At 61.4% G+C, this 113,655-nt stretch carries 107 protein-coding genes and 3 pseudogenes (2 of these 110 only partly in view); 32 read left to right on the top strand and 78 right to left on the bottom strand.

Annotated elements, in window-relative coordinates; translation table 11 throughout:
• Window positions 1–254: the 5' portion of an OmpA family protein gene (locus tag O4H53_RS08700; RefSeq protein WP_269363000.1), read on the bottom strand. 520 nt of this gene lie to the left of the window's left edge; 254 of the gene's 774 nt are visible here — the first part of the coding sequence; the start codon lies at window positions 252–254; its stop codon lies off the left edge, out of view.
• 182 nt (window positions 255–436) lie between these two features.
• Here O4H53_RS08700 and O4H53_RS08695 point away from each other — a divergent pair, with 182 nt between their 5' ends.
• The 4 genes from O4H53_RS08695 to O4H53_RS08680 all read left to right on the top strand — a co-directional run bounded on the left by O4H53_RS08695 (window position 437) and on the right by O4H53_RS08680 (window position 6,968).
• Window positions 437–1,156: a PP2C family protein-serine/threonine phosphatase gene (locus tag O4H53_RS08695; RefSeq protein WP_269362999.1), complete on the top strand. Its 720-nt coding sequence runs from the start codon at window positions 437–439 to the stop codon at window positions 1,154–1,156.
• A 3-nt stretch (window positions 1,157–1,159) separates the two neighbouring features.
• Window positions 1,160–2,032 (top strand): M15 family metallopeptidase, encoded by an 873-nt coding sequence (locus O4H53_RS08690; RefSeq protein WP_269362998.1) that lies wholly within the window; start codon window positions 1,160–1,162, stop codon window positions 2,030–2,032.
• A gap of 3 nt (window positions 2,033–2,035) precedes the next feature.
• Window positions 2,036–4,486, top strand: coding sequence for an ImcF-related family protein (locus tag O4H53_RS08685; RefSeq protein ID WP_269362997.1), 2,451 nt, complete (start codon window positions 2,036–2,038; stop codon window positions 4,484–4,486).
• A 169-nt stretch (window positions 4,487–4,655) separates the two neighbouring features.
• A complete protein-coding gene (locus O4H53_RS08680; RefSeq protein ID WP_269362996.1) occupies window positions 4,656–6,968 on the top strand; it encodes a type VI secretion system Vgr family protein in 2,313 nt (770 codons plus the stop codon).
• A 9-nt stretch (window positions 6,969–6,977) separates the two neighbouring features.
• On the opposite strand, the gene O4H53_RS08675 is transcribed toward O4H53_RS08680, so the two are convergent.
• The 13 genes from O4H53_RS08675 to tssA are packed head-to-tail and all read right to left on the bottom strand — an operon-like array spanning window position 6,978 to window position 22,993.
• Entirely contained in the window at window positions 6,978–7,451 is a 474-nt protein-coding gene (locus tag O4H53_RS08675) for a TagF domain-containing protein (protein WP_269362995.1), read from the bottom strand.
• 5 nt (window positions 7,452–7,456) lie between these two features.
• On the bottom strand, window positions 7,457–11,002 hold the full coding sequence (gene tssM, locus O4H53_RS08670) for a type VI secretion system membrane subunit TssM (RefSeq protein ID WP_269362994.1): 3,546 nt from the start codon (window positions 11,000–11,002) through the stop codon (window positions 7,457–7,459).
• Between the two features lie 3 nt (window positions 11,003–11,005).
• The gene (gene icmH, locus O4H53_RS08665; RefSeq protein ID WP_269362993.1) at window positions 11,006–12,355 is read right to left on the bottom strand and encodes a type IVB secretion system protein IcmH/DotU; all 1,350 of its coding nucleotides are present in this window, start codon (window positions 12,353–12,355) and stop codon (window positions 11,006–11,008) included.
• Window positions 12,356–12,359: 4 nt separating this feature from the next.
• Window positions 12,360–13,694 (bottom strand): type VI secretion system baseplate subunit TssK, encoded by a 1,335-nt coding sequence (tssK, locus tag O4H53_RS08660; protein WP_269362992.1) that lies wholly within the window; start codon window positions 13,692–13,694, stop codon window positions 12,360–12,362.
• Window positions 13,695–13,709: 15 nt separating this feature from the next.
• Window positions 13,710–14,168, bottom strand: a complete 459-nt coding sequence (gene tssJ / locus O4H53_RS08655; protein WP_269362991.1) for a type VI secretion system lipoprotein TssJ — start codon at window positions 14,166–14,168, stop codon at window positions 13,710–13,712.
• A 1-nt stretch (window position 14,169) separates the two neighbouring features.
• Complete coding sequence (gene tagH, locus O4H53_RS08650; RefSeq protein ID WP_269362990.1) at window positions 14,170–15,597, bottom strand: type VI secretion system-associated FHA domain protein TagH; 1,428 nt, start codon at window positions 15,595–15,597, stop codon at window positions 14,170–14,172.
• Entirely contained in the window at window positions 15,594–16,592 is a 999-nt protein-coding gene (gene tssG, locus O4H53_RS08645; protein WP_269362989.1) for a type VI secretion system baseplate subunit TssG, read from the bottom strand. Before tssG ends, tagH begins: the two co-directional genes overlap by 4 nt.
• Window positions 16,593–16,618: 26 nt before the next feature.
• Window positions 16,619–18,496, bottom strand: coding sequence for a type VI secretion system baseplate subunit TssF (gene tssF, locus O4H53_RS08640; RefSeq protein WP_269362988.1), 1,878 nt, complete (start codon window positions 18,494–18,496; stop codon window positions 16,619–16,621).
• Entirely contained in the window at window positions 18,496–19,221 is a 726-nt protein-coding gene (locus O4H53_RS08635) for a type VI secretion system baseplate subunit TssE (RefSeq protein WP_269362986.1), read from the bottom strand. Before O4H53_RS08635 ends, tssF begins: the two co-directional genes overlap by 1 nt.
• A 21-nt stretch (window positions 19,222–19,242) precedes the next feature.
• Window positions 19,243–19,710 (bottom strand): Hcp family type VI secretion system effector, encoded by a 468-nt coding sequence (locus tag O4H53_RS08630; RefSeq protein WP_269362984.1) that lies wholly within the window; start codon window positions 19,708–19,710, stop codon window positions 19,243–19,245.
• A 47-nt stretch (window positions 19,711–19,757) separates the two neighbouring features.
• On the bottom strand, window positions 19,758–21,266 hold the full coding sequence (gene tssC, locus O4H53_RS08625; protein ID WP_269362982.1) for a type VI secretion system contractile sheath large subunit: 1,509 nt from the start codon (window positions 21,264–21,266) through the stop codon (window positions 19,758–19,760).
• Window positions 21,267–21,268: 2 nt separating this feature from the next.
• Window positions 21,269–21,814: a type VI secretion system contractile sheath small subunit gene (gene tssB / locus O4H53_RS08620; protein ID WP_269362980.1), complete on the bottom strand. Its 546-nt coding sequence runs from the start codon at window positions 21,812–21,814 to the stop codon at window positions 21,269–21,271.
• 24 nt (window positions 21,815–21,838) lie between these two features.
• On the bottom strand, window positions 21,839–22,993 hold the full coding sequence (gene tssA, locus O4H53_RS08615; RefSeq protein ID WP_269362978.1) for a type VI secretion system protein TssA: 1,155 nt from the start codon (window positions 22,991–22,993) through the stop codon (window positions 21,839–21,841).
• Window positions 22,994–23,226: 233 nt separating this feature from the next.
• Here tssA and O4H53_RS08610 point away from each other — a divergent pair, with 233 nt between their 5' ends.
• The gene (locus O4H53_RS08610) at window positions 23,227–23,655 is read left to right on the top strand and encodes a DUF6484 domain-containing protein (protein WP_114274305.1); all 429 of its coding nucleotides are present in this window, start codon (window positions 23,227–23,229) and stop codon (window positions 23,653–23,655) included.
• Window positions 23,655–24,002, top strand: a complete 348-nt coding sequence (locus O4H53_RS08605; RefSeq protein ID WP_269362975.1) for a hypothetical protein — start codon at window positions 23,655–23,657, stop codon at window positions 24,000–24,002. The genes O4H53_RS08610 and O4H53_RS08605 overlap by 1 nt, the downstream gene beginning before the upstream one ends.
• Window positions 24,003–24,402: 400 nt before the next feature.
• Here the strand turns inward: O4H53_RS08605 and O4H53_RS08600 are convergent, their stop codons facing one another.
• The 5 genes from O4H53_RS08600 to tssH all read right to left on the bottom strand — a co-directional run bounded on the left by O4H53_RS08600 (window position 24,403) and on the right by tssH (window position 31,530).
• Window positions 24,403–25,263 (bottom strand): hypothetical protein, encoded by an 861-nt coding sequence (locus O4H53_RS08600; protein WP_269362974.1) that lies wholly within the window; start codon window positions 25,261–25,263, stop codon window positions 24,403–24,405.
• Between the two features lie 63 nt (window positions 25,264–25,326).
• Window positions 25,327–26,613: a PAAR-like domain-containing protein gene (locus tag O4H53_RS08595; protein WP_269362972.1), complete on the bottom strand. Its 1,287-nt coding sequence runs from the start codon at window positions 26,611–26,613 to the stop codon at window positions 25,327–25,329.
• Window positions 26,610–27,665 (bottom strand): 3-oxoacyl-ACP synthase, encoded by a 1,056-nt coding sequence (locus tag O4H53_RS08590; RefSeq protein ID WP_269362970.1) that lies wholly within the window; start codon window positions 27,663–27,665, stop codon window positions 26,610–26,612. Before O4H53_RS08590 ends, O4H53_RS08595 begins: the two co-directional genes overlap by 4 nt.
• Window positions 27,662–28,777 (bottom strand): DUF2169 family type VI secretion system accessory protein, encoded by a 1,116-nt coding sequence (locus O4H53_RS08585; RefSeq protein ID WP_269362968.1) that lies wholly within the window; start codon window positions 28,775–28,777, stop codon window positions 27,662–27,664. The genes O4H53_RS08590 and O4H53_RS08585 overlap by 4 nt, the downstream gene beginning before the upstream one ends.
• Before the next feature lie 14 nt (window positions 28,778–28,791).
• Window positions 28,792–31,530: a type VI secretion system ATPase TssH gene (gene tssH, locus O4H53_RS08580; protein ID WP_269362967.1), complete on the bottom strand. Its 2,739-nt coding sequence runs from the start codon at window positions 31,528–31,530 to the stop codon at window positions 28,792–28,794.
• A gap of 140 nt (window positions 31,531–31,670) precedes the next feature.
• Between tssH and O4H53_RS08575 the strand changes: the two genes are divergently transcribed.
• Window positions 31,671–33,773, top strand: a complete 2,103-nt coding sequence (locus tag O4H53_RS08575; RefSeq protein WP_269362965.1) for a serine/threonine-protein kinase — start codon at window positions 31,671–31,673, stop codon at window positions 33,771–33,773.
• A 267-nt stretch (window positions 33,774–34,040) separates the two neighbouring features.
• On the opposite strand, the gene O4H53_RS08570 is transcribed toward O4H53_RS08575, so the two are convergent.
• The gene (locus O4H53_RS08570) at window positions 34,041–34,667 is read right to left on the bottom strand and encodes a hypothetical protein (protein ID WP_269362963.1); all 627 of its coding nucleotides are present in this window, start codon (window positions 34,665–34,667) and stop codon (window positions 34,041–34,043) included.
• 111 nt (window positions 34,668–34,778) lie between these two features.
• Complete coding sequence (locus O4H53_RS08565; RefSeq protein WP_269362961.1) at window positions 34,779–34,982, bottom strand: hypothetical protein; 204 nt, start codon at window positions 34,980–34,982, stop codon at window positions 34,779–34,781.
• Between the two features lie 21 nt (window positions 34,983–35,003).
• Between O4H53_RS08565 and O4H53_RS08560 the strand changes: the two genes are divergently transcribed.
• Window positions 35,004–36,485 carry a caspase family protein gene (locus O4H53_RS08560; protein WP_269362959.1) on the top strand — a complete coding sequence of 494 codons (1,482 nt, stop codon included), beginning with the start codon at window positions 35,004–35,006 and terminating at the stop codon, window positions 36,483–36,485.
• Window positions 36,486–36,994: 509 nt separating this feature from the next.
• Window positions 36,995–39,337 (top strand): caspase family protein, encoded by a 2,343-nt coding sequence (locus tag O4H53_RS08555; protein WP_269362958.1) that lies wholly within the window; start codon window positions 36,995–36,997, stop codon window positions 39,335–39,337.
• Window positions 39,338–39,422: 85 nt separating this feature from the next.
• On the opposite strand, the gene O4H53_RS08550 is transcribed toward O4H53_RS08555, so the two are convergent.
• The 6 genes from O4H53_RS08550 to O4H53_RS08525 all read right to left on the bottom strand — a co-directional run bounded on the left by O4H53_RS08550 (window position 39,423) and on the right by O4H53_RS08525 (window position 45,626).
• Complete coding sequence (locus O4H53_RS08550) at window positions 39,423–41,198, bottom strand: PQQ-dependent methanol/ethanol family dehydrogenase (RefSeq protein ID WP_269362956.1); 1,776 nt, start codon at window positions 41,196–41,198, stop codon at window positions 39,423–39,425.
• A gap of 325 nt (window positions 41,199–41,523) precedes the next feature.
• Window positions 41,524–42,315 carry an ABC transporter permease gene (locus O4H53_RS08545; RefSeq protein ID WP_269362955.1) on the bottom strand — a complete coding sequence of 264 codons (792 nt, stop codon included), beginning with the start codon at window positions 42,313–42,315 and terminating at the stop codon, window positions 41,524–41,526.
• Entirely contained in the window at window positions 42,312–43,028 is a 717-nt protein-coding gene (locus O4H53_RS08540; RefSeq protein WP_269362953.1) for an ATP-binding cassette domain-containing protein, read from the bottom strand. The genes O4H53_RS08545 and O4H53_RS08540 overlap by 4 nt, the downstream gene beginning before the upstream one ends.
• Window positions 43,025–43,474 carry a hypothetical protein gene (locus tag O4H53_RS08535; protein WP_269362951.1) on the bottom strand — a complete coding sequence of 150 codons (450 nt, stop codon included), beginning with the start codon at window positions 43,472–43,474 and terminating at the stop codon, window positions 43,025–43,027. Before O4H53_RS08535 ends, O4H53_RS08540 begins: the two co-directional genes overlap by 4 nt.
• Before the next feature lie 17 nt (window positions 43,475–43,491).
• Window positions 43,492–44,451 (bottom strand): YVTN family beta-propeller repeat protein, encoded by a 960-nt coding sequence (locus O4H53_RS08530; RefSeq protein WP_269362950.1) that lies wholly within the window; start codon window positions 44,449–44,451, stop codon window positions 43,492–43,494.
• Window positions 44,448–45,626: an ABC transporter substrate-binding protein gene (locus O4H53_RS08525; RefSeq protein WP_269362949.1), complete on the bottom strand. Its 1,179-nt coding sequence runs from the start codon at window positions 45,624–45,626 to the stop codon at window positions 44,448–44,450. The genes O4H53_RS08530 and O4H53_RS08525 overlap by 4 nt, the downstream gene beginning before the upstream one ends.
• A 140-nt stretch (window positions 45,627–45,766) precedes the next feature.
• On the opposite strand from O4H53_RS08525, the gene pedF reads away from it, so the two are divergent.
• Together pedF and O4H53_RS08515 are read left to right on the top strand one after the other, a co-directional pair.
• Entirely contained in the window at window positions 45,767–46,465 is a 699-nt protein-coding gene (gene pedF / locus O4H53_RS08520) for a cytochrome c-550 PedF (protein ID WP_269362948.1), read from the top strand.
• A 4-nt stretch (window positions 46,466–46,469) separates the two neighbouring features.
• Entirely contained in the window at window positions 46,470–47,372 is a 903-nt protein-coding gene (locus O4H53_RS08515; RefSeq protein WP_269362946.1) for a substrate-binding periplasmic protein, read from the top strand.
• A 45-nt stretch (window positions 47,373–47,417) separates the two neighbouring features.
• On the opposite strand, the gene O4H53_RS08510 is transcribed toward O4H53_RS08515, so the two are convergent.
• The 8 genes from O4H53_RS08510 to pqqA form a co-directional block, all read right to left on the bottom strand.
• The gene (locus O4H53_RS08510; protein WP_269362945.1) at window positions 47,418–48,290 is read right to left on the bottom strand and encodes an FAD:protein FMN transferase; all 873 of its coding nucleotides are present in this window, start codon (window positions 48,288–48,290) and stop codon (window positions 47,418–47,420) included.
• A complete protein-coding gene (locus O4H53_RS08505; RefSeq protein ID WP_443069574.1) occupies window positions 48,287–50,365 on the bottom strand; it encodes a 4Fe-4S binding protein in 2,079 nt (692 codons plus the stop codon). The genes O4H53_RS08510 and O4H53_RS08505 overlap by 4 nt, the downstream gene beginning before the upstream one ends.
• 537 nt (window positions 50,366–50,902) lie before the next feature.
• A complete protein-coding gene (locus O4H53_RS08500) occupies window positions 50,903–51,607 on the bottom strand; it encodes a vWA domain-containing protein (RefSeq protein WP_269362940.1) in 705 nt (234 codons plus the stop codon).
• 16 nt (window positions 51,608–51,623) lie between these two features.
• On the bottom strand, window positions 51,624–52,709 hold the full coding sequence (gene pqqE / locus O4H53_RS08495) for a pyrroloquinoline quinone biosynthesis protein PqqE (RefSeq protein ID WP_269362938.1): 1,086 nt from the start codon (window positions 52,707–52,709) through the stop codon (window positions 51,624–51,626).
• Window positions 52,693–52,974, bottom strand: a complete 282-nt coding sequence (pqqD, locus tag O4H53_RS08490; RefSeq protein WP_269362936.1) for a pyrroloquinoline quinone biosynthesis peptide chaperone PqqD — start codon at window positions 52,972–52,974, stop codon at window positions 52,693–52,695. The genes pqqE and pqqD overlap by 17 nt, the downstream gene beginning before the upstream one ends.
• Window positions 52,971–53,714 (bottom strand): pyrroloquinoline-quinone synthase PqqC, encoded by a 744-nt coding sequence (pqqC, locus tag O4H53_RS08485; RefSeq protein ID WP_269362935.1) that lies wholly within the window; start codon window positions 53,712–53,714, stop codon window positions 52,971–52,973. Before pqqC ends, pqqD begins: the two co-directional genes overlap by 4 nt.
• Window positions 53,711–54,598 (bottom strand): pyrroloquinoline quinone biosynthesis protein PqqB, encoded by an 888-nt coding sequence (gene pqqB, locus O4H53_RS08480; RefSeq protein WP_269362933.1) that lies wholly within the window; start codon window positions 54,596–54,598, stop codon window positions 53,711–53,713. Before pqqB ends, pqqC begins: the two co-directional genes overlap by 4 nt.
• A 13-nt stretch (window positions 54,599–54,611) precedes the next feature.
• Window positions 54,612–54,719 (bottom strand): pyrroloquinoline quinone precursor peptide PqqA, encoded by a 108-nt coding sequence (gene pqqA, locus O4H53_RS08475; protein WP_114274330.1) that lies wholly within the window; start codon window positions 54,717–54,719, stop codon window positions 54,612–54,614.
• Between the two features lie 167 nt (window positions 54,720–54,886).
• Between pqqA and O4H53_RS08470 the strand changes: the two genes are divergently transcribed.
• Entirely contained in the window at window positions 54,887–55,282 is a 396-nt protein-coding gene (locus O4H53_RS08470) for a c-type cytochrome (protein WP_269362932.1), read from the top strand.
• Window positions 55,283–55,337: 55 nt separating this feature from the next.
• On the opposite strand, the gene queF is transcribed toward O4H53_RS08470, so the two are convergent.
• From queF to O4H53_RS08420, 10 genes are all read right to left on the bottom strand, one after another.
• Window positions 55,338–55,802 carry a preQ(1) synthase gene (queF, locus tag O4H53_RS08465; protein WP_269362931.1) on the bottom strand — a complete coding sequence of 155 codons (465 nt, stop codon included), beginning with the start codon at window positions 55,800–55,802 and terminating at the stop codon, window positions 55,338–55,340.
• 16 nt (window positions 55,803–55,818) lie between these two features.
• The gene (gene queE, locus O4H53_RS08460) at window positions 55,819–56,526 is read right to left on the bottom strand and encodes a 7-carboxy-7-deazaguanine synthase QueE (protein ID WP_269362930.1); all 708 of its coding nucleotides are present in this window, start codon (window positions 56,524–56,526) and stop codon (window positions 55,819–55,821) included.
• A complete protein-coding gene (gene queD, locus O4H53_RS08455; protein ID WP_269362929.1) occupies window positions 56,523–56,876 on the bottom strand; it encodes a 6-carboxytetrahydropterin synthase QueD in 354 nt (117 codons plus the stop codon). The genes queE and queD overlap by 4 nt, the downstream gene beginning before the upstream one ends.
• Complete coding sequence (gene queC / locus O4H53_RS08450; protein WP_269362927.1) at window positions 56,876–57,577, bottom strand: 7-cyano-7-deazaguanine synthase QueC; 702 nt, start codon at window positions 57,575–57,577, stop codon at window positions 56,876–56,878. The genes queD and queC overlap by 1 nt, the downstream gene beginning before the upstream one ends.
• Before the next feature lie 291 nt (window positions 57,578–57,868).
• Complete coding sequence (locus tag O4H53_RS08445; protein ID WP_269362925.1) at window positions 57,869–58,552, bottom strand: aspartate/glutamate racemase family protein; 684 nt, start codon at window positions 58,550–58,552, stop codon at window positions 57,869–57,871.
• Window positions 58,553–58,558: 6 nt separating this feature from the next.
• A complete protein-coding gene (locus tag O4H53_RS08440; RefSeq protein WP_269362923.1) occupies window positions 58,559–59,281 on the bottom strand; it encodes an ABC transporter ATP-binding protein in 723 nt (240 codons plus the stop codon).
• A 3-nt stretch (window positions 59,282–59,284) separates the two neighbouring features.
• Window positions 59,285–60,067 (bottom strand): ABC transporter ATP-binding protein, encoded by a 783-nt coding sequence (locus tag O4H53_RS08435; RefSeq protein WP_269362921.1) that lies wholly within the window; start codon window positions 60,065–60,067, stop codon window positions 59,285–59,287.
• Window positions 60,064–61,044, bottom strand: a complete 981-nt coding sequence (locus O4H53_RS08430) for a branched-chain amino acid ABC transporter permease (RefSeq protein ID WP_269362919.1) — start codon at window positions 61,042–61,044, stop codon at window positions 60,064–60,066. Before O4H53_RS08430 ends, O4H53_RS08435 begins: the two co-directional genes overlap by 4 nt.
• Window positions 61,045–61,048: 4 nt before the next feature.
• Window positions 61,049–61,918, bottom strand: coding sequence for a branched-chain amino acid ABC transporter permease (locus O4H53_RS08425; protein ID WP_114274340.1), 870 nt, complete (start codon window positions 61,916–61,918; stop codon window positions 61,049–61,051).
• A gap of 87 nt (window positions 61,919–62,005) precedes the next feature.
• Window positions 62,006–63,193 (bottom strand): ABC transporter substrate-binding protein, encoded by a 1,188-nt coding sequence (locus O4H53_RS08420; RefSeq protein ID WP_269362918.1) that lies wholly within the window; start codon window positions 63,191–63,193, stop codon window positions 62,006–62,008.
• 192 nt (window positions 63,194–63,385) lie between these two features.
• Here O4H53_RS08420 and O4H53_RS08415 point away from each other — a divergent pair, with 192 nt between their 5' ends.
• Window positions 63,386–64,141, top strand: coding sequence for a GntR family transcriptional regulator (locus tag O4H53_RS08415; protein ID WP_269362916.1), 756 nt, complete (start codon window positions 63,386–63,388; stop codon window positions 64,139–64,141).
• Window positions 64,142–64,324: 183 nt separating this feature from the next.
• Here the strand turns inward: O4H53_RS08415 and O4H53_RS08410 are convergent, their stop codons facing one another.
• The 14 genes from O4H53_RS08410 to O4H53_RS08345 all read right to left on the bottom strand — a co-directional run bounded on the left by O4H53_RS08410 (window position 64,325) and on the right by O4H53_RS08345 (window position 76,645).
• Window positions 64,325–64,909, bottom strand: a complete 585-nt coding sequence (locus O4H53_RS08410) for a YdeI/OmpD-associated family protein (protein WP_269362914.1) — start codon at window positions 64,907–64,909, stop codon at window positions 64,325–64,327.
• 20 nt (window positions 64,910–64,929) lie between these two features.
• Window positions 64,930–65,295 carry a DoxX family protein gene (locus O4H53_RS08405; RefSeq protein WP_269362912.1) on the bottom strand — a complete coding sequence of 122 codons (366 nt, stop codon included), beginning with the start codon at window positions 65,293–65,295 and terminating at the stop codon, window positions 64,930–64,932.
• Entirely contained in the window at window positions 65,292–65,717 is a 426-nt protein-coding gene (locus O4H53_RS08400) for an SRPBCC family protein (protein ID WP_269362910.1), read from the bottom strand. Before O4H53_RS08400 ends, O4H53_RS08405 begins: the two co-directional genes overlap by 4 nt.
• A complete protein-coding gene (locus O4H53_RS08395; protein ID WP_269362908.1) occupies window positions 65,714–66,037 on the bottom strand; it encodes an ArsR/SmtB family transcription factor in 324 nt (107 codons plus the stop codon). Before O4H53_RS08395 ends, O4H53_RS08400 begins: the two co-directional genes overlap by 4 nt.
• 110 nt (window positions 66,038–66,147) lie before the next feature.
• Complete coding sequence (locus O4H53_RS08390; protein WP_269362905.1) at window positions 66,148–68,037, bottom strand: bifunctional sugar phosphate isomerase/epimerase/4-hydroxyphenylpyruvate dioxygenase family protein; 1,890 nt, start codon at window positions 68,035–68,037, stop codon at window positions 66,148–66,150.
• Window positions 68,038–68,104: 67 nt separating this feature from the next.
• Window positions 68,105–69,331 (bottom strand): CaiB/BaiF CoA transferase family protein, encoded by a 1,227-nt coding sequence (locus O4H53_RS08385; RefSeq protein WP_269362903.1) that lies wholly within the window; start codon window positions 69,329–69,331, stop codon window positions 68,105–68,107.
• A gap of 14 nt (window positions 69,332–69,345) precedes the next feature.
• The gene (locus tag O4H53_RS08380) at window positions 69,346–69,810 is read right to left on the bottom strand and encodes a MaoC family dehydratase (protein ID WP_269362901.1); all 465 of its coding nucleotides are present in this window, start codon (window positions 69,808–69,810) and stop codon (window positions 69,346–69,348) included.
• The gene (locus tag O4H53_RS08375; protein WP_269362899.1) at window positions 69,803–70,747 is read right to left on the bottom strand and encodes a ketopantoate reductase family protein; all 945 of its coding nucleotides are present in this window, start codon (window positions 70,745–70,747) and stop codon (window positions 69,803–69,805) included. Before O4H53_RS08375 ends, O4H53_RS08380 begins: the two co-directional genes overlap by 8 nt.
• Window positions 70,748–70,750: 3 nt before the next feature.
• Window positions 70,751–71,470, bottom strand: coding sequence for an ABC transporter ATP-binding protein (locus O4H53_RS08370; protein WP_269362897.1), 720 nt, complete (start codon window positions 71,468–71,470; stop codon window positions 70,751–70,753).
• Window positions 71,471–71,473: 3 nt separating this feature from the next.
• Window positions 71,474–72,220 (bottom strand): ABC transporter ATP-binding protein, encoded by a 747-nt coding sequence (locus O4H53_RS08365; RefSeq protein WP_269362895.1) that lies wholly within the window; start codon window positions 72,218–72,220, stop codon window positions 71,474–71,476.
• The gene (locus tag O4H53_RS08360; protein ID WP_269362892.1) at window positions 72,217–73,194 is read right to left on the bottom strand and encodes a branched-chain amino acid ABC transporter permease; all 978 of its coding nucleotides are present in this window, start codon (window positions 73,192–73,194) and stop codon (window positions 72,217–72,219) included. Before O4H53_RS08360 ends, O4H53_RS08365 begins: the two co-directional genes overlap by 4 nt.
• A complete protein-coding gene (locus O4H53_RS08355; RefSeq protein WP_269362890.1) occupies window positions 73,191–74,069 on the bottom strand; it encodes a branched-chain amino acid ABC transporter permease in 879 nt (292 codons plus the stop codon). Before O4H53_RS08355 ends, O4H53_RS08360 begins: the two co-directional genes overlap by 4 nt.
• Before the next feature lie 94 nt (window positions 74,070–74,163).
• The gene (locus O4H53_RS08350) at window positions 74,164–75,294 is read right to left on the bottom strand and encodes an ABC transporter substrate-binding protein (protein WP_269362889.1); all 1,131 of its coding nucleotides are present in this window, start codon (window positions 75,292–75,294) and stop codon (window positions 74,164–74,166) included.
• A 292-nt stretch (window positions 75,295–75,586) separates the two neighbouring features.
• Complete coding sequence (locus tag O4H53_RS08345; protein WP_269362887.1) at window positions 75,587–76,645, bottom strand: LacI family DNA-binding transcriptional regulator; 1,059 nt, start codon at window positions 76,643–76,645, stop codon at window positions 75,587–75,589.
• A 161-nt stretch (window positions 76,646–76,806) separates the two neighbouring features.
• On the opposite strand from O4H53_RS08345, the gene O4H53_RS08340 reads away from it, so the two are divergent.
• Complete coding sequence (locus tag O4H53_RS08340; RefSeq protein WP_269362886.1) at window positions 76,807–77,604, top strand: 2-keto-4-pentenoate hydratase; 798 nt, start codon at window positions 76,807–76,809, stop codon at window positions 77,602–77,604.
• Between the two features lie 12 nt (window positions 77,605–77,616).
• Window positions 77,617–78,387 carry an enoyl-CoA hydratase-related protein gene (locus tag O4H53_RS08335; protein WP_269362885.1) on the top strand — a complete coding sequence of 257 codons (771 nt, stop codon included), beginning with the start codon at window positions 77,617–77,619 and terminating at the stop codon, window positions 78,385–78,387.
• On the opposite strand, the gene O4H53_RS08330 is transcribed toward O4H53_RS08335, so the two are convergent.
• Genes O4H53_RS08330 through dctP form a run of 4 tightly spaced genes read right to left on the bottom strand, consistent with a single transcriptional unit; the run spans window position 78,381 to window position 82,260 of the window.
• Window positions 78,381–79,214, bottom strand: a complete 834-nt coding sequence (locus O4H53_RS08330; RefSeq protein ID WP_269362884.1) for a shikimate dehydrogenase family protein — start codon at window positions 79,212–79,214, stop codon at window positions 78,381–78,383. The two genes, O4H53_RS08335 and O4H53_RS08330, sit on opposite strands and share 7 nt — an antisense overlap.
• Before the next feature lie 21 nt (window positions 79,215–79,235).
• Window positions 79,236–80,537, bottom strand: a complete 1,302-nt coding sequence (locus O4H53_RS08325) for a TRAP transporter large permease (protein ID WP_269362882.1) — start codon at window positions 80,535–80,537, stop codon at window positions 79,236–79,238.
• Window positions 80,534–81,199, bottom strand: a complete 666-nt coding sequence (locus O4H53_RS08320; RefSeq protein WP_269362880.1) for a TRAP transporter small permease — start codon at window positions 81,197–81,199, stop codon at window positions 80,534–80,536. Before O4H53_RS08320 ends, O4H53_RS08325 begins: the two co-directional genes overlap by 4 nt.
• A gap of 59 nt (window positions 81,200–81,258) precedes the next feature.
• A complete protein-coding gene (gene dctP / locus O4H53_RS08315) occupies window positions 81,259–82,260 on the bottom strand; it encodes a TRAP transporter substrate-binding protein DctP (RefSeq protein WP_269362878.1) in 1,002 nt (333 codons plus the stop codon).
• A 182-nt stretch (window positions 82,261–82,442) separates the two neighbouring features.
• Here dctP and O4H53_RS08310 point away from each other — a divergent pair, with 182 nt between their 5' ends.
• Genes O4H53_RS08310 through O4H53_RS08280 form a run of 7 tightly spaced genes read left to right on the top strand, consistent with a single transcriptional unit; the run spans window position 82,443 to window position 87,922 of the window.
• Complete coding sequence (locus O4H53_RS08310; RefSeq protein WP_269362876.1) at window positions 82,443–83,147, top strand: GntR family transcriptional regulator; 705 nt, start codon at window positions 82,443–82,445, stop codon at window positions 83,145–83,147.
• Entirely contained in the window at window positions 83,147–83,941 is a 795-nt protein-coding gene (locus O4H53_RS08305; RefSeq protein WP_269362874.1) for a sugar phosphate isomerase/epimerase family protein, read from the top strand. Before O4H53_RS08310 ends, O4H53_RS08305 begins: the two co-directional genes overlap by 1 nt.
• Entirely contained in the window at window positions 83,938–84,378 is a 441-nt protein-coding gene (aroQ, locus tag O4H53_RS08300; RefSeq protein WP_269362872.1) for a type II 3-dehydroquinate dehydratase, read from the top strand. The genes O4H53_RS08305 and aroQ overlap by 4 nt, the downstream gene beginning before the upstream one ends.
• Complete coding sequence (locus O4H53_RS08295; RefSeq protein ID WP_269362870.1) at window positions 84,378–85,415, top strand: Gfo/Idh/MocA family protein; 1,038 nt, start codon at window positions 84,378–84,380, stop codon at window positions 85,413–85,415. Before aroQ ends, O4H53_RS08295 begins: the two co-directional genes overlap by 1 nt.
• Window positions 85,412–86,305, top strand: coding sequence for a dioxygenase family protein (locus O4H53_RS08290; RefSeq protein WP_269362868.1), 894 nt, complete (start codon window positions 85,412–85,414; stop codon window positions 86,303–86,305). The genes O4H53_RS08295 and O4H53_RS08290 overlap by 4 nt, the downstream gene beginning before the upstream one ends.
• A gap of 7 nt (window positions 86,306–86,312) precedes the next feature.
• Complete coding sequence (gene hpaH / locus O4H53_RS08285) at window positions 86,313–87,095, top strand: 2-oxo-hept-4-ene-1,7-dioate hydratase (RefSeq protein ID WP_269362867.1); 783 nt, start codon at window positions 86,313–86,315, stop codon at window positions 87,093–87,095.
• Between the two features lie 14 nt (window positions 87,096–87,109).
• The gene (locus O4H53_RS08280) at window positions 87,110–87,922 is read left to right on the top strand and encodes an HpcH/HpaI aldolase family protein (RefSeq protein ID WP_331284228.1); all 813 of its coding nucleotides are present in this window, start codon (window positions 87,110–87,112) and stop codon (window positions 87,920–87,922) included.
• Between the two features lie 144 nt (window positions 87,923–88,066).
• Here O4H53_RS08280 and O4H53_RS08275 read toward each other — a convergent pair.
• The 13 genes and pseudogenes from O4H53_RS08275 to chvE form a co-directional block, all read right to left on the bottom strand.
• A pseudogene (locus O4H53_RS08275) lies at window positions 88,067–88,230 on the bottom strand (IS6 family transposase); the annotation flags it as partial.
• Window positions 88,231–88,333: 103 nt separating this feature from the next.
• Entirely contained in the window at window positions 88,334–89,179 is an 846-nt protein-coding gene (locus O4H53_RS08270; RefSeq protein WP_269362865.1) for an SMP-30/gluconolactonase/LRE family protein, read from the bottom strand.
• Between the two features lie 37 nt (window positions 89,180–89,216).
• Window positions 89,217–90,182 (bottom strand): galactofuranose ABC transporter, permease protein YjfF, encoded by a 966-nt coding sequence (yjfF, locus tag O4H53_RS08265; RefSeq protein ID WP_269362864.1) that lies wholly within the window; start codon window positions 90,180–90,182, stop codon window positions 89,217–89,219.
• Window positions 90,179–91,204, bottom strand: coding sequence for an ABC transporter permease (locus O4H53_RS08260; RefSeq protein WP_269362863.1), 1,026 nt, complete (start codon window positions 91,202–91,204; stop codon window positions 90,179–90,181). Before O4H53_RS08260 ends, yjfF begins: the two co-directional genes overlap by 4 nt.
• Window positions 91,201–92,718, bottom strand: coding sequence for a sugar ABC transporter ATP-binding protein (locus O4H53_RS08255; RefSeq protein WP_269362861.1), 1,518 nt, complete (start codon window positions 92,716–92,718; stop codon window positions 91,201–91,203). The genes O4H53_RS08260 and O4H53_RS08255 overlap by 4 nt, the downstream gene beginning before the upstream one ends.
• Window positions 92,719–92,812: 94 nt before the next feature.
• Complete coding sequence (gene ytfQ / locus O4H53_RS08250; RefSeq protein ID WP_269362859.1) at window positions 92,813–93,760, bottom strand: galactofuranose ABC transporter, galactofuranose-binding protein YtfQ; 948 nt, start codon at window positions 93,758–93,760, stop codon at window positions 92,813–92,815.
• Window positions 93,761–93,858: 98 nt separating this feature from the next.
• Window positions 93,859–95,382 (bottom strand): aldehyde dehydrogenase (NADP(+)), encoded by a 1,524-nt coding sequence (locus O4H53_RS08245; RefSeq protein WP_269362857.1) that lies wholly within the window; start codon window positions 95,380–95,382, stop codon window positions 93,859–93,861.
• Between the two features lies 1 nt (window position 95,383).
• The gene (locus tag O4H53_RS08240; protein ID WP_269362855.1) at window positions 95,384–96,346 is read right to left on the bottom strand and encodes a Gfo/Idh/MocA family protein; all 963 of its coding nucleotides are present in this window, start codon (window positions 96,344–96,346) and stop codon (window positions 95,384–95,386) included.
• The gene (araD, locus tag O4H53_RS08235; RefSeq protein WP_269362853.1) at window positions 96,333–98,078 is read right to left on the bottom strand and encodes an L-arabinonate dehydratase; all 1,746 of its coding nucleotides are present in this window, start codon (window positions 98,076–98,078) and stop codon (window positions 96,333–96,335) included. The genes O4H53_RS08240 and araD overlap by 14 nt, the downstream gene beginning before the upstream one ends.
• 8 nt (window positions 98,079–98,086) lie before the next feature.
• Window positions 98,087–99,079 carry an AraD1 family protein gene (gene araD1 / locus O4H53_RS08230; RefSeq protein WP_269362850.1) on the bottom strand — a complete coding sequence of 331 codons (993 nt, stop codon included), beginning with the start codon at window positions 99,077–99,079 and terminating at the stop codon, window positions 98,087–98,089.
• Between the two features lie 4 nt (window positions 99,080–99,083).
• Complete coding sequence (gene mmsB / locus O4H53_RS08225) at window positions 99,084–100,289, bottom strand: multiple monosaccharide ABC transporter permease (RefSeq protein ID WP_269362848.1); 1,206 nt, start codon at window positions 100,287–100,289, stop codon at window positions 99,084–99,086.
• The gene (mmsA, locus tag O4H53_RS08220; protein ID WP_269362847.1) at window positions 100,286–101,818 is read right to left on the bottom strand and encodes a multiple monosaccharide ABC transporter ATP-binding protein; all 1,533 of its coding nucleotides are present in this window, start codon (window positions 101,816–101,818) and stop codon (window positions 100,286–100,288) included. Before mmsA ends, mmsB begins: the two co-directional genes overlap by 4 nt.
• Window positions 101,819–101,907: 89 nt before the next feature.
• The gene (chvE, locus tag O4H53_RS08215) at window positions 101,908–102,972 is read right to left on the bottom strand and encodes a multiple monosaccharide ABC transporter substrate-binding protein (protein WP_269362845.1); all 1,065 of its coding nucleotides are present in this window, start codon (window positions 102,970–102,972) and stop codon (window positions 101,908–101,910) included.
• A 247-nt stretch (window positions 102,973–103,219) separates the two neighbouring features.
• Here chvE and O4H53_RS08210 point away from each other — a divergent pair, with 247 nt between their 5' ends.
• Window positions 103,220–104,137 (top strand): LysR family transcriptional regulator, encoded by a 918-nt coding sequence (locus O4H53_RS08210; protein WP_269362843.1) that lies wholly within the window; start codon window positions 103,220–103,222, stop codon window positions 104,135–104,137.
• Between the two features lie 3 nt (window positions 104,138–104,140).
• On the opposite strand, the gene O4H53_RS08205 is transcribed toward O4H53_RS08210, so the two are convergent.
• Window positions 104,141–104,572, bottom strand: coding sequence for a hypothetical protein (locus tag O4H53_RS08205; RefSeq protein ID WP_269362841.1), 432 nt, complete (start codon window positions 104,570–104,572; stop codon window positions 104,141–104,143).
• A 302-nt stretch (window positions 104,573–104,874) separates the two neighbouring features.
• On the opposite strand from O4H53_RS08205, the gene O4H53_RS08200 reads away from it, so the two are divergent.
• The 5 genes from O4H53_RS08200 to O4H53_RS08180 all read left to right on the top strand — a co-directional run bounded on the left by O4H53_RS08200 (window position 104,875) and on the right by O4H53_RS08180 (window position 110,510).
• Complete coding sequence (locus O4H53_RS08200) at window positions 104,875–105,792, top strand: LysR substrate-binding domain-containing protein (protein ID WP_269362838.1); 918 nt, start codon at window positions 104,875–104,877, stop codon at window positions 105,790–105,792.
• A 148-nt stretch (window positions 105,793–105,940) separates the two neighbouring features.
• A complete protein-coding gene (locus tag O4H53_RS08195; protein ID WP_269362836.1) occupies window positions 105,941–107,632 on the top strand; it encodes a sulfatase-like hydrolase/transferase in 1,692 nt (563 codons plus the stop codon).
• Window positions 107,633–107,668: 36 nt separating this feature from the next.
• Window positions 107,669–108,703 carry a hypothetical protein gene (locus O4H53_RS08190; RefSeq protein ID WP_331284227.1) on the top strand — a complete coding sequence of 345 codons (1,035 nt, stop codon included), beginning with the start codon at window positions 107,669–107,671 and terminating at the stop codon, window positions 108,701–108,703.
• On the top strand, window positions 108,700–109,221 hold the full coding sequence (locus O4H53_RS08185; protein WP_269362832.1) for a TRAP transporter small permease: 522 nt from the start codon (window positions 108,700–108,702) through the stop codon (window positions 109,219–109,221). The genes O4H53_RS08190 and O4H53_RS08185 overlap by 4 nt, the downstream gene beginning before the upstream one ends.
• Window positions 109,218–110,510 (top strand): TRAP transporter large permease, encoded by a 1,293-nt coding sequence (locus tag O4H53_RS08180; RefSeq protein ID WP_269362830.1) that lies wholly within the window; start codon window positions 109,218–109,220, stop codon window positions 110,508–110,510. Before O4H53_RS08185 ends, O4H53_RS08180 begins: the two co-directional genes overlap by 4 nt.
• A gap of 87 nt (window positions 110,511–110,597) precedes the next feature.
• On the opposite strand, the pseudogene O4H53_RS08175 reads toward O4H53_RS08180, so the two are convergent.
• A pseudogene (locus tag O4H53_RS08175) lies at window positions 110,598–110,930 on the bottom strand (DDE-type integrase/transposase/recombinase); the annotation flags it as partial.
• Between the two features lie 110 nt (window positions 110,931–111,040).
• Between O4H53_RS08175 and O4H53_RS27190 the strand changes: the two are divergent.
• The 4 genes and pseudogenes from O4H53_RS27190 to O4H53_RS08160 form a co-directional block, all read left to right on the top strand.
• Window positions 111,041–111,399: pseudogene (locus O4H53_RS27190) on the top strand (DDE-type integrase/transposase/recombinase); the annotation flags it as partial.
• A gap of 9 nt (window positions 111,400–111,408) precedes the next feature.
• Window positions 111,409–111,537: a hypothetical protein gene (locus tag O4H53_RS08170; protein WP_269362828.1), complete on the top strand. Its 129-nt coding sequence runs from the start codon at window positions 111,409–111,411 to the stop codon at window positions 111,535–111,537.
• Window positions 111,538–111,590: 53 nt separating this feature from the next.
• Window positions 111,591–112,577, top strand: a complete 987-nt coding sequence (locus O4H53_RS08165) for a LysR substrate-binding domain-containing protein (RefSeq protein WP_269362826.1) — start codon at window positions 111,591–111,593, stop codon at window positions 112,575–112,577.
• A 135-nt stretch (window positions 112,578–112,712) separates the two neighbouring features.
• Window positions 112,713–113,655, top strand: the 5' portion of a protein-coding gene (locus O4H53_RS08160; protein WP_269362824.1) for an amidase. The gene runs 569 nt beyond the window's last position; the window shows 943 of its 1,512 coding nt (coding positions 1–943); it begins with the start codon at window positions 112,713–112,715; its stop codon lies off the right edge, out of view.

Genomic DNA, 113,655 nt, shown 5'->3' with positions numbered 1-113,655 from the left:
TCGGCTGTGACCGTGGTTGCTTCTTCCGCGGTGGGTGTGGTTGTCGCTTCCGCGGTGACGTCATCGACAGTGATCAGCTTCAGACCACGGGTCGCGCCCAGACCGTTCGATTGCGCCTCGCTGAAAACTTCGCGCTGGTGTTCGAACAATTTCTTCAGTGCCTCAACGCTCAGATCCTCCTGCGCGGCGGCACGTGACGCGAAGAGAGCAGTGAACAGGGCGAGCATCAGTAATCTTGCGATGGAAAATGACATGGCAGGCCTCGAGGGAAAAAAGATTTTGTATGCCCGCAATGGTAGGCTATCCTGAGCCTGAATTCAATTCAGACATTCTTACAGAGGCGACATATGATATTCGCCATCGAGCTTTTCGTCTGTGGCCGCGCCGCGTCTTCGAGGTTGACGTGACTGCCCCGATCACGCGGGTTCCCCGGATCATGCCCCTGCCCCCCACTTTTTCGGGCGCGGGGATGACCCATGCCGGTCTGGTACGGGAACGCAACGAGGACGCGATCCTTACCGATCCGGGCGGCACCCTTTGGGCTGTGGCCGACGGGATGGGTGGCTATGGCAATGGCGATGTCGCATCCGACATCGTGATTGAGACATTGTCCCGGGTGCCCGAGCAGGCACTGCCGGGGGCCGCCTTGCAGGCCAGCCTGCGCGAGGCGAACGACAGCATCTGCCGGGCGGCGGCGCGCGGCGCTGGCAGCATGGGGGCAACTGCGGTCGCGCTGATGATACAGAATTCCGTGGGCACGGTGGCCTGGGTTGGCGACTGCCGTGCCTATCTGTTGCGAGGCGAGGCGTTGCGGCTGCTGACCCATGATCACACGGTCGTGCAGGACATGGTGGACCGCGGCCTGCTGGACCCGGCAGAGGGGTACCACCATCCCGAAAGCCATGTGGTGACCCGCGCGGTCGGCTATGAGCGGGATCTGGAAATCGACAATATCTCGGTGCCGCTGGTGCAGGGGGATCGGCTGCTGCTTTGCAGTGACGGGCTGACGACATGCCTGAGCGATCAGGACATCACCAGCCACATGCGCCAGGCGACCGGACCACAGACGCTGTGCACATCGCTGGTCACGGCAGCACTGGAAAAGGGTGCACCCGACAATGTGTCGGTTGTCGCCGTCTTTGCCGGGGGGCCATAGGCCATGCGCGAGGGTATGCTGGTCGGCCCCATCATCGTCGCCATCGGGCTTGTCATGGCTGCAATTGCCTTTGCCGTGGTGGGGGCGGTGCTGAAAACCGCCGATGCGACCAGCGAAATCCGCCTGTCGCGCAACGAGGCGCGGATCGCGGAACTGGACAGTGAAGTGCAAAGCCTGCGGTCAGAGCTGTCGGACGCACAGACCGAGCTGGCGCGTCTGGCGGAAGAACAGGCGATGGCGGTATCGCGCGCGCCTGTGGCGGACAGCCAGTTGATGGTCGTGACCGCGCCGGAAATCACCGGCGAAGACGAGGCGGATGACCACCCCGGCATCGAACAGATGACCGAAGTTGGCACCCTGGACAAATCCGCGTTCAACAAAGGGATCACCCAGCCACGTAACCGCGTGATGCTGGAATTGCTGGGGCACCCGCGCAGCAGCTATTCCACGGATTGCCAGTCCGTCACCCAGCCCAAACTCAAGTCGTTGCTGGAAACCCGTCAGGTCGGGCCGCTTCGCGTGACGATGATCAGGCCCGCACTGGATTCGCTGGAACGCATTCTGGCCAAGCTGAAAGCATCCGAGCCCGAGATCCATGATGCCCTCGGGACCGCCGGTGCGATGTGCGCGCGGCTGATCCGGGGGTCGCGCAGCTCCGTGTCTAACCATTCCTGGGGCACGGCCATTGACGTCAAGCTCGAAGGGCGGCTGGACGGGTTCGGGGACGGAGGCACGCAGTTCGGGCTGATCCTGCTGGCGGAATTGTTCAACGAGGAAGGCTGGTACTGGGGGGCGACCTACAACCGCGAAGATTCGATGCATTTTGAAGTGGGTGTCGAAACGCTGAGCCGCTGGCAAGCGGAAGGCAAGCTCTGACCGATGGCGCGTGGCCCGGCATCCTCCCCGACTGAAAACGCATTCGACCAAGCGGCGCGGCCCGTACTGGACTGGATCGGCATGTTTGACCGCCATGCCCGGCACGATGTGCGCGTGATCGTCGATGAGGCAGCGCGTGAGTTGAAAACTTTCGAAAGGGCTCTGACCGGCGCGGGTATACCCGCCCATGCCATCAAACCGGCGCGATTGGCGCTGGCCGTTCTGATGGATGGGCAGGCGCGGTCGACCAGGGGGCTGCCGTTGGGGGGCTGGTCCGTGCTGGCAACCCGGCAGCTGTTCGAAGGCCACGACATGACGATGGCGCGGATCCGGGATTTTCGGGAAACCGCATTGAAAAACGGTGCGGAATACGCCGACCTTGCTGCATTTCTGGGTCGGATGATCGACCGTGCCGAGGTCCGCCGCCACGGTCACCGCGCCCAGGCATCGGGTGGCTGGGGCTGGAAAGTGGCCGTTTTCGTCACCTTGCTGGCCCTTGGTTTGGCCGGATACGCGGTCTTTCTGGAGTATCGGTTCCATGCAGCGCTGCGCACGGCCTTTGACGTCGAGGCATTGGAGATCGGCCTGGACCGGCCGCAGGAAGGCCCCGAACTGGTGCGCAGGCTTGACGCGATGAAGGCCGCGGCAGACCGTGTGTCTGACGCGGCGGCGCGTGCGCCGCTGAAGCGGGCGCTGCGTTTGCCGGTACTGGACAGCGAAACCCACGCCACCGGCACCTATCTTGCCGCCGTGAACGCCCAGGTGCCGGCCGCCATCGCAGGCGCTATCGAAACAATGCTCGCGACCGAAGGCGACGGATTGAACCTTTACGATGCCTTACGGGCCTGGGCGGTGCTTTCGGGGGACGATACCTGGCATCCGGCCTGGCTTGCCGGGTGGCTGAGCGATCACGGCGGCGCGCTGGGTCTGGACGGGCTGGCGCGTCATGTGGCTGCATTGCAGGGTCCGACCGGTAATCTGGTGCCGCAGGATCAGGTGGTGATGGATCAGGCGCGCGCCTTTGCCGCGGAACCGACAGAGCCTGCACGGGCCTGGCTGGAACTGAAGCGCGCCCCGGAAACAGCCGCGCTGGCGTCGTGGTATCCGGATGTGGCGGTGCCCGGCATGGCAGTGGTTTTCGTGCGGCGATCCGGGGTAGAGGTAACCGCCCCCCTGCCTGGTCTGTTCACTGCAAAGGGATGGGATCATGCACGCAATTTCGGGATCGGCGGGGCCGTACAGAAGGCCCGTGCAATGGCACCTGTCATCACCGGAAAGACCCTGCCAACGGAAAATCGGTCGCCCGACCTGCTGGCCGATCGGCTGTTGAACGAAACCGTTGCTGTCTGGCAGGCATGGCTGGCCGACCTGCGCGTGCGTCCTTTCGCGCAGCGCGAGACGGCAATCCTGGTATCCGGCGCGCTGGCGCAGAACAATGACCCGATCAGCAGGTTGCTGCGCGAGGTCTGGGTGCAGGTCGGCGGCGAGGATCGCACGCGCAGCCACGCCCAGCAGTTGCGGCTGGCGACGGTGTTCGGACCGACGATCCAGTATCTTGATCAGGGACGCATGGCCGAGATTGCGCGGCTGTTTTCGACGCTGAACGTGGCGCTTGGAGCGATCGACGTGAACCGCAAGCGCGGCACTGAACGGTTGATGTCGGTGCAGGACCGGGCGCGGTCGATCGCGGCGCTGGGTGCGGCTCCCCGGATCGTGGTGCAGATTGCCGAGGATGTGCTGGCCCAGTCCAGCCTGCCCGAGGCAGACAGCGGTGACGATCCGCTGACGCGGGTCTGGCAGCGCGAGGTATTTCCGCTGTGCCGCGACGGTGTGATGGGCCGATATCCGTTCGGCCCCGGGGCAGATGCGGCGCTGGCGGACGTCACGGCGCTGTTCGGTCCACAGGGCGCGATCACGACATTCCTTCAAAGCGCGGCGCGGCAGTTTCTGGAAACCGGCGAAAGCCCCTGGCGCTGGAAACCGGAAGCTCGGTTTGCAGGGCTGAACCTTGAAAGTGCGGTGTTTCTCGAACGGGCCGCGGCGATCTCCCGGGGGCTGTTCAACGAGGCGGGAGAGATGCGGCAGGATTTCACGCTGAGCGCGCTGGCAGAACGCGGGCAGACCCTGTTTGCCATCGGCGGAGAGGCCGCCCCGGTGCGTGCCCGCGGCGAAACTGCGACGCTGAGTTGGCCAGGCGCTGCGCCGCAGGCCGGTGTCGAGGTCAGTTTTCGCGAATCTGCCGATGCGGCGCGGATACAGCAACCGGGACCATGGGGCCTGCTACGCCTGGTCGACGGGGTACGATTGCGGCTGCGCGACGACGGCGCGCGGGTGTTGCTGGATCTGCGCACCAGCTCGGGCCGCGTCTTCCTGAACATGTCATTCACGGAACCGGTGAATCTGATATCCGCCCGCCGCCTGCTGAACGATTTCTCCTGCCCGCCGGCGCTTTGAACATTTCCCGCCCTTTGCCTTTCAACCTGTGCGATGGCATCGCCGGTCAGGCAGGCGCGCAAGTCCCTGGATACTTGCTATTTCGGACAAGGTGCAAAATGCTGTATACTGGCCAGGTTCCTTTTCATTTCGTTCATATATTCAACGCACTGACCAAAGGAGACCCAAGATGTCTTCGGATCGCTTTACGATTCTAAAAACTCCGCTGCCCGACCGTGACCGCGAACCGGCGCTGCTGTTCGCGAAAATGAGCGGCGAGGATGCAATTTCCGCGCCTTTCCGGTTCGAGCTGACCTGTCACAGCTCCGACCCCGATATTGTTGCCAACGACCTGCTGGGGGAACCCGTCAGCCTGAGCGTCCTGCGGGCGGGTACAACCGATGCCTACCGGTATTTTCACGGTCTGGTCGATGAATTCTCGTTTCAGGATCTCAGCGTCAGCGAAGGGTTCTATGTCTATCGCCTGGTGTTGCGCCCGGCGGTCTGGTTTCTGGGCCGGCAGTTCGACAACCGCATCTTTCAGCACAAAAGTGTGCCCGAGATCGTCGAGGACGTACTGGGGGAGGCAGGCGTCACCGATTACAGGCTGGACCTGACCGGCAGCTATCCCAAACGCGAATACTGCGTGCAATACGGCGAATCCAACCTGGCTTTTGTGCAACGGCTGCTCGAACACGAGGGGATATTCTACTATTTCGAATTCGAAGACGGCAAACATTGCATGGTCCTTGCCGACGCCAGCAGCGATCTGGCGCCTGTCGGGGATGTCTCAGAGATCACCTATGAACCCGATGCGTCGGTGATTCACCGTAACGTCGGTATCCTGACCGGAATGCGGCGCAGCGACGAGGTGGTGACCGGTGCCTATGCGCAGACCGACTATGATTTCGAGGCCCCCTCGTCCGATTTGATGGCGCTGTCGGAAATGCTCAAGGAACATGCCCGCGACGATGCGGAGCAATACAGTTATCCCGGCACCTACATCGACCACGGACGCGGCAAGGATCTTGCGGATATCCGGCTTACAGCCCGCCAGGTGCCGGCGCACAATGTTCACGCCGTGTCGACAGAGGCGCTGCCGATGGCAGGGGCGATGTTCAAGATTGTCGGTGCCACGCGCGAGGCCGAGAACGACAAGTTCTTCGTGCGGGCGATGACTTTTGAAGTCGTCGATGCCAATTATTCGGCGGGCGACAGCCGCACGGAAACCTCCGGGTTTGTCGCCCACTACAGCCTTTTCCCGCTGTCAGTCCCGTTCCATCCCCCCTATGTCACGCCGCATCCGCGCATGCGCGGGCCGCAGACGGCAGTGGTGGTCGGCCCCGCAGGCGAAGAGATTCATACCGACCAACATGCCCGCGTGAAGGTGCAGTTCCACTGGGACAGGCTGGGCGGCGACGACGAAAGCTCATCCTGTTTCGTGCGGGTCAGTGCAGCCTGGGCAGGGTCCGGATGGGGATTCATCCAGATCCCCCGGATCGGACAGGAAGTGATCGTGGATTTTCTGGAAGGCGATCCGGATCAGCCGATCATCACCGGGCGGGTCTACAACGCCGAACAGATGCCGCCCTATGATCTGCCCGCAAATGCCACGCAATCGGGGTGGAAATCCAATTCTTCGCCCGGCGGCGGAGGTTGGAACGAGCTGCGTTTCGAAGACAAGGCCGGGTCGGAAGAGGTCTATTTCCAGGCGCAGAAGGACCATAATGAACTGGTCAAGAACAACGAAGCGCGTCACATCGGCAATGACTTCAGTGAAGAAGTTGTCAATGACGCGACCCAGTGGGTCGGTCACGACCGGACCGAGATGGTGGACAACAACAAATCCACCACCGTCGGCGTCGACCGGACCGTCAGTATCGGTAACAACGACACGGAAACGGTGGGGGTGGACAGGTCGCTGTCCGTCGGGTCGAACGAGACCATCAGCGTCGGTTCCAATTCGACCGAGACGATAGGTGCCAATCATACCCAGACCGTGGGCCTGAACCAGGCGATTACCGTTGCTGTCGCCCGCGTTGACACTGTGGGGGCGGCGGAAACCCGGACCGTTGGCGCGGTCCAGACCAATACCATCGGTGCCTCGCGCAGTGTCACCGTTGGTGCCGGTCAGGATCATACGGTCGGCGCCGGGGACAGTTGGACCATCGGCGCGGATCAGAAAGTGGAGATCGGGGCCGCTCAGTCGGTTGAAATCGCGGCAGACCAATCGGTCAAGGTGGGCGGCAGCATGGCCGAGGCGATTGCCAAGGATAAATCCGCCACGATCGGGGAGAACCTGAGCATCGAAGTCGGCAAGGCCATATCGATCAAGGCGGGGGACGAAATCACTCTGGTCTGCGGCGATGCCAAGTTCCAGATGAAAAAGGACGGAACCATCGTGATCGAAGGCAAGGATATCACGATCAAGGCCAGCGGCAATATCGTTGAAAAGGCGGGCGGTGATATCACCCAGAAAGGCAGCAAGATCAACATGAACTGATGCCTGCCATCAGGCCCCGAAAAGGCGCGTGATCACCGCTTCCGGCCCTTCCGGGAGGGTCCCGCGTTGCCACAGGGCGGGCGATGCCAAGGCAGGTGCCCCGGGTTCCGGCGGTTGGATGTTGGCCAGGCCCGCAACCATGTCATCGGCAGACCTGGCATTCAGCAGCACGGGATATACCTGATCCGCCCAACGATCCGCCTCAGCCAGGGCCGCGGCATTCAAACCGACACATGCCGCAATCGGAAAGGCACGATCTGCCGCATCCCGGCTTGGCAGAATACACAGCAGCAAATCGCCATTTGGCCCCTTGATGACCCCCCGCAACCCTTCGCTGGGCCAAAGATCCGGTGTCGCCGCATGTTGCGACAGTTTCGCGGTAAGGAACCGGTCCATAACAGGCCGCACCCCGGGCCTGAGTCCGCGCCCTATGAAATCTCCGGCAGTGGGCAGCTTGCCAAAGAATCCGGTTTCCGGATGCACCGCCTTCAGAACCCGCGCGGGCAGGTGAAGCCCGAGAACATCGTCAGGTCGAACGGGTTTTCGACAGAGTTGGCCCGCAGGTTGAACTGCGCCGCAAATTGCCCCGCACCAAGCGACAGGTTGAACACTTCCGGCAGGGCTGTCTTTGACAGCCGCCCCTTGCGGATCAGCCGCAGGAAGGCCCAGCTGCCTGTTTCGGAGGTGATCAATTCCGAGGTTCCATCAACCGGCGCGAAGGTCAACGTGATCATGTTGGTCCCGTCCGGCCCCGGCCAGGTCATCGGCGTCGGCCGCGTCGCCGCGTTGAAGTAGCTTAGCACCTGACCATCGACATTCAGCGTGACCCGGCTGGCATTGCCGCTCAGATCCTTGGGTTCGAGGTTGAAAGCCATGACCGGACCCGCGCCCCCCGGAAACAGCGCATCGCGCATCGAACGGGCGTTTTCAAAAGGCTGCAACAGACTGGCGTCCAGCCCGAAATCCGATCGCCACTGCCAGGGGCGCACGGTCGTGTCGACATAGGCCAGCAGATGACTGTCGATATAGGCGTCGATCAGCCCGCCGCGCCCGAACAGGCGTGAGAAATCCAGCGTGTTCACGTCGATCTGGCTGGATTGATCAAACGGATACCGCCCTGACGTGGCAGAGACGCAGAACGGCATGACGTCGGCCCGCCACCTGGCGTTAAGCTGGGCAATCACCGCCTCGCGGGTCACGCTGATGGTGTCGCCCGCAATCCCCGCGATCCAGTCGTCGATAGGGTCCGGCAGGCCGTCCGCCTCGTTCGCGATGGCCCCGGTCAGTTGCGGCAGGCCACCCCGTGCCAGCAGCGCCGCCTGCGGATCCGGGCTGGCCGCGACGGTCTGCATTTCGTTCGACAGCGCCGTCAGGGCGGCAACGGCATCGTCCAGCAATGGTGGCTGGCCATCGACTTCTTCCACAGTGTTGCGGATCGGGGCGAAATGCTGTGACACGGGTGTTCCGGGCGGATCAGGCGGCGGCCCGGCGTCACCGCCACCAGCGCCGAGAATTCGGTTCCCCTTTTTTACCAGCTTGCCGATTTTCCCGAGTTTCGACGCCGCCCGCAATCCGGCGGCCTTGGCGGCATCATTGCCCCCCTCACCTTCCTGCACGACCCGTGCCAGATGGGTCTCCTCGACAACCGCCAACAAAAGCCGTTTCAAAGCGCTGTCGGCAGAGGAGAGATCCTTGAGGTTCTGACGCGCCTGCACCAGGTTGCCGATTGGCGTCAGGCGGATGTCCCGCAGGAAACCGTCCCATTGGGCAATGAAATCATCGTAGTAGAGCTTGAGGATATCCGTCTCCAGGGTCTCGGTATCGGCTTCGCTGCTTTCGGCGCAGCCGCCGGCGAATACGGCGCGATCCAGCGTCGCCTGCCCCGCCACAACCGGGACCAAAGGCAGGACGGCGTCGTGAAATCCCTTGTAGGTGAAGGCACCCGGCAGGCCAACGCGCAGGGTCTTTTCAGACAGGCGGGTCAGGACACGCGTGCCGTTCGGGCCGGTTTTTTCGGCCGGAATCCAGTCGGGCAATCCGGCCACCGAGGGATCGGCGCGGAGGCTGCGGTAGGCGCGCACGGCCAGAGGAATGGTGCAGATGCTTTCAAGGGCGACCGAAATCAGCGCAGGATCGGGTTCGATCTTGTTCTCTTCACGCGCCATCCGGGCCAGTGCGCTCAACTGGTGGTCGATCGCCTCGTCGGTCGGAAAGGGGTTGATCGGGGCAAAGTCGGGCAACACGGTCTGCCACCAGAGCCCCAGAAATTCCTCGTCATAAGGGGCCTTGCCGGTCAGCATCTGATAAGATTTCAGCGCGCCCAGCAGGAATTCGGGATCCCGGCTGTGCCGCCACATGGTTGCTTCCAACAAGGCGACCATGCGCGGTTCGAGGATGTTGCGCAGCGTGTGATCGTAGGTCATGCGCTGGACTTGTGCCAGTTCCGGCTCCGCCGTCGGTCCAAGGATGGTTAACGGTCCGCCTGCGACATCCGTCGATGCCACCAGCGTTTCGTTCGCCGCCTCAAGCGCCAGGTTGAGGTCAAGTGGATCGGTGGGAGCTTGCCGCGCGGCGACGTTGGACAGACGCGCGGAGAGCGCCGTCAACTGCCGTTCCTGGTCCGTCAGCCCACCGGAATACCGCAGGTAGGAAAACAGGAACAACGTGCCAAGGATCATTGTAATCAGCACCGCTCCGGCCAGTGTGCCACGCCAGATCCAGCGGCGGCGCTCCTCGGCGCGCGGGTCAAAGCGGCCAAGACCAGCCTCGGGGAAGATCACGTCGGTCAGCAGATTGCGCAGGAAAAATGACCGCTTTTCGCCGTGGCGCCGCGTCTCGGCCTGTGGCGGTTTCAGGCCCAGCGAAGTGACAATGCCCGCCAGCATCCGGTCGATGGGCGACCCTTCTTGCGTGGCGGAGGTAAAGTAATAGCCGCGCAACCACGGGCTTTCCTCATAGCGGCTTTCGCCGAATACGGCCTCGATCAGCACCTTGAGCGGGCCCGTCAACTGATCCATCTGCGACGGGAAACGGAACACCTCGGCGCGTCCCGAAAGCGGCAGATCATCCGATATACGTGCAACCAGACGTTCCTCCATCGCCACTTGCAGCACCTGCGCCTCGCGTTCGACCGTGACGGTATCGACCCGGTCGGCCGTGGGCAGCGTGGCGCCCCAGACCTGTTCGCGCTCGCGCGAGTTCAGATCGCCGAAGAACGCCTCGAACCCCGGCACCAGGTCAGCCTTGGTGATCATGAGGTAGACCGGCAGGTTCATCTCAAGTTCTTCGCGCAGTTCGGTCAGGCGTTTGCGTATCTCGCGGCCGTGTTCGCGGATCGACACGTCGTCGCCTGACAGTTCCTGCACCGACAGCGTCAGGATAACCCCGTTCAGCGCCCGGCGACCCCGGTGTTTTTCAAGCAGCTTCAGGAAGCCCTTCCATTCCGCCGCATCCGCATCCGGGTCGCTTTGCTGCTGGACGTACCGCCCGGCGGTGTCGATCAGCACCGCGTCCTCGGTAAAGAACCAATCGCAATTGCGCGTGCCGCCAATGCCTTTCAGATCGTCAGAAAGGTCGATGGGGAAATGCAGGCCGGACTGGCGCAGCGCGGTCGTCTTGCCCGTGCCGGGAGGCCCGATGATCAGATACCACGGCATGTCGCGCAGAAACTTGCGCCCGCCGAGTTTCGAGCGCTTCATCTGTTCAAGGATGTCCTGAAACTTGGCGTTTACCTCGGCGATGTTTTCCTCTCCCGGGGCCGCCTGCGCTTCGGGTGGCGGCGCGGCCAGTTCCGACACGAAGGCGCGGTTGGCGCGCGCGGCGCGCAACTGGCGGATCAGCATCGACAGCAGCCACAGGATGATGATCACGCCGATCACCACGATACGCACCATGTCAGATGCCAGCGGGGCGGCATCGCCGACACTGATCAGGGGGCCATAGAGCCAGATCAATGTGCATAGGACGGCGATGCCGATGAAGGTCCACAGCATGCGGGAAAAGAGGATGCTCAGTATCTTTTTCAGAAATCCCATCGCTCAGACCTTCTTTTGCAGGACGATCTCTACCCTGCGGTTGCGGGCGCGGCCCTCTTTGGTGTCGTTGCCGGCGATGGGTTCGTGATGCGCCTTGCCTTCGGAAGCGACCAGTGCGGCGGGGACCCCGGCCTGCACCAGCATGTCAGCGATGGTTTTGGCGCGGGCTTCGCTGAGCCCCTGGTTCGACTGGAACGGATTGGACCGTTGGACCGGGACGCTGTCAGTATGGCCGATAACCCGGACCTGTCCGATGAATTCCTGGTTTTCGATGATCACTTTGGCAATGGATGCGATCAGCGGCCCGTAGCCGTCGTTCAGTTCCGCCTTGGCGGACCGGAAAACCTCGGGGTTGGAACCCTGCACGACGACGACGGCGATGGACACATCCTCGCGCCCGGTCAGGGCCGAGGCGGTGTCCCTGGGCGCAGCTTCGGCAAAGAGCGGCAGCAGTTCCAGCACCAGCGGCTCGATGGTCAGTTTCGGCGTGTCGAGCGTTTCGATCACCGGGCGAAAGATATCCGCCCGTTCCGGCGGTGGCAGAACGCCTGCCAGCGTATAAAGCTGTTCGCCCCGCGCCGAAAGCCGCATGCTGAGCCCGACATAGATGGCGGTGATCAGCGCGATGGCAATCAGCCCGATCGACCACAACGGCACGATGAACCGAGCCGGGGTATCGTCGGCAACAACGCCGCGCCAATGCGGCGCAAGCGGTGCATCCTCGGCGTCGCGGTCGCGCAGCAGGCGCGCCATCTGCGTGCGCAGCTGAGACAGCGCCGCTTCGCCCCCGGCACCCGAAACCCGGTGTTTGCCGCGAAATCCCAGCGACAGGCACAAAAACGCCAGCTCCAGCAATTCGGGGTCGCGTTCGGGATATCGCATCAGGTCCTCGATCAGATCGAAGAACCGCTCGCCCGCGTCCACGTTGCCATAAAGCGACACGACAAGCGGCATGCGTGGCCAGCCCGACCTGCCGCCCCAAGGTGTATTCAATGCGATGTCGTCCAGCAGCGCGGCGACGAACCACGCACCCTGATCAGCGCGCGACAGCGGTACGCCCGAAGACACCGCGTTGTCGCGCGCATAGGTCAGGTTGTCCAGCAGCCGCGCCCGCAGGATGTCCGGCTCTTCCGGCGCGATCGCGCCTTCCAGTTCGGGGGCAAGCCCGAGCAAGGGCGCAAAGGCGTTAACAAAGGGATTATCGTTGGCACGCGGATCGCGAAGTCGCGCCTCGATACCTGGCGCGGATCCGGGGTTGGCAGCGGATCTCCTGGGCTGCGGGTCTCGCTTGACCGGCCGTACCCGCGTGCGGCCCGCGTCGTTTTCCAGCCCAAAGGGATCATCACCATTCATAGCGTCACCGGCTTACCGCATAGCAGTCGATTTCAGGTTCCTTCGCCAGATTGCCCGCGACACCCAGCACGAAACCCGGTGCTTCGGCCAAGGATGCGAAATGTTCGGACGTCCGGTCAAGTTCCAGGCACAGCCGGTCCCCGTCATAGGGTATTTCGCGTGGCTGCGAATTGAGCGGCTTGAGCGGTATGCCCGTGAGCTTGGATGTCCAGAGCGCATCGAAATCATCGGCGGCCCCGACGGTCGCCTGATCGACAAAAATCTTGCGCAGCATCGCCTCGGACATGTCGCCACCGATGCGCAGCACGATGCGATTTTTTGCGATGATGTTCGGGTTGTCGATCCGGACCGTCCAGATGTTGTCGGAATGGCGGCTGACCTTGAGCGCGCGGGCCTTGGGTTCGACATGCCGCAGGCTCAGGACAAGGGACCGCAAGGTGTCGGCCAGTGCGGTGAAGGCGACCTGCGGATCAAGGTGGTCGTAGCGGGGCAGATCACCCAGCCTGCGCGCGGACGCGCCGTAGGTGGCCAGCTGTCCGGCCAGCCCGGCCAGTTCAAGAAACAACGCCGAGGGATGTATGTTATCCTGCTCGGCCAGATGTGCCAGCCGTTGTCTGGCGCGATTGGCGGCCTCCAGGATCAGCAGGTTCTCCATCGAGGCGCCCGATCCGCCCAGCACCATCGCACCATGTGCTTCGGCGATACGGTCAAGTCCGGTAACAAGTTCCTTGAGCAGTTGCCCATACCAGGTCACTGCTTCGATCCGCAATGCAGGCGCCAGAAACCCCGGGTCTATGGCAACCGCACCTTCCGCCGTCAGCCCTTCGATGCGGGTGATCGGCAGGGTCGCATATCCGGCCGTCTCGTCACCAGGCAACAACAGGCGCGGCGCCGCACGGGCGACCTCGATCTCTGACGGATCAGCCCCTTCGCGGATCGCATCGCGTGCCGTGATGAAGCTACCGCGCCACCGCATGCCGGATGGCGTCGCATGGGCTGCGTCGATTTCCGCCGCCCCGGCACGTTCGGCAGGCAGGCCCAGCAACACCAGGCCTGTCGCCGTGTCCGCCGTGACGGTGACCGGCGCAATTTCGACACTGTGATCCGGAACCGAGAGAATGGTGCCGTCCGGCAGGATCGCCTCTGCGGCCAGCAGCGCGACCTGCCCCGCTTCGAGCGCAACAGGGTCGATTTCGATCCGGCCAAAGCCGACGCTTTGCAGCGGCATGGCATCGACGGCCCGGCGCACCAGCCATTCGGTATGCCGGTCCTGCTGTTGCAGGTGCTGGGTACGCAGGAACAATCCCTCGGACCAGACGACCTTGTTTCTGTCAGTCATTGACGGTCATGCCTTTCAAACGGTGTTCATCGCGATGCCGCCCGAACCGACACTGATCATCAGTCCCTGATCGGCAACGGGTGCGGCGATCTTCTTGCGCACGGATTTGCCGGTGGGGGATCGGAATCCGGCGGTAACGCCAATCACAGTCGTGCCTGGCTGCACCGCTATCATCTTGGACACGACGGCACCGGGGGCCAGAACAATCTGATCCGCCTTGATCAGTTCTCCACCGATCGCGGCCTGCGGGTTTTGCAGCGCAAAGATATCAGCCTTGTCGAAATTGCCCGACCCGGACATTTGCAGCACGGTCAGCGTCACCGGACGGTCCGATCCGTCCGGTCCGGTGTTCATGCCTGGCTGCGCCTGGGCACTGATGCTGAGCACCGGGGCGGCGGATTCCATGCAGCCCGACAGGGACAATGCCCCAAGCGCGCTGCCGCTCAGCAGGAAAGTACGGCGTTCGATAATCATGTCACGATCTCCCTTCGTTTTCATAAGCATCCCTGAAATCAGCGCCCACCTCGCCCAGGAACCGTTCTTCTGCAGCCTCGGCGATTTCCTTGTAGCGCTCCTTGTACAGTTGCCAGAGTTTGGCACTGCGCCCGCCTGCAATCAGTGTTTCCAGCAGACCGGTATCTTCCATTTCTTTTTCAATCTCGGCGGGATCAAAGCTGTCGATCATCCGGCGAAGCGCGGTCTGAAGCGCCGTCCATGTCCGCACCTGGTGATCAGTCAGATCGCGAAATGCCCATGCCACCGCATCCTCGGGCGACAGATAGCCTTCGCCGCGCGGTTGCAGCAATGATACCAGACCATCGTCAGTTGTCGCCAGAAACTTCAACGGATTGACGTTTGCGCTGGCGATCACCGTCTGGGCGACGCGAACCCGCTGTTTTTCCTGTGCGCGCGTCCGCAGGAGCAGCATCACCCCTTCGACGAGACCGCGCAGGCAGTGTCCGATTCGCTCCATCTCCTCCTCCGCGTCGCCGGGGGGCAGGCGCGACGGGTCTAGGCCCATGCCGCGAAAGAAGGCCGCGCGCAGAGCGCTGTCATCCGCGCCGGGTGCGACGGTCCGTTTGCCGGGCTCAGGCGCTTGTCCGACGGCGGCGGTGGGCGGTCTCGGCGCCTCAGGTGCGGCGGCCTCGTCCCGGGCAACTGGATCGCGGGCAGGCAGCTCTTGAGCGGGGTCGGATCTTTCCATTGCCGGTTTGACGCTGTCCAGTTCCGGCATCCAGCTATCGGCCTCGGGTGTTTTATCGCGTGGGGGATCGACGTCGAAATAGCTGCCGGATTTTCGGGGCTGCGCATTGGATGCGTCGGCCTTGTCCGACTGTTTTGGCGCATCATCGCGCGCACCGCGCAGATCCAGTTCGAACGGGTCGCGGCGGTCAAGTGGTGGCGGCTCGCGGACCGGTTCGCGCGACCGTTCGGTCACGCGGTTGTCTGACCGGACGCCGAACACATCCGGCAGCTCGGCGGGTCGTTCGCGCACCGGCTCTTCCGGTGTCTCATCCGCCCCGAACTCAAACGAGAACACCCCGGCCCCGGATCGCTTTGTCGGCTCGGCAGGGATCTTGTCCCGGGTGGTCACGGCTTCGACGCGCAGCACGAAATTGCCCAGATGCAGACGCATCCCCGGCTCCAGCGGGGCAGAGTTGCCGGCACCCAGAGGGTTGGCCGCATTGTCGATGAACAACCCGCCCGACGATGCATCCGTCACCATGATCCGGCCGTCTTCTTCGGTCAGGATCGCATGTTGACGCGACACGAACATGTCAGGATCGACCAATTGCCAGTCCGCATCGTCGCCGCGCCCGATCATCAGCTTGCCGCCGTTGTAGATCTTCTCCCTTTCGGCCTGCGCATGGGGCGCGTTTTCAAGAACCAGTCGAAGCGTCATGCCGCCCCCCTTTCGTTCAGTGCGGGCGCTTCGCGGTCGCCAATGTTGCTGAATGTCAGGTCTTCGGCATCCTTTGCGCCGTCGGGTGCCAGCCAGGATGTCCGGTCCAGCCGGGTAGCGCCAAGCTGCGCTGCGGAGACCTCGCCCGCTGCCAGAACCAGTCTCACGGAATAGGCCGTTTCACGACCCCCCGCGAAAAGGACGGCATGGCGCAACCGCTCCCAGGCCGCGGCGTCCTCCAGAAAGGTGGCGAACTGGGCATAGGTCAAAGGGCCAAGCCTGATTTCTGCCTGCCCGGCCCGGTCAAAGAAACGCGCCCCCGCAACGGCAGCGACATTCAGCCCGGCATGGGCCGATCCGATCCGGGTTTGCAGATGCGGCGGGATCTCGACCCAAAGGCCAACAAATTCCTCCAGCGCCACAGGAACGCCCAGCACGGTTTGAAGGAATGCGCACAGCCGTTCCGGGCTGCGCGCCTCAAGGGCGAGAGAGGTGGCATGGTGCAGCTTGGCCCCGTCCAGCCGCTGATCGCCGGTCACGGTACCCGGCAGCCCCAACCCGGCAAGGGCGCGCATCAGCGCGGTGACACGTCCGCCATCGCCATGCGCCACATGGACTTCGGCCCGCGCATCCGCCCAGGCCCGCCAATACAACGCGATGATCCGGTGCTGCAGCATGTTGATAAAATCGAGAAAGGCAGTGTCCGATGTCGCCCCTTCGCTGTCGCCCGCAAACCAGCGGTTCGACATCCGCATCATGATCCAGCGGGTCATGTGCAACGGCATCGGTCCCTCGGGGCCGATCAGACCCAGTACATTTTCCTGAACCTGCGTCGGCATGTCGTCAGTGCCGGGCGTCAGGCCGATGACATCGCCCGCAGCAAAGCCAAGGCGCGGCGATTGGCCCAGCCGTGCAGGTTCATTCTCCGCCCCCCCGGCCCGGCCAAATCGCAGCGTTTCAGTCTCCAACTGCCGCAACAGTTCGAAAAAATCCATTCTGTTGGCTGCTTTGGCCAGCGCAGTCAGATCTGCGCGCGGGTGCCGGGCGTCATCGGCCATGATATCTCCGTCTGGGTCTGTGAAAGCCGCGTGCGGGTGCGCACGAACGAATTTATGCCAGTATGGCGCGTGAACAGCTGCGCCAGCAACGCTGACAGCAACAGGCGGCTGCCCCCTGAAAGGACGGTGTCATCGATGTCCAGCGTGATCTCCGTACCGTGCCCGAAGCAAACCGGGCCGGGCCGGGCGATACGTTCGATCAGACGTGTTGAAGAGACCCGTGTCACCGACTGCCCGTGCCGCGCAAGGTTCGGATCGCCACGCCTGGCGTATAGCTGGATCAGCGCACGCAGGGGTTCGGCGTCTTTTTCGTCGGCGGCCAGCGAGATGTGGTTCAACGACAGCTGCGATATCCAGCGCCACGTCAGATCGTCCAGCTGAGATTCGCCTGCGGCACCGGAAGGCAGCGTGGCGCGCAGACTGGGCCGCGGTCTGCGCATCGGGCGCAGCAGGTCGATCTCGGTCACCGGGTCGCCTGTTTCAAGAGTCAGTCGTGGCGTGTCGTCCAGGATCGGCAGGTCGCGGTTGGTGCAGAGGGCCCGGATATCCAGCCGCCGGATCGGTTTCGCATCGCGGCGGTTCGCCGGGCGCGCGACGGAAACATAAAAATCGTCACCGCCATAGCTCGACCGCGTCTGACCCCGGCGCACCTCGTCGGTATTGGGCCTGCGCGGTCGGCGTTCGAAGGCATAGACATGACCGCTGTCTGACTGTTGCTCGACTGAAAACAGCGGTGTGACCCGCGCGCCCGGCCCCTGCGCATCGGCGTCCTCGACGCGCAGCAGCCGGTAAATCTCGAAATCCCAGGGCCGGGTACGATCGGCATGTACCAGATGGCCGGGCCGATGCGGCGACAGGTCGACAAGATTGCATTCATGTTCGAACAGATTGACGATGGGGGCCGCGAACAGCCGAAAATCACTGGCCTTCACCCCGGACAGCGAGGCATCGCTGGACCGCAGCAGCACGATCACCTCAAGCTGGTTTTTCTCGCAACGCCTGATCGTGTCGCCCAGTCCGGCAAGCCGGGTTGCAAAGAACCGTTCCGGCATCAGGAAATATTCGCGCAGCAGGCGGTAGCCCTCGAATGAACTGCGTACTCGGGGCAAGAGCGCATCGTCGTCCCCCACCCCGATCATGGCAGGCGCCGGGCCGACATCGAACGGCGCTTTCTTGTCGGCCGGGCGCGACAATATCGGCCCACCGAACCCGAACAGGGCATCGAAAATCGCACCGCCTCTTGCGCCTGCACCGAAATAGAGGTCGAGGTTCTTCAGCGACAGTTCCGACAGGCTGCCCGCGCCGCGCCGCTTGATGGTGATGCGTAGTCCCGCTTCGTGATCGCGCAACTGCGTCTCGGGCACACCAGCCTGTGCCAGCGCACCGCGATCCTGCAGATATTCCGCACCTGCCAGCATGATCGGCCACAGATGCACGGTCTGGGACGTGGTATAGGTCGCACGTGTCTGCAACCCCTCGCGCAGCGATGCGACAAGCCTGGTACCGCGGCGCACCTGATGCCCGTCCAGCATCCTGTCGACCTGCGGCCCGGGGGTCAGCGTGGCCATCGTCATCGCCGGGGCCGGACCGGCCAGATCGGGATAAAGCGCATCCAGCAGGTTGCGCACATAGCGAGAGCTTTCGACGTCGATCTTGAGCCGGGTGCGGGCCGCCAGAAACGCCACACCTTCCAGCAAGCGTTCGACGTAGGGGTCAGGACAGGGCACCGAGGTGATCGACAGGTTGCCCGCCACATTGGGATGCAGTGCCGCAAATTCACCGGCCAGCGACCGGATATGGGTCAACTCATCCTCGTAATATTGTAGAAACGCCTGATCCATCAACGGTCCTCCAGCGCGGTGACGGCCTGTCCGTTGTCCAGGTCGATGGAAGTGGACAGGCGCAATCGTTCGGGCACCGGTGACATCAACAGCATACCGTCGATTTCGATGCGCATGCCGGTCTTGTCGCCCACACGAACACGCACGCGCAGCCCGTCCTTGCGCAGGCGCGGTTCAAAGACCGCCAGCACCTCGCGGATGGTCCGGGCCAGCGCATCTGTGTCGAAATCCGACCCGATGCGTCCCGAAAACGAGGGCACGCCATAGTTGACCACGCTGGCGCGTACCTCCGGAAAATCGGCCAGAACGCTGGCCGGATTGGGATGGTCCAGTGCTTCGCGTTCGGTCAGCAAGAATTCCGCCTCCAGCCGCTCGATGTTGAACAGCATTTCGATGTCACGCCGAACCGCTTCGCGCAGGACCTCCGGCGTCACCACGATACCGCCATCGGCAAGCCTGCGCCGTTGCGCATCCCGCGTGATAAGACGATGCGCCAATGCGCGGCTGTCGTCATCCAGATCGGGATGCGCCGCGATGGCACGGGGCCCCCCTGCGATCAACGCATCCACGTCTGTCGCGCTCAGCCCCGCGCGGCGCATCAGTTCAGCGTTCAGTCCTTTGGTTTCCGCCTGAAGACCCGGCAGGTCGTCAACCAGCCGATCCCAGAGCGAAGGCTGAACCGCTTCCTGCAACGCTGCACGGGGCGGGTCACGTTCAACAGACATGCGCGATCCCAGGTCTCAGCGTCAGACTCCTGCCGCCAGGTCGTATTCGATCTCGTGTTCGTCACCAGCCGAGTGATCATCAGCCTGAACGGTGTACTTGATCTTGACCTCCTCGAACGCCAGACCGACAGATTCCTCCATCACCTGGCCATCATTCGCACCGACGCCCAGAACCTCGTATTTCGAGATGATGGTGTTCGTGAGGGTGATTTCCAGATAATCAAGATGCGCCTCACCGCTGTCCTTGCGGACATAGATCACGATCTCGTCGAAGGATTTGGCCTGCATGGCGGCAAGCGCCAGATAGGGAGACGACGCATCATAAAACTTGCGGGCATAGATCGATCCGATCTGCGCACGGCTGCGTGACCGTCCCTTGCCGACCTGCGCCGATGCGGCTTGTTCGATGGACCACATCAGATCGTGGATGTCGATCTCGTCCTCGTGATCGGCGCGCTGGGATTCACCGGCAATATCCGGTATCTTCATATATCCTGTCAAAGGCATGTTGGTTCTCCACTTGGTTCAAGTTGGTCTTACGTCTTGACGGAAGGAAGCTCTGAAACCAGCCGCAAACTCGCGTTGATCCCTTCCAACTGGTAATGCGGGCGCAAGTAGAAACGAGCGTTGTAATAGCCCGGACGCCCTTCAACACTGTCCACCTGCACTTCGGCGGCGGCCAGTGGTCGTTTCGCCTTGGCCTTGTCGTCTGCCATGGCCGGGTTCGCCAGCACGTAGCGGTTGATCCATTCGCTCAACCAGACCTGCATGTCAGCGCGTTCCTTGAAGGTCCCCACCTTGTCGCGGGCAATTGCCTTGAGATAGTGGGCAAAGCGACTGACCGGAAAGAGATAGGGCAGGTTGGCGGACAGCCGTTCGTTTGCCTGGGCGTCGGGGTCCACCAGGCGGCCGGCACGGGTTTCGTCATCCTGCAAGGAATGCGCCCCGATAAAGGCGGCCACATCCGTGTTCTTGCGGTGCAGGATCGGCATCAGCCCCAGCTTGGCCAGTTCGGCCTCCCGGCGGTCGTCGATGGCGATTTCGGTCGGGCATTTCATCGCCACGGAGCCATCGTCGGTCGGGAAGGTATGGACCGGCAGGTTCATTACCGTACCACCGGATTCCACGCCCCTGATCTGGGTGCCCCAGCCTGAAATCTTGTGGCTGCGGTTGATGTTGACGCCCATCGCAAAGGCCGCGTTCATCCAGACGTAATTGTCGTGGTTCCCCGCGATGTCCTCTTCGAAGTCGAAACCCTTGACCGGGATGGTATCCGCGCCATAGGGCAACCGGCCCAGAACGCGCGGCATCGCCAGTCCGATGTACCGGGCATCTTCGGATTCGCGCAGCGACTGCCAGCTTGCATATTCGGGGCTGGACACGATCTGTTCCAGCGCCTGGGGATTGGGCAGTTCCTGCCAGCTTTCCATGCGGAACAACTGCGGTGCCGCGGCTGCGATAAACGGTGCATGGGCCGCCGCGGCAATGCCCGAGATATTGCGCAGCAGGCTGACGTCCTTGGGGTGCTGGCTGAATTCATAGGCCCCGATGATCGCACCAAAGGGTTCGCCGCCGAACATCGAGTATTCATCCGAATAGATCTTCTTGAAGATCGGTGACTGGTCCCACATCTGCCCTTCGAAGTCCTGCAGATGGTCGGCCAGATCGTCCTTGCGGACGTTCAGCACACGCACCTTCAGCTTCTGGTCCGTTTCGGTGTTGTTCAGCAGATAATGCAACCCCCGCCAGGTGCCTTCCATCCTGGTGACTTCAGGTGCGTGCAGGATCTCGTTCATCTGGGTGGTCAGGATCGAATCTATGCCTGCGATCAGAGATTTGATCGACTTGACCGCATTGCCGGAAATCGCCGTTGTACCGGAGCGTTCCCTGGCGGCCAGCGCGAGGTTCTGGACCAGCGCCTGCAATTTCTCGCCATCGCTGTCTTTGACCCGGAAATCCTTTTCCAGCAGTTCGCTGAATTCTCCCAGATCAAGCGCTTCGGCTTCGGCGGCTGCGCCACCTTGCTTGAGCTTGTCGTCGGCCATGCTTATGCCCCTTCCTTGTCATCTGATTTGGAGGATTCCATCGCCGCCTCCGCGGCCTGTTGCAGCAGCGGTTCGTTGCTCAGCAACTGCGCGATGCGCTTTTCTGCGTCGACCTTGCCGTCCATATAGCCCAGCAATTCTTCCAGCTGCCGCCGCATCTTGAGCAGTTCGGCCAGCGCCGGCACCTGTTCGGCGATCTTGTCGGGCGCGAAATCACCCATGTTCTTGAACTCAAGATCGACGAACATCTCTTCGTCTTTCTCTTCCCCTTCCGCGACGGGCAGCGTGTTGGGCACCCGCGCCTTGACCCGCGGGCTCAGCGCTTCCATGAACTTGTTGAACCGGCCCGCATCGGTTTCGACGAAACTGCGCTCTTCCAAAGGCTTTTTAGCCTCGCGGGTTTCGGAATCACCGGCCAGATCGGCCATCACACCCATCACAAAGGGAAGTTCGATGGTCGTGGGGCTGCCGTAATGTTCGACGTCATAGGCGATCTGGACTCGCGGCGCCCGGTTTCGCTCGATCACTTTCTGCTTACTGTCGGCCATATCGAGATTACCTTTCTGTTGCTGCTATTTCTTGCGTTCGTCTTCCACACCCGCGATGCTGCGAAATTCCTTGAGCCCGGAGGGCGCGATTTCCTCCATGAGCTGTAGAAAATCCATCGCCACCATCCGGCGCATCCGGCGTGCGAGGTGCGGTATCGGGCTGGACGGCTCGGTGCGTTCGTAAAAGGCCACGATCCGATCCAGGGCCCGTTCAACATCAGTCCTTGAATTTATGTCTCCTGATCCACCACCCGCGCCAGTCATGAATTCCTTACCTGTCTGAGCGGCAGATGCGCCCGTTGAAATGACATCGGCTGGCGCGTCCTCGACGGTCTCGGCATCCTTGCCGGTATCCTTGCCGGTGTCGGCGCGCGCTTGCTCCAGCGTTTCGCGCGCCTTCGCCAGCAGTTCGGTCAGTTCCGGCAGCGCCAGCCCCGGCGCGCCACCAAGACCAGCCTTTTCGGCCAGCTTTGCGATCAGCGCCGCCAGCGCCTTCTGGCAATCGTGCAGCGCCGTGATCAGTTCCTCTGCGCGTTCGGGTTCTTCTGCTGCCAGCTGACGCCCGGCCGCCTTGACCCGGTTCACCCGCTGACCATGCCGGGCGACCAAGGCATCCTTTTCTGCCTGCCCCAATCCCGATGCCGCCCTGTTCAACACCTCGAAATCGGACAGGGCTGCCTTGGCCAGATCGTCGCTCAGGATCGGCCCGATGCCGCGCGGGTTCAGCACGACCGAGAACTTGATATCGCCCAACAGTCCGTTGTCGTCGTTATCAAGCTGGCGCAGTGCATTGGTGCGCGGCAGGGCCGCGGCCACCGGATCGTCGCGCTCGCGCAGTTCCGGGTGCAGGCTGTCCCAATACTGGTCCAGCGTATCGGTCAGCAGCGCGAGGCCATCCCTCAGCCCGACGAACCCCTGTTCGGCATAAAGCGCACGCACCACAACACACAGCAGGCGCAGGTCGCGGCCCTTGGCCGCCAGCGCCAGCGCACCGTCGAAAACCGCGTCCCAATCCACATCCGGAGCAGCTTCGTTGATCGAACCGTCGCTGTTCAGACGGTTTTCGCGCGCGGCAGGCTCGATCAATCGCTCCAATGAATGGAATCCGGCCTCGTTTCTAAGCTCGATGCCGGAAGGAGTATCCTCCCCAAGCGGTTCGAGGAGGCGTGTAATATCCATGCCTCGGACCTCAAAAAAATTAATAAACTCACAAGAGTGTTACAGATTACTTCGATTCTTGCAACGATTGCGGTGCCGGTCACATCACAACCGGCAGCGGGGTGTTGGCACCCTTGTTTCCATCGACAAATCGGCCGTTGGCGTGTTACGATCATGGTGTGCTTTGGCATTTGTCGCCGCTGGCCATTCTGCCCTCTGTCGCGGATCGACGTCACTCAACACCGGAGAACCCCATGGAACTCAAGGAACAAGTCGACGGTGTCGTGATCGGCCTGTTGCTGGGCTTCGAGGACGGAAGGCCGCTGGTTGTCTATGCCGGCAATCCGGCGGACCATGCCACCCCGGCACGCAGTCTGACCCAGTTGGGCGCAGATGACGCCGGATCGGAAGTAGCGCTGTTGTTCGAGGATGGCGCGCGCGACCGTCCGCTGATTGTCGGGCGCATCGTCGAACCTGTCCGCGCCCCTGAAGACAGCACGCCAAGGGTGATCCATGACGGGCAGACTGTCCGCATCCAGGCTCAGGAACGGATCGAGCTGCGGGTCGGCAAGGCCGCGATCATCATGGAAAAGGACGGCCACATCACCATTCGTGGCACCCATCTGGTCAGCCATGCCTCGGCCAGCAACAGGATCCGCGGCGGGTCCGTCAACCTGAACTGATGTCTGTTCCCGTCCTCAAGGACATCCTGCGCCAGCACGCCGAAGAGGCGGCGCATCTGTGGTGTGTCTATGACTGGCACCTGCTGCACCCGGACGAAAACCCCGACATGGATGAGGAACGGCTGGCGCGGTTGGTGGACCGACTGAACGCGCATCTGGACGGGTTGCGCGTGGCGGGCAAACACGGCCAACGCATCGCGCAGGACCGCTATGAGGAATTTCCCGAAGCGGGCGAATTGTTCGTCCTGCGCATGCTGCAACCGGCAGCGGCAAAGATGACCGTTGAAACGCTGGATCTGGATGCGGTGCGGAATTATCTGGCGTCGAAGCTGCCGTCAGCCAGCTAAAGCGCCATGTAAAAAACCTGTCAAACCGGGCATATGAGATTAATAGGTCCAAAGCCTAGAGCGTTTCGGGATATACCTGAACCACTTGTTCGCTGCCTCTCCCTTCGGTCGAACGCGAAAAGTGATGTTGGATGTTTCAGGTTTATCCCGAAACGCTTTTATCACCCGGAAACGAAGTTCGCGACATTGCGACAGAGGTTCGCGCCCGGCCCCGAGGGTGGGCGCGGTGAGGCTTGGCGAACAATCCGGGCAGGGCGATAGATCTGAACATAGTAAAACGTCGGAGTAATTCGCGCCCGCCCTGGGGGGCGGGGTCGGGCGCGAACCGGATCGCAAGCGATCCGGAGGCAAATGGCCGATGTAACGTATATTGGGCTCATGGGACCAAGCCTAAGCATCATCAGGCAACCGCGATTTGGTTGATCCTTGTCCAGGCTTCGCCATCGAAGCGCAGCACATCCTTCTCGCCAAGGCTCCAAAGCACGTTCTCTCCTTTGCCGAGGTTGTAAAACGTCTTCGCCAGCATCATCGCTTCTGGCACTGGCACGAATCCGTCTTCGGGCGTCCAGGTCAGCAAAGCGCGGGTCATGGCGCAATAGATTTCACCCTGGAAATCCTGAAGCCCCCAGATATCCCTGATCGGGCTTGGCGGCGTAAAGAGGACAAATTCGTCGCGGCGGCCTTTCGCCATGATACCGCTGATGCCGCCCAGATACACAAAACCGTCATCGGCGCAGAGGATGCTGATGAAAGCCAGGTTGGTCGCGCATTGGACCGGTGTCCAGACGGACCCGTCATACCACCAGATCACCCCATCACGGCCCGCCGCGTAAATCTCGGTCCCGGAATACCCGGCTATCGCTTCGAGATGGTTCTTGGGAAATTCGTCGCGCATGCCATCGCCCGGTCCGAATTCAACCCAATTGTCCGGACCCTGACGCCGGTAAACACGAAGGTTGGCACCGCAGGCCACGATATCTGCTCCCGCCGCTGCAACGCCCCGCACGGGTCTTTCATCCGGATCAATGGTTTCAAGCGTTGTGGCACCATCTTCGAATATCACTGCTTCGGCATACTGACCAACCGCGATGCGCGTCTTTCCGGCGTTGGCATAGGTCAGGGCAGAGACCTCAAAATCAAAGTAACCCAGTTCCGTCGCCTGCGTTGGGGTCAATTCATAGATCACGGCATGCGGGTTCTCGAAATCAAGCGCAAATTCATCGACGACAAGTCCGAAGAAGGCCTCATCGTCGTTGCGCACGGCGGCCCGCGTCAAAGACGTTGATTCAAGGATTGGCCTCATTTGTCATCTCCCAAAAAGCATCTAGGCTGATGCGAGCCAGTCAGATCGCAATGACGCATAGACCCGCGCGGGACCTTCCTCTGCCGGTCCTTTGCCACATCGGTCGGCCCTCAGCGGCTGGTCAGGCGCCATGCCCAGTTCATCGCAGTGATACGAGTCCAATTGCGCCTTCAGACAGGCATCACTGCAATCCGAACAGGGAAAGACCACCTTGTGTGAGCGGATCGATTCATCACGCATCTCTTCATAGGTCAGGCTTTGCTTGCTCTCCATTTCCACAACGATGAACGGTTCGGTCTTTTTGAGAACGGGCAGGTCAACGGCTGACGCGTTATCCGACACGAAAGCACTCATCTCCGTGTGCATCATGCCGTGCGATCCGGTCGTGTTGGAACATCCCTCGGCGCACACACATGGCGCGTCTGTGGCACTGTAGGGCGGCGGTTGAACATGTCCGGCAGGCGCCGGAACAGGTGCCGGGCAGATATCAATCGGGAAGTCATCGGGCCCGATCTTACCTTCACCCCGTCCGTTATTGTAAAAACCGGACGCGGGCACCATATGGTGACCGGTCTGTCCCGGACAGGGGCATTGGTTGCTGGTGCCCTTGGGTGGCAACCGGCACGCCAGCGCGGCGAGACATGGATCCATCTGCGCCGTGTCCGCCATTTCCATGAGGTCAGCGTTGTCGCGAAAACTCGACCCCATGACAGGGATCGTCGTGTTGTAGCCGTCTCTGGTTCCCATAATATCGCCGCGTTCGCCGATCGACAGGTCCAGCGCCGCTTTTCTGCATGCTTCGTCAATGCCTGCCTGGTCGCCACAGGCCTCTTCGGCCTTGTCATAGTCGCTCTTGCAGGGGTCTCCGTCTTTCGGCGGGTTCGGGCTTCCGATTTTTGGAAAGGGGGGCACATTCGGAGGCGATCCATGATTGTTTGTCTGGATGTCAGAGAACCGGGTCAGGTTCTTGCCCTCGGCTTTGACGTTCATCGAGAAGGCTTGCGAATACGCCTTGCCGGTGTTCTTGGAACTGATGACACCTTTCTTGGCGGCGCAGCCCGCCTCGTCTCCGCTGGTTTTGGTAAAATAGGAACTGTTCTTGAGATTGACGGTCTTGCCGCCAATCTTGACCGTGCCTGTGCCCTTGTCGGTGTCCGTATCAAAGCCGAAGTTCGGATAGGGGATCGGCACGCCGGGCGGTGTCGCCGGATTTTCCGGGGGCGTCATGCAGACATCGGGAAAGGCCGCGATGACCTTGTTGGCCTGTGCCTTGCAGGACACTTCGAGCTTGTTTGCAAAAACTGTCATGCGGCGGCCCGCTTTCGTTCTGCCGTCTGAAAGATGGCGGAACCGCAAGTGCCGTCGTCGCCGGAGGCTTCGACCATGATGCGGTGACCGTCGGCATAGCCTTTTTCAAAACTTTCAAGGCCCCAGCCCACCATCAGCGGCACAAACGCGGCACCGATGTTGCCCAGGCAATCGCCGGGGGTCCAGATCGGCTGGGGATCGCGGTGCAGGCGCATCATGCGTTGCATCGCCAGCGCGCTTTGCTTGAAAAAGAATGCCTCGCCTGCCAGATCGGTGATGCGGAAATCTATACGGCCAAAGTCCTGAAGCCCGCTCATCTCAAGCGCGTCGCGATAGGCCTGCGTCATGCCATCGCCGCGCAGCGGCAGGTCAAACACGTCCTCGGCCTTGCGGTTATAGATATAGGCCTCTTCCCGGGTCAGCCCCAGACCTGTCAGGGCAAAATGCGTCGGTTTACCCGGCGCGCACAGGATGGCCGCGGCGGCTTCTCCGGGAAGGAAACCATTGGCATTGTCACCGGTCAAAAGGCGATTTTCCCGCAGGAAATGCGCAACCGCGGGCCCGTTCAGCAAACTGTCGACACCGATGATCAGTACATGCCGGGCCTCGTCCCTGGCAAACATGCGCCGGGCGCGTTCAAGGGCGATAAAACCGGAGGGGCGGCCATGCGAGACCACCTGCATCCTGGTCCGTTCGGACAGTCCTGAAAATTCCAGCACGCGGGCGGCAAAACGGTCTACGTTGCGTACCACCTGGCCGGGGCGGGTGGTTTCCGCAAGACACAGGATCAAGGACATATCCGCCTGTGCCCCGCCCTGCCCCTGCAGCGCATCCACAATCGCACCCGCCGCCAGATGCGCCAGCCGTTTCTCCCCGATCCAGTTGCGCGGCAAGGGGACGGGCGCGCCCAGCAGCCATGCCCCACCCGGCGCGACGAACTGTGTTTCGCAAAATCCATCCAGACCGGCGCGCATGGCGGCACAGGCCGAAGCCCGGTCCAGCCCGACGGCCGTTACCATGCCTGCCGAGAGGATGTTCACCCCTGTACTCATGCGGCGGCCTCGCTGTCGCTGGGACGACCGAAGCGCTTGCCAAATGACCGGTAGGCCTTGCCTTTGGATTTGGCGCGCACCAGCCCGCGCGGCGGTGTCCCGATCCAGGCTTCGGTGAATTCGGTGATCACGCGCCGCATCGGCACATCGACGCGCCAAACCATCGACATCTGCCGCGCTTCGGTGTCAAAAATCAGCGTATCGGGGCGCAGGACACCCTCCCAGGCCTTTTCCCAACCGCGAAATATCTGCATCGGCAGTTCGGTCTGCGGCAGGCGAAATTGTTCGCGCCCCTTTGGCGTCAGGTTGAGCAGCGTCACCTCGGTGCCGGACGCGGGCGGCGCGATCTGCTGATCCTTCCCGACCTGCTGGTAATAGCGTTCGTCGAAATCGGCCGGTAAAAACGGAAACACTTCGTCCTGCCATTTCTGATCGTAGGTGCCGCCAAATTTCAACCGGTCTGCCCGCCCGCGCCAGATCGGTCCCAGCGCCATCGGGCGATAGTCTTCGAAGGGCGAGGTGACCTCGACACCCACTTCTTCGGTGTTCGGAAGCGGCGCGCCGGTCAGCCGATCGCGGTTGCGCGGATGCGCGTAGCCGCGCCCAACGGGGTTCATCATGTAGGCGTGCGGATTTGCTGCATCGGGGTTCAGCCGGTCAGTGCCGCCGAATGCGGTGTCATAGCCAAAGGCTTGCCGTGTAAACGGAAACGGATCGGTTGCCATGATCGCAGGGCCGACAACACGCCATTCGCGATGGCCGACGACCATCAGCGTCTTGTGCCAGCCGCCCACCCGCAGACCAACCTGCACGCGCGGCACCTTGCGGCCCCCGGGGCTATAGGCCGCGCCCTGCAGCACCACGTCGCAGGCAGGTTTGCGAAAGGCGAAATCGGTTTCCCATCGCGTTGCGGAAAAACCCGGCTCACCCGTAACCTCATCGGCATAGACAAGCGGCATCTGATCGGCTTCGGGAAGCAGGGTCATCTGGCCGCCATCGCGGTCGGGAAAGGCCCAGCTGCCCTTGACGACCATCACGAAAAACTCGCGCCCGGCCACGTCCATCGCAACGATGTGCTGGTGGCGCAGCCCGAGGCGGTTATACACAATCATGCCGCGCTTCCCACCTATTCGAACGCGTAATCAAAACCATCTGCGCCGCCCGTCACCGTGACTTTGCGCAGGGTGGCTCCGTCCAGACTGTAGGTCAGGATACGGCGGCTGAGTTCGGGCATCAGCGTATTTGTCAGAATAGCGTCGATCATCCGTCCGCCGGATTCGATTTCGGTCGCGCGGGCCTTGATCACATCCATCGCCCCGTCGCCGATCACCAGTTCCGCACCGTACCCTTCGAGCAGCCGCTTGGCCACCGACCGCAGCTTGTGGCCCGCAATCACCTCGATCATCGTATCGGACAGCGGATAATAGGGGATCGTGACAACCCGCCCCAGCAGGGCCGCCGGAAAGACACCCAGCAAGGGCGCGCGCAGGGCGTTGTTCAACTCTTCCGCATCGGCCTTGGTCTTGCCATCCTCGGTCAACGCCATGATCTCTTCCGACCCGACGTTCGAGGTCAGCAGGATCAGCGTGTTCTTGAAATCGATGCGCCGCCCCTCGCTGTCATCCATCATGCCCTTGTCGAAAACCTGAAAGAAAATCTCGTGCACGTCCGGATGTGCCTTTTCGACCTCGTCCAGCAGCACCACCGAATAGGGCCTGCGCCGCACGGCCTCGGTCAGAACGCCGCCCTTGCCATAGCCCACGTATCCCGGCGGCGCCCCTTTCAGGGTGCTGACCGTATGTGCTTCCTGATATTCGCTCATATTGATCGAAATCACATTGTCCTCGCCGCCATACATCAGGTCGGCCAGCGCCAGCGCGGTTTCCGTCTTGCCCACACCGGACGGCCCGCACAGCATAAAGACGCCAACCGGCTTTTCCGGAGGTTTCAGCCCGGCCGCGGAAGTTTGAATGCGGTTCGCGATCATCTCCATCGCGTGATCCTGGCCGACGACACGTTCCGCCAGCGACGCTGCCAGTGCCAGCGCGCGTTCTGTCTGGCTCGACATCATCCGGCCCATCGGGATGCCGGTCCAGTCCTGCACGACCGAGGCAACGGCCTGCTTGTCCACGGCAGGCAGGATCAGCGGTGTTTCCCCCTGCGCCGTGGTCAGCGCCAGCATCCGTTCCCGCAGAGTGGCCAACGCGCCGTCGCGGTCGAAAGGTTCGGCCACCTCTGCCGGACCTTCAGGATCCGCTTTCATGTCGGCGTCCGGCGCATCTTCTTCAGGCACCGCGTCGCCGATCTCGCCGGTGTCATCAAGCGCAGCACCCGCACCGCGCAACTGTGCCCGCAGATCAAGGATTTCCGCGACCATTTCCTTTTCGGCCTCCCAGCGGGCGCTTGCCGCCTCCAGCGCTGTCGCTGCCTGTGCCAACCGCGCCTCGACCTCTGCCTTGCGCTCTGTCACATCAATCCCGATCGCCTCTTCACGGTCGATAATGCCCTGTTCGATCTCAAGGGCGGACTGCCGTCGCTGAAGGTCCTCGACCTCTGCCGGGGTCGCGTGCTGGCTGACCGCCACTCGGGCGCAGGCCGTGTCCAGCAAGCTGATCGCCTTGTCCGGCAGCTGGCGACTGGGGATATAGCGGTGCGACATCTTCACTGCCGCCTCGATTGCCTCGTCCAGCAGTTCGACGCGGTGATGTTTCTCCAGCACCCCGGCGATGCCGCGACACATCAGCACCGCCTTTTCCTCATCCGGTTCCTCGATCTTGACGACCTGAAAGCGGCGGGTCAGTGCCGGATCGGGTTCGATATGCTGCTTGTATTCCGCCCATGTCGTCGCCGCGATGGTGCGCAACTCTCCGCGTGCCAGCGGCGGTTTCAACAGGTTCGCGGCATCGCCTGTTCCGGCGGCACCGCCCGCGCCGATCAGCGTATGCGCTTCATCAATGAACAGGATGATCGGCGTGTCGCTGGACTGGACCTCTTCAATCACCGATTTCAGGCGTTTTTCGAACTCGCCCTTCACCGAAGCCCCCGCCTGCATCAACCCGATATCGAGCATCTGCAAATCGACGTTGCGCAGTTGCGGCGGCACGTCGCCCCGCGCCAGCCGCTGCGCGAAGCCTTCGACGACCGCGGTCTTGCCCACCCCCGCCTCGCCCGTCAGGATCGGGTTGTTCTGTTTGCGCCGCAGCAGGATATCGACGATCTGGCGGATCTCCGCATCGCGGCCCACGACCGGATCCATCTTGCCGTCGCGCGCGCGCGCCGTCAGGTTGGTCGCGAACTGTTCCAGCGCCGACTTGCCACCCGGCGCCTTGCGCGCAGGCCTGGCCCCGTCCTCGGCCGGTTTTGCGGGCGCCTCGATGGAATCGACCAGCAGATCGTCCAGCTGGGCCGCCATCGCCGACGGATCGATCTTGTCGAACTCAAGGCTGATCTTGAACAGCAGCCCTTCCAGCACCGGCACCTGAAGCGCGCCCAAAAGCACATAGGCCGACCGCACGGTATCATCCCCGAATTCCAGCGACCCGAAACTCCATGCTTCCTGAATGGCGCGAAAGATATGGTCGGAAAACTCCTCGACCGACCCGGCACCGTGGCGCAGCGCATCCGTGGCGCGCAACACGTCACCGTCGAATTTGTGCCGGTCCACCCCGGCCGATTCCAGCAACAGCGCAAAATCCGTGCCCTCCGCGTCGGCAAGGGCCGTGACGAAATGGATCAGCTCCACATAGGGGTTGCCACGTCGTTTTGCGGATTGCGCGGCCTCTGAAAATGCCTTCAGACATGCCGGATTCAGCTTGCCCACAAGCTCTTTGCGCTTGATCGTTTCCTGCGATCCGCGTGCGGACATATCAATATCCTCCAAAAAATGTTGTCGTAACGGGGTACTGATGAAATAATCAAAGTCGTTTTATAGTCTCCTATACTAGACCGAATTTGATTTTGAATCGACAACTTTGGCGGGCGATGTCCCGCCAACTGGAGCATTTGATGAAAACGCCGCTGCCGACGGATATCTTCAAGACCGGACAGGTGTTGAACAACACCTATGAAATTGCCGGCGTGTTGGGCCGCGGCGGTACCGGCGAAGTCTATCTCGCCCGCAACCAGATCAACGAACGCGACTGCGCGATCAAGGCGCTGAACGCTCAGTTCTCGGACAATGCCGAATACATCGACCTGATTCGCCGCGAAGACCAGATGCGCGCAATTCAGCACGATGCGGTGGTCCGCTATACCGAGGTGTCACGCTCTGATGCGGGCCATGTGTTTCTGGTGATGGATTACGTCGAAGGTCCGTCGCTGAGCGACGTGATGGAAGACCGCAAGCTGACCCCGCGCGAATTGCTGATCGTGGCGCACCGTGTGCTGGAAGGACTGGTCGCCACCCATGCGCACGGCATCGTCCACCGCGATCTGAGCCCCGACAATATCATCCTGCGCGGCGGCAAGCCCGAACGCTCGACCATCATCGACTTTGGCATTGCCAAGGATACCGCCGCGGGCGCACGCACCATTGTCGGCAACCAGTTTGCCGGAAAATACGAATATGCCGCGCCTGAACAACTGGACGGAAAGGCAACGTCTCAGGCCGACCTTTACGCATTGGGCGCGACCTTGCTGGCGGCATGGCGGCGCGACGTGCCTGATCTGGGCACCACACCCGGCGAAATCATGCGCCGCAAGGCCGCCGCACTGGACACTGACGGTGTGCCCGACCCGTTGCGACCGCTCATCGAATGGCTGACCCAACTGCGCCCGGAGGACCGTCCGAAAGATGCCGCCGAAGCGGTCGCCTGGCTGGACAGCCAGTTTCGCCCCGACACCGGGACCCAGACCGAAGGCCCGGGCGGCAAGGCACGCAAGCGCAGCCGCGCGCCACTGGTTCTGGGTCTTGTCGCATTTTGCGCGGCAGCTGTGGGTGTTGCCTGGTTCACCGGGATACTGGACGATCTGTTTGCCCCCGCCCTGCAGATTGCCTCCCCCTATGAGCTGACGGCGACTTTCGATCCCGATGGTGAACAATCGCTGATCGCCAACGCGCCGGATTCCGAAACCGCTACCGGGTTGCGCAATGCATATGCCAGTGCGGCCGGGACGCTTGCCAATCCAGGCGAAGTCACACTGGCTGCCGGCATGCCCACCCCCGATTGGCCCGACAATGCGGCTGATCTGATGACGCTTGCATCGGAACTGGAAAACTGGACGGTGACCCTTTCGGATCTGTCGGCAAACATCTCCGGCCTGGCGGCGTCGCGTGCGGCGCGCGACGCTGTGCACACAAGGTTGACAGCCTATGGCACCGAAGAGGGGCTGGACATTCGGACGGATCTTGTCGCCGGGCCAAGGGTACTGCCCGCTGCCGCACTCGAACCCTATCTCACCGAACTGGCAAGCTGCGGCCCGCTTAAACAATTGGACGGCACGCAGAGCGACTACGCCCTGTTCGATACCGTCACGATTATCGGCGATGTCGCCGCGAATACCGACGTAGAGACCATTCGCGCCGGTATCGAACCGCACCTCGGCGACCGCGATCTGAGGGTCGAGACCCGCACGCTGAACAAAGATCTCTGCGCCATCCGCGCCGCATTGCCACCGCTGGTCGCCGACACCGTGTCGATCTGGCTGGGCAAGGGCGAAACCGGCGAAGCGGCGCTGACCGGCGTCTTCACAACCGGCGAGAATCCCGTCGTCGACATCCAGATGCCGGCCACCCTGACAGGCGCATCCCTGTGGGTGATGGTCGTGGACAACACCGGAAAGGTGTTCCACGTCCTGCCCAACATCAACAGCACCGCACATATGATCGACGATCTGGGCGTGATCGAAAACGGCCTGCGCCGGGTGCGGATTCTCTGGCCCATCGCGGCGCTTGCCGAGGATCCGACGCGGCTGGCCATTCAGGTGACCGAGGACGATTACGGCAAGAGCGAGGTCATCGCGATCCTGTCCCGAACTCCGCTGTTCGACATGCGGCGCCCGCGCGACGAAAGTGTCTCCTCGGTCGCCGGGGCACTTGTCGAAACCCTGAAGGGCCGCGAAGACGAGATTCTGGGCATCGCGTCACGGATCATCGACGCGCGTCCCTAGTATGGCGGAAACGAAATGCGCACCATTTCCCACTGCCCCCGGATCGCTTGCGATCCGGTTCGCACCCGACCCCGCCCCCGTCAAACCGCAGGTTTGCCTTCGGCAAAACGGCGGGTGCGAAACTCCGACCTCGCAAGATGCTGCGAAGTATGGAAAAATGGAGATGCCCCGCCAAATGGAGGGCCGCCCTCGGTGTCGGGTGCGAACCTGCCGTTGAGAGCTGCATTCAATGAACCGAACTTTGAGTCCGGGTGACTAGGATCAGGATCAAATCGACCGCAACAGGATCGTCCCGGTGTCCATCGCCGACACAATGCGCTGGAACTGACGGCGCCGCTCCTGTGAGTTCTCCGTGGACCGGATCAGCACCGTCTGCGTTTCCTGAATGATCCGGGTCGCCTCGGCGGCTGCCTTTGGCAAGGCTTCGGTGGCGACCGGGCGCAGCGCCCGTGCGGTGCGGCGCGGTTTGGAGCCACCCTGTGCGATTGGCGCTGTGGGCAAGGTCCGGCTGGGGTTCTGCCGCACCACCCGTTCCAACCGGGCCGCAGTCTGGGCCACCGCCTCCTTGACCGCGGCGTATTCACCTGTGTTTGGCAAGGCGGCGGCAATCCTGGCGTGTTCATAGGCCAGACAGTCGATCACATATTCCCGCTGCTTGATCCTGCCGCAAAACGCACTCGCGGCTTTCAGTTCCGTCACGACCGCATTGGTGACGGCAGCCGAAAGCTCCCTCGCGGTCTTGCGTGGCAACGCCTCCGGACTGCCGACAGGGAACAGGAAATTCGACGTTTCGTTATTGGGATTATCCGGGCCGTACCCGCTTTCGTTATCTTGTGCGGATGATGCCGTCGCGATGCTGCAGGCCACAATGACGAGCAGAGCAAAACGTGTCAAAGAGAGATACATTTCCGTTACCTCCAATGTCTATGGCGCGGTGTCGGTTCCGCCCTGAATTGGTCATAAACTGCCTGCGCGCCGATCTCGCGCATCCTGACCTGCTTCGTATTATTCACCGCCGAAAATAACGGCTGCATAATCCCGCGCCGGTGTCGAAATAGACGTGGGAAAGATGCCCGATGACAACACGAAATGGTTCAGAATACCACTGCCATTCTGAACGCCCTCTCGCATCAGCAGAAAAGTGTACGGCTTTTTCAGCAGGGAAATCGGGGCTATCATCTCAACATTGAAGTTGATTCCTTTTTGCATTTCATTGAACCGAGGTACGCGATGCGCTGGCTTGTGATCTGCTTTCTGCTTGTTCTGCCATGGCCCGTTGCCGCCGCCGACAGGGTGGCGCTGGTGATCGGCGTGTCCGACTATCGGTCGATACCGCCGCTCAAGAACACGGCGAACGATGCCACTGCCCTTTCTGCCGTGTTGGACGGCATCGGATTTCAGGTCACCACCCTGATCAATGCCAGCGGAAGCGACATGCGCGCGGCCCTCGACACCTTTGCCTTCGAAGCCGAAACCGCCGATCTCGCCCTGGTCTATTTTGCCGGACATGGGGTCGAAGTGCAGGGCGAAAACTTTCTGATCCCGGCAGACGCGCAAGTGACTTCGAACGCGGACATCCAGAAGGAAGCCCTGTCACTCAACGATCTGCTGGCCGCAGTGGACCGTGCGCGCAAGATGCGGATCGTGATCCTCGATTCATGCCGCGACAATCCATTCGGCGACTTCATCGACCTGTCCAAACCGGTGCAATCGACAGCTTCTGGCGTGGCCACTCGCGGCGCGGGCGGATTGGCCCCACCGGCACCGGACCGGGGTACGCTGGTCGCCTTCGCGGCCAAGGACGGCAATGTGGCCCTGGATGGCAACGGCAACAACAGCCCATTCGCGCTGGCCTTGATGGACAAGATGAAACAGGAAGGGCTCGAAATATCGCTGATGTTCCGGCAGGTGCGCGATGACGTGCTGAGCCGCACCGGCAACAGACAGGAACCGCACACCTATGGGTCGCTGTCGGGCATACCGTTTTTCCTGGCCGGTGCGGGCGATCTGCCCGCACAGGTAAACGCCGACGATCCCAAACTGGCATGGTCCGCCCTGCGGCCCGAGGACGAGGCCCAGTTCATCAAACTGGCCGAGGCCGGCGATACCCGGTCGATGATGAACCTGGCCTACATGCGACTGAATCCGCAAGATCCACGCTTTGATCCATCCGCAGCCGCCGAATATATCGAACGCGCCGCCAAAACCGGTTCGCCCGAAGCCCAATATGAACTGGCGGTCCAGTACGAAGCGGGCAAGGGTGTGCCGCAGGACACCGCCCGCGCGCTGGAACTCTACCGTCAGGCGGCCCGGCAGGATTACCCTGACGCACTGAACGATCTGGGATTTTTCTATTATCAAGGCATGCTCGGCCTGCCCGCCGATCCCAAGACGGCCCTGATCTATTTCGAACGCGCGGCAGACCTGCGCCATCCGCAGGCAATGTACAATTACGCCGCGCTGATCGACGACGGGTTGATCCCCGACAAGACACCCGAGGATGCGGCGGAATACCTCTACCAGGCCCTGCGCGCCGGCAGCCGGTCGGTTCTGAAGGTACTGACCGACAATCCCGACCAACTCAAACTTGCGACCCGTCGCGCCCTGCAAACGCGATTGACCCAACATGATTTCTATCAGGGCTCCATCGACGGCGACTTTGGCCCCGGCACACAACGCGGTTTGCGCCGGGCTTATGGCCTGACGGAATAGTTGAAAAATTGGACAAAATCGCCAGAATATGTTCTAGTTCACAATAGATTTAAGCGCCCCGCCTTGAACATGAAACGCCGATACCCTGCCGCGCTTCGCGCTCTCGGGACATCGCCGATACCGGTTGTATCAGGTGAAAGGCGGGACGCTGTAGAACCCATCCCGGCGATTATTGCCGCCACCCGAATTTCTCGAACGCCGCAGCCTGCGGATTAATTTTATTCAGAAAAGGAATACCTCATGAAGTTCAAGGTCATCGCCCTGTCGCTCTGCACGCTGCCGCTTGCAGGTTGCCCGGAACCGCAGAAACCGGAAGCCCCCCCGGCGGCAAAAGCCACCACAGCCGCGCCGCAACCCCAAAAGGCCGCGGCCAAAAAAACTGCGCGCAAGGCCCCCGCACCGCAGGTAACCCCGGTGAAAAAGAAAGTCCCGCCACCTGTTGAGATACCGGAACCAAGCGGCGGCGGAGGGGCAGGTGGCGGTGGCGGCGCCGGTGGTTGGGGCGGGTGATGCCCCTCACCCCTTCACTGGACGCAGGTCTGCGCCATCTGTTGACGGGGCTGGCATTGGGCACATTTATGTCCACCCTCGCCCTGTCACAGGAGGCCCGGAACCCTGCGCGTCTTGCCGTGGTGATCGGCAATCAGGACTACGCCGAAATCCCCGATCTGGGCAACGCCCGCCACGACGCGGAACGCATGGCAGACCTGTTGCGGACCGAAGGGTTCACGGTCTTTGACGCTTATGACATCGACCGTCGCGGGTTCGAGGATCTGCTGCGCACCTCGATCCTGAATGTCTCCGACGGCGCGGAAATCGTGTTTTTCTATGCCGGTCACGGTCTGCAGATCGGTCGGCGGAACTATCTGCTTCCCGTCGATGTGGCCTTCGACAGCATCTATGACCTGCCGGTGGAGAGCGTGACACTCGACCGGGTGATTGAAGTGCTGTCGGCGCGGGGCGAGGTGCATGTGGCGATCATCGACGCCTGCCGCGACAATCCCTTTCCCGACAAGATGATGGCAGGAAATCTCGACGCCAGCCTGTTCGAGACCCGCAGCGGGTTCGATGCCTTCCAGACCCCTTTGAATTCGCTTGTGGCCTTTTCAACCGCTCCCGGCATGGTCGCCTTCGACGGTCAGGGCGGTGAAAACAGCCCCTATACCGCGGCGATTCTGGCGGCGGTCGATGCCTATCCGGATGACGACATCCTGTCGGTCTTTGCCCGCGTGCGCGAAAACGTCTACAAGACGACCAAGGGTAAACAGGTGCCATGGGAAAGCTCTACGCTGGTGCAGCCGTTCCGCTTGCGCAAGCAGGGCGTCCCGGTGCCGCCGGTGCTCCTTGCCGCTGCGGAACCGGCGCAGGAAGGTGCCAGCAGCGAAACCCGGACAGCATCGGAACCGGCCACCCTGCCCGCCGCGGTGACGATCACGGCGACATATGATCGCGACGTACCGCTGACCGCCGCGCTCACACGGGCGCTGAACCTGACCGAGGCATTGGATTTCGCCGTCACCACACCCCCGTCCGACGGCACCCTGAGCGTCGCGGACAATGGCATGATCTATCGCCCCCGGCTCAGCGAACGGCGCGCGACCACGCGCCAAATCGACCTTTCCGACAGCTTCACCCTTACCTTCGATCTGCCCGATGGCCCCGCCCCCGTGACAGTGTCGCTGGACATGGAGGTGAATGGTTGCGATCTGGCAGCGGGTGACGCGCTGGACCCGGGCGGCGTCGGCTTTTACCGGCTTCCCAACGAGATCGAAATCGCTCCCGCGCTGGCCGAATGCCGCGCTGCGGTGTCGCAGAATCCCGATATGCCGCGTTTCCGCTATCAGCTGGGCCGTGCGGAACAGGCCGCCGGCCTGTTCAAGGCCAGCTTCGACAGCTTTTCCGCCGCGGCAGACGCCGGTCACATCCGGGCACTGAACGGCACCGCGCGGTTGCTGATCACCGACAAGATCGACCGTGCAGCAGCGGACATCGCCGCCGATCCGGTCCGCGCAATGGCGCTTTATGATCGGGGGATCGCAGCGGGCGACCCCTTTGCGATGCACTCCAAAGGCCTGCACCTGCTGCGCAACAGCGACACCGATCAGGGGCGACAGGACGGGTTCGAACTGCTCGACCGCGCGGCAGAACTTGGCCACACCTATTCAATGAACGAACTGGGCATCTACTTCCTGACGCACGACACCGAACACTTCCTGCCCGAACGGGGCATGCGTTATCTGCGCGCCTCCGCCGCGCGAAACGACATCTACGGATATTTCAACCTTGGTTTTGTGGCGCAAAACGGGTTGACCGAAGACGGAACCGACCTTGCCGCTGCCTATGACTGGTTCGTGAAAGCTGCGGACGGCGGACATCCCATCGGCCCCGCGGCACTGGGTCGGATGATCGTCAACGGCCAGGTGCCGGGCCAGGGTCCGCAACAGGCGGTGGCGTGGTACGATAAAGGCCTTGCCCGTGGCGACGGATGGGGCGGTGTCAATGCCGCCGCGCTGATCCTGAACGGCACGGTGCAGGGCCAGACCCGCACCTCCGCCCTGATACGTCTGGCCAAGGCGCGACATCTGTCGAACACAAAAGCCTCCGAGACTGCTGCCGCACTGCTTGCCGACCAACCGCCAAAAGAACTGGCGCTGGCCACGCAGACGCTGTTGGTGGAACTGGGTGCGACCATGCCGATCGACGGCGCGATTGGCCCAATGACGCGGCGCATCCTCGACCGGATGGCGCAGGACCACGGCCTGCCGCCCGCATCGAACGACCGCTTGTCCGAGCTTGAAACCGCCGCGCGCATCTACTGGGCCGAACGCCCGACGCGACCTGACCTGTTCTGAACAGGACCTATAAATCCACAAAGGCCCCGCGAAACAAAAGCGCCCCCGAAACGAATTCGGGGGCGCAATCAGGTTCTGGTCCGGATCAGTTGGCTGAGGCCAATTGCTCAGGCAGGCGGAAGGTCCAGAGGGTGCCACCTTGGTTGAGGTAGTTCACCTTCTTGGCGACTTCACCACCCCAGAGCGGCACCGCCCCGCCCCAGCCGGAGATCACGGTCACATATTGTTCGCCGTCCTGTTCCCAGGTGATCGGCTGGCCGACAATGCCGGACCCGGTCTGGAACGACCACAGTTCCTCGCCGGTCTCGTCGTCAAAAGCGATGAACTTGCCTTCGGGCGTGCCGGTGAACACCAGACCACCCGCAGTGGTCATCACACCACCCCAGAGTGGGGCATCGTTCTTGAATTCCCACCTGGTCTCGCCGGTGTCGGGGTCGATCGCCTTGAGGCTGCCGATGTGATCCTCGTAGTTCGGTTTGATGGTAAAACCGGATCCGAGGTAGGCTGCGCCTTTCTTGTAGGTGATCGGCTCATTCCAGATGTCCATGCCCCATTCGTTTGACGGGACATAGAACAGGCCCGTGACCGGCGAATGTGCCATCGGCATCCAGTTCTTGCCACCCAGGAAGGACGGAGAGGCGAATACGACTTCACCCTTGTTGCCGTCGGCTGCCCCGGAGGGATCGCCGGGGCGGTTCATTTCGTTGAAGATCGGGCGGCCCGTGTCGTCGATGCCATTGGCCCAGGAAATATCCTTGACGAAGGGGGTGGCCGAGACAAACGCACCATCTTCGCGGTTCAGCACGTAGAAGTAGCCGTTCCGGTCGGCGGTCGCAAAACGCTTGTTGCCGGCGCGGTCGGTATAGGCCACGACCTCGTTCACGCCGTCATAGTCCCAGCCTTCGCGGGGGGTGGTCTGGAAGTGCCACTTGATCTCGCCCGTTGCCGGGTCGATCCCAAGACGCGAAGCCGCGTAGAGGTTATCGCCTGTCCCGTCGTTTTTCTGACCCGCGTCGCGCAGCCAGGAATTCCAGGGCGCGGGGTTGCCGGTGCCGAAGACCAAAGTGTCGGTATCCGCGTCATAGGAACCGCCCAGCCAGGTCGCCCCGCCGCCGGTCTTCCACATGTCGCCGGGCCAGGTCGCGTTCAGCGTGCCGGTCATGGTGCTCTCTTCGCCGTTGAGCATGCCCATGTGACCTTCGATCACCGGACGCTCCCAGACCATTTCTCCGGTTTCCGCATCACGGGCCTGCACTGACCCGACGATACCAAATTCACCGCCCGAATTGCCCGTTATGACCAGACCGTTCACGATCAGCGGTGCGGCCGTGTAGCTGTAGCCGGCCTTGTAATCCGCGATCTTCTTGTTCCACACGGTATCGCCGGTCTTGGCGTTCAACGCGACGATGCGCGCATCCAACGTGCCGAAATAGATGTTCTCACCATAGAGCGCCGCACCGCGGTTGACCACGTCGCAGCAGGGCAGGATGCCTTCGGGCAGACGCGCGTCATATTGCCAAAGCTCTTCGCCGGTTTTCACATCGATGGCATATAGCCGCGAATAGGACCCGGTGATATACATGACGCCGTCATGCACCAGCGGCTGGGTTTCCTGGCCGCGCTGCTTTTCTCCTCCCAGCGAGAACGCCCAGGCGGGAACAAGGTTCTTGACGTTGTCCTTGTTCAGGATGTCGAGCGGAGAGTGCCGTTGCAGGTGACGGCCCATGCCGTTGGTCAGCACATCCCCGGTGGACGCGGTATCATTCGCCAGCATGTCTTCGGTTACACCCGAACCCTGGCCTTCCGCAAATGCGGATGTCGCCAGCAGGCCAGCAACGACTGCGATCATGAATTTGTTCATATCTTCTCCTCCCATAAGCCCGTTTTTGGGCGTCATCCGCTAAGTGCGCGCAATCGCGGCACAGCCTCCATTGCCAGTACTATTCGCGGAAAAGAGGTCGATTGATATTGCACAATGGTCGTATGTTCGGCCTGCGACTTACAGCGCCCGACCTTATATCTGAATCATCGGGTGACACGGTGGCGCCCTGTTCAAACGTCTGGAACGCGCCCTCCCAGGATCGGGCGCGGCTCTCTCTGATCCGAACGTCCGCCTGTGCAAGGGAGAATTTCCCTGCCCAACGGCAATGCCCGGCGTTTTTCAGCAGCCTGCAAAAGGTCGGCGTTCAGGTCTTTCGTCCCATACGCGTGCGCGCCGGGTCATAGCCCGCCAGCGCCGCGCCGGTGAAGACAAGCGCGGCGAGGCAGGTCCACCCCAAAGCCGCACCATTGAACTGGAGATAGAGCGCAAAACGGATCAGTTCGACCGCATGGGTAAAGGGATTGACCGCGCAGATGTCATGCAGCAGCTCCGAGCTTTCCGCCATCTTCCACAGCGGGTAAAGCGCGGACGACAGAAAGAACATCGGGAAGATGACAAAGTTCATCACCCCGGCAAAATTCTCCAATTGTTTGATCAGGCTCGACAGAACCAGCCCCAGCGCCCCAAGCATCAGCCCGGCCACCAGCAGCGCGGGCAGCACGGCCACATAGCCCCAGCCCGGCATGGTGATCCCGAAAGCCGCCGCGATGGCAAGAAAGGCATAGACCTGCAGGATCGAGATAATCGTTGATCCGGCCAGCTTGCAGAACAGCAGCCAGCCCCGCGGCAGCGGCGAGGTCAGCAGCAGCTTCATCGACCCCATCTCGCGGTCATATACCAGCGACAACGACGATTGCATGCCGTTGAACAGCAGGATCATCCCGCAAAGTCCCGGCACGATATATGTCTCGTAGGTGATGTAGGTCTGATAGGGCGGAATGATGCTGAGGCCGAGAGCCGCACGGAATCCGGCGGCAAAGACCAGCAGCCAGACCAGCGGGCGCACGAGGGCGGCGATGAACCGCTCACGCTGGTGAATGAACCGCAGCGCCTCGCGCAGCACGATGGCCCGCAGTGAGGTCAGATAGGCTGTCATGCTGCAGCCCCGGTGAGCGTGAGGAAACGTTCGTGCAACGTCATGTCACCCGCGATGTCACGGGCCTTGCCCCGGGTCAGGATACGCGCAAGGTGCAGGATGATCAGATCATCCCCCGGCACCACCTCGTCGGTCAGATGGGTGGCCCACAGGATCGTCTTGCCGTCTTCCGCCAACCGATGGGCATGTAAGGTGATCGACGCCCGCGCGGCGGCATCAAGGCCCACGGTCGGCTCATCCAGCAGCAGGACCGCAGGATCATGTAACAGCGCCCGCGCCAGTTCCGTGCGCCGCCGGTGCCCGCCATTGAGTGCGCGCGCCTTTTCGCCTGCGCGATCCCGCATTTCCAGCTGGTCGAGTGCAGCGTCGATGCGGGTGGCGGCAGAGCGCCCGGACAACCCATGCAAGGCTGCGAAATAGCTCAGGTTCTGGCGGACGGTCAGATCAAGGTCCAGCGTGCTTTGCTGAAACACGATACCGAGTTCGGCCAATGCCGCGCGCGGCGCGCGGGCAAGGTCATGGCCCGCAATCTCGATGCTGCCGCGCGGGGCCATGAAAAGCCGCGTGAGCAAGCCGAACAAGGTCGACTTGCCGGCACCGTTCGGTCCCAGCAAAGCGCAGAACCGCCCTGCCCCGACCTCAAACGAAACCTCCTCCAGCGCCTTTTTTGCGCCATAGGAAAAACTGAGGTCATGGGCACGGAGTCCGGTCATTTGATGGTGATGTCGAGCCGCTGGGTTTCTCCGGTCGTGCCGGGGATCTTGATGTAATACCTGCCGGGCTTGATCGCGATAAAACCGATTTCCATCTCGCCCGCCTCGTCAAATTCGATACTGTCGAGGCCGAGCGGGCGGATCTCCAGCCCCTCCACCACGATCTCGTCGATCCAGATCGCGCGAAAGAATTCGGGGCCGACAAGCGCCAGTTCCTGGCTGCCGTCGCCCTGGATTTCGAATTCGTAGTAGGTGCCGGATCTGAGCTCCCACGCGCCTTCAGAGGCAATTGGAACACCCGCTGACAGGATGATGGGCGGCAGGTCCTCTTTGTTGCTGCCTGACAATAGCCCCGCCGCGCCAAAGCTCGGTGCATTGTCGTCATCAGCCAAGATAGCAGTGGGAAGGGCCAGAGCCAGAACGGTAACCAAGGTTGTAAAGCGCATGCGGATTTCCTTTTGGTTCAGTCGGACGGGCGGAAGGCGGCACCCCAGGGGAAGCGCCCCACCTTGATGGATTTGATCGCCTTGCGCGCAGCCACGTCGATCACGGTCACATCACCCGATACACCGTTGGTGGTGAACAACAGCGAGCGATCCGCGTTGAACGCCATATGCCAGACACGGCGGCCCACAAGAATGTAATCCTCAACCTCATAGGTTTCGGCATTGACCACCGCGACATGGTTCGACGGTCCGAGCGCAACAAAGGCATGGGTGTCACCCGCGGTGAACTCGAAACCCACCGGCTGAATGCGGTCAGGGTGAACACCCTGCACGGCGAATTCGATCTTGGCGAGTTCGGTCTGGTCGGCGGTACTGAACACGGTGATCGTGCCGCCGATTTCGGCACTGACCCACATCTCGGTCCCGTCCTTGACGAACTCCGCATGACGCGGGCGGCTGTCGACCAGCGTGTTGGCAAAAAGCTTTTGCGTCTCCGTGTCGATCCAATGCGCCATATTGGTCGTCTCGGATGTGGTGATGGCAATCTTGCCGTCGGGTGACACTGCCATGCCCTCGGGCTCCACGCCCACGTCGATCTGCGCGATCACCTTGCGGGTCTCGGTATCGACGACAGTGGTGATCGCGTCGTCTTCATTGGCGATATAGAGGTGGCGGTCGTTGGGATGCAGCACGAATTGCTCCGGGTCATCGCCCGACGGCAGATCGTTGAGGATTTTCCCGGTCTCCGGGTCCATCACCTGCACCGCATTGCTGTCCGAAGCGCAGATATAGACGCGGCTATAGTCCCTGGAAAAGATGATCCCCCGGGGTCGTTCGCCGGTTTCGTAGGTCTGGATGACCTCCAGCGTCTCGGTCGAGATCACCGAGATCGTGTCGTCCTTTTCGTTGGTTACCCAGATTTCACCAGCAAATGCGGCAGGGGCCATCAGGGCGAAGGTGACGGCAATTCTGATCATTCGAAAACCTCACACATGCTTTCCGGGCGGTCGAGGCCCAGACTGTCCATTTCATTGACCTGATGCAGGAAACCTTCCAGCGGCGCCTGCGCCACAAGCGCGCGCGGATGCGCGACGGCGATGGGCTGGCGCAGCTGACCGTTCCAGTCGCGATAGGACAGGGGGCGACCCTTGAAGCCCGCCAGTTCAAATTCCTCTGACAGGATGTAGCCGCGCAGGGTGGCGACATCACTGGCATTTGTACGGGTAACGGCCTCGCCCAGCGTGCGCAGTGCGGCCCAGGCGGCATAGTCCTGCGCGTTCATCTCGCGCCCGTTCTGTGCGGTGAACCGGGACTGCAGCTGCGCGGCGCCCCATTGTTCGATCACCGGCGACCAGGCCACGGCGCTCAGCCCTTCGGATCCCACAACGGGCCGCGCCGCCCAGGTGTTGTAAAGCACGTAGCGCCCGAAATCATGCACCTCGTCGGCCAGGATCAGCGCGTCGTAGTCACCAAAGTCCTGGGTGAAAAGAGGCACCTCCTGTGCTGCGTTGCGGCGCATGTCGGCGTCAAAGACCCATGTCTTTTCGCCCTCCAGGCGCAGGCCGAACTTTGTCAGGGAACGCCGCATCGCCTCGGCATAGCTCTGGTCGGCGGCATGTGTGCCGACGATCATCACCAGATCATCCCAGCGTTTCTGGACCAGCACCTGCGCCAGCGCATCGGTACGCATGGCATCCGACGCGGCGGTGTGCAGCACGTTGGCGCGACAGTTGCCACTGCGCAGATCGGGCGCACCGGCGGACACATTGAACAGCAGCGCCGTGCTGGCTTCGGGCAGATCGGCAATGTTCAGCAAATCCGCAGCGCCGGCATCAATCACCAGATAGGGCGTTGCCGCCAACATCTCGCGCGCTGCCGCGAGCGGGTCCTCGCCTTCACCCACCACAGCGGTGATCAGCTCATAGGTCTGATCCAAGAACTTGCCGGTGGTCAGATTGTCCTGCAACCCGGTTCGCGCGCCTGCAAACCCGCTGTCCTCCGGGACCGGGTCGAGGTTCGACAGGGTTGGTGGCCTGGGCTGCGCGATCTTCAGATAGCCAATTGTCAGGCTGGTCTCGGCCCAGAGACCAGCCGGGACCAGCATGGCAACGGCCATCGCAATCAGCTGACGAACGAGATTCGTTAAGATCATGGAACCAGCCTACCCATGCCGCTCAGATCAGAAAGTACGACGATGGTCTGGGTCTGAACAAAGCACAACCAAAGTCCAATACCGCCCTGCCCGGTCGTGCCTTAGAGATGTGGCAACAGATATGAACGGGGAATCGCGATATGACTAGCACATTTGGTAAATCACTGGCTCTGGGCACGGCCATCGCCACTGCCGCCACTCTGGTTCTGGCCCATGGTGATGTGGCCCCGCAGGCCGTGGACACGACCGGCCTGCCGGAGGTGGGCGAAGAATGGCTGATCGAAAACCCTTATCGCGCGGACAAGGTGGGCGATGATGTCTGGCTGCGCGCGGTCGAGATCGGCGCCTCGGGCTACAATCAGAACTGCGCACGCTGTCATGGACTCGAAGTGGTCTCGGGCGGGCTGGCACCCGACCTGCGTTTCCTGGAGGCAGAAGAATACGGCGACGAATGGTTCGTGCAGCGTTTCCGCGAAGGCTATACCCAGAACGGCACCACCAAGATGCCTGCCTTTGGCGAACTGCTGGGCCAGGAAGCCGCCTGGGCGATCCGGACCTATATTGAAGCACGGCCGGACGAGGGCGCGCTTGATGATTACGCGGATGAACTCAAGGACCTGCGTGACCAGATTGCCGGCTATGTCAACGATGCCTCCGGTGCCGACAAGGACGCCCTCGTCGGCCGGTTGAGCGAAATCGCGGCCGAGGTCGAAACCGGCTCCGGCGCACCGGTGGCAGACAGTGTCGCCTTCCGCGCGGCCAACCTGATCGACGGCACGCCCGCGGGCTACAAGGCCGCTCAAGAGGCGTTGACGATTGGTCTGTCTGCGGCACATTAGGCCCATGGCCAAACGCTTTCTGCCGACCTTTCTGCTGATTCTGGGCCTGCTCCTGACGGGGCAGGCCCGGGCGGCTGACCCCTGTGCGGATTATGTCCCACAGGCCAGACCGCAGAACACCGGACGCGACATTGTCGGCCGCGACCTCGACGAGATCGTCGAACAGGGCCATATGCTCTTTGCAGTCTACGAGGATTATCCGCCCTATTCCTGGGAGGAAAGCGGCACGCCGCGGGGCGTCGACATCGACATTGCGCGTCTTGTCGCCGGGGATCTGGGCGTGGAAGCGCGGTTCAACTTTGTTGCCGCAGGCGAGAACCTCGACGCCGATCTGCGCAATAACATCTGGAAAGGCGCGCTGATCGGCGGGCGCGTTTCCAATGTGATGATGCGCATTCCCTACGACAGCGCCTTCAAATGCAGGGTCGAACAGGTCGCCTTTACAGGTCAATACGCAGGCGAAAGCATCGCCATTGCGTATTCGAAGGCGGAATATCCCGAGGAAAAGCCCGTCCCGGCCTATTTCCGCTTTGACCTCGTGGGTGTCGAGAACGACTCGATCTCGGATTTCTACCTGTCGAGCCTCGTCGGCGGCCAGCTGCGCGCCAACATGCGGCGCTTTCCCTCCACCGGTGCCGCGATGGAGGCCCTCGACGCCGGTGAGGTCAAGGCGGTGATGGGGCCGCTGGCCGAGCTTGAGCACGGATTGACCGACAAGTCCGCCGTACACCAGCCGCCGCTGGCCGGTTTTGCGGTCAGCCGCTGGACATTGGGGGTGGCTGTCAACTTCCGCTACCGTCCGCTGGCCTATGCGGTGGACGATGCGATCTATGCCGCGCTGCAGGACGGACGCATTGCCGCGATCTATGAAAGCTATGGCCTGACCCACAGCGCGCCAGAGCGCTGATGATCCGCATCTGACACTCTGGTTTCACGCTTGGCTGAAAGGCGGTCAAAGCGTCGTCAGATCGCCCTGCCAGTCAACCAATATTATGCGCCGAACCCCCGTCATCTGGCGAACCTTCCGGATCAGGGCCATATCGGCCAGCACCAGACCGGTCGACAGCGCATCGGCCATTGCGGCACTTTCAGCCTCGACCGATACGGTGGACCATTGCGGTTGTTGCCTGGGATGCAGGATATGACCGCCGCCGCCCAGAGGCGTTGCCAACGGGCTTGACGTTGCTATGGCTCCCCGGCCCAGCCTGCGGGTCGCCAGCAGGCCATGCTGCGGGTCTTCGACCGCCAGCCGCCAGTCGCCGCCGGTGGCACGGTATTCACCAATGTTGACCAATGCGTTCCCGAACCCTGCACCCGCCAGGGCGTCGGCCACGGCATCGGTGGCAAAACCCTGCGCAATGCCATTGAAGGTCAATGCCTGCCCGGGTGCCAGGCGGATCGTGCCCTTGTCGAAGGACAGCCGGTCCCAGCCGATCAGGGCAAGTGCCTCCGCCGGATCACCGCCCACGGCCAGGGCATGCCACAACGGCTGCACTGTCGGGTCGAACAGCCCTCCGGTGATCCGGTGCGCCGTGTCCGCAAGACCAAAAAGCGCCCGGAAAGGTGCTGAGGGTCGCAGCTGCCCCTGCCGGTTCAGCCGGACCAGTTCGGAGGTGGGCCGGAACAGCGAAAACCGCTGCTCCATCTGGCGGACGATCTTGCGCGCCTGATACAGCGCTACCTGCACCGCCTCATCCGGCCCCGACAACCTGATTGCCACCTCTGCACCAAATGCGCGGCCCTGCCAGCCCTGTGACTGCGCCAGTGCCGGGGTCGCGGCAAAGGCCGCCGAAATGGTCAGGAAGCGTCGCCGGTTCATGTTCATTCTGCCGCCACCTTCTGCCTGCGCCCCTTGGCGGCCAGCACCAACGGCACACAGCGGGCAGGATCGTCATGGATGGCCACGCAATCGAGGCACTGGAAACACTCCGAGTACTGGATTTCTCCGGTCTTCCTGATCGCCCCATAACTGCATTTGACCCTGCACAACTGGCAGGGCGATCCGCAGTCTGCCCGGCGCGCGATCCAGTCCCGGCCGCGGATCAGCCCACCAATCGCCATCACTGCACCCAGCGGGCACAGGTAACGGCAGAAGCCCTTGAACAGCACCATGGAAAACAGCAGCAACCCCACTGCATAGGCCACGTAATACCATTCGCGGATGAAAAAGGTGGTGATGGCGGTCTTGAAGGGTTCCACCTCAATCGCCTTGTCAAGCGTGGCAGGAGCGCCGACGAGGAGCGCCGCCAACCCGGCCAGCACCACATATTTCAGAAGCTTGAGCCGGTCGTCCCAAACACCACGCGGCTCAATCAGCGGCAAGCGCAGCAACCGGCCCAGGTGATGGGCAAACTCCTGCATCGCCCCGAAGGGGCACAGCCAGCCGCAAAACAGCCCCCTGCCCCACAGTACAAACCCCGCAATCGAAACCGCCCAGATCAACAGTGAGAAGGGATCATAGAGCAGGAATGCATAGCTGCCGCCATCCAGCGCGGTCCGGGCCACCGCCAAGGGTGTCGCGATGGACAGCTGTCCCTGCCCCCACCAGCCGATGAAACCAAGCACGACTGCCAGCAGCCCCAGCCGGATCGGCGTGAAAAAACGATGCCCGGCCAACCGGTTCATCCCAAAAAGCAGTAGCCCCACGAGAACCGCCAGGAATACCGCCAGCACGATCAGATCCGCCGCACGATTTCGCAACGCCTCGACCCAGGGCGGCGCCTGCTTGGTCACCTCGGGACGGGAATAGAACCGCTCCGGCGTGATGTGGGTGGTGGTCAGGGTGACCGAACCGATGTCGGGCCGGAAGCTCCCGTGTTTGCGAAGGGCGTCGACCTTGAGCGTCCATTCCGCCGTCGGATCGAACCCCAGCCGCCGGTCGGTGCGCAGGATCAGGGCGGCACCGTTGTGCAGGGCGTCGGGCACATCCTCATTCAGTTCGATGTAGATGTCGCTGTCACGAAAGGCGATGGGAAAACCGCCCTGTTCCGCACTGATCAGATCAGGCGAGGTGTTGCGCACGAATTCTTCCGTCACCAGCCCATGCCTGCCCGTCTCGATCAACAACACGGGCTCGTCGGTGTCGGCGATCTCCAGAAAATTCTGCAACTCTTCGAAAGCGCCAGCACTCAGCACCGCCTGCGCAATCGAAGGCGCACCAATATCGATCACCCACAGGTCGAGGTAGGGCGCGTCGGGCGCGTCTTTCGCCTCCGGATCGTCGTCCGCCCAAAGCGTGCCGTCAAAGGCCGCGTCGACTTCGGCGTTGCTGACAGTCTTGCGTGTCACAATGCCCTGGGCCACCAGATCGTCCCAGCTCAGCGCCTCGTGGTAATCTCGGTTCGGATAGGCCGGCGGGCCGGTGGAAATCCCGCTCATCTTTTCGCGCGCGACCTGCAAGGTTGCGGCCAGAATGCTCTCGTGCGCGATCCGAACGGAAGCGGTGCCCTTGGTCACCCCGTCGAGATAGACCAGTGCCGATCCCTCGGCAGCACCGCCATAGGGTGACCCCACGACCAGCGTGTCGGAAATCGAATGCCCGCGGTATTGCTTGAAGAAGTCATAGAACATCTTCTCCGGCAGGCCCGATACAAAGATCGGCTCGTTGTGCGAAATCAGCTGAACGTCGAGAAACCTGCCATCGAGGTCAAGCACCACAAGCATGTTGATCGCTGCGCCGGAGAAGCCGGGCAGCGGTGCCATCGGTTCAGTCTCAAAGACATATCCCGCTTCGGCCCCACCCGAGTTCAGCAACTGCCAGACACCCTTGTCGTTGATCTGCTCACCCAGGCTCATGGGTGGTCCGATGTAGGGTTCCAGAACGTCGCGCGGCAAAGGACCATCCTGCGCGGCAGCGATACCCGCACAGCAAAGCAGCGCCGCCAGCAGCGCCGACGATATCTTGCCCAAGACTTTCATCCTTCGCAGCCTAAGACGGGCCAGCGCCCCAACCTATGCGACCTTGGTCTGATCCGCGGCAATATTCCTGTGCGGCCTGCGCGATTTCATGCAGGGCTGGCAGCCGGAATGAACCGCGCGTATGCCGACATCAAAGCCCTGCGCATGTCTCTGGCAGGCTTTGCCGCCCTGTGGTGGCTGGGGGCCGTGGCGCGGAAGGGTTAGTCCCCCTGAACCCAAAATACGTTACATTGGCCATTTGCCCCCGGATCGCTTGCGATCCGGTTCGCGCCCGACCCCGCCCCCCAGGGCGGGCGCGAATTTTTCCGACGTTTCACTATGTTCAGACCTATCGCCCTACCCGGATCGTTCGCCAAGCCTCACCGCGCCCACCCTCGGGGCCGGGCGCGAACCTCTGTCGCATTGCCTTGCCGGGCAATGGGCTGCGGCAAAATCCGTCAAACCCGTCACGCCGAAGGTGTGCCAACATCACAAGGCGCTCCTTCGGAGCGACGGGCGGCAATTTAATGAGTCCAGACCCTAATACAGCAGCGCGCAGCCCAATGTCCGTTCCATCGCCGCGACCAGTTCATCCACAGTCTCGGTATTCACATATTCCCCGCCGGTTTCAGCCGCGAGACATTCAGCGACGCTGATCGTCTTGTTGTAGCCGCTCACGCCCTGGTTATCCCAGCCGAAATGTTCGCCCCGCACCTTGAAACCGATCACATGCACCGTGGTCGCCACCCCCTCGGCGGCAAGCTCGGTTGCAAGCCTGCAGGGCTGTCCGCCGCAGGTTTCCTTGCCGTCGGTCACCAGCACGATGGTTCCCGGTTTGCGCGTGTGATCGAGGGTCCGGGCAGCAAGGCCAACCGCATTGGTCAGAGCGGTCCTGCCCTCGGGCTGAAGCCCTTCGATGGCATCGATGACGGATGAGGCGGCCTCCGGGCGAGGGGCAAATTTCAGGTCGATGCCGGAACAGGTATCCGTTGCCGTGCCCGGCCCGTAAACGATGAGCCCGATCCGCCGGTTCGGGGCAATCTGCGGCATGACCGCCCGCATCGCGCGGCGGGCATCAAAGATGCGCGGTTCGCCAATCTGGTTGAACCCGGTCTCGGCCATCGACCCGGAGCCGTCAAAGACGATCATCGCGTCCTCGGTACAATCGGCAGCGAGCGGAACCGCCGCAAGCGACAGCGCCGCAGCCGCTGAAACCGTCCGGACCCAGACACCGGAAAACACCATGGCCCTCTCTCCCCCGCTAACGTCGGTAGACGTAATCGGGTGCCGCAATCTCGTGCACATCCTGCTCCAGCAGCACATCCAGCACCGCACGGCCATCGGACTTGCGGCAGACCGGATCGGGCGCGGCGGCATTACCCAGGACCGCCATCGCCTGACAACGGCAACCGCCAAAGTCGATATCCCGCCGATCGCAGGTCTGGCACAGTTCCGGCAACCAATCGGTGCCACGATAGGCGTTGAAAGCGGGGCTGTTGTACCAGATTTCGGACAGCGGCAGGTCCTGCACCTTTTCGAAACTCAGATGCGGGATCGTCTCGGCCGCATGGCAGGGCAGCACCGTGCCATCGGGCGTGACATTCAGGCCGGTCGACCCCCAGCCGTTCATGCAGGCCTTGGGAAAGTCGGAATAGTAATCCGGCGGCACGAAGTCGATCACCAGTGCGCCGCGCAACTCTTCCACAGCTTTCGCCACTGCCGCCTTGGCCACGTCGACCTGCGCCCGGCTTGGCTGCAATTGCGCACGATTGATCAGCGCCCAGCCCTGAAACTGCACGCAGGCAATCTCGATCCGCCGCGCTCCCAGGTGTTGCGCCATCCTTATCGTGGCCTCAAGATCGTCGAGGTTGGCCCGGTGCATCACGGCGTTCAGGGTCAGCGGAAAACCGATGTCAGCGATCACCTCGGCCACATGCATCTTGCGATCAAAACCGCCCTTGTAGCCGCCGATCCGGTCCGCCATTGCGGCGGTGACACCCTGCAGGGACAATTGCACGTGATCGAGACCGGCCGCATCCAACTCCTTCAGGCGGCGTTCGGTCAACCCGATGCCCGAGGTGATCAGATTGGTATAAAGCCCCGCCTCACGCGCAGCCGCAACGAGTTCGACAAGATCGCGGCGCGAGGCGGGCTCGCCCCCCGACAAATGCAGTTGCAGCACGCCAAGCGCTGCGGCCTGCCGGAACACATCCGCCCAGGCTTCGGTCGAAAGCTCTCTCTCCTTGCCGGTCAGCTCGGTCGGGTTCGAGCAATAGGGACAGGCCAGCGGGCAGCGATGGGTCAGTTCCGCCAACATCGCCATCGGCGGATCAATGCGGTCTGACATGCACCATCCCCTTCTCGACCAGGTCCTGGACGAAAGCCGTCACATCGGGCTCGATCACGTCCAGCGGTGCATCATATACCTGCGACAAAGCCTGGGAAATCTCGGAAAGGCAGGCAACGCCGTCCAGCCTGCCCAGCACCGCCACACCCACCTGATCCAGCATCAGAACGCGCTCCGGGCCCAGCAGGACCTCGGTCTCCCGCACCCTGTCGAAACAGGTCCGCACTCCGCGGGGCAGGAATGGCACATCATCCCGCTGCATCATGCCAGCCCCTGGTCCGGCAGCCAGCCACCAGGCGGAATGCGCCCCGGTTCGACATAGGCATACCACAGCGCGTCAAGCTGTGCCCAAAGCACCTCGGTCTTGAAGATCAGCGCCCGCACGGCGGCGTCCTGATCGGCGCGGGTGCGGGCGTTGTCCATCACCCATTGCAGGCCAAAGGCCACGTCCTTGGGGGCTTCGGTGAGCCGGTTCCGGAAATAGGACAGGGTATCGGTGTTTGCAAAGTCGTAGTGTTCGAGCAGGCCCGCAATACGGTTCTTGTGGATGGCAGGGGCGAAGAGCTCGGTCAGTGACGACGCCACCGCGGGCAGCAGCGGCTCGTCCCGCACGAACCGCACATAGGCATCCACCGCAAACCGGGTCGCGGGCAGGATCCCGACCTCCGACCGCACGTAATCGGGATCAAGCCCCACACCTTCGGCCAGCTTCAACCAACGCGCGATACCGCCCTCTCCGGGCGCGCGGCCGTCGTGATCTTCGATCCGCGACCGCCATTCGCGGCGCAGGTCTGGGTCGTTTACCCGAGACATGAATGCCGCGTCCTTCATCGGGATCCGGGTCTGGTAATAATAGCGGTTGATCACCCAGGCGCGCACCTGATCCGGGGTGCAGCCGCCGGAATGCAGCAGTTCATGGAACGGATGCTTGTCGTGATACTGCCGGTCCCCGATGGCCCGCAGGCGGGCCTCGAAATCTGCCGGGCTGTCGGGCCTGTCGGTCACAGCGTAATCTCCAGTCCGTCGCTGGCGAACTCCCAGTTCGCGGCCAATACCGCGGCCCGTTCCGGGCTGTCGGGCTGCAGGACCGGATTGGTGTTGTTGATGTGGATGTACATCTTGCGTCCCTCAATATCCGCCAGCCGTTCGAGACTCCCCAGCCTGCCGTTTTGCGGCACATGTCCCATGCGCGCCCCGGTCTTTTCGCCGGTGCCTGTGCGCTGCATATCGTCATTGTTCCAGACCGTCCCGTCAAAGAGCAACAGATCGAGCCCCTGCAAACGCCGCTTCAGCCAATCGGGGATTGCAGCACATCCCGGTACATAGGCCACCCGCCGCCCGCCGCTTTCCAGAAGCAGGCCCACCGTCTGCTCGCCAACCTCTTCAAGGTTCAGTTCATCACCTTCAAGAAACAGCGCCACCTTGCCGGGCACCGCAAACGGGGTGACGGTCAGACCGGGCACGGGCTCAAAACTGGCGTCGAGCTCGATCCGTTGCTGTTTCACCAGCTCAGGGTCCAGAACGCCGAACACCGAATTGCTGTTCAGGATGTCGAGGCCGCTGGCCGTCGCATAGACCGCAAAAGGCGTCTTTTCACGCAAGGTCAACGCACCGGCGATGTGATCAATGTCGCCATTGGTCAGCACCAGGGCCGCAATCGGCGTATCGCGCAGACCGCGCGGGTGCAGCTGCGGAGTCATCTCGAATTGGCCGCGGATATCGGGTGAGGCATTCAGAATCACCCAGTCTGCCCCGTCGGGCGAAACCGCTACCGAAGACTGCGTCATCCGCGGGATCAGCCCGGCGCGCGCGTCCGCACAATTCCTGCAGCCGCAATTCCACTGGGGCAGCCCGCCACCGGCGCCTGCCCCGAGTATCACCAGTTTCATGTCATTGAAGTGGTCAGATCACTTCACGACCGGCGTCACGGTCATCGTCTTCACCGGGGCCGTACATGTTGATCTCCATGCCGCACTTGATTTCCCGTGCCATTGGTTTGTTCCATGCCATTGTGCATTCCTCCCTGTTGATGGTCTTTTCATATCGGGAATCGGCACCGCAAAATATGCGACTTTAGGACTATATCGCACCCGGCACTTTAGTCCAAAAGACCAAGGTCTAATGGATCGCGACCGCTACAGAACCTAGAAACACGGCGCACAACAAAGGGTCTGATCATGCAATCAATCAACTGTCTTCTGGTCACCGCTTTGCTGGCCTTGCCCATGCCGGCTCTGGCCGAGGGTGACGCCGAGAAAGGTGAAAAGGTCTTTCGAAAATGCCGCGCCTGCCACGAGGTCGGCCCGGAAGCCAAGGACAAGACCGGCCCTGCCCTGAACGGCATTGTCGGTGCCGCGGCGGGCGCATCGCCGGATTTCGGGTATTCCAACGCAATGAAAGAAGCAGCGGAGGCGGGGTTGGTCTGGGACGAAGCGTCACTCGCCGCCTTCCTGACCAAACCCCGCGATTTCCTCAAGGGCACCCAGATGTCCTTTCCCGGACTGCGCAAGGAAGCGGACGTGGCAAATGTGATCGCCTATCTCGCCGGGCAACAAGCCGTGGCAGAGAACTGAAGGGGATATTGCAAACTCGTTTGGCAAAGTCTGAATACTGGGCCGTTCGCGCATGTCAGCCCCGGCCACGGTAAGGCGGCACACCCTGGTCGGGGATCCACACGCCGTCCGGCATGGGGCCGGTCTGCCAGAACACGTCAATCGGTATGCCTCCGCGCGGATACCAATAGCCACCGATCCGGAGCCATTGCGGATCAAGGAAGTCGGCCAACCTGCGGGCAATGGAGATGGTGCAATCCTCGTGGAAAGCACCGTGGTTGCGAAATGAAGTCAGGAACAGCTTGAGCGATTTCGATTCCACCAGCCACGGCCCGGGCACATAGTCGATCACCAGATGGGCAAAATCCGGCTGTCCGGTCATCGGGCAAAGCGAGGTGAATTCAGGCGCCGTGAAACGCACGTTATAGGCAACGTCGGCCTGCGGGTTGGGCACGCGCTCCAGTTCCGCATCCTCCGGGCTGGCGGGAATGCGGGTCTCGCCGCCGAGTTGTTTGAGATTGCTGTAGATATCTTCGGTCATGGAAGTCTCCGTCAGGTCAGACGCCGCGCTTGTTGCCCCAGATGAGCACATGAAGCTGCGGCAGGATGCGGGGGGCGAACCAGCCATCGGCCATCGCCTTTTCGGTGAGCCAGCCCAGCCGGTCGGCCAGGGCCTGCGGATCAACAGGGGTCGCAGGATCGACCTCGGGGTTGCCGGGCTGGAGATAGAGCGGCAGGTGCACATAGCGGCTGTGAACCTCGCGCGCCCATTGGTAGTCGACGTCATCGAAGATCACGATCTTCATCACCTGTTGGCGCGCCGCGGCGCCGAGCCTCAGGCAGGTGTCGAAGGCGGTCCAGTCCACCTCCTCGCCGCTGGATGACGGTTTGGGCGAGAGCACCAGCGTGTCGAGGTCGGAAAACCACTGCCTGGCAATTGATCCCTGGGTCTCGCAGGCAAAGCGATAACCCGACTGCCGCCCCAGTGCGATCAGCGCGCCAAAGTCCTGTATCGCCGGATTGCCGCCGGACAGCGACACCGTCAAAGGACGGTCCCCGGAGAGCTGTCGCACCTTGTCCCAGACCGCCTCGGTGGACAGGGCGGCCCAGCCGTGACGATACTGGCTGTCCACCGAATGCAGACTGTCGCACCAGTTGCAGCGGTAATCGCACCCCCCCGCGCGGACAAAAACGGTCGGCTCCCCGATCAGTGCCCCCTCGCCCTGGATCGTGGGCCCGAAAATCTCGGCAATGCGCAGGGTCATGGCCGGTATTCCGCCCATGTCTTGGGCGTCTCGCTTACCAGCACGGCGCAGCACTCGGGCCAGCGGGCGGCACACCAGTCATAGAAATGTTTCGCCATGTTCTCTGCCGTGGACGGGGCGTCCATCACATCGTTCAGATGCCGGTGATCGAAGGTATCGTCGATATAGGTCTTGAGCCGCTTGAGGTCGTGATAGTCGCGCACGAAGCCGTCCTCGTTCAACGTAGGTGAGGCCAGTTCGACAACGACGATGTAATTGTGCCCGTGCAGGCGGGCACATTGGTGATCCTGGGGAAGATGGCTCAGCTGATGACTGGCGGAGAAGTGAAATTCCTTGCGAATGCGAAACATCAGGCTGCACCCCGCCTGGCCAGCGCCTCGGTCCAATAATCCGGATCGGCATAGGGCGTGGGATCAGCGACTCCGGCCAGATGGAAGGCTTCGCGCCGCTCGACACAGGTGCCGCAACGCCCGCAATGAATCTCGCCGCCCTTGTAGCAGGACCATGTCTCGGCAAAGGGGGTGTCATGCTGCGCGCCCTGGCGAACAATCTCGGCCTTGCTCTGTTCGACAAAGGGCGCGTGCAGGCGCACCTCGGCATAGCCCTCCAGCGCCGCCTGCTGCATCGCGTCGAAGGCGCGGGTAAAGCCGGGGCGACAGTCGGGATAGATAAAGTGGTCGCCGCCATGCACGGCGGTGGCGACGGCGTCATCTCCCTGCGCCGCAGCGATGCCAAAACCGATGGACAGCATGATCGCATTGCGGTTGGGCACGACGGTGATGCGCATCGTCTCTTCGGCGTAATGGCCGTCAGGCACGTCGATATCGTCGGTCAGGGCTGACCCCGAGAGGGCCGCACCGATGCCGCGCATGTCGATCAGGTGAAAGGGAACGCCCAACCGTTCGGCGGCGGCTTTTGCAAAACCGACCTCCTTGCGGTGGCGTTGACCATAGTCAAAGGAGACAAGCCGGGTGAGCTGATGCTCACGGGCTGTGATATGCGCAAGCGACACGGAATCGAGTCCGCCTGAGCAGATGACGAGAGTTTTCATTTTCAGGGCCCTTGTTTTGATGTCCGGGTAGGCTGCGACCGGATGGCGGGCCTTATTTCAGAATCCGCGCAGGTTGCAAGGGACGTCGGGACCCTTCGCGAAAGTTTGATGCGGACCCTTGGGCAGGGGCCGGTTATTGTCTGCGGAACGCCGCACCGGCGGCATTGGGCCGAGCGCGTCATGACCCTCCCTGCGGGACGCGCAACTCATGCCCAAGGTGATTGAACCGGAAAGCAGGAAGCCCAAATCAAAATCAGGACAGGCGCCCTTCACCGGGCTTGCCGGGTGCAATCAAATGGCCGAGTACGCCCCGATCTTTGAAGTACACAACCGGTTGTTCACGAGCGCCTCGGCAAAGGTGACACCAGCTGCGACACCATCGATAACCGGCAGTCCGAATTCCTCACTGAGCCGCGCCATGAGATCTGCCATCCCGGCACACCCCAGGACGATTGCTTCTGTATTGTCTTGCTCGATTGACTCGCGGATTTCAGACCTGATTTTGAACAATGTTGCCGGATCCCCCTCTTCCAGTTTCAAGACAGGAATGTCGGTTGCCCGCACACGCGCGCATTTTTGGGCCAGCCCATAGCGCATTAGGTTGTTTTCCAGACCGGGTACGGAACGTGAGAGCGTTGTTATGACGCTGAACTTGTTGGCGATCATGCTGGCTGCGTGATAGGCGGCCTCGCCGATGCCCAGAACCGGCACCGAGACGAGTGTCCGCACGGCATCGACGCCAGTGTCATCGAAACAGGCAATGACGATTGCATCGACATCCGGATGCCGCGAAACCTCGGCCAGCAGGCCGGGGATGCAGGTGGCAACGTCCAGAAAACCCTGAATACTGGCCGGTCCATCTTGTGAGTTGCTGGCAATGATCTCGGTGTCAGGGCGGGCAACGGCCCGCGCGGCAATCGCGATCTTGTCCGTCATGGAAGTGGTCGTATTCGGGTTGATGACCAGGATTTTCATATCAGTTCACACCTCACCGCCAAGGTAGGCGGCCTTGATCCGGTCATCGTGCAGCAGTTCTTTGGAGTTGCCTTCGATGACGACGTTCCCGGTCGCCATGGCGTAAGCCCGGTGCGAAATGCTCAGCGCCATGCGCGAGTTCTGCTCCACCAACAGCACTGACACGCCTTCGTCGCGGTTGATCGCCACGATGGAGCGGGCAATATCCTGCACCAGCTTGGGCGCGATCCCGAGGCTGGGTTCATCCAGCAGCAAAAGCTTGGGCTTGGCCATGAGCGCACGGCCGATCACCATCATCTGTTGTTCACCACCCGACAGGGTTCCCGCGGCCTGAGAGTAACGTTCCTTCAGGCGCGGAAATCGCGTCAGAATGCTGTCCAGAGTGTTCTGGATGTCGGCTTTGTCGTTGCGGGTGAAGGCCCCCATCATCAGGTTGTCCTTGACCGACATGAAGGGAAACACGCGGCGGCCTTCGGGCACCATGGCAATGCCCCGCCTGACGATGTCCGACGGATCGGTGCCATCTACACGCGCGCCTTCAAACGTCACAGAGCCGCTTTTCGGCCTGGCCAGACCGGTGATGGCGCGCAGGATTGACGACTTGCCTGCACCATTAGCCCCGATCAGGGCAACGGTTTCGCCCTGGTTCACGTTCAGCGACACGCCCTTCAGCGCGTAAACATGATCGTAGTAGAGTTCGACGTCTTTGAAATCCAACATGGCTGTCATGGCTTACATCCCTATCTCGTCGTCGACACTGCCGAGATAAGCCTCGATGACCTTCTCGTTGTTCTGGATTTCAGAAGGTGTGCCCTCGGCGATTTTCTCACCGAAGTTCAGCACGACAATCCGGTCCGAGATGCTCATGACCGCAGGCATATCGTGTTCCACCAGCATCACCGTCACCCCGCGCTCGTCGCGCACGGACCGCACCAGATTGACCATATTCATGGTTTCATCATGGTTCATGCCCGCAAATGGCTCGTCCAGCAGCAGCACCTTGGGGTCCGTCGCCAAGCCTATTGCAATGCCAAGCGCACGCAGGCTGCCCTGCGGCAGATTGCTGGCCTGTTCATTGCTGATGTCGGACATGCCGAGGAACTCCAGCAATTCGTCGGCATATTTTTCAAAGGCGGCCACATCGTTCTTTGCCGTTTTCGACCCCCAGAAATATCCCGCAAGCGAGGCCCTGGCGCGCAGGTGCTGTGCCACCACAACGCTCTCGCGCACGGTCATGCTTTTGAAGATCGTGGTTTCCTGGAACGTGCGCACGACCCCTTTGCGCGCCACGATATGCGGCCTGAGGTTGGAGATACGCTCGCCCCGATAGATCACTTCGCCGGTGGTCGTTGGCGTGAAGGACGATATCATCTTGAACAGCGTGGATTTGCCCGCGCCGTTCGGGCCGATCACCGACAGGATTTCGTTTTCGGCGACGTCAAAACTGATGTCGTTGTTTGCCGTCAGGCCACCGTATTTCTTGGTGACGTTCCTGACTTGAAGAAGCGGGCTCATTTGTCACCTCCTTTGCCGAAACGGATGCTCAGCAGGCCGTTGGGAAGAAAGCGGATGATGACGATCAGGATCGTGGAATAGATCAGCATCTGGTATTTGCCGAACTCGAACAGCAGGTCCCAGCCAAAGTAGAGCACCAGCGTCCCCAGCATCGGACCAAAGACATAGCCAAGGCCGCCCAGAAAACAGTTCAGCATGAAGTTGACCGAATCCGCGACCTGAAAGCTGGAGGGATAGACCGACTGCGCGATGGATCCGAACATGGCCCCGCCAAGCCCGCCGAAAAAGCTGGAGATCGCAAAGATCACGATGCGGATATAGGCGATGTTCACCCCGATGGAACTGGCGAGTTCCTCGTTCTGCTGCATGGAGCGGCAGAGATGCCCAAGGCGGGAATTCACCAGCCGGTAAAGTGCTACATAGGTCAGGATCATGATGATGCAGGCGGTGTAATAGAAGGCCAGCTTGGTATTCTCCATCGCAGCAAAGTCAGGCAGGATCGGAATGCCGAAGACCGAAATGCCGGAAGGCAGCGGGATGTTGGAGATACCCTTGGCCCCGTTGGTGACGGGCAGCGCCAGGGCTGTCAGTGTCACAACCTGGGTCAGGACCAGCGTGATCATCGCGAAATAGACGCCGCGCAGACGCAGGATCGGCAGGCCGATCAGGACCGCAACGACAGCCGCGCAGAGACCTGCCGCAGGCAGCGAGATCCAGAATGACCAGCCCGCCTTGACCACCAGAATGGCCGAGACATAGGCGCCGATCAGCGCAAATGCCCCCTGGCCGATATTGATCCGGCCAATGTAGAAGGTCAGCCAGACCCCGGCGCTGGCAATGGCCAGCAGCGCAACGGAGGTGAGGGTAAAGTAGAAGTCCCAGCGTCCGGTTGCCCCGATGACAAGCGGCACGCCGATGAAGATCGCGAACAGGAATATCCCGACGCCGATAAGCTGTTTTGAGGAAAATCCAAGCATCAGCTCAACCCCACGGCTTGCCCATCAGGCCTTGCGGTCTGATGGCGAGGAAAATCATCAGGGAAACGAAGATCAGCAGATAGGTGATATCGCCGTACTGATAGAGCAGCGCGAGGCCGATGGCCTCCATGAAGCCGAGGATGATACCGCCCCAGATCGCGCCGGAAATCACACCCGCACCACCGATCATGACCATCATGAAGGCCTTGATCGAGGTCGGCCCGCCCATGCCAAGATTCACACCGGTGATCGTGACCAGCAGACCGCCGACCAGACCGGCAAGCATCGCACCAAGCGCGAAACCGATCATCGAATAGCGATCCACGTTCACACCCATCAACTGGGCCGCGGTGCGATCCTGGGCCAGGGCGCGCAGGGCGCGGCCCGTCTTGGTGTATTGCATCAGGCCGATGAAGGCGACGATCGACAGGATCGCAAGCAGGCAGATCAGAATGCGGTCGTAGGGCATGATGATCCGGAAATCCCAGTTGAACACGCCATCCACGATTTTTGGAACACCGCGCTGTTTCTCACCGAAAACCAGCAGGATCACAGCATCGAGAAAGAAGGCGATACCCGCAGCCAGAAGCATCGTGCTTTCTTCGCGGGCAGATCCCTTGATCACCGGCGCGAAGAGAAATTTTTCGATCAGGGCGCCAAGTATGGCAAGCGTGACACATGACATCACCAGCGCCAGAACAAACGGCACGCCCCACTGACCGTAGAAGGTATACGTGACGAAACCGCCAATTACATACATCTGACCGTGGGCAAAATTGAGGACGTTCATCAGGGCAAAGATCAGGGTCAGACCAAGCGCGATCATCGCATACTGGGACCCCAGATAGACGCCATTGGCAAGTATCTGTTCCATGGAGCTTCCTTTGCTGGAAAAGACCCGGGCCGCTGCGGCCCGGGGAGGTGCTGCTTGGGAGAGAACCCAAAGCAGGAGGGGATCGCCTTAGTCGACTTCAGCGACGAACAGCGTTTCAAAGGTGCCGTTCTGATAGACATTCACCACCAGCGGCACCGCCACCTGCCGTTTCTGGCCAAAGGATGTCATGCCGACATAGCGCAGCTTTGCGTCGCCGTTCATGAAGGGGTTGGGTGCTTCGAATGTGTCCATCGTCGCCTGGAAAGCATCGACATCGGTGATCGCGGCAGGATCGGCTTTGAGCGTTTCCAGGATGTATTCAAGCGCGTAAACCTTGGTGTTGGACTCGTCGTTGTATTCGCCAAACATATCGGTATAGCGCTGCACGAACTCATTCATTGCAGGCGAGGCAAGCTCTGGTGTGGAGGCACCGCCGACCGAGATGAAGCCATTTGCCAGATCACCGGCGCCTTCGGCCAGAACTCCGGCATCTTGTGCGGTTTCTGTCGAAATGATGCCCTCATAGCCCAGTTCGCGGGCAGAGCGGATCAACTGGGGCGCATTCGCAGGGGAAACACCGGAGAGCACCAGCAGATCAGGACGTGCGCGCATGACCGGCGTCAGAACCGGGGTAAAGTCGGTTGTATCAACCTGATAGGTCACATTGTCGGAAACCACTTCCAGACCCAGGGCTTTGGCCGCTTCGACGCCGCCATCACGCTGGCTGAGCGGGTCGGATTCGTTGGCCGCGACAAAGGCAACGGTTTTGACGCCTTCTTCCTCCATCAGATATTTGTAGATTGCGGGGCCGGATTGGTAGTTTGCCACCATGCCCAGAACCGCGTTTGAGGCGGGTGCCTCATAAAGCGACTTGGGGAAGGCATAAGGGAAATACATGATCCCGTTGGATTCAGCGACCGGACGAACAGCGGCCGCGCCATCGTCGACGTTCGGACCAACAACATAGTGAATGCCCTCCTGGGCCATCTTTTCCATGCCCGCGATGGCGCGCTTGGGATCTTTCTGATCGTCGAAGGACACGATTTCGATGTCATAGGTCGTATCACCGATGGTGTAGCCGCCGGTTTCGTTGATCCAGGCGGCACGCGTTTCCATCGACCGCTGGTTGGAAATGCCCCATGCCGCGGCAGGGCCACTGGTCACGCCGACAAAACCGATTTTCAGAACCGGGTTCTCTGCGACGGCGGCGGTTGCCCCGATCGCTGTCACTGCAACAGCCGCCATGGCCGTTTTCACAAATGATCTTCTTTGCATGTCTTAACTCCCGTTGAATCAAATTTTGACGCGTTTTGCGCCATTCTTGGCCAGCATTTTGATGGATTCCCCATGTTGCCGCTGCGTCAGTTGACGATTGTTAACAATCTCTGTCAACATTTTTGTTATTTTGGTCGACAAATTCTAACGCTTGGCCTTACACTGATTGAAGTTTAAGCATTTGCAGCCAGCATGGCCGCAAAGCCCGTCAATCCTGAAAGAAATCTTGTGTCCACCAAGCCGCAGCAAAGCAGACAAGCGACATCCGACCTGACCGGGGGCCCGGAAGAGAACTTTATTGTCGAGCGTATTTACAAGGCGGTGATGGAACAACGTCTGGCCCCGAAAACCAAGCTGAGCGAAGCGCGCCTGTGCGAGACATTCGGCGTCGGACGGATGCGCGTTCGGCGCGCACTTCTCCTGCTCTCAAGTCAGGGCATCATCGAGCTACAGTCAAATCGCGGTGCATATGTCGCCTGCCCCGACAAGACCGAAGCGAACGATGTATTCGCGGCCCGGATGTTGATCGAACCACCGCTCGTTCGGCAACTGGCGCAGAACCCGGGCGATATTAATCTGGCACTCCTCACCAACCACATCGCTCTGGAAGATGCGGCCCGCGAAAAAAAAGAGCGTACCGAAATCATTCGGCTGTCAGGCGAATTTCACACAAAACTCGCCCAGGCGACCGGAAACAAGTTTATCTCCCGGATGATGCGCGAGCTGGTTACACGGACGTCACTCATCGTCGGCCTCTTCGGGACATCAGAAAACGCCAGTTGCCCGGATGATGAACACAGCAACATCCTGAAAGCGATCCAGTCACATGACCCGGACCTGGCCGAGAAATTGCTAATATCTCACCTCAACCACATTCAAAGCGGTCTCGATATGGAAGCGCGCCAGGAACCCCAGGACGACCTGGCTGCCATTCTTGGTTCGGATTGAACAACCGCCAATCCATCACCCGTTGTCAGTGTAAACCGACAGTGCTGCTTTCCCCCTGACGGAAACAGATCGGACAGAACCTGTCCGATCAATACCGCATTTGAATCTCAGCTGCGCTGAAGGTGAATGCCGTCGGCTGAATGCAGTTTCGGAGCCATGCGGCGGCATTGGCATATTCATCGGTCAACGCTCGTTCCAGCCCTTTCCTGCGATGATCTTCAATCTGGCCTTGTCCACGCGGCGTGCCCTCGTTTCCGATTGCTTTGCACCGGAAAAATGCAGAACCCAGCCACGCTGTCGTCCCGGCGTCAACTCTTCGAAGGCTTCGGCCAGCTCGGGATCGTCATCGAGGGCATCTTGTAGCTCTTCGGGATAATCGAGATTGTCCTTTTCGGTAAACTGGACTTCCAGCCCGTCCTTTTCCGCCTGGATGGCCCGCGCTATGAAGCGCCGGATCGTGTCCTCTTCGTCTTCGATCTCTTCCAGATTCTCGAAGTGCAGCCGCCGCATCGCCTGCGAATGCTTGCCGGGCTGGACGAGAACACCGTCCTCGTCCTCCAGCAGCGACCCCTTGAAGAAACCGACCGCGCAGGAGTTCTTCATCCCGTAGATGATGGCGACATTGCTACCGTCCCACGCGTAGCAGAGCTTGCCCCATTTCACGTGCTCTTCGAGGTCACTACCAAGAAGGATGTCGCGCAACTTGCGCCGCTCATCCTGCCAGTTTGTCTGGTTCAGAAGCGCTTCGATCCTTGAATCCTCTGCCATGCCGGTTACCTGCCCTGTCCTCATTGCGGTGCGATGAAGAGCCGTCCGAGCGCGATCAACGCGCAGACGGTTACGACACCCAGCCAGTAATACACTGGCCCGTGGTCAACAGCCCCCGAGCACAGATGCACGCCGGAGAAAACAAGCATTTCCACCGCGATTCCGATGGCAGCGATCGGCACCAGCCACCCCAGAGAGGCGGCGAAAACCGGAGCGACCAGACCGGCAGCGCAAAGCAGTTCAAACGGGATCAGGCCCATCCAGACGACACTGGGGATCGCGGCCAGCGTCGGGACAGCCTGTTCCGAGTTAAAGAGTTTCCAGCCCGCGCCGATGACCGTGTGCAGCGCCAGCAGCGCCTGAAGTATCCAGAGGACGATGTTCATTGCGCGTCCTCGTCATCAAGACCGGCAATGACCTCTTCCAGCCTGCCGAGGAACTGTTCCCAACCGGCCCTGGCTCCGTGATAGGCCCGATCCTGACCGGAACCAAAACCCGATTGCTCCATCTTCAGATGCGTGCCGGTACCGGTTTCCGTCAGGGTCCAGGTCACCACGCTTTCCAGCCCCTGCGCCACCCAGGAATAGGAGAGCGACTTGTGCGGCTCGACCGCCAGAACCTCGCAGGACACCGTGCCCCAGTCCGCCTCCAGATCGAAACGGTGCCCGACCTCGGGTTTGAAATCGCTCTTCATCAGCCATTCCTCCATGAGGTGCTTTTGCGTCAACGCGCGCCATACCTTCTCCGGCGCGTGGCGCAAATCGCGTTCTTTCACGACTGTGCGCGTGATGTTTTCGGTTTCTGTCACTGGTCCATCCTCTTCAAAATATCTTCGAGACCATCGAGCTTTACATCCCAGAAGCGGCTCATGGTCCGCGTCCAGTCCACCAGCGGAGCCAGCCCCTGGATATTCGCGGAATAACGCGTCTGACGCCCGTCCTGCCGCCCACTGACAAGGCCCGCCTGTTTCAGAACGGACAGATGTTTCGACACGGCCGGTTGCGAAATCCCGGCCTGTTCGGTCAGCGACAGGACGTTCTGTTCGCCATCAAGGCACAACCGTTCCAAGATCGCCCTGCGCGTTGGGTCGGCAAGGGATCGGAAAATCCTGTCGTGCTGATCTGACATAACAAATAGCCCTTTGGTTATGAATAACTCATAACCGTGCAGCTATATTTCTGTCAATTAGACTCAGAACCCGCAGCCAGTTTCAGAGACAGGCGGCGTTCAACTCGCACCTAGCGGTGCGGCATGCCCTTCGGTCGCAGCAGTTGCTTTTGGGCCGCCGTCCGGAACGGTGCATTCGGTGCGCCGTAGCCGTCATAGGCCCCGACGCGCTGCACGATTTCGAAGAACAGACCGCTTGCGAAGGGGCGGCTGTAGAACTGGTAGAAAGCGCCATCCGCCGTTTCGTCGTAGAGAATGTTCAGGGATTTCATCTCTGCCAGGCGCTCGGCCTCTATGTTGAAACGGGCCTGAAGGTCTCCGTAATAGTTCTCGGTGAGCGCAAGCGGGCGGAAGCCCGCATCTCTCATGCGGCTTGCGGTTGAAAAGATGTCGTCGGTCGCAAAGGCAATATGCTGAATCGCACCGCCGAAGCTGTCGGCAAGAAAGTTGCCGACGAAGGTACGATGCGTGTCGGCGCCGTTCAGAGTGATCCGCGCGCTGCCATTGGCGCTTTTTATCGCCACGCTGCGCACAAGTCCGTCGGGGTCCACCACATCGACGATCTCCGAGCGCGACATGTCGAAGATCGACGTATAGAACAACGCCCAGCTCAGCATGTCCTCGTAGCTCATGGTTTCCGCGACATGATCGATCCGCGACAGTCCCGCGCCGGGCGTCGCGGGGACGTCGGACTGCCTGAACTCGACCGACCAGACATCCGCCAGATCGCTCGTGTCATCAATGAAATGCATGACACTGCCGCCGACACTGCGGATCGCAGGGATATCGATCTCGCCAGGTCCTACACTTTGACTGAACGGCGTCGCGCGCAAAGAGCTTGCGCGTTCCGTGGTGGCGGAGGCATCGTCCACCCGCAGGCCAACATCGCAAATATTGGTGCCGTGCATGTTGTAAGCGGCACCGGCAAATCCGCTGCTCTCCTTGTTGAGGATCACCCGAACGTCGCCCTGTTGCCAAAGGGTTACCGCCTTGGAGACGTGATCGCCCGAATGGGAGAACCCCATGCTGCGCAGCATCTCGACAAGTTGCTCGGCTTCTCCATCGCGTGTCGCGAACTCCACGAAGCCAAAGCCGTTGACCTGGCTCCGGGGCGGCATGGCGGGGGTGTCGATCATCACGTCAGGCTCGGCGCGCCGAACGTCGTCCATAAGTACATGCAGGGCCCTGTAGCCGTCCCGCGCGATGCCCTCGGGTTGAGCACTCCGGAACTGGTCGTTGAAGATTTCCAGGCTGACAGTGCCATCATAACCGGTCGCCGCGACCGCCCGCATGAAATCCAGTACAGACAAGTCGCCCTCGCCCGGCATGTTGCGGAAGTGGCGCGACCAGTAAAGCAGGTCCATATCGATCCTGGGGGCATCCGCCAGTTGCACGAAAAAGATCTTGTCGCTCGGGATACGGCGGATCGTCTCCGGATCGATCTTGCGGGCAAGCGTGTGAAAGCTGTCGAGGATCAGGCCGATATTCGGATGATCGGCACGCCGCACGATTTCCCAGGCGTCCCGGTGATCGTTCACATGCCGCCCCCAGGCCAGGGCCTCGTAGCCCACCCGCATGCCAAAAGACGCCGCCACCTCGCCCAGCTCAGCAAAGTCCTGAGCGGCCCTGTCGATTCCTCCCAAAGCATTTGGGTGAAGTGACGAGCAGACCAGCATGAGGTCGGCGCCCAGTTCGCCCATCGTCTCAAACTTGAACTTGGCACGGTCAAAGGCCTTCCTCCGCGCGTCGCCGTCCAGACCTTCGAAATCACGAAATGGCTGGAACAGCAGAATTTCGAGCCCGTGATCACGGATCATTCTGCCGATGTCTCGCGGTGTGCCTGCATCCGCGATGAAATCCTGCTCGAAAATCTCGATTCCATCGAAACCGACCTTGGCGATCGCCGCGAGCTTTTCTCTTAAAGTCCCGGAAACCGAGACTGTTGCGATTGATGATTTCATGAAGACCCCCTGGTTCGGAACGTCGCGTGCAAGTGGAGAAATGTCCGGGTAAATGATTTTCAGGTGCCTAGGCGTCGACGCTTCGGCTCGCGAACAACGCGCCGTTTGCCTCCATCATCTTGATCTCATCCTCTGAGAACCCCAGTTCCGCGGCGATCTCGGCGTTGTGTTGCCCAAGGTCGGGCGCGATACCGGGCGTCGACTTCTCGCAGGCCGAAAAGTTGAACGGCAGGTTCGGCAGGCGGATCTTGCCCAGCTCTGGGTGATCCTGCTCAAGGATCATGCCGCGCGCGGCGATCTGCGGATCTGCCATCACCTGGTCGATGGTCTGCACTGGTGCTGCGGGCACGCCCGCGGCCTCCAGCGCCGCCATGCAGGCGGCCACGGAGGGTTGCGCCCCGGTCCAGGTACGCACAAGCCCTGTCACCTCCTCGCGGTGCGCGTTGCGCCCGGCAGCACTGTGGAAGCGGGCATCTGCAGCCAGCGCCTCACCCCCGATGAGCTGCGCCAGCCTGGCCCAGATTTCATCCACCTGCGCTGCAATCACCAGATAGCCATCGGGTGCCGGGAAGGCGCCGTAGACGGTGGAATCCGGCTGGTCGGAGCCTGCACGCACCGGCATCACCTTGCCGCCCGAGAGGCTGTAGGCCTGCACCGCGAAATCGTGCATCGAGACCATGCAATCATAGAGCGCAAGGTCGAGGTGCTGGCCCTCGCCGCTGCGTTCACGGCCCAGCAGCGCGGCGCAGATCGCGGCGATACCATGTGCGCCGGTGTACATATCGGCCAGCGGCATCCGGAACAGCGGTGGCGCTTCCCCCGGGGTGCCAACCATCGCCATCGCGCCGCTCTTGGCTTCGGCGATCAGGCCGAAACCTGCACGCTCGGCATCCGGCCCGGTCTGGCCGTAGGCGGAGACCGAGCAATAGACGAGGCGCGGGTTGACCTTGCAAAGATCGTCATAACCGAGCCCGAATTTCTTCAGCGCGCCGGGGCGGTAGTTTTCCACAAAAACATCGGCGGTCTTGATCAGCCGCTGCATCAAATCGCGGCCCTGCTCCTGCCGCAGGTCGAGGCAGAGGCCCTTCTTGCCCATGTTCTGTTGCAGGAAATAGCCGCTGTGTTCCCCCGCGAAATAGGGGTGGCGGCGGCCCGCGTCCCCCAGCTTGGGGCGCTCGACCTTGATCACCTCGGCCCCCATCGAGGCCAGCGCGCGCGACATGAAGGGACCGGCGAGATAGTGCGAGTAATCGACGACGCGGATGCCGGTGAGCGGGAGCGGTTGCTGTTTCATTCTATGTCCAATCTTCAGGCAGCGGCGGTGGATTTCATCGGAATCATCAGCTTGTGGACACCGGTCTGAACGACCTCGCCACGCTGGTTCACCAGTTCGGAGGCGAGCCGCATGATGCCCCAGCCGCCCTTGCTGGTTTCGCGCTTGCTCTCGACGGTGAAGCGGCAGTGGAGCTCGTCACCGATGGCGATGGGCAGCTTGAAATCCCATTCCCAGCCCAGCGACATGCCGGGCACGAAGCGCAGGTCGGCCTGGGTTTTCAGCCCGTCAGTGAGCGAAAGCCCAAGAAGCCCGTGGGCGACGCGTTTGCCGAAGCTGGACTTGCGGGCAAATTCCTCGTCCGTGTGAACCGGCGTGTGGTCGCCGGTGAGGTCGGCGTAGGTCATGATCATTTCGCTGGTCACGGTGACCTTGGGCGAGGTGCCGGTGGCACCGGACTCGACCTCGTCGAAATAAAGTTCGGGGATGCTTTCAGCCATGGGTGGCCTCCGTTGTGATGCGGTGTTCCAGGCCCTTCACGGCGGCCACCAGGGTGGCGTTCACGGGGGTGGGCACATTGTGTCGGGCGCCATGCCGGACGACGGCGCCGTGGATGAAATCGATCTCGGTGCGACGTCCGCGTTCGAGGCTTTGCAGCATCGAGGCCTTGAACCCCGGCGGCAGCCCCTCGGCGGCAAGCGCCCAGGGTTCGCCCGGGTCGGAGAAGTCGAGCCGGGCACCTGCGGCACGTGCCACCTCCATCGCCTCGGCAACGGCAGCACGGGCACAGGCCTCGATTTCGGGCAGCCCGAAGAGCGGACCATAGGAAAGGCCGGTAAGGGCGCTGAGGCCGCTGGTGGAGACATTCACCAAGAGCTTGTTCCAGGCAAGGTCACGGATCCGCGCGCTGGCCTCGCAGGCCAGACCGGCTTCGGAAAAGGCGTCCGCCACGGCACGCATCCGCCCGGTCACCGCACCCTCGGCGGGGCCGATGAAGGTCTGCCGGCCCGCCACTCCGCCGATCACTAAGCCCGGCTCGGTCATGGTGCCGCCTACGTAAGTCTTGCCGAGCAGCACCCGCTCGGGCGGGGCGAAGGGGGCCATCAGCTCTTCATGACCCATGCCGTTTTGCAAGGAGAGCAGCAGGGTTTCCGGCCCGATCGCGCTGCGCGCGCCTGAGAGCGCGGCGGTGGTGTCGAAGCTCTTGACCAGCACGATCAGCAGATCAACCGTGGCTTCGGGCGCGCAGACCGTATCGGCCCGCACCGGCACCACCCGCCGCCCCGCCGCGCCGAGGTCGAGGGTGAGGCCCTGCGTGTTCAGCCGGTCGACCAGCGCGGGGTTGCGGTTGACCAGCAGCACCTCGTGCCCGGCCGCGGCCAAGAGCCCGCCGAAGACGCAGCCCAGCGATCCGGCGCCCAGAATGGCAATGCGCATGGCTCAGGCCTCTTCCATATGGCCGCCGAGGAAAAGCTGGCCCACCCGCGGATCGGCAAGCAGGGCCTCGGCGCAGTCGTGCATCCTTGTCTGCCCCAGCTCCAGCACGATGCCGAAATCCGACATCGCCAGCGCCGCCTTGGCATTCTGCTCGACCATCAGGATCGTCACGCCCTCATCGCGCAGCGCCTGAAGCGTGCGGAATACCTCGGCCACCAGGTTGGGCGAAAGGCCGATGGAAGGCTCGTCGATCAGGATCAGCTTGGGGTCGAGCAACAACGCGCGGGCCACTTCGAGCTGCTTCTGCTGGCCCCCGGACAGTTCAATCGCCTTCCGGTCACGGAACTCGCGCAGCATCGGGAACTGGTCCATCACCTTCTCGATCCGCGCCTTCACAGCGGACTGGTCGCGCGCCGTGATCCCGCCCAGTTCGAGGTTGTGATAGACCGAAAGCTGCGGCACCACGTTGCGGCCCTGCGGCACATAGGTGACACCCTCGCCGATCATCTGCTTCGGGGTCTTGCCGGTCACGTCGCGGCCTTCCAGCAGGATCTGGCCGGAATGGATGTTGAGCAGCCCGAAGATCGCCTTGAACACGGTGGATTTGCCCGCCCCGTTCGGCCCGATGACGGTGGTGATCGTGCCTTTCGGGATCTCGAACTCGACCCCGTTCAGGATGGTGATCTTGCCGTAGCCGCCGTAGAGGTTTTTCAGTTGCAACATGGCTCAGCTCCCGAGATAGGCGTCGATGACGGTCTGATTGGCGCGGATCTCCTCGGGCGTGCCCTCGGCGATGATCGCGCCTTCGGCGAGCACCACAATGCGGGTGCAGAGCGACATGACGAATTCCATGTTGTGCTCGATCACGACAAAGGTGGTGCCATGCTCGCGGTTGTAGGTTTTCAGCCGCTCCTTGAGGTGGCCCAACATTGTCAGGTTGACCCCGCCCGCCGGTTCGTCGAGCAGCACCAGCGCCGGGTTCGCCATGAAGGCCATGGCCGCATCCACCAGCTTCTGCTGCCCGTAAGAGAGGCTGCCGGCCAGCTCGTCACGCAGATGGGTGAGGCGGAAGAAGGCGATCATCCGGTCGGCCTCTTCGGTCAGCCCGGCATCCGATGCGCCGAAGAGGCGGCTGAACATGCTGCCCTTGTGCTCCTGCCCCGCGAGGATGATGTTGTCGAGCACGGTCATCTCCGGGAAGACCGAAAGCTGCTGGAAGGTGCGGCCCACGCCCAGCCTGGAGAGCGCGCAGGCCCGCTTACCCGCCACATCCTGGCCGTTCACGGTGACCCCGCCAGTGTCGGGCCGGAGCTGGCCGAGCACGCAGTTGAACAGCGTCGACTTGCCCGAGCCGTTCGGCCCGATCAGGCCCAGCACCTCGCCCTTGCGCACATCGAAGCTGACGTCGCGCACGGCCTGAATCCCGCCGAAGCTCTTGGAGATGTTGCGAATGGAAAGGACGGTATCGGTCACAGCTGGGCTCCTTCCTTGAGATCACCGCGCTCGGCCGGTTCGCGCGAGCGGATCGCGGCGATGGCGCGCGACAACAGGCCCAGAAGGCCGCTCGGGCAGACCACCATGAGAAAGACCACCAGCGCGGCGTAGATCATCAGGTAATAGGCTTCGGCGAAGCGCAGGAACTCGGGCAGCATGATCACCAGCCCGGCCCCCAGGAAGGGCCCGAAGAAATAGCCGGAGCCGCCGACCACCACCATCAGCAGGATCTTCAGCGAGATGATGAGGGTGAAGGACATCGGGTCGATATATTGCACCAGCGGCGCCATCAGCGCGCCCGAGAGCCCGCCATAGGCGGCACCGATGGCGAAGGCGAGCAGCGTCACCAGCCGGGTATCGACCCCCAGCGAATTGGCCCGGATCGGATTTTCGCGCAGCCCCTTGAAGGCCCGGCCCCAGGGCGAGTTGACCAGCCACCAGAAGCTGAGCGAGGCCAGAACGAAAACACCGAGAGTGAAGAAGTAGTACCGCGTACCGTCCATCAGGCTCAGCCCCGCCACCGAGGGGCGCGGGATGCCGACAAGGCCGTAAATGCCACCCGTGAGCCATTCTTCGTTGCGCATCACGAGAAAGGCCAGTGTCGTGAAGGCCAGCGTGACAAAGGCAAGGAAATGGTGCTGCACCCTGAGCGCCGGGTAGCCGAGGATAAGACCGACGACGAAGCAGAGCCCCATGCCGACCACGACTGAAGCGATCCAGGGCAGGCCCGCCATCGTCATGATCGCGGTGGTATAGGCACCGATGCCCATGAAGGCGGCCTGCGCAAGGCTGATCTGGCCGGCATAGCCCAGCGTCAGGTTCAGCCCCATCGCAGCGACGGTGAACACCAGCCAGGACGAGAGCACATAGGTGCCGTAGGTCGCCTGGGTGAAGGGGGCGATGATCAGGCCGGCCAGAATGGCGACCAGCCCCAGGATCTTGAGCTGTTTCATACCGTGCGGCCCTCCGAGGTGCCGAGCAGCCCCTGCGGGCGCAGCAGGATGATGACGATGAGAAGGATCATCGGCCCGGCGATCCGGTATTCCGACGAGAGATAGGCGGCGGAGAGGTTGTCGATCACCCCGATCAGCAGCCCGCCGACCAGCGCGCCGCGCACCTGATTGAAGCCGCCGACGATGGCCGCGAGAAAGGCGACGAGGCCGATCGGTTCGCCGTTGGAAAACTTGGCAAGGTAGATCGGCGAGATCAGCACCGAGGCCAGCGTGGCGAGGGCGGCGTTGATCATGAAGGTATAAAGCACCATGCGCTGCACGTTGACGCCAAGGATCTCGGCAACACCGGGGTTTTGCGCCGTGGCCTGCATCGAGCGCCCCGTCCGGGTACGGCCCATGAAGAGCTGAAGCGCGATGATCGCGGCGGCAGAGACAGTGAGGTTGCCGATGTCCTGATGCGAGATGACGGCGCCGAAGACGGTGAAGGTCTCTTCCGAGAACAGCGCCGGAAAGGTCTGCGCCTCCGCCGAATAGAACTCCTTGACCAATTCGCGCATCAGGATCGCCAGCGCGATGGTGGCCATGACGATGGGCAGGTGCCCGTGCGGCAGCATCGGCTGGATCACGAGGCGCTTGAAGACAAAGCCGAGGATGAAGACAGCAACCGCCAGCCCGAAGCCGATGGCCACCGGAAACGGCAGGCCCAGCACCTGGGTGCCTACGAGGATGAAGAAAGCCGGCACCATCACGAACTCGCCCTGGGCGAAATTGATGGTTTGCGAGGCTTGCCAGAGCAGCGTGAAGCCGATGGCAGCGAGCGCATAGATCGAGCCGGTCGACAGGCCCGAAATAATGAGCTGCAGGAAGTCGGACATGGGATGACCTTTTCTGCGAAAATCTTGGCATGGCGGGGCTGGTTGCCGGCCGCCATTTGGCGACCGGCAGGCCTGCACCCCGGCTGCGGGAGGATCAGTTGGCGGGGAGCATGTCTTTCACGATGGTCTCCTCGCCCTGCACTTCCACCAGGAAGCTCTCGCGCGAGACCTCGCCGGTTTCATCCCAGCTTACGTCGAGCAGGATGTTGGGCACATCTTCGACCTTGATGGTCATGTTGTGCAGCGTGTCGGCCACCTTCTGGCGGTCCAGCTCACCGGCGCGTTCGATGGCGGTGGCCGCGGTATAGATTGCCACATAGCCCTTCATCGCGTTGTGATCGGCCTTGTAACCGTAGCGGTCGGAGAAGCGTTTGGAGAAAGCCTGAATCTCGGGATTGGGCGCGTCCACGGTGAGGCCGACATGGCCCATGATGCCATCGGCGGCACCTTCGGACAGCTCGATCACCTTCTGGTTCAGCAGGGTGGTTTCACCGATAATCGGCACTTCCACGTTCTGCTTGCGCAGCTCCTTCAGCAGCCGGGCGCTCTCTTCCTCGTGCAGGTAGACAAAGATCGCATCGGCATTGGCAGACTTCAGCTGCGTCACATCGGAGGCAAAGTCGGCCTGGCCCACTTCGCTGGAAATATCGGCCACCACCTCGATGCCCCGGGCTTCCATCTCGGAGACAAAGGCATCGTGCCCGCCCTTGCCGAACTCGTTGTTCACCCAGCTCACCGCGACCGACTTGGCCCCGAGGCCCTCGTCGAGATAGGCCGCGATCTTGGGCATGGATTTCTGCGCACCAAAGCTGGAGCGGAAGACATAGGGGTTGCCCTTCTGAGTGATCGAGGGCGACTCGGAGCCGACGATCTGCGGGATGCCCTGCTGCATCGTCACCAGCATGTTCACGATGGTCGAGGACGAATAGACCGTGCCGAGGATCAGGAAGGCCCCGTCGTCGATGGCCTTCTGCACCAGCGCGCGCGAGGTCTGCGCATCGGTCTGGGTGTCGTATGTGTCGATCTCAAGCTGCATGCCCAGCACGCCGCCCGCTTCGTTGATCTCATCGACGCCCATGTTGATGGCGTCGGTCCAGGCATTGCCCACGGTGGCGCCGGGGCCGGACAGCTCGGCCACATTGCCGAGCTTGATGGTGTCGGCGCTGGCCGCACCGAAGATGCCGAAGGCGGCAAGCGCCGTGGCAAGAGTCAGTTTCTTGAACATGTCATTCCTCCCATTTTGTACCGGCAACCTTGAGGCCGCTTTGGCCCGCCTGGTCGATCCCGGCCTTCTCCGCGGATTGCCCCGCGGACCGTCCCGGCACCCGTGAACGGAGCCGATTGCCCGGGATTTTGACAGGTTAGTTCGTCGCCGCGAAAGGGGCGTCACCGCCTGTTGATGCATCAAACCAAGAAAAAGGCATCAGAATGAAACCGGAGGACGGCTTGATGCATCAAAGAGGGCCCATCGCCTGAGTCCTGACGGCTCAGGGCTTCAGCCCGCGGCTGGCCGCGAATCAGCCTTGCACAACGGCTGCCATCTCCTGGGAGCCGCGAATGTCCCGGACGTTCTCTCGCATGATGATTTCCGAGGGTGCCCGCTCCGGTTCGATCGGCAAGCCTGCGTGGAAATTCCCTATCGCGCGCATCGCCATGTCGCTGATCCGCACCATGTCCTGATGCACCACGGCATCGACCGTGCCATCAAGCAGGGCGTTGCGGGTAAGTGGCGTCAGGTTGAACGCGACATAGGCCATGTCCTGTGCTCTGCCTTTCTCGTGCAACGCCTTCTCGATGCCCCGGTTTCCAGCGCCGAGATTGCAGATCGACGTCAGGTCGGGATGACGTTCGAGAAGGTCCAGCGCCCGTCCGTAGAAGGCCGAGGGATTGTCGCCCATGGTGATCACGTCAAGCACGGCGATCTCCGGAAAATCCTGCCGCAATAACGTCCTGACACCGCTTTCCCGCTCCTCGTGACTGCGGTAGAGCGTGTCGCTCATGAAGATCGCGGCCTTGCCCCGGCGACCCGAAAGGTGACCCATCAGCGCGCCGGCCGTCCGCCCGGCGGCACGGTTGTCCATCCCGGCGTAGAAGGTCACATCCGCCTCGGGCAACGGCGTGAGGATGGAGACGACAGGGATTTTTCGCGCCGCCAATTCGTTCACCTTGTCGCGGATCAGGGGATGCTCGATCGGCTCCATGATGACGCCATTGGTTCCCTCGGCCAGCGCCTCTTCGAGCGAGCTTACCAGTTCCGGCACCTTCGCCTTCTGGGCATGACGCATCCGCAGCGTGACACCAAGTGCGCGCGCCGTCCGCCGCAATGCGCCGACAAGCATGTCTTTGGCAAAGCCCGGCTGCCCGCCGAGCATGACATCAAGCGTCAGCCCGGTAAGCTCCGGTGCCATGACCTGAGGGCGGCCGCCACTCTGGCTGAGCCATTGTGCCGCTTCGAGTACCTTCCGCACCGTTTTCTCGCGCACCCCGGGACGCGCGTTGAGCACACGGTCAACGGTTGCGGTGCTCACCCCCGCATGGAGCGCGATATCGATGATTCTGGCTTTAGAGTCTGACATACCCGCCGCTCCTGATGCATCATTCTGACAAGAATGGCATCATTTCAGAATTTTGTGAGGATTCCAATCCGGCAATGATCCATCAGCCGGTGACAGATCAGACCGTTCTGAGCATCTTTCGCCGCGTGCCTGAAACGAAAGATTGAATGGGGAAGTAGAAGATGACCGCTACGATAGCCACCGACGCGCTCGAACAACTCGCGGACCGCCTCGCAGAAGCATGGATGAACCACAGAACGATTGACACCGTTCCGCCCGTCCTGCTGACCGACCGGCAGGACGGCTACAGGGTGCAGGATTTCATGGCCCGCAGGCTCGGTGGCACCGTTGCGGGTTGGAAGGCCGGTGCCACAAGCGACGGCATGCGCCGCCGTGACGGGCACGATGGCATTGTTCCCGGTAGGGTTTTCGCCGACAGGCTGTATCTCGGCGCAGAGCACCGGCTCGACGCTGCTCTTTTCCCCGGCGGCCACCTGGAGCCGGAATTCGCCTTCCGCTTTCTCGAAAGTCCGGACCTTCGCACAGACTGGACCCCTGCCGCCCTTGCCCCCATTGTCGCCCCACATATCGCGGTAGAGATCATCGGCAGCCGGCTGGACGCGGACCTGCCAGCGACCTGCCGCGCGACCGCGATGACGATTGCGGACAACGGAAACGGCTTCGCACTGGTCATCGGACCGGAGATTTCGCCTGACGCCCGCTACGACCCGCTCGATCATGCCGTCGACATGCGCATCGACGGCGGCCCCCCTGCCCCCAACGTTCCGCCCTGGATACGCGCCCAACCGCTCGCGGCGCTCGCCGACACCGTTAACCTGTTGGCAGCCCGGGGGATCACCCTGGAGGCCGGCCAGTATGTTACCACCGGTTCGGCAACCGATACGCTCCCGGTTTTGGGCGGGAGCACCGTCAATGCCGATTTCGGCATTCTTGGTTGCATGCGCCTTACATTCGCCTGACCGGAGCATTTCATGACCGACCACATTTCCACCGAACGACGCGGCCCGGCGCTCTGGATCACCATCGAACGCCCGGAGGTGCGCAACGCCCTCAATCCAAAGGCCCACACCGAACTTTCCGATGCTTTTGACCGGTTCGCCGACGACGATACGCTTTGGGTTGCAGTTCTAACCGGTCGCGGCGACAGGGCCTTCTGTGTCGGTTCCGATCTGAAGCACCGGGTCGAGGCCGGTTCAAACCTAACCCCGGCCACCGGGTTTGCCGGCATCTGCGAACGCTACGACCTGGACAAACCAGTCATCGCTGCGATCAACGGAGACGCCCTGGGGGGCGGTCTCGAAACCGTGCTGGCCTGCGACCTAGCCGTCGCGGTGGATACCGCGCGCCTGGGGCTGCCTGAGCCGCGCGTCGGTCTTTGCGCACATGGCGGTCTGCATCGCCTCATGCGCCACCTGCCCGCCAAGTCCGCGTCCCGATTGGCGCTGACCGGCAAGCTTTTCACCGCCTCCGAAGGCAAGGCGATGCATCTGGTGAACGAAGTCGTCCCGCGCGAAGGGTTCGCCGCAGCCGTCAACAGCTTGGTCGAGGAAGTACTGGCCTGCGCGCCACTCGCCGTCCGCGCAACAAAGCAGATGATGCACCGGGGTCTGTCAGCTCCGGATGTCGAAGCCGCCTTCGCCCTGAACTATCCAGCGTATGACCGCATGCTGGCCTCGGAAGATGCCCGCGAAGGCCCGGCCGCCTTTGCCGCCAAGCGCACTCCGGTCTGGCGCGGTCAATAGGCGATCCTTGCCACGTCGCGCAGTTCCTCCGGTGTGGTGGTGCGGAAGCCGAAGAACTCCAGATAGGCCGGGATTTGCTCGAACAGCATGTCGGTGCCGACCTGAAATCGGCAGCCTTTTTCCCGCACCGCAGCGAGGAAGGGTGTGATTTCCTGCTTCATCACCACTTCTCCGACAAAGGTCGCAGGCGCGATCCGGTCGACGTCCATCGGCAACGGATCCCCGGCATTCATCCCAAGCGGTGTGGCATTCACCACAACGTCATGTCCGTCCGGGTCTTTCGATCCGGCGTTGACGATCAGCTCCGGATAATGCGTTCGAAGCCTGTCGGCCAACCCGTTCATTGTTTGCGCATTGTTGTCGAAAACCGACAGCTCGCGCACCCCGGCTGCCGCCAGAGAAGCCGCAATCGCCGATCCGACCCCGCCCGCACCAACCACCAGAACCTTCGCGCCCTCAAGGACCGCACCCTTGCGAAGGGCACCACGGACAAAACCTTCGCCGTCGAACATGTCGCCGATCAGCCGGCCGTCCGGATCCATCCGGATGGCATTGCACGAACCGGCCACGCGCGCGGTGGTCATTGCGTCGTCCAGCAGCCCCATGGTCGTGACCTTGTGCGGCATGGTTATCAAGGCACCATGAATGTTCGACAACCTGAACACCAACCTCAGAAACTCGGCATAGTCTTCAGCTTTGCATCCCATGGGAACCACGACAGCGTCGATGTCGTGCTTTTCAAAGTAGGGATTGTAGATCATCGGCGCCCGGAACGACTCGGTCGGATAACCGAGATGCGCGATGAGCTTGGTCTTGCCTGAAATCATGGGTCACCTTTGTTGTGGGCGCTAACCCTGGCCTTCGTAGCCCAACAGGCGCGGAAGGAAGAGAACGATGTCGGGAATGAAGATCATCGCGAGCAGCGCGGCGATGAGGACCAGAAGGAAGGGCACAACTTCGCGGATGATGTCGCGCAGCGGAATGCCGGTCACCGCGTTGATGACGAAGAGCAGGATGCCGTAGGGCGGTGTGATCAGACCGATCATGCAGTTCACCACGATGACCACACCGAAATGCACCAGATCGATTCCGAGCAGGTTGCAGGTCGGGATGAACAGCGGAACGATGACCAGGATGATCGTCGTGGCATCAAGCAGACAGCCGAGCGCCAGGACAAGCAGGTTGACCGCCAGCAGGAACAGGATCGGAGAGACGTTGACATCCACGAGGTAGGAGGCCAGCGCGGCCGGAATGTTTTCGGAGGCGACGATGTAATTCAGGATCAGGGCACCGCCGATGACGATCCCGACAGCTGCCGATGACCGGGCGCTGTCCACCAGGATCGTGTAAAGCGCCTTCAGGCTCAGCGAGCGGTAGAAGAAAGCCGACAGCAACAGCGCATAGGCTGCGGCCACAGCGGCAGCTTCGGTTGGCGTCGTGACGCCGCCATAGATCCCGTAGAGCAGGATCGCCGGCATCAGCAGCGCGGGGAATGCCCGCCCCGTCACCCGGGGCATGTCACGCAGCGGAACCGGCTCCTCGGTCACGAAACCGCGGCGATGCGAGATCCAGAAATTCATGCCCATCAGAACTCCCCCCATCAGCAATCCCGGCAGAATGCCGCCAAGAAACAGCGCCCCGATGGAGGCGTTCGAGATGAGCGCATAGAGCACCATCGGGATCGAAGGCGGGATGATCGGCCCGATCGTCGCAGAGGCGGCGGTTATCGCGGCGGCGTAGCCGGCCGGAAAACGCCCATCCTTGCGCATCATGTCGATGATGATCTTGCCGATGCCCGCCGCATCCGCGACGGCAGAGCCGGACATCCCGGAAAAGATCAGCGATGCCATGACATTGACATGTCCCAGCCCACCCTTGAAGCGGCCGACCGTGGCAATGCAGAAATTCAGCAGCCGGTCTGAGATCGTGCCGGCATTCATGATATTGGCCGCAACGATGAAGAGCGGAACGGCAAGCAGCAGGAAGCTTTGGTAGATGCCATCCGTCAGGGTTTTCCCGATCAGCCCGATCGAAGTCCCACTTGCAAGCATATATGCCATGGAGGAGACGATGATCGCATAGGCAATCGGCATTCCGATCCCGGCCAGGAAGAAAAGCGATCCGACCATGATCGTCAGTTCAAAGCTCATTTTTCTTTCCCTTCGTGGATGGTCTCTTCAAAGGGAAGAACGTGCAGTTCGCGATCGGCGCTGTGGCGCATGCAATCCCACGCGCGCCACAGGTAGCGCAGCCCGACGGCTCCGAGGAAAACGAAATAGATCGAATAGATCGGCAGCATCTTCACAGGCAAGGTCGCAGAAGACTTCAACCGCAGAAGCTTCATCCTGTCATAGGTCGGTCCGATGGACGACCACAGCGCCGCGACGATGATCAGCGCGCCGACGATTGCCAGAACCGTCCGGGTCTTCCGGCCAACTATGTTGTAGATCATGTCGAATGTAACGTGGTCACGGTCCCGGACAACAAAGGCATTGCCCCAGAAAATCGTCCAAAGCCAAAGCACCAGGATGAACTCGACAGTCCAGCCGAAATAGGACGCATCGATCACACCGCCGAATGTCGCGGTGAACCAGGAAGAACCAACAGCGTAGCGCACGACGATCTGCAGAATGAAAGTACAGAAGATGGCCGCCATCATCAGCGCGGCGAAACCTTCGGTCGCAGTCCGGAACATTCTGGAAATGGTCTTCATCGCGTTCCCCTCCCTTGCTGTGGCCGGGCGGCCAGGCCCCGGCTTCCTGACAAAGCGTGTTTCAACCGGATCTGACGCAGTCCTGGTTGCGATGACCAAAACACTGCCCGGCGGATGTCGGTACAGCGCCGCTCGGCGCTGTACGCGTTCTCAAGGTCTCAGTTGCCGAGGGCGTTGATCGCGTCCAGCACGCCGGTCGGCCAGCTCGCCGCAAATTCACTGTCGAGGTAGGCAGACTGCACTGCCGTCCGGAAGGCGGCAACGTCAGGCTCATAGATTTCCACGCCCTTGCCTTCCAGGAACGCCACCAGCTCGTCTTCCTTGGCAAGCTGCGCGGCCCGGCCGCTGTCGGCGGCGGCAACAGCTGCGGCGGTCACCGCCTCCTGCTGCTCGGCGGTCATACCGTTGAAAACCTCGGCCGAGATGGCAATGAAGTTCCAGTCCACCAGGTGTGATGTCAGGGCGACCTGCTTGGTCACCTCGTAGAACTTGGCATCAACGACGGTGGGCAGCGGGTTGTCCTGCCCGTCGACGGCACCGGTCTGCAGCGCGGTATAGACTTCGGTGAACGCCATCGGGGTCGGGTTTGCGCCAAGCGCGCGTCCGAGAAACTGCCAGGCGTCCGACCCGGGCATGCGCAGGTTGACGCCGGCCAGATCTGCAGGGGTCTTTACGTCAATTTCCGAACGCGGCTGCCGCAGGTTCACCTGGCGCCGGCCCAGATACATCGGTGCCAGCAGCCGAACGCCAAGCTCATCTTCGACTTTTTGCTTGAAGGGGTCCATCAGCGGATCATTGAAGACCGCGACCTGATGGTCGGCGTTTTGCAGCACGTAGCCAGCGGCGAAAATCGACCATTCCGGAAAGAATGTGGCCAGTTCCTGTGCCGAGGTGATCGACATTTCCAGATCGCCCGAGGCGATGGCCTCAAGCTCGGTTCCCTGCGCGAACAGCGCGCCGTTCCAATGTGGCTCGAAAGTTGCAAAGTCGGCGACCGCGGGGCCGAAGACATCGATCATCGCGATTGCGCGCTGATCGGTTTCGGAATTCACCGCGGAAAGCCGCAACAGGACCTTGTCCTGAGCGAAAGCGCTGGTGGCGCAAACTGCAAGTGCAACGGAGGCCGCAAGAATGGCGCGACGGGTGATGGAAATTGGCATTTCAGTCCTCCCTGAGGTTGGCAGATCCGTCGCCTCTCCTCTCGACGACGAATCTCATGAAAAAGCTGATAACGAGATAGATCGATAAGTGCAAATAAAATCGATTTTCATATCTTGCATAGTTTTTGCATCTTTACATCGTTTTTCAAAGAGAGCAGACTGCCTGCGAAAGGAGGGGCACAATGTCGGCAGTGGAACCAAACGCAAAAGCGGCCAGCAAGCCCACCATCGCAGCCCAGGTTGTGGCGAAGCTTCGCCACGACATTCTGCACGGCATTCTGGCCCCGGGCGCCAAGCTGAACCTGGACAAGCTTCGCGAATCCATGGACGTGGGATTGTCGCCCCTGCGCGAGGCCGTGACCCGGCTCGTCGTCGAAGGGCTGATCGAAGCGGAAGCGCAGCGCGGCTACACGGTAGCGTCGATATCGGTGTCCAATCTTGACGAAGTCTGCGCATTGCGGCTCGAACTCGAACCCTACGCGCTGCGAAAATCCATCGAGAACGGGGGGCTAGATTGGGAAACCGCCGTCATGGGCGCCCTTTACCGCCTGAACAAGACCGACCGCACCCCGGGTGACGCCGCAAGTCTCGCCCGTTGGGAAGCTGCAAACAATGCGTTCCACCTGACCCTGATCGAGCGTTGCGACATGCCGCTGCTGATCAAGATGTACAAGTCGCTTGTCAGCATGAACGATCGTTACCGGCACATTTACCTGAAAGCGGTGACAGTCCAGCGCGACGTGATCGAGGAACACACCGCCATCGCGGATGCCGCGGTCGAACGACGCGCCGATGATGCGGTGGCAATTCTGACCCGGCATATCGAGCGTTCGACCGGCAACCTGCGGCGTCTCATCGTGGCTGAACTGCCGGTGGAGCCAAACTGATGCCAAGCCTCGGTCTCGGGCATTTCACATTCCTGGATCTCAGTCCGAGCGATCTGGTCCGGACGGCACGCGGCGCGGGGTTCGACTTTGTCGGGCTTCGGCTCCACCCCGCGGCACGGGATGCACTGTCATGGCTGCCCGACAAATCGGGGCTGAAGGAATTGCGCCGGGTCATGGCTGGTGAGGGCATCGCCCTGTACGACGTCGAAACAATCGTCATCAATAAGGCGCTGGACCCGGACGACCTCATGCCGGCACTGGACGCAGCCTGCGAACTCGGGGCCCGACGGGTCAATGTTTGCGCCGATGTCTTCCCGCAGCTTGGCGAAACATTTGCAAAGATTTGCGAAGGCGCCGCGTCCCGGGCGCTTGGCGTTGATCTCGAATGCATGCCTTGGCGGGGCATCAACACCCCGCGCGCCTGTTTCGACCTGATTGCGGAAACCGGTGCCGGAAATTGTGGCTACCTCGTTGATGCGCTCCACCATTCGCGCTGCGGGGGGACGCTTCGCGATCTTGCCGAGGCACCGGCCGGATGCCTGGTCTCCGCGCAGCTTTGTGACGCTGTTGCTGCAGCACCTCGAAACATCGACGGCCTTTTGGCCGAAGCGCGCGGCGGGCGGCTTCTTCCGGGAAACGGCGGGCTCAACCTCGCGGGTATCATGCGCGCCCTGCCAAAAGAGACGATCATCTCCGTTGAAGTGCCGTCAGCAACAGACACCCGCCCACCGCTTGAGCGCGCCCGCGCGATCTTCACCGCAACAGCCTCACTTTTCGAATCGGAAAGAGCATGAAAACGATCCTTGTCCTCAACGGGCCCAACCTGAACCTGCTCGGCAAACGTCAGCCTGCAATCTACGGTCACGAAACCCTCGACGACGTCGAAAGGCTCTGCTCCGCTGTCTGCGCCGATGGTTTCCAGGTCCGCTTGCTGCAATCGAACCATGAAGGCCAGATCATCGACTGGATCCATGAGGCGCGCGAGACAACCTGCGGGATTGTCTTCAACCCCGGTGCCTTCACCCATACTTCGATCGCAATCCTGGATGCGCTCAATACCTACGACCCACCGGTGATCGAAGTCCATATCAGCCAGGTTCACAAGCGCGAAGCCTTCCGACACCATTCCTACGTGTCGCTGCGCGCCGATGGCGTGATTGCCGGTCTGGGTCTCGAAGGCTACGCCGCCGGGGTCCGCCGGGTCTGTCAATTGGCCGGCAAGACAGACTGATGACAGATCGGGTCCGTCTTGCGGTGGCCGGCGCGGGAGTGATCGGCCGGCGCCATGCCGAGGCCATCGCGGCCGTGGCAGACGCAGAACTGGTTTGCGTCGTGGAACCCAACGCTGCTGCCGCCATTGGCCTGACCGTGCCGGTCTTCGAATCCATCGAAGACATGATCGCTGCCGGCGGTGTGGACGGAGTCATTCTTGCAACGCCCAATGCGCAGCACGAGGCCGGCGCGCTTGCATGTATCCAGGCGGCGCTGCCCGTGCTGGTCGAGAAACCGATCGCCACCGATTTACACGCCGCCGGCGCCATAACCAAAGCGAGTGAGGCGACGGGGATTCCTGTCGCGGTCGGCCATCACCGGCGTCACAACCCGCTGATCATCCAGGCAAAGTCGTTGATCGACAAGGGCGAGCTGGGCGAAATAGCGAGCGTTCAGGTGTCGACATGGTTCAAGAAGCCGGACGATTATTTCAAGGTCGAATGGCGGCGACAGAAGGGCGCGGGTCCGGTCTATCTCAACCTAATTCACGACGTCGACCTGCTGTTGCACCTTGTCGGCCCGGTCCATTCTGTACAGGCAATGGAAAGCAACGCGATCCGCCGCAACGAAGTTGAAGACACGGCTGTTGTCCTGTTGCGCTTCACGTCCGGGGCTCTCGGGACCGTGAACATATGCGACAGCATCGTCGCGCCTTGGTCCTGGGAATTGACCGCACGGGAGAACCCCACCTATCCGGCGACGCCCGAGGATTGCTACCGCATCGGCGGCACCCGCGCGTCATTGTCCCTGCCAAACCTGGCGATCTGGAAAAACGGCAGCCAACCCTCCTGGTCGGAGCCCATCTCAAAGACCCAATTTCCATTTGATCTGACGGATCCCCTTGTCCTTCAGATCCGTCAATTCGCTTCGGTCGTCCGCCGCGAGGAGCTTCCGCTCGTCAGCGCCAGCGACGGGCTGGCCGCACTGGCCGTGATCGAAGCCATCAAGAAAGCCGCAGAAACGGGCACGCCCGTCGTAGTGGAGGAACTCGCATGACGATCATACGCAATCAGCAAGAAATAACGCCCGCCGTCCAGAAAGTGATGGCGCAAACGACAGATCCACGCCTGCGCGCGATCATGACAAGTCTGATCTCGCATCTGCACGGGTTTGTCCGCGACGTGCAGCTGACAGAGACCGAGTTCCAGCAAGCAACAAAGATCCTCAACACGATGGGTCAGCAAAGCAACGACAAGCACAATGAATTCGTGCTCATGGCCGGGTCGCTCGGTGTTTCGTCATTGGTCTGCCTGTTGAACAACGGGGACAAGGGAACAACCGAAACAACCCAGAGCCTTCTCGGACCTTTCTGGCGCATGAACCAGCCGCTGACAGAGAACGGCGGTTCGATCCTGCGGTCCGATACCCCCGGTCCCCGGCTCTATGGCACGTTCACTTTCCTCGATCAGGACGGCAGGCCGATTGACGCCCTGGAAGTCGACATCTGGCACGCCTCGCCGGTTGGCCTGTACGAGAACCAGGACGACACTCAGGCCGAATATAACCTGCGCGGCAAATTCATGACCGGACCCGACGGCATCGTGCGGTTCAAGTCGGTCAAGCCCATCGGCTATCCCATCCCGACCTCGACCACGGTCGGCACATTGCTGGCCGCTCAGAACCGCCATCCCTACCGTCCGGCCCATGTCCATGTCCTTGCCCACAAGGCAGGGTTCAAGACGCTTATCAACCAGACCTACGTGGACGAGACCGACTATCTCGCATCCGACGTGCAGTTCGGCGTTACTGAGGCACTGATCGGCAAGCTGGAAAAACACACAGGCCCGCATCCCGAGGACGGCGAGGTGGGAGACTGGTACACGCTCGAACACAGGCTCACGCTTGAACCCGGCGAGTCCAGACTTCCCATTCCTCCAATCAAGTGAGCACGACATGTTGACAGATCAGCAACGCCAGGACGCGGCGGACGCAATCCTGAAAGCCGAGCAAACGCGCGAAGTTTGCCCGCAACCGTCGAGGACCTGGCCCGACATGACGCTGGAAGACGCCTACGACGTACAGCGTCGCTGGGCCGAGGCGCGCATCGCAGCGGGTGCAAAAATCATCGGCCGCAAGATCGGCCTGACCAGCCGCGCAATGCAGCAGGCCTCGAAGATGACGGAACCGGATTACGGGGTCATGCTTGACGATGCCCTGTTCTACGACGGTGCACGCATCGCCGCCGGAACCTTCATCAAGCCGCGGCTTGAGGTCGAATTGGCATTTGTCATGGGCGAGGACATCTCCGGCCCGGGCTGCCAGGTGCATGACATCCTGCGCGCAACGGAATTTGTTCAGCCCGCGCTGGAAATCATCGACTATCGCACCGAGGTGCCCCGGCAGATCGTCGACACGATTGCCGACAACGCGGCCTTCGGCGCAATTGTCCTTGGAGGTCGCACCATCCGACCATTCGATGTCGATCTTCGTTGGATCGGGGCAACCTTGTCGCAGAACGGCGTCATCGAGGAATCGGGGGTCTCGGCTGCGGTCATGGGACATCCCGCCGCAGGACTTGCCTGGCTGGTGAACAAGCTGGCGCCGCTTGGCGGCGGCCTCAAGCGGGGCGACATCGTTCTGGGTGGCTCGTTCACCCGTCCGGTCGACATCTCCTCCGGCGACGTGATCTTTGCCGATTACGGCCCCCTTGGCGCCATTGGTGCAAGCTTCGAGTGACCTTCCCGGTTCGCGTGACGTCACCGACCGGTCCCAAACCCGCATTCTTACAAGGACAGAACATCATGGAACTTCCTCACAATGGTTTCAAAGCCGCCTTATCCGAAAAACGCCGCCAGATCGGCCTTTGGAGTTCGTTTTCAGATCCGGATGTTTACGAACTCCTCGCAGGCTGCGGATACGACTGGATGATGTTCGACACCGAACATTCGACCGCCGGCCCACAGGAAGTTGCCGCCTTCCTGCGCACGCTGGCACCCTATCCGGTGAACCCCATCGTGCGTCCCGGCTGGAACAACCCCGTCGAGATCAAGAAGCTTCTGGATGCGGGTGCCCAGACACTCCTGATACCCTACATCCAAAGCGTGAGCGAAGCGCGCGATGCGGTGGCATCAACACGCTATGCTCCCGAAGGCATGCGCGGCGTGGCGGGCATTACCCGTGCAACCCGCTATGGCGCGGTAAAGGGATATGCAAAAACCGCCGCCAGTGAGATTTGCGTTCTCCTGCAAGTCGAAACGCGGGAAGCCCTGGCCCATCTGGATGACATAGCACAGGTGCCTGGCGTGGACGGTATATTCTTCGGGCCCTCCGATCTCGCCGCGAGTTTCGGATATCCGGGAGAGCCATCCCATCCGGAGGTATGTGCAGCGATCCTCGACGGTATCCGGCACCTGAACAAAATCAATGTGCCGGCCGGCATCCTGTCTCTCGACCAGGAATTCCTTCAGGAAGCCGCCGATACCGGCGCAGTTTTCATCGCAGTCGATGTCGATTCAGCATTGCTGCGTCAGGCGGCACTCACCAGGCGGGCAACATGGGCGTGATCCCGGGACAGATGCCCGGAAACGGCATGCTGTCAATTGCCAGGAAAAACCGACTTTTGCGTCACATCGCTGACCCGGAGCGCGGCGCTACGTCCGAAGGACGGGGGCAATTCGGACATTCGTGAAAATTGCAGCGAACGGCGGGAACCCTTGCATACAGCGCTCTCGTTTTCGAAACGGTAGATGGCTGTCTTCCGACGTGATGTTCAAGTCCTTGTGGTAACAATACTGGATGCGACTTCACGTTTGGCTGCTCGGTAGGATCGCAGCTTGTCTGTGACGATCCGTTTAGGCAGGCCAAATCGCTTGCACTTTATCGGCAATCCGACGTTTCACGACCGCTTTCGCGCACGGCTGAATATGGCCTTTGCGATAGGCTGAAACCCGGCGGGAGTGGGCAAAACGTGTCGGTCATATTTGGACCCGGGGGACCGGCAGGCCCGTGCAGCCCGGATCAAGAGCGAACGTTTGACCGTCCGCTGCTGCGCGGTCCTTCAGCCCCACCCATGCGCTCGTGACGAACATCTTGTTCAATTCGGCGCCCCCGAAACAGGGACAGGTGAGATTCCGCGCGGGCAGGTCGATCACCCGGTCCACGCGACCATCCCGCAGATACCGCACAACCCTGCCCGCACCCCATTGCGCAACCCAAAGTGCGCCTTGGGCATCGACGACCGCGCCATCGGGGTATTTGGCTTCGCCGCGCAGATCTGCGAAAACCTCTGACGCGGCGGCGGGCCAGCCCTGTGCATCCAGCGCGACTGTCCAGATACGTTGACGAGGCGTATCGGCGTAATAGGCGCGGCGTCCGTCTGGCGCGAAACAAATGGCGTTCGGAATGGTGATCTCCGGAAACAACCGTTCCAGTTTGCCATCGAAATAGCGATAGATCGCGCCCGCCCGCGGCTGGGCCGCCTTCCCCATGGTCCCGATCCAGAACCCCCCCATCGGATCGGCGCGGCCATCGTTTGACCGGGTTTCGGGCGTGTCGGCTTCGAGGCTGACCAACAAGGTACGCGATCCGGTCGCCAGATCGAACCGGAACAGCCCGTTCTCAGTTGCGATCAGCAGGCGCTCGCGGTCAATCCATCCGGCGGCCGAGGCATTTTCGCCCATCTCCCATGACACCTGTCCGTCAGGCCCGCGTGACAGCATACGGTTGCCAAGGATGTCGAACCAGAACAGCTGTTGCCGCTCAGGATGCCAGAACGGTCCTTCGCCCAGCTCGCAGGCGCGGTCGTCGAAGATATCGGTCATGCCATTGCCTCATCATAGGCCGCGACGATCCGGACCATCATGCACCGGCCTTGGAGACGGTGAGGCGCAACAGCCCCTTTTGCAGCAGTATAAAGGCCAGCAGCAGCAGGCCGATGATGATCTTGGTCCACCAGCTTGAGAGCGAGCCGTCGAAGACGATGTAGGTCTGGATCAGCCCCATGGTCAGCACCCCGATCAGTGTACCAAAGACAAATCCCGCCCCACCGGTCAACAGCGTGCCCCCGATCACGACCGCCGCGATGGCGGTTAGTTCGGTGCCAACGGTGGCCAGCGGATAGCCCGAACTGGTGTAGACTGAAAACACGATGCCCGAGAGCCCGGCCATCAGCCCGGAAAACGCATAGATCAGCACGGTGGTGCGCCCGACCTTGACGCCCATCAGGCGTGCGGTGGCCTCTCCGCCGCCCAGGGCGAATACCGATGCGCCGAACCGGGTGCGATGGGTGACGATCATGCCGACCGCCACAGTCAGCAGCATGACCACGCCGATCAGGGTCAGCCGGCCCTTGCCGGGCATCAGGACATAGGCATCATCCAAAAGGTCGTAAAAGACATGATTGATCGGCACGGAATCGATGGTGAGCATGTAAGCCGCGCCGCGCGCCAGAAACATGCCCGCCAAGGTTACGATGAAAGGCGGCATGGCCAGCGCATGGATCAGCCACCCCATGACAGCGCCGAAGCTTGTGGAGACCACCAGAAGCAGGGCGAATACAATTATGGGATGCAGGCCTGTATCGCGCAACATTACCGCGATGAAGACACCGGAAAATGCGATGACCGACCCAACCGAAAGGTCGATGCCCCCCGACAGGATCACCACTGTCATGCCGACAGCCACGATGCCGAGATAGGCGTTGTCGGTAAGCAGGTTTCCGACCACGCGGGTGGACAGCATGTAAGGAAACTGGATGACGCAGATCAAACAGGCCAGCAGGAATATCCCGATGGTCGCGGCCAGGGGAAAGAGGCGAGGGTTCATTGCCCGGTCTCCTTCATCGCGGCTATTGCGATTTCGCGGCGCCGTTGTGCCGCGTGGCGTAATCTGTGCCAATGTTGGCTCAGGTTCGGGCTTTGCAGCACCAGGATGATCAGCACGAGGCCCGCCTTTATGACCAAATTGTATTCCGACGGGAAGCCCGCCAGCAGGATGCCGGTGTCGATGGTCTGGATGATCAGCGCGCCCAGCAGCGAGGCTGCGATGGAAAAGCGCCCTCCCATCAGGGAGTTGCCGCCGATCACCACCGCAAGGATCGCATCGAGCTCCAGCCAGAGGCCCGCGTTGTTGGCATCTGCCCCACGAATGTCGGCGGTCGCCACGATCCCGGCCAACGCAGCACAAAGGCCCGATGCAACATAGACCGCAATCAGCAGCACCGTCGCATTGACCCCCGCAAGGGCCGAGGCCGCGCGGTTCACGCCCACGGCTTCGATCAGCATGCCAAGCGCCGAACGGCGCATCAAAAGCGCCACGCCCGCAGCGGTCAGCAGCCAGAGCAGCGCCGGGGCAGGAATACCCATCAAATCGCCGGAGCCGAAGAAGGCCATGCCGTCGTGCGAGAAAGTCAGGATGCGCCCCTCTGTCACAAGCTGCGCAATTCCCCTGCCCGAAGTCATCAGAATCAACGTGGCGACGATAGGCTGAATGCCGAAGATCGCCACCAGCAGCCCATTCCACAGTCCTGCCGCGACACCGGCCAAAAGGGCCAGCGTCAGCGCGCCCCCCAGACCGTAACCCTGCGTGATCGACCAGGCAGCAATCGCGCCAGTGATGGCCATGGTGGTTCCCACGCTCAGGTCGATGCCGCGCGTGGCGATGACAAGCGTCATGCCGACGGCGAGCAACCCAATAGGCGCACCGCGTTTCAGGATATCCATGGTCGTACCGACGAGGCGGCCGTTGATCACCTCGATCCGCAGGAAGTCAGGGAAGAAGAGCGTGATCAACGCCACCAGCGCGGCCAGCGTCAGCAACTGCGGTGTCACGCGGCGCAGAGCGGTCATGCGGGCACCTCTGCCGTCTCGCGATCCGGCGCGGCGATGGCGCGCACGATGGTGTCCGTGGTGATCTCGGGTCCCGTTAGTTCGGCCACATGGTGCCGGTCACGGACCACGATGACCCGGTCAGCCACTGCGATCAGTTCATCCAGTTCCGAAGATATGACAAGGATCGACATGCCCGCGTCAGTGACCTGCCTGATCAGCCGCAGTATCTCCGCATGGGCGCCGACGTCGATACCGCGCGTCGGTTCATCCAGGATCAGGAACCGCGGGTTCATGGCCAGCCAGCGGGCCAGCACGACCTTCTGCTGGTTGCCGCCCGACAGATCTCCGATCGGCTGTTCCGGGCCGGAGGTGCGGATGTCGAGCTTTTCGATGTAATCCTCGGCGAGGCGCAGCTGCTCTGCACGGGGAACGGGACGCGCCCAGCCGCGACGGGCCTGCATGGCGAGCGCAATGTTTTCGCGCACTGAAAGATCGGCGACGATGCCATCCTCCTTGCGTTCTTCAGGGGCAAAGCCGAATCCAGCAGCGATGGCCGCACGCGGCGAGGACAGATCGAGCGTCCCCTCGGCGTCGCGCGCCGCGCCACTATGGGCGGGCGCGAGGCCAAACATCAGCTCCGCGCTTTCCGTACGCCCGGAGCCCAACAGACCTGCAAGGCCCAGAACCTCGCCTTTGCCGACGCTCAGATCAAACGGGGCGATATGGCCGCGACGGCCATAACCCTCGAATTTCAGAAGCTCGGGCCATTCCCGGCCTGCCTGATACGCCTTGGCATGACCAACCACATCGTCCTTCAACGCGCGGCCCAGCATATGTTCAATCAGTTGAACCCGGTCGAGATCGGCAGTGCGTTCGGTGATGACCTTCTTCCCATTGCGCAACACGGTAACGCGATCGGACAGATCGAAGACCTGATCCAGAAAATGCGAGACAAACACGATCCCCAGCCCCTTCTTGCGAAGGCGCCGGACGACCGCGAACAAGGTCTCGACCTCTCGGGCATCAAGACTTGCCGTCGGTTCGTCCAGGATCAGCACCTTACCGGAAAGTGCCACCGCGCGGGCGATGGCGATGATCTGGCGGATTGCCACGGAATAGGCCGAAAGGTCTCGGGACACATCAATATCCAACCTGTAGCCGTCCAACATCTCCTCGGCCTGACGACGCTGCGCGCGTCGGTCGACCATGCCGAACCGGCGTGGTTCATTGCCGAATGTCAGATTCTGCGCCACCGTGAGATTGGGCAGCAGATTGACCTCTTGGTAGACAGTGCCGATGCCAAACGCCTGTGCCTCTGACGTGGAGCGGGGCGAGATCGTCTGGCCCTCCAGCGAAATCAGGCCCGCATCACGCAGATACGCCCCGGTCAGGCATTTGATCAGTGTTGACTTGCCTGCGCCGTTTTCGCCCAACAAGGCGTGAACCTCGCCAGCAGCAAGGTCGAAGTCGACCCCATCCAGCGCCTTGGTGCCGGGAAAGGTCTTTGTTAAGGATTTTATTGTCAGAAGCATTCTGCACCCGGAATTTCAAATCTGGTCCGCTGCCCTTAGGTTCGGCGTAGGTGAACCGGCGGCGGTTTCGCCGCCACCGGTCATCAGATCGCGTTCAGTATCCCAGATCTTTCCGGCGCTCATATTCGCCCGCCGGATCGTCTGCCTGGGTATAGAGCTTGGATTCAGTCTGAATGAACTTCGCCGGCTCCGTTCCGTCCGCCAGATAGGCTTCGAGCGCGTCAAATGCGGGGCCTGCCATGTTGGGCGTCAGTTCCACCGTGGCATTGGCCTCGCCTGCCGACATGGCCTGGAAGATATCTGGCACCGCGTCGATCGACACGATCAGTATGTCCTCGCCCGGCTTCAGGCCCGCTTCCTTGATAGCCTGAATCGCACCCACGGCCATGTCATCGTTATGGGCGTAAAGCGCACAGATATCTTTGCCACCGTTTTCTGCCTGCAGGAAGCTCTCCATCACTTCCTTGCCCTGGGCGCGGGTGAAATCGCCAGTCTGGGAGCGGACAATCTCGATATTGTCGGCCCCCGCGATGCCTTTTTCGAACCCGGTCTTCCGGTCGATTGCCGGAGAAGATCCTGTCGTGCCCTGCAGTTCGACGACGCGGCATTCTTCACCCGCGGCCTGATCAACCAGCCATTTGCCCGCCACTTCACCTTCGTGCACGAGGTCGGACCCCACGGCCGTAAGATAAAGCGAATCGTCGCTGTCAACCCGGCGGTCCAGAAGGACGACGGGAATCTCGGCATCCCTGGCCTCCTCCAGCACCGAATCCCAGCCGGTGGCCACAACCGGGGCCAGCAGGATCGCGTCCACGCCTTGGGCGATAAACGACCGGATCGCGGCGATCTGGTTTTCCTGCTTTTGCTGCGCGTCCGAAAATTTCAGGGTGATCCCGCGTTCCTCGGCCTGTTGCTTGGTCAGGGTTGTTTCGGCCGCACGCCAGCCGGATTCAGAGCCGATCTGCGAAAAGCCGACCGTCTGCGCCAGCGCAGCGGATGCGCCAAAGGCCAGAAATGCCGTTGTGGCAAGTAGATTTTTCATTGTTCCCTCCCTAGGAATGAAGGACCCAATTCCTCCCTGGGTCCCGTCCATCGGCGACGGACCATCCGCCGCCGATCTTCGTCTTTCCCGGCGCGCCGTCAACCGATCCGAAGATCGGAGGGCAACAGCGCGTCTGGAATATTCTGGAACGACACCGGACGCAGGAACCGGCGTATGCCGAGACTGCCGACCGACGTCGCGCCGAAATTGGTGGAGGCGGGGAACGGCCCGCCGTGAACCATCGCATCGGCCACTTCGACTCCCGTGGGAAAGCCGTTGGCCAGCACCCGTCCTGCCATACGTTCCAGCACCGGCATCAGCGCGCGGGCGGCATCTGTGTCGGCCTCTTCCATCTGAAGCGTGACGGTCAGCTGACCGGTGAACGACTTCGCGATGTCCAGCGTTTCGGTTGGCGATGCGGTGCGGATCAGGATGGCGGCGGGGCCGAACATCTCTTCCGCAAGCGCCGGGTTGGCCAACCAGTCAGCGCCGCTGACCTCGAAAACCGCAGGCAGGCCGCAGCGGTCCGGCGCGTCGGCGGCCTCTGTCAGGCGGTTTGCGGATTTCGCCGTTTTCTGAACAGCATCGGCGTAGCCTTTTGCAATGCCGGTTGTCAGCATGGGTTGCGGACCGGCCTCGGACAGCGCCTTGAGCGCGGCGTCACGGAACGCGTCGCCGTCCGCGCCCTGCGGCAGCACAACGACGCCGGGGTTGGTACAGAACTGGCCGACGCCCATTGTCAGCGACCCCGCCCAGGCTGCGCCGGTCTCGGCGGCGCGGGCCTTGAGGGCAGCCGGCATCACGAAGACCGGGTTGATCGAGCCAAGCTCACCGTAAAACGGGATCGGTTCGGGTCGCGTCATGGCCAGATCGAACAGCGCCTTGCCCCCCCGAAAGGATCCGGTAAATCCGATGGCGCGGATCAGGGGGTGCCGGACCAGCGCCACGCCCGCCTCGTTGGTGTTCGACTGGACGAACCCGAAAGTGCCCTTGGGCATACCGGTTTTCTCGATGGCGGCCGCGATGGCCTGGGCGACCAGCTCGCCAGTGGCAGGGTGGCCGGGGTGTCCCTTGTAGACGACCGGACAGCCAGCAGCCAGCGCGGCGGCGGTATCGCCCCCGGCGGTGGAGAACGCCAGCGGAAAGTTCGACGCGCCAAAAACCCCGACGGGACCAAGCGGGCGCTGGACCAGCCGCAGGTCGGGACGCGGCAGCGGCGCACGGTCGGGCAGAACCGGGTCGTGGCGGATGTCGAGGTAATCGCCCTTGCGGATATGCGCCGCAAACATGCGAAGCTGGCCCGTGGTGCGGCCCCGCTCTCCTTCAAGTCTCGCTGCGGGCAGGCCGGTTTCGGCAGAGCCGTGCGCCGTCAGCTGCGCACCGCGCGCCTCGATCTCATCAGCGATGGCTTCAAGGAATGTCGCGCGGGTTTCGCGGTCGGTCCAGCCGTATGTGGCAAAGGCCTCTTCCGCGGCGAGAACGGCGGCGTCGATGTCACCAGCACCCCCGCAATGGACGGAGAAAGCATCGCCAGTTACGGGGTCGGAGGTGAAGGCCGGACCGCTATCGACCCATTCGCCTGCGATCAGATGTTTTCCGGTGAGGGGTGTGCTGTCGAGCATATCAGTTTGCCGTCCGTGTTGGGTCAATGAACTCGGGCGCTTCGATGCGTTTTCCGAGGGTATACGCGTCGGCCACCAGCACCATCGGGCGCAGGTCTACCTCGGAGGTATTGGTGTCGAGCAAATCTGCAAAGCGGGCATAGAGGCCGTCGTATTCGCCGTGAATATTCGTCTCTTCGCGCGCCCCGGCGTGTTGCGCGATGCCGTCAATCTCCAGTACCGCACCGCCCTGATCAAGGGTCAGCGTTCTGTCGTCCGTCTCGACGATCAGGCGCCAGAGGGCATCACCCTCCCAAAGAAAGTCAATGTCGGCGGTGACGAGTGGGCCATGGGGACCGTCCATACGTATTTTACCCGCAATCGGTGTCTCGCAATTGCTGGGGAACTGCAGTTCGGCCCCGGTCACGTGAACTTCGACCGGCAGGATTTCGGTCAGGATCGAGAAAGCGTTGATCGCAGGATCGAAGATGCCCAACCCCCCGGCCTCCCAAATCCACTGCTGACCGGGATGCCAGACGCGGACGTCTTCCTTCCAGTCGATCCTCACCGATTTGACCGTTTTGTCAGACAGCCAGGCCTTCGCGGCGGGCACCGACGCCGCGTGCCGCGAATGCCAGGTGGCAAAGAGGGTCAGGCCGTTGTCCTGCGCCAGCGTCTCCAGCGCGCGGATCTCGGACAGCGACGCGCCCGGCGGTTTCTCCAACATCACATGTCGGCCAGCCGCCAGCGCGGTGCGCGCGCCGGCATAGCGGACCTGAGGCGGGGTGCAAAAGCTGATGGCGGGAATGTCGGGCCTTGCTGCGAGAAGCGCCTCAACGGTGTCGTAGTTCTCGACGCCCTCGGTGCCGCCGCTGCGGCTGACCGTGGCGGCCAGCTGAAAGGCGTCCGATGCGGCGAGGGCAGGGATATGCTGGTCACGGGCAATTTTGCCGATGCCCACCAGGGCAAGATTAGTGGCTGTCACGGGGCACCTCGTTTCCTCTGCATCCCTTCAGGAAGCTGAAATCGGCCCCGGTGTCCGCGCCTTCGACCGCATCGTGGTAAAGCCGGGTGTATCCGCCATTCACGGCAGGAACCTCCGGCGGAGTCCAATCGGCCAGGCGCGCCGCGATCTCTTTGTCGGTCAGATCCAGATGGATGCGCCTGTTCTGCACGTCGATCTCGATCATGTCGCCGGTTTGCACGATGGCCAGCGGACCACCCGCGGCGGCTTCGGGGGCGGTGTGCAGGATCACCGTGCCATAAGCGGTGCCGGACATGCGCGCATCCGAAATGCGGACCATGTCGGTGATCCCTTTTTTCAGCACCTTGGGCGGCAGGCCCATGTTGCCGACCTCGGACATGCCGGGATAGCCTCTGGGGCCGCAGTTCTTCAGCACCATCACGCAGGTCTCGTCGATATCCAGTGCGTCGTCATTGATGCGCGCCTTGTAGTCGTCGATATCCTCGAACACGACCGCGCGGCCCCGGTGCTGCATCAATTCCGGTGTCGCGGCGGAGGGTTTCAGCACAGCGCCGGAAGGCGCGAGATTACCCTTGAGCACGGCAATGCCGCCCGACTGGGTGAGGGCCTTTTCCACTGGCAGGATCACATCCTCGTTCCAGTTCACGGCGTCCTTGACCTCATCCCAGATCCCCGCGCCGGAGACGGTCAGCGCATCTTTGTGCAGCATCCCCGCCTCGCCCAGGCGTTTCAGAACGACGGGCAGGCCACCGGCGTAAAAGAACTCTTCCATCAGGTATTTGCCTGACGGCATGAGGTTCACGATGGTCGGCACGTCGCGGCCCAGACGGTCCCAGTCGTCCAACGTAAGATCAACGCCAACCCGGCCCGCTATCGCAAGCAGATGGATCAGCGCATTGGTCGACCCGCCGATCGCACCGTTCACGCGGATTGCGTTTTCGAATGCCCGTTTCGTCATGATGTCCGATGGTTTCAGATCGTCCTTTACCATCTGCACGATGCGGCGTCCCGTGATCTGCGCCATCACGCGACGTCGCGCATCCACACCAGGGATCGCGGCGTTGCCCGACAAGGCCATACCCAGCGCTTCAGCCATCGACGCCATGGTAGAGGCCGTGCCCATCGTGTTGCAGGTACCCGATGACCGGCTCATCGCCTGTTCGGCGTCAAGGAAATCGTCCTGGCTCATCTTGCCAGCTTTGATATCCTCGGACATCTGCCAGAGCGCCGTCCCGGACCCGACCCGTTCGCCCCGGAACCAACCGTTCAGCATCGGCCCGCCAGATACAACGATTGACGGAATATCCGTGGAGGCCGCGCCCATCATCAGAGACGGCGTGGTCTTGTCGCAACCAACCAGAAGCACGGCGCCGTCTATCGGCTGCGCGCGCATCTGTTCCTCGACCGCCATGGCAGCAAGATTGCGGTACATCATCGCAGTTGGGCGGAAGGTATTTTCCGATGCCGAGAAGACAGGCACTTCAACAGGAAAGCCCCCTGCCTCCCAGACGCCGGCCTTCACCTTTTCAGCAAGCTCGCGCAGGTGGCCGTTGCAGGGGGTCAGGTCGGACCAAGTATTCAGGATGCCGATGACCGGGCGGCCGTCAAACAGGTCATGCGGGTAGCCTTGGTTCTTGAGCCAGCCACGGTGATAGATATTGTCCCGCGACGTGCCGCCGTACCATTCCTGCGATCTGAGTTTTCTGGGCCACTGGGCCGGTTTGAAGGTCATAACTGTCCTTAGAGCGAACGAATTTCGGTGCACGGCTCGGGCTTTCCGAGCGGTGTGAAGGCAAGCTGGTTGCGCAGCGGCAGGCCGAAGGGTGTGGCCTCGATCTCGAAGATATCGCCGTCGCGGGTCTGCACGCCTTCGGCAAACGACAGTGTCGCAGTGCCGAACATGTGAATATGCAGATCACCGGGCTGGCGGAACAGCGGATACTTGAAGTGGTGGTGTTCAAGGTTGGCAAACGAGTGGCTCATATTCGCCTCACCCGACAGGAACGGCTTCTCGAACAGAACCTTGCCGTCTCGATAGACGCGGGAAGTGCCCTCAATGTGATCCGGGAGGTCACCGATCAGCAACTCGGGCCCGAGGGCGGCGGGGCGCAGCTTGGAATGCGCGAGATAAAGGTAGTTCCGCCGCTCCATCACATGGTCCGAAAATTCGTTTGCCAGCGCCCATCCAAGCCGGACTGGCGTGCCATCCGGCGCGATAAGGTAGATGCCCGCGATCTCGGGCTCCTCCCCTCCGTCCTCGGCAAAGTCGGGCGACACGAGCGGCGCACCGGGAAAAGTAAGAACGGTGCCGTTGCCCTTGTAGAACCATTCGGGCTGGACCCCGGCGGTGCCATTGGCGGGTTTGCCACCCTCCACGCCCATGCGGAACATCTTCATGCTGTCGGTCTCGTCGCCGGTCGTTTTCTTGTGCATGTCCGCACGGGTTGAGGCAGAGCCGAGGTGGGTCAAGCCGGTTCCGGTCAAATGCAGATGCGCCGGGTCAGGATGGGTGACCGGCGGCAGCAGGCGGCGCTTTGCGTAAAGCGCATCCAGATCCACAGCAACACCCATTCCGAGGCTGGCGATGCGGTCGCGCAGCCCTTGCCCCATTTCGATGCATTCCATGGCAAGCGCATAAAGAGAGAGATCCGTCTTGACCTCGTAGGCCTCTGGGCCGTCACGGGCGACGATCTGCGGTGTTCCGTCCACGCGTGAGAATTGGGAAAGCAGCATATCGTCAGCCTTTCTGCTTGTTCATGACGTCGAAGATCACGGCGGCCAGCAGGACCAGGCCCTTGATGACCTGCTGCCAATCAATGCCGATGCCGAGGATCGACATGCCGTTGTTCATGACCCCCATGATGAAGGCGCCGATCACGGCCCCTACCACGGTGCCCACGCCGCCCGACATCGACGCGCCGCCGATGAAGACTGCGGCGATCACGTCCAGCTCGAAAGCGACGCCAGCCTTGGGGGTGGCGGTGTTCAGGCGGGCAGCAAAGACCAGCCCGGCAAGTGCTGCCAGCATCCCCATGTTGGCAAAGGTCACGAATGTCAGCCGCTTTGAGTTGATACCCGACAGCGACGCCGCTTTTTCGTTGCCCCCGATCGCATAGATACGACGGCCGAACGTGGTGCGCGACGTCAGGAAGGAATAGACTGCGATCAGAAGTGCCATGACGATGAAGACGTTGGGAAGGCCTCGGAAATCCGCCATCAGCCAGGACATGTAGACCAATGCGCAGAAAATCAGCGCGTTGCGACCGGCGAAGAAGGCGAAGGGCTCAGTCTCGGACCCTGCAGCCATCTGGCGGCCGCGGGTGCGGATCGCCAGCCACAACAGCAGCGCTGCCACGGCAATGCCAACGAAGAGCGACAGCAGGTTCAGGGTTTCGCCTCCAAAAAGGTCGGGTACAAAGCCCGACGAGATCAGCCGGAACTCTGGCGGAAGTGGCCCCACGGACTGCCCTGCGAGCAACCAAAGTGTCAGACCTTTGAAAACCAACATGCCCGCCAGTGTCACGATGAATGAAGGTATCCGGAAATAGGCGACCCAGAAGCCTTGCGCCGCCCCTATGGCCGCTCCCGCGATCAGGCAAAGCACCGCCGCGAGCAGCCAGGGAAGTTCCCAGTTCACGATCATCACCGCGGCCAACGCCCCGATGAACCCAAGGACAGAGCCGACGGACAGGTCGATATGACCGCAGACGATCACCAGCAGCATCCCCACGGCCATGATAACAATGTAGGAGTTCTGCAGGATGAGGTTCGTCAGGTTCACCGGTTTGAGCAGGATGCCCCCGGTGGCGACCTGGAAGAAGGCCATGATGACCACCAATGCGATCAGGATGCCGTATTCCCGCAGGTGTCCTTTCAAGAACTGCCAGCCGGATTTCGTCGGCTGATCCTGCTCGGCGGTGGTCTGGACTGTTGTATCGGTCATGCGGCTTCTGCCGATTTGACAATTTTTGACATGATTTTCTCCTGGCTAGCCTCTGCCGTCGGCATTTCAGCGACGAAGCGGCCTTCATTCATGACGTAAAGGCGATCCGTCACGCCCAGCAGTTCGGGCAGTTCCGACGAGATTACGATGATCGCCTTACCCTGCGCCGCAAGCTCGCGGATCACGGTGTAGATTTCGAACTTGGCACCAACGTCGATCCCGCGGGTCGGCTCATCCAGGATCAGGATATCCGGATCGGCGAAAAGCCATTTGGACAGAACCACCTTTTGCTGATTGCCGCCCGACAAGTTCACGGTCGCCTGTTCGATGGAGGACGACTTGATGGCGAGCTTGTCGCGATAGCGCGTGGCGACCTCTGCTTCTTGTTCGCGATCGACGATGCCGTTGCGGGAAATGGCGGAAAGATCGGCCAGGGGCACATTGCGCCGGATCGTGTCGTCCAGCACCAGCCCGTAGGTCTTTCGGTCCTCGGTGGCATAGGCCAAACCCGCTTTGATCGCGTGCCGCACGGTGGACAGATCGGCAGCAGCGCCGTTGATCAAGACGTCGCCGCTGATGTCGCGGCCATAAGAGCGACCGAAGAGGCTCATCGCCAGTTCGGTCCGTCCTGCACCCATCAGCCCCGCGATGCCCAGCACCTCGCCCTTGTGGACGTGGAAGCTCACGTCTTTCACGACCCGGCGTTCGGCATGCAGCGGATGATGAACGGTCCAGTTGCGGACCTCCATCGCGATCTCGCCGGGCGCCGTGCCGCCCTTCGGCGGATAGCGGTCTTCCAGCGCGCGGCCGACCATGTTGCGGACGATGTCATTTTCGTCGACGCCGTCGGCGCAGTTCATCCGCGCCACAGTGGCCCCGTCGCGCAGAACGGTGATTGTGTCGGCAACCTTCGAGACCTCGTTCAGTTTGTGCGATATCAGGATCGAGGTCAGCCCCTTTTCGCGAAAATCTATAAGCAGTTGCAACAGCTTGGCGCTGTCTGCTTCGTTCAGTGACGAGGTCGGCTCGTCCAGGATAAGCAGGCGCACGTTCTTGGAGAGCGCCTTGGCAATTTCGACCAGCTGCTGCTTGCCGAGGCCCAGGTCATCGAGGATCGTCTCGGGGTTCTCGGCCAACCCGACGCGGGCCAGCAGATCGGCAGCCCTGTCATGTGTCTCGCGCCAGTCGATGATCCCTCGCGTGGCGCGTTCGTTGCCCAGAAAGATATTCTCGGCCACCGACAGAAGCGGAATCAACGCCAGTTCCTGGTGAATGATGATAATGCCGATGTCTTCGCTGTCACGGATCGACCGGAACGCCCGCGGCTTGCCATCGTATAGGATCTCACCATCGAAAGAACCGTCCGGATAGACCCCCGAAAGTACCTTCATCAGCGTCGATTTACCGGCACCGTTTTCGCCGACAAGCGCGTGAATCTCGCCCTCCGCTACGGAAAGCGTGACATTGTCGAGCGCTTTCACGCCGGGAAATTCCTTGGTGATCCCGCGCATTTCAAGAATGACGGACATCTGGGGCCTCGCAATTTTTGGAAGCGCCTGCCGGAAGCATCCGGCAGGCAAGTCGGACCAGTCAGGAGCAACCGGTCAGGTAGGAGAGATCATTCGATCTCGCTTTTGTCGTAATAACCGCTGTCCACCAGCCGCTCCTCCCAGTTTTCGGCGGTCACCGGCAGCGGTTCGAGCAGGTAGGAGGGAACAACCTTGACGCCGTTGTCGTAGGTCTTGGTATCGTTGATCTCCGGCTCTCCGCCCTGCAGCAGCGCATCGACCATGCTGACAGTGACGCGGGCAAGTTCGCGGGTGTCCTTGAAAATCGTCGAATACTGATCGCCGCGCAGGATCGCCTTGACCGAAGGTACTTCGGCATCCTGACCGGAGACGATGGGCATCTTCATGTCGCCAGAGCCATAGCCGACGCCCTGAAGCGACGAGATGATCCCGATCGACAGACCGTCATAGGGCGACAGAACGCCATGGACCTGGTTGTCGGTGTAATTTGCCGACAACAGGTTATCCATCCGCGCCTGGGCGACAGAGCCGTCCCAGCGCAATGTGCCAACGGTATCCATACCCATCTGGCCCGACACGACAACGATGTCGCCGGCGTCGATCATCGGCTGTAGCACCGACATCGCCCCATCGTAGAAGAAATAGGCGTTGTTGTCGTCCGGGCTGCCGCCGAAGAGTTCGACGTTCCAGGGCTGCGCATCGGGAAAGCGTTCCTTGAGCCCCGCGACCAAAGTCTCGGCCTGCTGCACGCCGACCTTGAAGTTGTCGAAAGTGGCGTAATAGCTGACATCGCCGCTGTCGCGGATCAGGCGGTCGTAGGCCACGACCTGGATATCGGAGGCCGCAGCATTGGCCAGCGCGCTGGTCAGCGTAGTGCCATCAATCGCGGCGATGACCAGGGCGTCGACGCCCTTGGTGATCATGTTCTCGATCTGCGCCAGTTGATTGGGGATATCGTCCTCGGCGTATTGCAGGTCCGTCTTGTAGCCTGCGGCTTCGAACTGCTTGACCATATTGTTGCCGTCGTCGATCCAGCGTGCGGACGACTTTGTGGGCATGGCGATGCCGACGTAACCTTTGTCCTGCGCAAACGCAGGAACAGCAAGTACAAGCGCAAGCGCGGTCGCGCCAAAGGCGCGTCTAGTAAAGACCATCTGAATTCCTCCCATGTGTCCATTCACCGCTCCTCCGCGGTATGGCGGACATTTTTTGCGTTTCGCGACCCGTAAGCCGTGAGACATGGCGAGAGAATGCGCGCATCACGCTATAGCAATCAAATTCGATTTCAGGTTATAGATATAGCAAAAATGCAATAAGGCGGAAATGATGACATCCTCTCTCCCCGCAACAGCGCCCCCCAAAGTACCTGCCCGAGACGAATTGATCCGACGCGGCCTGCGCTTGTCACAATTGCGCCTGCTGGTTGCGGTGCAGGAAACCGGTCAGGTCTCGGGCGCGGCAGCGCAAGTTGCCATGACCCAGTCAGCCGCGTCACGGCTGCTCGCGGACCTGGAAAAGACGGTGAATGCCCGCCTTTACGACCGACACGCCCGCGGCGTAACCCTGACGGCGGCAGGCGAAGTCCTGGCCCTGAGAGCACGCGATCTGCTGCACGGCCTTGACGATGCGCAACATCAGATCACCGCGCTCAGCAAGGGCGAGCGTGGCACCGTCCGGATCGGCAGCGTGACCGGACCAGCCGTCGAACTGGTGCTTCCAGTGATCCGCGAGCTGAGGGTCACCTACCCGAATATCGAGCTGTCTGTCGATGTCGACACAAGCGACAAGCTGGCCGATGCCTTGACTGCAAATGAACTGGATTTCTACATCGGAAGGGTGCCCGACGGCATGGACCCCCGTGCCATCAAACTGACCGAAGTCGGTTCCGAGCCGGTTTCACTGGTCGCGCGCCTGGAACACCCGCTTTCACGCAGGACCGATTTGAAGGTGGCAGATTGCCTGTCATACGACTGGGTCATGCAGCCCAAGAACGGGCTGTTGCGCCGGACGGCAGAGGCTTACCTGCTCAGAAACGGACTTAATCCGCCTGAGCGGATTCTCAGCACGTCATCGATGCTGCTGACCCTCGCCATCATCTGCGAAACCAACGCGATTGCCCCCTTGGCGCGGGCTGCGGCAGATTTCTACGCCGGGGAACAGGCATTTGGCGGCCGCATCCGAAGGCTCGACACGGCCCCTGGCCTCGCGGTTGAACCGTTTTCGCTGATCCAGCTGCGGTCGGTGGAGGCGACGCCCGCAGTGAAGCGCGTACTGCAACTTATCAGACAGAAGATCGACGGTAAGTCCAGGGTCAGTTGACGTTCATTTGAGCCAGAGTATGGTTGCCGCGATTGAGATGAATGCGGCAAAGCTGGTGTCTGTCTTGCAGTAGAGTATCGCTATCCCTCTGTAATTATTGATCTTCTGAAAAATTCTCGACCAGATGCCGCTAATTGTACATTTTGTCATCCTGGGCGGCAGGCTGTTTGCAGATTTTGCGAGGCGGGAAAACGGGCGCGATGTCATGCGCTGAAAGTCCACAAACAATCCGATATCGACGCCCTCCTGCCCTGGAACAACAAAGGGCTGAAAGTGGCCATGGTTTTCAATGACAGGAGCCTGATTGGCGCGGCGCGCGGTTGGCCTTGCTGTTTCAGAAATTTGCGCATGAGAAGAAGCGACCCACCTTGGCACATTGATGCCGTCGGCGGGGGCAGCCACATCATCAAAGCCTATGCTTTTGCATAGTTTCATATATAAAGTATAAACCCGTCAAGTGATTGAGTGCAGCACAGGACCATTGAACAATTGCGGCGACGGCACGCAAGGGTCTGACCAAGCGGACAGAATAGCTATATAAATGAGCAATTGGAGCGGCACAAACCCCCGGACGATTCAGGTTCCAATTGTCTCCTTTCGATAAAGATACCGTTCGCGGGCTTGCGCGTGCAGGGTGAAGGAAGACTGATATGGCGACTAGGCATTGTTTCCAACTAAACGAGGGCGCGCTTTGAAATGAATATTGGACACCGAACCTCATTACTCCGGAAAGGCTCGTGAGCCGCCGCCCGATCAAGATGCGTCAACTGGAATTTTTCCTGCAGGTCGCGGATTGCAAGTCGGTTACAAAGGCCGCCGAGGCGCTTCACACCGCGCAACCGAATGTATCGCGGACCATTCGCGAGTTGGAGCAATTGGTCGGAAACCGGCTGTTCGAGCGCAGCAGCGAAGGCGTGAACCTGACCCCCGCCGGGCAGGCCCTGCTGACCTATGTGCGACCGGGCATGACCCAGATCGAACAGGCGCTCAACCTCTTCGACGGAACGACAAGGACTCGTACGCTGACCGTGATGGTCGCGCCCAGCATCACCCGCTCCATCCTTCCGGGCGCAACCTTGCGTTTCAAAAAGATGTTTCCCTTCGTGACACCGCGCGTATTGGCAAGCGACGCAGGCGACATGACCGAGCGCCTTCGAAACGGAGAAGTGGATCTTCTGGTCGGGCGGCAGGATCACCCCAACAACACCTATGGGGTGAGCTTTCACCACCTTTACACCGAGCCGCTGATATTCGTCGTGCGCCAGGGGCACGTGCTGGCCAAAGGGTCGCATACGCTCGACGCGCTTTCCGATTTCACCGTGATCATCCCGCCCTCGGGGGTGGTCATCCGCGACGAGCTCGATCATTTCATGATGGCGCATGGCGTTGGTCATTTTCCAAATACCATTGAAACGATGTCCTTCGAGTTCATTCGCGGCATGCTTCCCATATCGGATACCGTTGCCTTCTGCCCCCAGGGCGTTGTGCGCGCGGAACTCGGGCGCGGGGATTTTGTCGCGGTCGACATTGGAGGCATGTCCATGATGGGTTCGCTCGGCATCGCGACAATTGGCGGGACAGCCCATCTGTCGACCCTCGCAAAGGCAATGATGGCCTGCTTTGAGGATGAAGTCCGCGCGCAAGGGTTGAATTGAATTTTCCACTCCTGAGGACATTAGACATATTAAAAATGATATGGCCTTCATGAGACTGGTATTTTACACGCGCCGATCCTTCGACCAGCTTTGATCCACCGGTCCCTGCGGCACTGCCACAAGAACCGGTCATCAAAAGGAAGGGTCCATGAAACCGAAAAAGCAGAACATACTCTTCGTCATGTTCGACCAGCTGCGGTTCGACTACCTCGGCTGCTGCGGTCATCCCCACATCAAGACGCCCAATATCGACCGGCTTGCAAAGAAAGCTGTGCGCTTTACCCACGCCTACGCACAATCGACCATCTGCGGCGCATCCCGCATGTCCTATTATACCGGCCGCTATGTCGCCAGCCACGGCGCCGCCTGGAACGACTTTCCTTTGCGTGTGGGCGAATGGACCATGGGCGACCATCTGCGCAAGGCCGGGATGGGATGCTATCTCGTGGGGAAAACCCATATGCGAGTCGACGCCGAAGGCATGGCCCGGCTGGGCCTTGCCGCAGAAAGCGAAGTTGGCGCACGCCAGGCAGAATGCGGATTTGACGTGGTCGTACGCGAAGACGGCCTTGTCGGTCAGGGGCCGGAGGGCTTTTACAGCGATCAGCAGCCCTATAACGCCTATCTGCGCTCAAAAGGCTATGGCGGCGAAAACCCTTGGGCCGATTTCGCAAATGCTGGCGATGAAAACGGGATGACGGCAAGCGGCTGGTTCATGCGTCATGCCGACAAACCTGCCAACATTGCAGAGCAAGACAGCGAAACACCCTGGCTGACCCGGCAGGCCATCCGGTTCCTGGAGAATGCCGAAGGCCCTTGGTGCGCTCACGTCAGCTATATCAAGCCGCATTGGCCCTATATCGTGCCCGCGCCCTATCACAACATGTACGGACCCGAGGACGTCATTCCGGTCATTCGCAGCGAAGGCGAGCGGAAGGATCCGCACCCACTTTATGCGGCTTTCATGGAAAGCGGCATCGCGGAAACTTTCACGCGTGATGAGGTGCGCGAAAAGGTCGTTCCCGCCTACATGGGTCTGATCAGCCAATGCGACACCGAGCTTGGACGCATCCTCGACCATCTGGAACGCAGCGGACAGGCAGAGAACACCGTGATCGTGGTGACATCCGACCACGGCGACTATCTGGGTGATCATTGGCTCGGCGAAAAGGACATGTTTCACGATGTCTCTGTCCGGGTGCCCATGATCATCTATGACCCTTCGCCTGCCGCCGATTCAACGCGTGGGACAACCTGCGATGCGTTGGTCGAGGCGATCGACCTGACCCCGACGTTTATCGAAATTGCTGGCGGCACCGTTCCCGGTCATATCGTGGAAGGCAAATCGTTGCTGCCTCTCCTCCATGGGACGACGCCAGAAAACTGGCGCGATTTTGTGATCAGTGAATATTCCTTCGCCCAACTGCCTATTCGAAAGGCACTCGGCGTCAGCCAGCGCGATGCGCGCATGTGCATGATTGCAAATCATGACTTCAAGATGATCCACGTAGAGGGCGGCTTCCGGCCCATGCTTTTCGATCTCCGGCGCGATCACCTGGAACTGGAAGATGTGGGCGACAGGCCGGAGTACGCCGAGGTTAAAGAACAGCTTTATCGGCAACTGGCGACATGGGCGCGCCGGGACTCGCAGCGCCTGACCCTGTCCGACGAGGAGGTCGAGCGGCGTTCGGCGGCGGGCCCCCTGCCCAACGGCATTCTGGTCGGGGTCTTCGACGAGGCGGACGTGCCGCAGGTCAACCGCGACTACTACCGTCACAACACGCCCGAACGCCCGGATACCTCTGCGACGCGCCCCGCCGCCTCAGGTGAGCCTGACTAAACACCTGTTGAAATATTACCCAAGGAGAACCCAAACATGAAAATGAGAACATTCACTTTCTTATCTGCCCTTGCAATAGGGGCTGGTCTAACCGGCACCGCACAAGCCCAGGAAAAGCTGCTGTTCAGTACTCTTTTCCCCCCCGCACATTCCCTTTACGCGGAGATCCTGACGCCGTGGGCCGAAGCAGTGAAAGAAGAAACCCGTGGCAGTGTCGAAATCGACTTTGCCCCGTCGAGCCTCGCTCCTCCGCCAGAGCAGTTGGGCATGGTGGAAAACGGCATCGCCGATATCGCGATCCAATATACCGGCCTGCTACCCAATCGCCTGACCGGGCTGCTTTTCACGGAGTTCCCCGGCCCGAACTATTCGACAGAAGTCTCCTCCGTTGCGATCTGGCATGTCTATGACGAGATGCTGCGCGACAAGATGGATCTGAAGCGGGTCAAGGTTCTGTCCGCATTCAGCTTTCCCAAAACGTGGTTCTGGACCATCAACGACAAGACCTACGAAACACTGGATGACTTCAAGGGTGCGCGCCTGGCAACGGTCGTCGGCAATGGCGCGAACGCCTGGGGCGCGGTAAGCGACGGCGTTGTGGCAGGGCCGGCATTCCGCTATTTCGAAATCGTCTCCAAGGGCATCGTCGACGCCTATACGACGATCACACCAATTGATGTTCCCGGCTTCAACCTTGAGACCTACACGACGGGCGGCATTGACCTGGGAAATATCGCAACCTCTGGCACTTTCATCCTGATTATCAACGATCGGAAATGGCGGAGCCTGACCGACGAACAGCGCGCCGCAATCGAAAAGGTCTCGGGCGAGGCATTCGCGCGACGCACCAAAGTTCTGGATGAAAAGGTCGCCGAAACCCTCGCGCGGTTCGAAAGCCAGGGCATGACACTGGGCAAGTTCTCCCCGGAACTGCAGGCCCAGCTTGCCGAGAAAATGAGCTTCATCGAAGACTCCTGGGTAGCTGCCGTATCCGCCATGGATATCGACGGCGCAGCAGTGCTGGATCGCTATCACGCACTCGAAGCGGAACTGAGCGGCGAGGCGAAATGAGCGAGACCCGGTCAATTTCCCGTGCGCTTGAGCGCAGGCTCAACCGGCTGATCCTCCCCGCCGGGCTCTGCCTCTTTGCCATGATGGTCGTGACCGTCCTTGATGTCATCGCAAGAAAGTTGATCGGGCGCTCCATTCCCGGCGCGATAGATCTGGTCAGCGTCGGGTTCCTGCTGACTCTCTCGCTGTCTCTGCCCGTGATCACCTGGCGTGAAAGCCATTTCGTGCTGGAGCTGTTCAGTTCTAATCCGACAGCTGTTCTCGGAAAGCTGCGTCGTCATCTTGTGGCAGGGATCGCCGCCGTGGTCATCGGCATCGCAGGCTGGAGCCTGCTGCGATACGCAATCGGCGCGTGGGAGTATCAGGACGTAATGGGATATTTCCAAATTCCGGTCGCACCTCTTGCCCTGATCATCTCGATTTCGCTTTTCCTTTCGGCTGCAATTTTCATGCTTCAGGCATTTGGGCTCAGACGGCCCGACGTGCCTGCCACAGCTGACGCAGAGGACACGCCATGACGGGTGCCCTGATCGGATTTGGAGTACTCTTTACACTCACCTTCTTGGGCGTACCGCTTGTCGCTTCCCTGTTGCTGGTCGGTTTCGGTGGATTTGCAGTCTACAGGGGGTTTGGCGCGGCCGAAGCTGTCGTTGGGCAGCAGTTCTTCGACGCCATGTCCAGCTACGGTTTTTCCGTCATTCCGCTTTTTGTCCTTATGGGCGCGTTCATTCAGAGAGGCGGGTTGGCCGATGACCTGTTTGCGCTCGCGCGGGCCTGTCTTGGGCATCTCAGGGGCGGCATAGCGCATACCACAATTGGTGCATCAGGCGCTTTCGCAGCGGTCTGCGGAAGCTCCGTCGCCGCTGCCGCCACGATGTCACGCGTCGCCATTCCGCAGCTCAGACGCTACAATTACGAGGTCGGTTTCGCAGGCGGCACCGTGGCGGCCGGGGGCACGCTTGGCATTTTGATCCCGCCGAGTGTTCCTCTGGTGATCTTCGGCATCCTGACCGAAACGGATATCGCCGCGCTTTTCATGGCCGGCATCCTGCCCGGGATACTATTGGCTTTGTTCTACATGGTCACCGCCTGGCTGATGGTGTTCCTGCGCCCTGGGCTGGGAATGCGCGCGGATCGTCTGCCTTGGATCGAGCGGTTGGAGGCCTTCAGGAAGACCTTGCCTATCGTTGGTCTGTTCCTGCTGGTTCTTGGCGGCATCTACTGGGGCTTTTTCACTCCGACGGAAGCGGGCGCCGTGGGCGCGGCGGGCGCTTTCGGTCTCATGGCGATGCGCGGTAAGGCGGATCTCAAGAATATCATCGATGCGTTGTCGGAGGCGGTTCTGACCACAACGGCCATCCTGGTCACCATGAGTGCATCCCTGGTCTTTAACAACTTCCTGACGATCACCGGTCTGACAGGCCAGCTCATTAACTGGGTTCAGAGCTATGCTGCGGTCCCTTTCATGGTCATTCTCACGATCTGCCTCATCTACATCGTCCTCGGCGCGGTCTTCGACAGTCTTGCCGCGATGATCCTGACCGTCCCGGTCCTGACCCCGCTTGTGGCGTCGCTTGGCTATGACCCGGTTTGGTTTGGCATACTCGTGGTCGTTGCGGTTGAACTGGGCCTGATTACGCCGCCGATGGGAATGAACGTCTTTATCGTGCAACGCCACACGCCCGGCGTGTCGATCTGGACGCTCTTCCGCGGGGTCACGCCCTACGTCGTTGCAAACCTGCTCTTGCTTGGATTGCTGATTGTCGTCCCGTGGTTTGCTTTGGCGATCCCCAATCTCGGTTTCTAGCCAAACATCGCTGACATGAGGTACATATGAACAAGAGGGATCGCCAGCTTGTTCTTCGCTGCCCGTGAGCGTGCCATCTGATTTCGATCACGTGGTCATTTGGAGGGCATGACTCTGCCACAGATCAAGAGCATCGCATCTGGCGTGGCGGTATGAGGTGGCGGAAAGACGGTAGCGGCGGGGCCTGAATATCGTATTGATCTGGTCATGGGCGGACAGGAAACACTGCGCCTGCCTTGGCGACTTGAACCGGCCCATGAGCTTCTCTCGCTTCCGCGTAGGTCGGTGCGAGCCCTCGATCCGTTTATTGATCCCGTTGTGGGCGCGGTGGTCGGCGTCCGGGGCCGGTTGAAGGATCGGTTTGATAAAGCTGCGCAACTTGTCCGTGATGATAACGCGGGGCTTGCCAAAACGGCATATGCGATGATCTCGCGCGGGAAAAGAAAGCCTTTAAGGTGCGGCATCACAGCTGGAATTTTCATGGCCACCAGCAAGACGAACTCAGCAGGGTCAGCAAATTGGCATTCCCGGAAGAAATATTCCAATCGAAACCGGACACGCCGGCCGCAATACGGCTCTTGCGCAGCCTGATAAAGCATCTTGGTTTCATTCCCAAGCGGATCCTCACGGACACGCTGCGGTCGTATGGTGCTGCCAGGCGAGAGGGTGCGCCGGGCCTCGATCATTGGTCGCACAAAGGGCCGAACAACCGTGCCGAAAACAGCCATCTCCCAGTGCGAAAGCCGGAACGGGGATGCAAGGACACTGATCTCCAGGAAGCTTGAAGCGGTTCGTGGCTACTCATTCAGCCATTTGGAATTGCTTTTGTGTTCCTGTACGCCGTCGCTCAGCCCTGCGTGGCAGGGCGATCTCTTCGGTGCCATGGTGAGCATTCTGAATGGCAAAGGCTGAACACCCGGTCACGGCCTATGCCAATCATGTGCTGGGCGGCAAGATCCTCGGGGGTGCCCGCACAAGCATATCAAAATACTGGATGCCGCACAGAGTGATCTGGAAAAATGGCTGACCGGACGCCGGACATAATTAGGTGCATGACCATATTCTCACTTTCGGTGAACTGTGACAGGCTGTCCGCGACCTGACTGGGGGGAGCCAAGGCGTTTGGGTAAGGAGTTTCAAAAGGCAATCACACTCCGCCATCTGCGGGTCATTGCGGCTTTGGCCGATCTCAAACTGGTGGCGCGGGTGGCGGTGGCCCTGAACGTGACCCAGCCTGCGGTTTCCAAACAGATTGCAGAGTTGGAAAAAATCGTTGGCGCACCGATTGTAACGCGCGATCGCAACAGGCTGTATCTGACACCCATCGGCAACCGTTTGGCCGATCACGCCCGACAAACCCTGAACCAGCTTGACCGCGCGGCCTTTGACATCGAAGCGATGGCCAGCGGTGTATCGGGTTCGGTCTCTATCGGGGTTGTCAGCTCGGTCGCGCCGTCCTTGTTGCCCGGAAGCATCGCGATTTTCAAACGCAGCACGCCGCAGGCAAATGTGACCGTTCTTGAAGGACATTTTGTCGAGCTTTTTCCAGAGCTTGAGGCCGGCGCGATTGATCTGTTGATCGCGCGCATCTGGCAGCCGCAGGAATTGCCCGGTATCGACCAGATGCCGCTGTTTTCCGAACCGGTCGTTGTAGTTGCAGGGCGTCACCACCCGCTTGCCCAGCAGAACGATCTGGCCTGGGCCGATGTCCTCCCGTTTCCGTGGATTTTACCGCAAGCAAACTCCGTGGCGCGGCGGGCGGTGGATGCGTTGTTTGCCACCAATGGGCTGACCGCACCCAGCAACACAATCGCGTCGATGTCACTGACGTTAAATCTCGAATTGTTGCGCGTGATGCCTGCCCTTGGCCTGATGCCACTGCAATTGGCACAAGCGCAGGCCGCGCGTGGGGAAGTCACGATTCTGCCGCTGGACACCCAGGGGTTGCTGTCCGAGGCGCGGTGCTTCTGGCGCGCGGATCAGGTCACGCAAAACAGCACCCTGTCGCTGTTCCTGAAATGCCTGCAACAAACCACTGCCGACATGAAAATCATTCCTTTTGGTTAATGTTTCGCGCCAAAAACTCACTTTTTCTTACATTTCACATGAATTACCTTAACCCAATGCAAGGTTTGGGAGGGCTTTTGTGCTATTTTTGCTGGCCACGAACGCACGGGCAATTCTTTGAAGCGCCTGGCACTTATGGCGCTGCCCGCACATGAGGTTCTTGCCCGTTTTGCGGCCCAAACCCTGACGCCCAGCGATTATCTCGGCGCCTGTCTTGAACATATTTCGCTGTTCAATCCCAAGATTAACGCCCTGACCGCGCTGGATGCGGAACGGGCGGTGGCGCAGGCGTCGCAGGCAACGCAGCGCTGGAAAGCCGGAACGCCAATCGGTCCGCTTGACGGATTGCCCATTGGCGTCAAAGATCTGCAAGACACCAAGGGGCTGCTGACCACCCATGGCAGCAAACGAGGGCGCGCCAATGTGCCCACACAAGATCTGCCCATGGTCGCGCGCCTGCGGGCGGCGGGTGCCATCATTCTGGCCAAGACGAATGTTCCCGAACTGGGGGCCGGCGGCAACAGCCGAAATCCCGTGTGGGGGGCCACCGGCAACCCGTTCAATCCCGACCTGATCGCGGGCGGCTCGTCCGGCGGCTCGGCGGCGGCACTGGCAGCCGATCTGCTGCCGCTGTGCACCGGTTCCGACACGGGTGGTTCGCTGCGCCTGCCTGCATCCTTGTGCGGCATCGTCGGCTATCGCCCATCGGTCGATGTGGTCGCGCACCCGACACGCCCGCTGGGCTGGTCCGGCATTTCCGTGCTGGGGCCGATGGCGCGGACAATGGACGACTTGCTCTTGATGCTGAAGGTCATTCAGGGCCATGACCGCGACGACCCCCTGTCGTCGCCCGCGGCCCCCGGCAGGTTCGCCACCCTGCCGCAGGTTGACCTGAAAACCCTGCGCGTCGGATACAGCGAAGACTTTGGCAGCGCGCCCGTCGACCCTGCCATCCGCGAGACCTTTCGCGCGCGCATCGACGCGCTGCGGTCGCATGTGATGGACTGCCGCCCGGCAAACCTTGACCTAGGCCAGATGGATCGCGTCTTTGACATCTTGCGTGCAGAGAGCTTTGTTG

This window comes from Sulfitobacter sp. G21635-S1 (genome assembly GCF_027213915.1).
Classification (GTDB): Bacteria; Pseudomonadota; Alphaproteobacteria; order Rhodobacterales; family Rhodobacteraceae; genus Sulfitobacter.
The sequence above is the reverse complement of the archived record's forward strand: the minus strand, read 5'-3'. Positions and strand labels throughout refer to the sequence as shown.

Excerpts from the sequence above, each read along its gene's own strand:
- O4H53_RS08340 (WP_269362886.1), top strand. The coding sequence starts at position 76,807 with ATGACCGCTACGATAGCCACCGACGCGCTCGAACAACTCGCGGACCGC.
- O4H53_RS08610 (WP_114274305.1), top strand. The coding sequence starts at position 23,227 with ATGGAACTCAAGGAACAAGTCGACGGTGTCGTGATCGGCCTGTTGCTG.
- chvE (WP_269362845.1), bottom strand. The coding sequence starts at position 102,972 with ATGGTCTTTACTAGACGCGCCTTTGGCGCGACCGCGCTTGCGCTTGTA.
- queC (WP_269362927.1), bottom strand. The coding sequence starts at position 57,577 with ATGAAAACTCTCGTCATCTGCTCAGGCGGACTCGATTCCGTGTCGCTT.
- O4H53_RS08390 (WP_269362905.1), bottom strand. The coding sequence starts at position 68,037 with ATGAAATCATCAATCGCAACAGTCTCGGTTTCCGGGACTTTAAGAGAA.
- hpaH (WP_269362867.1), top strand. The coding sequence starts at position 86,313 with ATGTTGACAGATCAGCAACGCCAGGACGCGGCGGACGCAATCCTGAAA.
- O4H53_RS08425 (WP_114274340.1), bottom strand. The coding sequence starts at position 61,918 with ATGGAACAGATACTTGCCAATGGCGTCTATCTGGGGTCCCAGTATGCG.
- O4H53_RS08540 (WP_269362953.1), bottom strand. The coding sequence starts at position 43,028 with ATGACCGGACTCCGTGCCCATGACCTCAGTTTTTCCTATGGCGCAAAA.
- O4H53_RS08685 (WP_269362997.1), top strand. The coding sequence starts at position 2,036 with ATGGCGCGTGGCCCGGCATCCTCCCCGACTGAAAACGCATTCGACCAA.
- O4H53_RS08590 (WP_269362970.1), bottom strand. The coding sequence starts at position 27,665 with ATGAGTACAGGGGTGAACATCCTCTCGGCAGGCATGGTAACGGCCGTC.
- mmsB (WP_269362848.1), bottom strand. The coding sequence starts at position 100,289 with ATGACCGATACAACAGTCCAGACCACCGCCGAGCAGGATCAGCCGACG.
- O4H53_RS08630 (WP_269362984.1), bottom strand. The coding sequence starts at position 19,710 with ATGAAGATACCGGATATTGCCGGTGAATCCCAGCGCGCCGATCACGAG.
- O4H53_RS08575 (WP_269362965.1), top strand. The coding sequence starts at position 31,671 with ATGAAAACGCCGCTGCCGACGGATATCTTCAAGACCGGACAGGTGTTG.
- dctP (WP_269362878.1), bottom strand. The coding sequence starts at position 82,260 with ATGCCAATTTCCATCACCCGTCGCGCCATTCTTGCGGCCTCCGTTGCA.
- O4H53_RS08510 (WP_269362945.1), bottom strand. The coding sequence starts at position 48,290 with ATGAACATGAACCGGCGACGCTTCCTGACCATTTCGGCGGCCTTTGCC.
- pqqE (WP_269362938.1), bottom strand. The coding sequence starts at position 52,709 with ATGTCAGACCGCATTGATCCGCCGATGGCGATGTTGGCGGAACTGACC.
- O4H53_RS08205 (WP_269362841.1), bottom strand. The coding sequence starts at position 104,572 with ATGAAACTATGCAAAAGCATAGGCTTTGATGATGTGGCTGCCCCCGCC.
- O4H53_RS08305 (WP_269362874.1), top strand. The coding sequence starts at position 83,147 with ATGCCAAGCCTCGGTCTCGGGCATTTCACATTCCTGGATCTCAGTCCG.
- O4H53_RS08525 (WP_269362949.1), bottom strand. The coding sequence starts at position 45,626 with ATGATCTTAACGAATCTCGTTCGTCAGCTGATTGCGATGGCCGTTGCC.
- O4H53_RS08380 (WP_269362901.1), bottom strand. The coding sequence starts at position 69,810 with ATGGCTGAAAGCATCCCCGAACTTTATTTCGACGAGGTCGAGTCCGGT.
- araD1 (WP_269362850.1), bottom strand. The coding sequence starts at position 99,079 with ATGCTGCTTTCCCAATTCTCACGCGTGGACGGAACACCGCAGATCGTC.
- O4H53_RS08420 (WP_269362918.1), bottom strand. The coding sequence starts at position 63,193 with ATGCAAAGAAGATCATTTGTGAAAACGGCCATGGCGGCTGTTGCAGTG.
- tssM (WP_269362994.1), bottom strand. The coding sequence starts at position 11,002 with ATGGGATTTCTGAAAAAGATACTGAGCATCCTCTTTTCCCGCATGCTG.
- O4H53_RS08605 (WP_269362975.1), top strand. The coding sequence starts at position 23,655 with ATGTCTGTTCCCGTCCTCAAGGACATCCTGCGCCAGCACGCCGAAGAG.
- O4H53_RS08180 (WP_269362830.1), top strand. The coding sequence starts at position 109,218 with ATGACGGGTGCCCTGATCGGATTTGGAGTACTCTTTACACTCACCTTC.
- O4H53_RS08680 (WP_269362996.1), top strand. The coding sequence starts at position 4,656 with ATGTCTTCGGATCGCTTTACGATTCTAAAAACTCCGCTGCCCGACCGT.
- pedF (WP_269362948.1), top strand. The coding sequence starts at position 45,767 with ATGACTAGCACATTTGGTAAATCACTGGCTCTGGGCACGGCCATCGCC.
- O4H53_RS08470 (WP_269362932.1), top strand. The coding sequence starts at position 54,887 with ATGCAATCAATCAACTGTCTTCTGGTCACCGCTTTGCTGGCCTTGCCC.
- O4H53_RS08560 (WP_269362959.1), top strand. The coding sequence starts at position 35,004 with ATGCGCTGGCTTGTGATCTGCTTTCTGCTTGTTCTGCCATGGCCCGTT.
- O4H53_RS08440 (WP_269362923.1), bottom strand. The coding sequence starts at position 59,281 with ATGACAGCCATGTTGGATTTCAAAGACGTCGAACTCTACTACGATCAT.
- O4H53_RS08185 (WP_269362832.1), top strand. The coding sequence starts at position 108,700 with ATGAGCGAGACCCGGTCAATTTCCCGTGCGCTTGAGCGCAGGCTCAAC.
- O4H53_RS08375 (WP_269362899.1), bottom strand. The coding sequence starts at position 70,747 with ATGCGCATTGCCATTCTGGGCGCCGGATCGCTGGGCTGCGTCTTCGGC.
- O4H53_RS08555 (WP_269362958.1), top strand. The coding sequence starts at position 36,995 with ATGCCCCTCACCCCTTCACTGGACGCAGGTCTGCGCCATCTGTTGACG.
- O4H53_RS08435 (WP_269362921.1), bottom strand. The coding sequence starts at position 60,067 with ATGAGCCCGCTTCTTCAAGTCAGGAACGTCACCAAGAAATACGGTGGC.
- O4H53_RS08430 (WP_269362919.1), bottom strand. The coding sequence starts at position 61,044 with ATGCTTGGATTTTCCTCAAAACAGCTTATCGGCGTCGGGATATTCCTG.
- O4H53_RS08350 (WP_269362889.1), bottom strand. The coding sequence starts at position 75,294 with ATGTTCAAGAAACTGACTCTTGCCACGGCGCTTGCCGCCTTCGGCATC.
- O4H53_RS08170 (WP_269362828.1), top strand. The coding sequence starts at position 111,409 with ATGGCAAAGGCTGAACACCCGGTCACGGCCTATGCCAATCATGTGCTG.
- O4H53_RS08355 (WP_269362890.1), bottom strand. The coding sequence starts at position 74,069 with ATGTCCGACTTCCTGCAGCTCATTATTTCGGGCCTGTCGACCGGCTCG.
- O4H53_RS08195 (WP_269362836.1), top strand. The coding sequence starts at position 105,941 with ATGAAACCGAAAAAGCAGAACATACTCTTCGTCATGTTCGACCAGCTG.
- O4H53_RS08405 (WP_269362912.1), bottom strand. The coding sequence starts at position 65,295 with ATGAACATCGTCCTCTGGATACTTCAGGCGCTGCTGGCGCTGCACACG.
- O4H53_RS08530 (WP_269362950.1), bottom strand. The coding sequence starts at position 44,451 with ATGATCAGAATTGCCGTCACCTTCGCCCTGATGGCCCCTGCCGCATTT.
- O4H53_RS08690 (WP_269362998.1), top strand. The coding sequence starts at position 1,160 with ATGCGCGAGGGTATGCTGGTCGGCCCCATCATCGTCGCCATCGGGCTT.
- O4H53_RS08360 (WP_269362892.1), bottom strand. The coding sequence starts at position 73,194 with ATGAAACAGCTCAAGATCCTGGGGCTGGTCGCCATTCTGGCCGGCCTG.
- araD (WP_269362853.1), bottom strand. The coding sequence starts at position 98,078 with ATGACCTTCAAACCGGCCCAGTGGCCCAGAAAACTCAGATCGCAGGAA.
- O4H53_RS08245 (WP_269362857.1), bottom strand. The coding sequence starts at position 95,382 with ATGCTCGACAGCACACCCCTCACCGGAAAACATCTGATCGCAGGCGAA.
- O4H53_RS08370 (WP_269362897.1), bottom strand. The coding sequence starts at position 71,470 with ATGTTGCAACTGAAAAACCTCTACGGCGGCTACGGCAAGATCACCATC.
- ytfQ (WP_269362859.1), bottom strand. The coding sequence starts at position 93,760 with ATGAAAAATCTACTTGCCACAACGGCATTTCTGGCCTTTGGCGCATCC.
- tssB (WP_269362980.1), bottom strand. The coding sequence starts at position 21,814 with ATGGCCGACAGTAAGCAGAAAGTGATCGAGCGAAACCGGGCGCCGCGA.
- O4H53_RS08635 (WP_269362986.1), bottom strand. The coding sequence starts at position 19,221 with ATGTCTGTTGAACGTGACCCGCCCCGTGCAGCGTTGCAGGAAGCGGTT.
- icmH (WP_269362993.1), bottom strand. The coding sequence starts at position 12,355 with ATGAATGGTGATGATCCCTTTGGGCTGGAAAACGACGCGGGCCGCACG.
- O4H53_RS08330 (WP_269362884.1), bottom strand. The coding sequence starts at position 79,214 with ATGATTTCAGGCAAGACCAAGCTCATCGCGCATCTCGGTTATCCGACC.
- tssC (WP_269362982.1), bottom strand. The coding sequence starts at position 21,266 with ATGGCCGACGACAAGCTCAAGCAAGGTGGCGCAGCCGCCGAAGCCGAA.
- O4H53_RS08325 (WP_269362882.1), bottom strand. The coding sequence starts at position 80,537 with ATGAGCTTTGAACTGACGATCATGGTCGGATCGCTTTTCTTCCTGGCC.
- O4H53_RS08345 (WP_269362887.1), bottom strand. The coding sequence starts at position 76,645 with ATGTCAGACTCTAAAGCCAGAATCATCGATATCGCGCTCCATGCGGGG.
- O4H53_RS08335 (WP_269362885.1), top strand. The coding sequence starts at position 77,617 with ATGACCGACCACATTTCCACCGAACGACGCGGCCCGGCGCTCTGGATC.
- O4H53_RS08270 (WP_269362865.1), bottom strand. The coding sequence starts at position 89,179 with ATGACCGATATCTTCGACGACCGCGCCTGCGAGCTGGGCGAAGGACCG.
- O4H53_RS08515 (WP_269362946.1), top strand. The coding sequence starts at position 46,470 with ATGGCCAAACGCTTTCTGCCGACCTTTCTGCTGATTCTGGGCCTGCTC.
- O4H53_RS08310 (WP_269362876.1), top strand. The coding sequence starts at position 82,443 with ATGTCGGCAGTGGAACCAAACGCAAAAGCGGCCAGCAAGCCCACCATC.
- O4H53_RS08415 (WP_269362916.1), top strand. The coding sequence starts at position 63,386 with ATGGCCGCAAAGCCCGTCAATCCTGAAAGAAATCTTGTGTCCACCAAG.
- tssJ (WP_269362991.1), bottom strand. The coding sequence starts at position 14,168 with ATGATTATCGAACGCCGTACTTTCCTGCTGAGCGGCAGCGCGCTTGGG.
- yjfF (WP_269362864.1), bottom strand. The coding sequence starts at position 90,182 with ATGAACCCTCGCCTCTTTCCCCTGGCCGCGACCATCGGGATATTCCTG.
- O4H53_RS08260 (WP_269362863.1), bottom strand. The coding sequence starts at position 91,204 with ATGACCGCTCTGCGCCGCGTGACACCGCAGTTGCTGACGCTGGCCGCG.
- tssG (WP_269362989.1), bottom strand. The coding sequence starts at position 16,592 with ATGGATTTTTTCGAACTGTTGCGGCAGTTGGAGACTGAAACGCTGCGA.
- O4H53_RS08290 (WP_269362868.1), top strand. The coding sequence starts at position 85,412 with ATGACGATCATACGCAATCAGCAAGAAATAACGCCCGCCGTCCAGAAA.
- O4H53_RS08550 (WP_269362956.1), bottom strand. The coding sequence starts at position 41,198 with ATGAACAAATTCATGATCGCAGTCGTTGCTGGCCTGCTGGCGACATCC.
- tssK (WP_269362992.1), bottom strand. The coding sequence starts at position 13,694 with ATGACTGACAGAAACAAGGTCGTCTGGTCCGAGGGATTGTTCCTGCGT.
- O4H53_RS08445 (WP_269362925.1), bottom strand. The coding sequence starts at position 58,552 with ATGAAAATCCTGGTCATCAACCCGAATACGACCACTTCCATGACGGAC.
- tssF (WP_269362988.1), bottom strand. The coding sequence starts at position 18,496 with ATGGATCAGGCGTTTCTACAATATTACGAGGATGAGTTGACCCATATC.
- tssH (WP_269362967.1), bottom strand. The coding sequence starts at position 31,530 with ATGTCCGCACGCGGATCGCAGGAAACGATCAAGCGCAAAGAGCTTGTG.
- O4H53_RS08410 (WP_269362914.1), bottom strand. The coding sequence starts at position 64,909 with ATGGCAGAGGATTCAAGGATCGAAGCGCTTCTGAACCAGACAAACTGG.
- tssA (WP_269362978.1), bottom strand. The coding sequence starts at position 22,993 with ATGGATATTACACGCCTCCTCGAACCGCTTGGGGAGGATACTCCTTCC.
- O4H53_RS08545 (WP_269362955.1), bottom strand. The coding sequence starts at position 42,315 with ATGACAGCCTATCTGACCTCACTGCGGGCCATCGTGCTGCGCGAGGCG.
- O4H53_RS08190 (WP_331284227.1), top strand. The coding sequence starts at position 107,669 with ATGAAAATGAGAACATTCACTTTCTTATCTGCCCTTGCAATAGGGGCT.
- pqqD (WP_269362936.1), bottom strand. The coding sequence starts at position 52,974 with ATGATGCAGCGGGATGATGTGCCATTCCTGCCCCGCGGAGTGCGGACC.
- aroQ (WP_269362872.1), top strand. The coding sequence starts at position 83,938 with ATGAAAACGATCCTTGTCCTCAACGGGCCCAACCTGAACCTGCTCGGC.
- pqqB (WP_269362933.1), bottom strand. The coding sequence starts at position 54,598 with ATGAAACTGGTGATACTCGGGGCAGGCGCCGGTGGCGGGCTGCCCCAG.
- mmsA (WP_269362847.1), bottom strand. The coding sequence starts at position 101,818 with ATGTCCGTCATTCTTGAAATGCGCGGGATCACCAAGGAATTTCCCGGC.
- O4H53_RS08385 (WP_269362903.1), bottom strand. The coding sequence starts at position 69,331 with ATGAAACAGCAACCGCTCCCGCTCACCGGCATCCGCGTCGTCGATTAC.
- O4H53_RS08500 (WP_269362940.1), bottom strand. The coding sequence starts at position 51,607 with ATGGTGTTTTCCGGTGTCTGGGTCCGGACGGTTTCAGCGGCTGCGGCG.
- O4H53_RS08585 (WP_269362968.1), bottom strand. The coding sequence starts at position 28,777 with ATGATTGTGTATAACCGCCTCGGGCTGCGCCACCAGCACATCGTTGCG.
- O4H53_RS08695 (WP_269362999.1), top strand. The coding sequence starts at position 437 with ATGCCCCTGCCCCCCACTTTTTCGGGCGCGGGGATGACCCATGCCGGT.
- O4H53_RS08535 (WP_269362951.1), bottom strand. The coding sequence starts at position 43,474 with ATGCGCTTTACAACCTTGGTTACCGTTCTGGCTCTGGCCCTTCCCACT.
- queF (WP_269362931.1), bottom strand. The coding sequence starts at position 55,802 with ATGACCGAAGATATCTACAGCAATCTCAAACAACTCGGCGGCGAGACC.
- O4H53_RS08255 (WP_269362861.1), bottom strand. The coding sequence starts at position 92,718 with ATGCTTCTGACAATAAAATCCTTAACAAAGACCTTTCCCGGCACCAAG.
- tagH (WP_269362990.1), bottom strand. The coding sequence starts at position 15,597 with ATGACGCTTCGACTGGTTCTTGAAAACGCGCCCCATGCGCAGGCCGAA.
- O4H53_RS08295 (WP_269362870.1), top strand. The coding sequence starts at position 84,378 with ATGACAGATCGGGTCCGTCTTGCGGTGGCCGGCGCGGGAGTGATCGGC.
- O4H53_RS08565 (WP_269362961.1), bottom strand. The coding sequence starts at position 34,982 with ATGCAAAAAGGAATCAACTTCAATGTTGAGATGATAGCCCCGATTTCC.
- O4H53_RS08395 (WP_269362908.1), bottom strand. The coding sequence starts at position 66,037 with ATGTCAGATCAGCACGACAGGATTTTCCGATCCCTTGCCGACCCAACG.
- pqqA (WP_114274330.1), bottom strand. The coding sequence starts at position 54,719 with ATGGCATGGAACAAACCAATGGCACGGGAAATCAAGTGCGGCATGGAG.
- queD (WP_269362929.1), bottom strand. The coding sequence starts at position 56,876 with ATGTTTCGCATTCGCAAGGAATTTCACTTCTCCGCCAGTCATCAGCTG.
- queE (WP_269362930.1), bottom strand. The coding sequence starts at position 56,526 with ATGACCCTGCGCATTGCCGAGATTTTCGGGCCCACGATCCAGGGCGAG.
- O4H53_RS08595 (WP_269362972.1), bottom strand. The coding sequence starts at position 26,613 with ATGACAGTTTTTGCAAACAAGCTCGAAGTGTCCTGCAAGGCACAGGCC.